General features: G+C 68.2%; 88 protein-coding genes and 1 tRNA gene. 58 read left to right on the top strand and 31 right to left on the bottom strand.

Annotated elements, in window-relative coordinates; genetic code table 11:
• Positions 1 to 11: 11 nt before the first annotated feature.
• The gene (locus C5E10_RS10595; protein ID WP_104331597.1) at positions 12 to 1,262 is read right to left on the bottom strand and encodes a winged helix-turn-helix domain-containing protein; all 1,251 of its coding nucleotides are present in this window, start codon (positions 1,260 to 1,262) and stop codon (positions 12 to 14) included.
• 25 nt (positions 1,263 to 1,287) lie between these two features.
• Here C5E10_RS10595 and hisS point away from each other — a divergent pair, with 25 nt between their 5' ends.
• The 8 genes from hisS to C5E10_RS10550 all read left to right on the top strand — a co-directional run bounded on the left by hisS (position 1,288) and on the right by C5E10_RS10550 (position 8,763).
• On the top strand, positions 1,288 to 2,604 hold the full coding sequence (gene hisS, locus C5E10_RS10590; RefSeq protein ID WP_104331596.1) for a histidine--tRNA ligase: 1,317 nt from the start codon (positions 1,288 to 1,290) through the stop codon (positions 2,602 to 2,604).
• Between the two features lie 120 nt (positions 2,605 to 2,724).
• The gene (locus C5E10_RS10585; protein ID WP_146080234.1) at positions 2,725 to 3,312 is read left to right on the top strand and encodes a hypothetical protein; all 588 of its coding nucleotides are present in this window, start codon (positions 2,725 to 2,727) and stop codon (positions 3,310 to 3,312) included.
• Between the two features lie 104 nt (positions 3,313 to 3,416).
• On the top strand, positions 3,417 to 4,697 hold the full coding sequence (gene eno / locus C5E10_RS10580; protein WP_104241653.1) for a phosphopyruvate hydratase: 1,281 nt from the start codon (positions 3,417 to 3,419) through the stop codon (positions 4,695 to 4,697).
• Positions 4,698 to 4,816: 119 nt separating this feature from the next.
• Positions 4,817 to 5,494 (top strand): septum formation initiator family protein, encoded by a 678-nt coding sequence (locus C5E10_RS10575; protein WP_146080233.1) that lies wholly within the window; start codon positions 4,817 to 4,819, stop codon positions 5,492 to 5,494.
• 70 nt (positions 5,495 to 5,564) lie between these two features.
• The gene (locus C5E10_RS10570) at positions 5,565 to 6,095 is read left to right on the top strand and encodes a DUF501 domain-containing protein (protein ID WP_258071085.1); all 531 of its coding nucleotides are present in this window, start codon (positions 5,565 to 5,567) and stop codon (positions 6,093 to 6,095) included.
• 51 nt (positions 6,096 to 6,146) lie between these two features.
• Positions 6,147 to 7,673, top strand: coding sequence for an FAD-dependent oxidoreductase (locus C5E10_RS10565; protein ID WP_104331593.1), 1,527 nt, complete (start codon positions 6,147 to 6,149; stop codon positions 7,671 to 7,673).
• A 52-nt stretch (positions 7,674 to 7,725) separates the two neighbouring features.
• Positions 7,726 to 7,803 (top strand) — tRNA-Leu (locus tag C5E10_RS10560).
• A gap of 144 nt (positions 7,804 to 7,947) precedes the next feature.
• On the top strand, positions 7,948 to 8,763 hold the full coding sequence (locus C5E10_RS10550) for a shikimate 5-dehydrogenase (protein ID WP_104331592.1): 816 nt from the start codon (positions 7,948 to 7,950) through the stop codon (positions 8,761 to 8,763).
• A 51-nt stretch (positions 8,764 to 8,814) separates the two neighbouring features.
• Here C5E10_RS10550 and C5E10_RS10545 read toward each other — a convergent pair whose 3' ends face one another.
• Entirely contained in the window at positions 8,815 to 10,311 is a 1,497-nt protein-coding gene (locus C5E10_RS10545; RefSeq protein ID WP_104331591.1) for an ATP-binding cassette domain-containing protein, read from the bottom strand.
• Positions 10,312 to 10,787: 476 nt separating this feature from the next.
• On the opposite strand from C5E10_RS10545, the gene C5E10_RS10540 reads away from it, so the two are divergent.
• From C5E10_RS10540 to ilvA, 6 genes are all read left to right on the top strand, one after another.
• Positions 10,788 to 11,156 carry a hypothetical protein gene (locus C5E10_RS10540; protein ID WP_104331590.1) on the top strand — a complete coding sequence of 123 codons (369 nt, stop codon included), beginning with the start codon at positions 10,788 to 10,790 and terminating at the stop codon, positions 11,154 to 11,156.
• Positions 11,157 to 11,253: 97 nt separating this feature from the next.
• Positions 11,254 to 11,901, top strand: a complete 648-nt coding sequence (lipB, locus tag C5E10_RS10535; RefSeq protein ID WP_104331589.1) for a lipoyl(octanoyl) transferase LipB — start codon at positions 11,254 to 11,256, stop codon at positions 11,899 to 11,901.
• On the top strand, positions 11,898 to 12,890 hold the full coding sequence (lipA, locus tag C5E10_RS10530) for a lipoyl synthase (protein WP_104331588.1): 993 nt from the start codon (positions 11,898 to 11,900) through the stop codon (positions 12,888 to 12,890). The genes lipB and lipA overlap by 4 nt, the downstream gene beginning before the upstream one ends.
• 39 nt (positions 12,891 to 12,929) lie before the next feature.
• Positions 12,930 to 13,499, top strand: a complete 570-nt coding sequence (locus tag C5E10_RS10525) for a LemA family protein (protein ID WP_104331587.1) — start codon at positions 12,930 to 12,932, stop codon at positions 13,497 to 13,499.
• 40 nt (positions 13,500 to 13,539) lie between these two features.
• On the top strand, positions 13,540 to 14,772 hold the full coding sequence (locus tag C5E10_RS10520) for an AI-2E family transporter (RefSeq protein ID WP_104331586.1): 1,233 nt from the start codon (positions 13,540 to 13,542) through the stop codon (positions 14,770 to 14,772).
• Positions 14,769 to 16,016 (top strand): threonine ammonia-lyase, encoded by a 1,248-nt coding sequence (ilvA, locus tag C5E10_RS10515; RefSeq protein WP_104331585.1) that lies wholly within the window; start codon positions 14,769 to 14,771, stop codon positions 16,014 to 16,016. The genes C5E10_RS10520 and ilvA overlap by 4 nt, the downstream gene beginning before the upstream one ends.
• Positions 16,017 to 16,103: 87 nt before the next feature.
• Here the strand turns inward: ilvA and greA are convergent, their stop codons facing one another.
• Both greA and C5E10_RS10505 read right to left on the bottom strand, forming a co-directional pair.
• Complete coding sequence (gene greA, locus C5E10_RS10510) at positions 16,104 to 16,589, bottom strand: transcription elongation factor GreA (RefSeq protein WP_104241642.1); 486 nt, start codon at positions 16,587 to 16,589, stop codon at positions 16,104 to 16,106.
• A gap of 67 nt (positions 16,590 to 16,656) precedes the next feature.
• Positions 16,657 to 17,097 (bottom strand): DUF4307 domain-containing protein, encoded by a 441-nt coding sequence (locus C5E10_RS10505; protein WP_104331584.1) that lies wholly within the window; start codon positions 17,095 to 17,097, stop codon positions 16,657 to 16,659.
• 109 nt (positions 17,098 to 17,206) lie between these two features.
• Here C5E10_RS10505 and mca point away from each other — a divergent pair, with 109 nt between their 5' ends.
• Both mca and C5E10_RS10495 read left to right on the top strand, forming a co-directional pair.
• Positions 17,207 to 18,088: a mycothiol conjugate amidase Mca gene (mca, locus tag C5E10_RS10500; protein ID WP_104331583.1), complete on the top strand. Its 882-nt coding sequence runs from the start codon at positions 17,207 to 17,209 to the stop codon at positions 18,086 to 18,088.
• Positions 18,088 to 18,438, top strand: coding sequence for a hypothetical protein (locus tag C5E10_RS10495; protein WP_181062723.1), 351 nt, complete (start codon positions 18,088 to 18,090; stop codon positions 18,436 to 18,438). Before mca ends, C5E10_RS10495 begins: the two co-directional genes overlap by 1 nt.
• On the opposite strand, the gene C5E10_RS10490 is transcribed toward C5E10_RS10495, so the two are convergent.
• A complete protein-coding gene (locus C5E10_RS10490) occupies positions 18,435 to 19,175 on the bottom strand; it encodes a hemolysin III family protein (protein ID WP_258071084.1) in 741 nt (246 codons plus the stop codon). The two genes, C5E10_RS10495 and C5E10_RS10490, sit on opposite strands and share 4 nt — an antisense overlap.
• Positions 19,176 to 19,245: 70 nt before the next feature.
• On the opposite strand from C5E10_RS10490, the gene C5E10_RS10485 reads away from it, so the two are divergent.
• The 3 genes from C5E10_RS10485 (at position 19,246) to C5E10_RS10475 (ending at position 22,332) form a co-directional block, all read left to right on the top strand.
• On the top strand, positions 19,246 to 20,022 hold the full coding sequence (locus tag C5E10_RS10485; protein WP_374953192.1) for an isoprenyl transferase: 777 nt from the start codon (positions 19,246 to 19,248) through the stop codon (positions 20,020 to 20,022).
• A gap of 258 nt (positions 20,023 to 20,280) precedes the next feature.
• Positions 20,281 to 21,600 (top strand): PhoH family protein, encoded by a 1,320-nt coding sequence (locus C5E10_RS10480; protein WP_258071088.1) that lies wholly within the window; start codon positions 20,281 to 20,283, stop codon positions 21,598 to 21,600.
• A 105-nt stretch (positions 21,601 to 21,705) separates the two neighbouring features.
• The gene (locus C5E10_RS10475) at positions 21,706 to 22,332 is read left to right on the top strand and encodes a prepilin peptidase (protein ID WP_104331581.1); all 627 of its coding nucleotides are present in this window, start codon (positions 21,706 to 21,708) and stop codon (positions 22,330 to 22,332) included.
• An 87-nt stretch (positions 22,333 to 22,419) separates the two neighbouring features.
• On the opposite strand, the gene C5E10_RS10470 is transcribed toward C5E10_RS10475, so the two are convergent.
• The 6 genes from C5E10_RS10470 to fbaA all read right to left on the bottom strand — a co-directional run bounded on the left by C5E10_RS10470 (position 22,420) and on the right by fbaA (position 27,723).
• Positions 22,420 to 23,820 (bottom strand): aspartate ammonia-lyase, encoded by a 1,401-nt coding sequence (locus tag C5E10_RS10470; protein WP_104331580.1) that lies wholly within the window; start codon positions 23,818 to 23,820, stop codon positions 22,420 to 22,422.
• Between the two features lie 62 nt (positions 23,821 to 23,882).
• Entirely contained in the window at positions 23,883 to 24,530 is a 648-nt protein-coding gene (locus C5E10_RS10465) for a DUF4245 family protein (protein ID WP_104241635.1), read from the bottom strand.
• Positions 24,530 to 24,766: an exodeoxyribonuclease VII small subunit gene (locus C5E10_RS10460; RefSeq protein ID WP_104241634.1), complete on the bottom strand. Its 237-nt coding sequence runs from the start codon at positions 24,764 to 24,766 to the stop codon at positions 24,530 to 24,532. The genes C5E10_RS10465 and C5E10_RS10460 overlap by 1 nt, the downstream gene beginning before the upstream one ends.
• Positions 24,763 to 26,043 carry an exodeoxyribonuclease VII large subunit gene (xseA, locus tag C5E10_RS10455; protein ID WP_258071083.1) on the bottom strand — a complete coding sequence of 427 codons (1,281 nt, stop codon included), beginning with the start codon at positions 26,041 to 26,043 and terminating at the stop codon, positions 24,763 to 24,765. Before xseA ends, C5E10_RS10460 begins: the two co-directional genes overlap by 4 nt.
• Before the next feature lie 211 nt (positions 26,044 to 26,254).
• Complete coding sequence (locus tag C5E10_RS10450) at positions 26,255 to 26,701, bottom strand: DUF6264 family protein (protein ID WP_146080232.1); 447 nt, start codon at positions 26,699 to 26,701, stop codon at positions 26,255 to 26,257.
• Positions 26,698 to 27,723 carry a class II fructose-bisphosphate aldolase gene (gene fbaA, locus C5E10_RS10445; protein ID WP_104241631.1) on the bottom strand — a complete coding sequence of 342 codons (1,026 nt, stop codon included), beginning with the start codon at positions 27,721 to 27,723 and terminating at the stop codon, positions 26,698 to 26,700. The genes C5E10_RS10450 and fbaA overlap by 4 nt, the downstream gene beginning before the upstream one ends.
• A gap of 232 nt (positions 27,724 to 27,955) precedes the next feature.
• Between fbaA and glpX the strand changes: the two genes are divergently transcribed.
• Positions 27,956 to 28,888: a class II fructose-bisphosphatase gene (glpX, locus tag C5E10_RS10440; RefSeq protein ID WP_258071087.1), complete on the top strand. Its 933-nt coding sequence runs from the start codon at positions 27,956 to 27,958 to the stop codon at positions 28,886 to 28,888.
• Between the two features lie 163 nt (positions 28,889 to 29,051).
• On the opposite strand, the gene C5E10_RS10435 is transcribed toward glpX, so the two are convergent.
• Positions 29,052 to 30,275, bottom strand: a complete 1,224-nt coding sequence (locus tag C5E10_RS10435; RefSeq protein ID WP_104331576.1) for a DNA recombination protein RmuC — start codon at positions 30,273 to 30,275, stop codon at positions 29,052 to 29,054.
• Positions 30,276 to 30,305: 30 nt separating this feature from the next.
• Positions 30,306 to 30,935 carry a 3'-5' exonuclease gene (locus C5E10_RS10430; RefSeq protein ID WP_228502886.1) on the bottom strand — a complete coding sequence of 210 codons (630 nt, stop codon included), beginning with the start codon at positions 30,933 to 30,935 and terminating at the stop codon, positions 30,306 to 30,308.
• A 68-nt stretch (positions 30,936 to 31,003) separates the two neighbouring features.
• Here C5E10_RS10430 and ychF point away from each other — a divergent pair, with 68 nt between their 5' ends.
• The 3 genes from ychF (at position 31,004) to C5E10_RS10410 (ending at position 37,950) form a co-directional block, all read left to right on the top strand.
• Positions 31,004 to 32,077: a redox-regulated ATPase YchF gene (ychF, locus tag C5E10_RS10425; protein ID WP_104331602.1), complete on the top strand. Its 1,074-nt coding sequence runs from the start codon at positions 31,004 to 31,006 to the stop codon at positions 32,075 to 32,077.
• Positions 32,078 to 33,315: 1,238 nt separating this feature from the next.
• Positions 33,316 to 36,891 (top strand): hypothetical protein, encoded by a 3,576-nt coding sequence (locus tag C5E10_RS10415; protein ID WP_146080231.1) that lies wholly within the window; start codon positions 33,316 to 33,318, stop codon positions 36,889 to 36,891.
• 516 nt (positions 36,892 to 37,407) lie between these two features.
• Entirely contained in the window at positions 37,408 to 37,950 is a 543-nt protein-coding gene (locus C5E10_RS10410) for a mismatch-specific DNA-glycosylase (protein WP_258071081.1), read from the top strand.
• A gap of 41 nt (positions 37,951 to 37,991) precedes the next feature.
• Here C5E10_RS10410 and C5E10_RS10405 read toward each other — a convergent pair whose 3' ends face one another.
• Complete coding sequence (locus C5E10_RS10405; protein ID WP_104331572.1) at positions 37,992 to 39,185, bottom strand: N(5)-(carboxyethyl)ornithine synthase; 1,194 nt, start codon at positions 39,183 to 39,185, stop codon at positions 37,992 to 37,994.
• Between the two features lie 152 nt (positions 39,186 to 39,337).
• On the opposite strand from C5E10_RS10405, the gene C5E10_RS10400 reads away from it, so the two are divergent.
• The 3 genes from C5E10_RS10400 to C5E10_RS10390 all read left to right on the top strand — a co-directional run bounded on the left by C5E10_RS10400 (position 39,338) and on the right by C5E10_RS10390 (position 44,023).
• Positions 39,338 to 41,575 (top strand): hypothetical protein, encoded by a 2,238-nt coding sequence (locus tag C5E10_RS10400; RefSeq protein WP_104331571.1) that lies wholly within the window; start codon positions 39,338 to 39,340, stop codon positions 41,573 to 41,575.
• Positions 41,572 to 43,344, top strand: a complete 1,773-nt coding sequence (locus C5E10_RS10395; protein ID WP_181062721.1) for an HSP90 family protein — start codon at positions 41,572 to 41,574, stop codon at positions 43,342 to 43,344. Before C5E10_RS10400 ends, C5E10_RS10395 begins: the two co-directional genes overlap by 4 nt.
• A 67-nt stretch (positions 43,345 to 43,411) precedes the next feature.
• Positions 43,412 to 44,023, top strand: a complete 612-nt coding sequence (locus C5E10_RS10390) for a dihydrofolate reductase family protein (protein ID WP_104331569.1) — start codon at positions 43,412 to 43,414, stop codon at positions 44,021 to 44,023.
• Positions 44,024 to 44,075: 52 nt separating this feature from the next.
• Here C5E10_RS10390 and C5E10_RS10385 read toward each other — a convergent pair whose 3' ends face one another.
• A complete protein-coding gene (locus C5E10_RS10385; protein WP_104331568.1) occupies positions 44,076 to 44,510 on the bottom strand; it encodes a hypothetical protein in 435 nt (144 codons plus the stop codon).
• A 179-nt stretch (positions 44,511 to 44,689) separates the two neighbouring features.
• Here C5E10_RS10385 and C5E10_RS10380 point away from each other — a divergent pair, with 179 nt between their 5' ends.
• Both C5E10_RS10380 and C5E10_RS10375 read left to right on the top strand, forming a co-directional pair.
• Entirely contained in the window at positions 44,690 to 45,088 is a 399-nt protein-coding gene (locus C5E10_RS10380) for a VOC family protein (protein ID WP_104241621.1), read from the top strand.
• Positions 45,089 to 45,160: 72 nt separating this feature from the next.
• The gene (locus tag C5E10_RS10375; protein ID WP_104241620.1) at positions 45,161 to 45,520 is read left to right on the top strand and encodes a DUF2695 domain-containing protein; all 360 of its coding nucleotides are present in this window, start codon (positions 45,161 to 45,163) and stop codon (positions 45,518 to 45,520) included.
• Positions 45,521 to 45,526: 6 nt separating this feature from the next.
• Here the strand turns inward: C5E10_RS10375 and C5E10_RS10370 are convergent, their stop codons facing one another.
• Entirely contained in the window at positions 45,527 to 45,889 is a 363-nt protein-coding gene (locus C5E10_RS10370; protein WP_104331567.1) for a TraR/DksA C4-type zinc finger protein, read from the bottom strand.
• Positions 45,890 to 46,027: 138 nt separating this feature from the next.
• Here C5E10_RS10370 and C5E10_RS10365 point away from each other — a divergent pair, with 138 nt between their 5' ends.
• The 7 genes from C5E10_RS10365 to C5E10_RS10335 all read left to right on the top strand — a co-directional run bounded on the left by C5E10_RS10365 (position 46,028) and on the right by C5E10_RS10335 (position 54,310).
• Entirely contained in the window at positions 46,028 to 47,278 is a 1,251-nt protein-coding gene (locus C5E10_RS10365) for an NAD(P)/FAD-dependent oxidoreductase (RefSeq protein ID WP_104331566.1), read from the top strand.
• A 31-nt stretch (positions 47,279 to 47,309) separates the two neighbouring features.
• Positions 47,310 to 48,875, top strand: coding sequence for a cryptochrome/photolyase family protein (locus C5E10_RS10360; RefSeq protein WP_258071078.1), 1,566 nt, complete (start codon positions 47,310 to 47,312; stop codon positions 48,873 to 48,875).
• 122 nt (positions 48,876 to 48,997) lie between these two features.
• Positions 48,998 to 49,408 (top strand): VOC family protein, encoded by a 411-nt coding sequence (locus C5E10_RS10355; protein ID WP_104331564.1) that lies wholly within the window; start codon positions 48,998 to 49,000, stop codon positions 49,406 to 49,408.
• A 159-nt stretch (positions 49,409 to 49,567) separates the two neighbouring features.
• Positions 49,568 to 50,968: an MFS transporter gene (locus C5E10_RS10350; protein WP_104331563.1), complete on the top strand. Its 1,401-nt coding sequence runs from the start codon at positions 49,568 to 49,570 to the stop codon at positions 50,966 to 50,968.
• Between the two features lie 80 nt (positions 50,969 to 51,048).
• Positions 51,049 to 51,486: a Rieske (2Fe-2S) protein gene (locus C5E10_RS10345; protein WP_104331562.1), complete on the top strand. Its 438-nt coding sequence runs from the start codon at positions 51,049 to 51,051 to the stop codon at positions 51,484 to 51,486.
• Complete coding sequence (gene malQ, locus C5E10_RS10340) at positions 51,483 to 53,621, top strand: 4-alpha-glucanotransferase (RefSeq protein ID WP_104331561.1); 2,139 nt, start codon at positions 51,483 to 51,485, stop codon at positions 53,619 to 53,621. Before C5E10_RS10345 ends, malQ begins: the two co-directional genes overlap by 4 nt.
• Before the next feature lie 143 nt (positions 53,622 to 53,764).
• Positions 53,765 to 54,310 carry a hypothetical protein gene (locus C5E10_RS10335; RefSeq protein ID WP_146080230.1) on the top strand — a complete coding sequence of 182 codons (546 nt, stop codon included), beginning with the start codon at positions 53,765 to 53,767 and terminating at the stop codon, positions 54,308 to 54,310.
• A 60-nt stretch (positions 54,311 to 54,370) separates the two neighbouring features.
• Here the strand turns inward: C5E10_RS10335 and C5E10_RS10330 are convergent, their stop codons facing one another.
• The gene (locus tag C5E10_RS10330) at positions 54,371 to 55,177 is read right to left on the bottom strand and encodes a CPBP family intramembrane glutamic endopeptidase (protein WP_104331559.1); all 807 of its coding nucleotides are present in this window, start codon (positions 55,175 to 55,177) and stop codon (positions 54,371 to 54,373) included.
• Between the two features lie 189 nt (positions 55,178 to 55,366).
• Between C5E10_RS10330 and C5E10_RS10325 the strand changes: the two genes are divergently transcribed.
• The 3 genes from C5E10_RS10325 to C5E10_RS10315 all read left to right on the top strand — a co-directional run bounded on the left by C5E10_RS10325 (position 55,367) and on the right by C5E10_RS10315 (position 60,117).
• Positions 55,367 to 57,235 carry an ABC transporter family substrate-binding protein gene (locus C5E10_RS10325; RefSeq protein WP_104331558.1) on the top strand — a complete coding sequence of 623 codons (1,869 nt, stop codon included), beginning with the start codon at positions 55,367 to 55,369 and terminating at the stop codon, positions 57,233 to 57,235.
• A 153-nt stretch (positions 57,236 to 57,388) separates the two neighbouring features.
• A complete protein-coding gene (locus C5E10_RS10320; RefSeq protein WP_104331557.1) occupies positions 57,389 to 58,963 on the top strand; it encodes an ABC transporter permease in 1,575 nt (524 codons plus the stop codon).
• A 14-nt stretch (positions 58,964 to 58,977) separates the two neighbouring features.
• Positions 58,978 to 60,117 carry an ABC transporter permease gene (locus C5E10_RS10315; protein WP_104331556.1) on the top strand — a complete coding sequence of 380 codons (1,140 nt, stop codon included), beginning with the start codon at positions 58,978 to 58,980 and terminating at the stop codon, positions 60,115 to 60,117.
• A 44-nt stretch (positions 60,118 to 60,161) separates the two neighbouring features.
• Here C5E10_RS10315 and C5E10_RS10310 read toward each other — a convergent pair whose 3' ends face one another.
• Complete coding sequence (locus tag C5E10_RS10310) at positions 60,162 to 60,767, bottom strand: hypothetical protein (RefSeq protein ID WP_146080229.1); 606 nt, start codon at positions 60,765 to 60,767, stop codon at positions 60,162 to 60,164.
• 80 nt (positions 60,768 to 60,847) lie between these two features.
• On the opposite strand from C5E10_RS10310, the gene C5E10_RS10305 reads away from it, so the two are divergent.
• The 6 genes from C5E10_RS10305 to C5E10_RS10280 all read left to right on the top strand — a co-directional run bounded on the left by C5E10_RS10305 (position 60,848) and on the right by C5E10_RS10280 (position 68,096).
• Entirely contained in the window at positions 60,848 to 62,641 is a 1,794-nt protein-coding gene (locus C5E10_RS10305) for an ABC transporter ATP-binding protein (protein ID WP_104331554.1), read from the top strand.
• Between the two features lie 107 nt (positions 62,642 to 62,748).
• Positions 62,749 to 64,665 (top strand): translational GTPase TypA, encoded by a 1,917-nt coding sequence (typA, locus tag C5E10_RS10300; RefSeq protein ID WP_181062720.1) that lies wholly within the window; start codon positions 62,749 to 62,751, stop codon positions 64,663 to 64,665.
• A gap of 45 nt (positions 64,666 to 64,710) precedes the next feature.
• Positions 64,711 to 65,163, top strand: a complete 453-nt coding sequence (locus C5E10_RS10295) for a hypothetical protein (protein ID WP_104331553.1) — start codon at positions 64,711 to 64,713, stop codon at positions 65,161 to 65,163.
• Positions 65,164 to 65,177: 14 nt separating this feature from the next.
• Positions 65,178 to 65,504 (top strand): ferredoxin, encoded by a 327-nt coding sequence (gene fdxA, locus C5E10_RS10290; RefSeq protein ID WP_104241603.1) that lies wholly within the window; start codon positions 65,178 to 65,180, stop codon positions 65,502 to 65,504.
• Entirely contained in the window at positions 65,501 to 66,631 is a 1,131-nt protein-coding gene (gene dapC / locus C5E10_RS10285; protein ID WP_104331552.1) for a succinyldiaminopimelate transaminase, read from the top strand. The genes fdxA and dapC overlap by 4 nt, the downstream gene beginning before the upstream one ends.
• Before the next feature lie 130 nt (positions 66,632 to 66,761).
• Entirely contained in the window at positions 66,762 to 68,096 is a 1,335-nt protein-coding gene (locus C5E10_RS10280) for a citrate synthase (RefSeq protein WP_104331551.1), read from the top strand.
• 192 nt (positions 68,097 to 68,288) lie between these two features.
• Here C5E10_RS10280 and dapD read toward each other — a convergent pair whose 3' ends face one another.
• Positions 68,289 to 69,272, bottom strand: coding sequence for a 2,3,4,5-tetrahydropyridine-2,6-dicarboxylate N-succinyltransferase (gene dapD, locus C5E10_RS10275; protein ID WP_104331550.1), 984 nt, complete (start codon positions 69,270 to 69,272; stop codon positions 68,289 to 68,291).
• A 75-nt stretch (positions 69,273 to 69,347) separates the two neighbouring features.
• Here dapD and dapE point away from each other — a divergent pair, with 75 nt between their 5' ends.
• The 3 genes from dapE to C5E10_RS10260 all read left to right on the top strand — a co-directional run bounded on the left by dapE (position 69,348) and on the right by C5E10_RS10260 (position 72,581).
• Positions 69,348 to 70,478: a succinyl-diaminopimelate desuccinylase gene (gene dapE / locus C5E10_RS10270; protein ID WP_104331549.1), complete on the top strand. Its 1,131-nt coding sequence runs from the start codon at positions 69,348 to 69,350 to the stop codon at positions 70,476 to 70,478.
• Positions 70,460 to 71,722, top strand: coding sequence for a hypothetical protein (locus tag C5E10_RS10265; RefSeq protein WP_104331548.1), 1,263 nt, complete (start codon positions 70,460 to 70,462; stop codon positions 71,720 to 71,722). Before dapE ends, C5E10_RS10265 begins: the two co-directional genes overlap by 19 nt.
• 133 nt (positions 71,723 to 71,855) lie before the next feature.
• Positions 71,856 to 72,581, top strand: coding sequence for a hypothetical protein (locus tag C5E10_RS10260; protein WP_146080228.1), 726 nt, complete (start codon positions 71,856 to 71,858; stop codon positions 72,579 to 72,581).
• 84 nt (positions 72,582 to 72,665) lie between these two features.
• On the opposite strand, the gene C5E10_RS10255 is transcribed toward C5E10_RS10260, so the two are convergent.
• Positions 72,666 to 73,262 (bottom strand): superoxide dismutase, encoded by a 597-nt coding sequence (locus C5E10_RS10255; protein ID WP_104298556.1) that lies wholly within the window; start codon positions 73,260 to 73,262, stop codon positions 72,666 to 72,668.
• 217 nt (positions 73,263 to 73,479) lie between these two features.
• Between C5E10_RS10255 and C5E10_RS10250 the strand changes: the two genes are divergently transcribed.
• Positions 73,480 to 73,650: a DUF3117 domain-containing protein gene (locus tag C5E10_RS10250; RefSeq protein WP_082775374.1), complete on the top strand. Its 171-nt coding sequence runs from the start codon at positions 73,480 to 73,482 to the stop codon at positions 73,648 to 73,650.
• 72 nt (positions 73,651 to 73,722) lie between these two features.
• Here the strand turns inward: C5E10_RS10250 and C5E10_RS10245 are convergent, their stop codons facing one another.
• Complete coding sequence (locus tag C5E10_RS10245) at positions 73,723 to 74,352, bottom strand: O-methyltransferase (RefSeq protein ID WP_104331546.1); 630 nt, start codon at positions 74,350 to 74,352, stop codon at positions 73,723 to 73,725.
• Between the two features lie 134 nt (positions 74,353 to 74,486).
• On the opposite strand from C5E10_RS10245, the gene C5E10_RS10240 reads away from it, so the two are divergent.
• Positions 74,487 to 74,906 (top strand): Sec-independent protein translocase TatB, encoded by a 420-nt coding sequence (locus C5E10_RS10240; protein WP_374953500.1) that lies wholly within the window; start codon positions 74,487 to 74,489, stop codon positions 74,904 to 74,906.
• Positions 74,907 to 74,971: 65 nt separating this feature from the next.
• Here C5E10_RS10240 and C5E10_RS10235 read toward each other — a convergent pair whose 3' ends face one another.
• The 3 genes from C5E10_RS10235 to C5E10_RS10225 are packed head-to-tail and all read right to left on the bottom strand — an operon-like array spanning position 74,972 to position 78,106.
• Positions 74,972 to 76,105, bottom strand: coding sequence for an Mrp/NBP35 family ATP-binding protein (locus C5E10_RS10235; RefSeq protein WP_374953499.1), 1,134 nt, complete (start codon positions 76,103 to 76,105; stop codon positions 74,972 to 74,974).
• Positions 76,102 to 76,779: a DUF1003 domain-containing protein gene (locus C5E10_RS10230; protein WP_104331544.1), complete on the bottom strand. Its 678-nt coding sequence runs from the start codon at positions 76,777 to 76,779 to the stop codon at positions 76,102 to 76,104. Before C5E10_RS10230 ends, C5E10_RS10235 begins: the two co-directional genes overlap by 4 nt.
• On the bottom strand, positions 76,766 to 78,106 hold the full coding sequence (locus tag C5E10_RS10225; protein WP_104242117.1) for a magnesium transporter MgtE N-terminal domain-containing protein: 1,341 nt from the start codon (positions 78,104 to 78,106) through the stop codon (positions 76,766 to 76,768). Before C5E10_RS10225 ends, C5E10_RS10230 begins: the two co-directional genes overlap by 14 nt.
• Positions 78,107 to 78,202: 96 nt before the next feature.
• Between C5E10_RS10225 and C5E10_RS10220 the strand changes: the two genes are divergently transcribed.
• On the top strand, positions 78,203 to 78,976 hold the full coding sequence (locus C5E10_RS10220; protein WP_146080227.1) for a general stress protein: 774 nt from the start codon (positions 78,203 to 78,205) through the stop codon (positions 78,974 to 78,976).
• A 21-nt stretch (positions 78,977 to 78,997) separates the two neighbouring features.
• Here the strand turns inward: C5E10_RS10220 and C5E10_RS10215 are convergent, their stop codons facing one another.
• On the bottom strand, positions 78,998 to 80,578 hold the full coding sequence (locus C5E10_RS10215) for an aminopeptidase P family protein (RefSeq protein ID WP_374953498.1): 1,581 nt from the start codon (positions 80,576 to 80,578) through the stop codon (positions 78,998 to 79,000).
• 67 nt (positions 80,579 to 80,645) lie between these two features.
• On the bottom strand, positions 80,646 to 81,701 hold the full coding sequence (locus C5E10_RS10210; RefSeq protein ID WP_146080226.1) for an endonuclease/exonuclease/phosphatase family protein: 1,056 nt from the start codon (positions 81,699 to 81,701) through the stop codon (positions 80,646 to 80,648).
• Positions 81,702 to 81,787: 86 nt separating this feature from the next.
• On the opposite strand from C5E10_RS10210, the gene C5E10_RS10205 reads away from it, so the two are divergent.
• A complete protein-coding gene (locus C5E10_RS10205) occupies positions 81,788 to 82,663 on the top strand; it encodes a PHP domain-containing protein (RefSeq protein ID WP_104331541.1) in 876 nt (291 codons plus the stop codon).
• A gap of 98 nt (positions 82,664 to 82,761) precedes the next feature.
• Here the strand turns inward: C5E10_RS10205 and C5E10_RS10200 are convergent, their stop codons facing one another.
• Entirely contained in the window at positions 82,762 to 84,246 is a 1,485-nt protein-coding gene (locus C5E10_RS10200; RefSeq protein ID WP_104331540.1) for a DEAD/DEAH box helicase, read from the bottom strand.
• Positions 84,247 to 84,445: 199 nt separating this feature from the next.
• On the opposite strand from C5E10_RS10200, the gene C5E10_RS10195 reads away from it, so the two are divergent.
• On the top strand, positions 84,446 to 85,177 hold the full coding sequence (locus tag C5E10_RS10195) for a ferritin-like fold-containing protein (protein WP_104331539.1): 732 nt from the start codon (positions 84,446 to 84,448) through the stop codon (positions 85,175 to 85,177).
• Between the two features lie 121 nt (positions 85,178 to 85,298).
• On the opposite strand, the gene C5E10_RS10190 is transcribed toward C5E10_RS10195, so the two are convergent.
• The gene (locus C5E10_RS10190) at positions 85,299 to 85,622 is read right to left on the bottom strand and encodes a hypothetical protein (RefSeq protein WP_146080225.1); all 324 of its coding nucleotides are present in this window, start codon (positions 85,620 to 85,622) and stop codon (positions 85,299 to 85,301) included.
• A gap of 8 nt (positions 85,623 to 85,630) precedes the next feature.
• Positions 85,631 to 85,855, bottom strand: coding sequence for a DUF3107 domain-containing protein (locus C5E10_RS10185; RefSeq protein ID WP_104241588.1), 225 nt, complete (start codon positions 85,853 to 85,855; stop codon positions 85,631 to 85,633).
• A gap of 165 nt (positions 85,856 to 86,020) precedes the next feature.
• On the opposite strand from C5E10_RS10185, the gene C5E10_RS10180 reads away from it, so the two are divergent.
• Positions 86,021 to 89,377 carry a UrvD/REP family ATP-dependent DNA helicase gene (locus tag C5E10_RS10180; protein ID WP_104331537.1) on the top strand — a complete coding sequence of 1,119 codons (3,357 nt, stop codon included), beginning with the start codon at positions 86,021 to 86,023 and terminating at the stop codon, positions 89,375 to 89,377.
• Complete coding sequence (locus C5E10_RS10175; protein ID WP_104331536.1) at positions 89,374 to 92,682, top strand: ATP-dependent DNA helicase; 3,309 nt, start codon at positions 89,374 to 89,376, stop codon at positions 92,680 to 92,682. Before C5E10_RS10180 ends, C5E10_RS10175 begins: the two co-directional genes overlap by 4 nt.
• Here the strand turns inward: C5E10_RS10175 and C5E10_RS10170 are convergent.
• Positions 92,657 to 93,847 (bottom strand): phosphotransferase, encoded by a 1,191-nt coding sequence (locus C5E10_RS10170; RefSeq protein ID WP_104331535.1) that lies wholly within the window; start codon positions 93,845 to 93,847, stop codon positions 92,657 to 92,659. The two genes, C5E10_RS10175 and C5E10_RS10170, sit on opposite strands and share 26 nt — an antisense overlap.
• A gap of 94 nt (positions 93,848 to 93,941) precedes the next feature.
• Here C5E10_RS10170 and nudC point away from each other — a divergent pair, with 94 nt between their 5' ends.
• Entirely contained in the window at positions 93,942 to 94,880 is a 939-nt protein-coding gene (nudC, locus tag C5E10_RS10165; protein WP_258071077.1) for an NAD(+) diphosphatase, read from the top strand.
• Entirely contained in the window at positions 94,864 to 96,636 is a 1,773-nt protein-coding gene (locus C5E10_RS10160) for an ATP-dependent helicase (RefSeq protein WP_258071076.1), read from the top strand. The genes nudC and C5E10_RS10160 overlap by 17 nt, the downstream gene beginning before the upstream one ends.
• A gap of 897 nt (positions 96,637 to 97,533) precedes the next feature.
• On the opposite strand, the gene C5E10_RS10155 is transcribed toward C5E10_RS10160, so the two are convergent.
• The gene (locus C5E10_RS10155) at positions 97,534 to 98,901 is read right to left on the bottom strand and encodes a zinc-dependent metalloprotease (RefSeq protein ID WP_104331533.1); all 1,368 of its coding nucleotides are present in this window, start codon (positions 98,899 to 98,901) and stop codon (positions 97,534 to 97,536) included.
• Between the two features lie 130 nt (positions 98,902 to 99,031).
• Between C5E10_RS10155 and C5E10_RS10150 the strand changes: the two genes are divergently transcribed.
• Both C5E10_RS10150 and C5E10_RS10145 read left to right on the top strand, forming a co-directional pair.
• Positions 99,032 to 100,249 carry a PDZ domain-containing protein gene (locus C5E10_RS10150; RefSeq protein WP_104331532.1) on the top strand — a complete coding sequence of 406 codons (1,218 nt, stop codon included), beginning with the start codon at positions 99,032 to 99,034 and terminating at the stop codon, positions 100,247 to 100,249.
• 158 nt (positions 100,250 to 100,407) lie between these two features.
• On the top strand, positions 100,408 to 103,287 hold a 2,880-nt coding region (locus tag C5E10_RS10145; RefSeq protein WP_181062718.1), incomplete at its 3' end, for a UPF0182 family protein.

The following is a 103,287-nucleotide window of genomic DNA, read 5'->3' as shown; positions in this document are numbered from 1 at the left end:
GGGGCGTTGCGTCAGCTCGTCGACGTGAGCGCGCCGCCCAGCTCGCGGGCGAGATTGCCGCGGTCGGCCACGACGATGTCGTCGAGGTGCTGCCAGGCGGCCGCGTCGCGCAGCAGCGCTGCGGTGCGTTCGGCGATGTCGGCGGGCGCATCCGCCTCGCTCCACGCCGATTGCACGCGCAGGATGCGCGACTGCCGGTCGTTCTTCAGGTCGACGCGGCCGACAACCGCGTCGCCGAGGAGGATCGGCAGGGAGTAGTACCCGTAGATGCGCTTCTCGGCGGGTGTATAGATCTCGATGCGGTAGTGGAAGTCGTGCATCCGCTCGGCTCTCGGTCGGAACCAGACGACGGGGTCGAAGGGCGAGAGCAGCGCTGCCGCGTCCATCGCGCGAGGCCGCCTCGCGTCGCGATGCAGCCACGCGGTTCCCGACTGGCCGTCCTTGCCCCACTCGGCGACTCGCACGGGCAGCACCTCGCCGGAGTCGGCGAGCTCTTCGAGCGCCGTCTTCGTGAGCGCCATCGGCACGCGGAAGTAATCGGCCAGGTCGGCCGTGGTGCCGATGCCGTGGGCGGCGGCGGCCATGCCGGTGAGCGCGCGGACCGCGTCGCGCGTGCTCACCTCGGCGCCGAGCACCTCGGGCGGCAGCACCTGCTCCGGTAGCGCGTAGCGCCGCTCGAAGCCCTTGCGGGGCGCTGATGCGAGCTCGCCCCAGCGGAAGAGGTGCTCGAGCACGATCTTGACGTCCGACCACTCCCACCAGGAGCCGCGCCGCTTGTTGGCCTCGTGCTCGAACTCGCTGGCGGCGAGCGGGCCTCGCTCGAGGAGCTCGGCGCGCAGCCACGCGATCGTCGCCGCGTGGCCCTCGAGGAAGTCTGCGTTCTTGCGGCGGTCCCGTTCCTCTTTGTCGCGCATCCGCCACGCGAAGAGCGGCAGTGAGGAGACCGGGAGCAATGCGGCCTCGTGGGCCCAGTACTCGGTGAGGCGGGGTTGGCGACCGGACGCGAGCCGGTCGAGCGCCGCCTTGTCGTAACCGCCCAGTCGAGAGAAGACGGGCATGTAGTGGCTGCGCTCCCAGACGTTCACGGAGTCGATCTGCAGCAGGTGGATGCGCGAGAGCAGCGAGCCCAGCTGCCGCGTTCCGGCTTCGGTCGCGGCCTTCCGCCCGCCGAACCCCTGTGCCGCGAGCGCGATGCGTCTGGCCTGAGCCGCACCGATGAGGGGGAGCTGGCCGGTCACGCGGCGCCCCCGAATCCGTCGCATGCGATCATCCTGCGAGAATAGTGCAATGGCTTCTCAGATCACTCCGCCTCGTGGCATGCGCGATTTCCTTCCGGCAGACAAGCGCAGGCGCGAGCGCATCCTCGGGACGATCCGCGAGGTGTACACGAGGCACGGCTTCGATGAGATCGAGACGCCGGTCGTCGAGGACGCCGCGCGGCTGCACTCGGGGCTCGGCGGCGACAACGAGAAGCTGTCCTTCGCCGTCATGAAGCGCGCGCTCGACGGCGAGGCGCTTGCCGCTGCCGCCGAGGCCGGCGACCCTCTCGCGTTGAGCGACCTTGGCCTGCGCTTCGACCTGACCGTGCCGCTCGCGCGGTTCGTCGCGACGAACCGCGGAACCCTGCCCGGGGTGTTCCGCAGCCTGCAGATGGCGCCGGTCTGGCGCGCCGAGCGGCCGCAGAAGGGTCGCTACCGGCAGTTCGTGCAGTGCGACATCGACATCATCGGCGAGCCGGGTGCGCTCGCCGAGGTCGAGCTGCTGGTCGCGTCATCGGCCGCGCTCGTCGAGCTCGGCCTCGACAACTGCACGATCCGAGTCAACGACCGGCGCCTGCTCACCGCTCTGCTCGTGCACTGCGGGTTCGCGGAGGCCGAGCACGGCGCCGCACTCATCACGATCGACAAGCTCGACAAGATCGGGCCAGAGGGAGTAGCGGCTGAGCTCGCGACGCTCAACGCGACGGCCGCGCTGCAGCTCGCGGCGGCGCTCGCCACGTGGGCACCCCTGCTCGAGACCGGCATCCGTCTTGATCGCGAGACGGTCCTCACGAGCCTGCCCGGGGCGCTCCGGGAGGACCCGGCCGTCGTCGAGGTCGTCGAGGGCATGGTCGAGATCGCGGATGCGGCCTTCGCGGCGGGCGCATCCACCCGGCTCGTGTTCGACCCGAGCCTCGTGCGTGGCATGGGCTACTACACGGGCACCATCTTCGAGGCGGCGCACCCGGAGTCGGGCTCCTCGGTCGGGGGTGGCGGACGCTACGACGGCATGATCGGCCGCTTCCTCGGTCAGGATGTGCCGGCGTGCGGGTTCTCGATCGGCTTCGAGCGCATCGTCGACCTGGCTCAGCTGCCAGATTCCGGCGAGGAGCGTGCAGTTGCGCTGCTCTTCGACAAGCGGGCCTCTGTCGCCGATATCGCGAAGGTCAAGGGCGCGGTTGTGCGCTCCGGAGCGTCGCGCGTGCGAGTCGCGAGGAAGCCCAAGAACGTGCGCGGTCTCCTCGCCTCCCTCGCCGAGCAGGGCTTCACGCACGCGGCTCACGTGCGGGACGAGCACGTCGCCGCGCCCGAGACGCTCAGCTTCGAAGCGCTCCAGGGCTCGTAGCCTGGCACCTCCGAACGAGGGGGAACCATGGCATCGAACACTCGACAAGGGAAACCTGCCAGCAGAGTCCGCAGGCGTTGGCTCGCGTCCATGGGCCTCGCGGCGGCAACGGCAACGTCATTGAGCGGATGTTCACTGCTCGGCGAATGGGACGAGCCCTTCGCCTACCAGGACGTCGTGATCCCGGAGTCCGTTGCCGAGCCCGGCAGCCGTTTCGAGTACCGGGAGACGGCGCTGCTGCCGCTCGAGGACGGTCGCGAGGTGGCGATCACCTTCTCGCAGCTGGCGACCGGCGGCCCGGAGAACTCGGGGCTCACCGAGATCGGACCCGAATGGACGCACCCGGAATCACTCAACTTCACGGTCGGCCTGCAGGGCGACGCCGAAGAGGGAACGTCGGCACTCCCACCTGACCTCGTCGGCATCCTCGATGACGGCTCCGTCGCTGCTCGAGCAACGGTCGAGGAGGCTCCCGACGCGGTCGCCTGCGATCTCCTTCTTCAGGTCCCAGACCAGGATGACGCGGACTCGCAGCAGCTCCGCTGCGCCATCTACCTCGTTCCCGCGGGGCGGTCCCTCGTCGAGGTCCGGTGGGGGCCAGCGGATGGCGATCCCGCGTACGCGGAGAACCCGGTCGTCTGGCGGGTTCCGAGCTTCGAGGAGCTGATGGCGGCCGAGACGGCCGAGCTGCCCTCGCCCACCTCGTGACGTCAGCGCGTCCGCTCCCTCCTCACGTTCCGCCGACCCCGATACACTGACGAAGGACCGCGTCTCTGGCGGTCCGTACGCTACTGATTCGCAAGGAGCATCCTGTGGCCCTTATTGACGTCGTCCACGCCCGCGAGATCCTCGATTCCCGAGGCAACCCAACCGTCGAGGTCGAGGTTCTGCTCGATGACGGATCGACCGGCCGCGCGGCTGTGCCGTCCGGCGCATCCACCGGCGCCTTCGAAGCCTTCGAGCTGCGCGACGGCGACGCCGACCGCTACCTCGGCAAGGGCGTCCAGAAGGCTGTCGAGGCCGTCATCGACGAGATCGACCCCGCCATCGAGTTCTTCGACGCCAGCGACCAGCGTCTCGTCGACGAGGAGCTCAAGGAGCTCGACGGCACCCCCAACAAGAAGCGCCTCGGCGCGAACGCCATCCTCGGCGTGAGCCTCGCAGTCGCGAAGGCAGCAGCCGACTCGGCTGGCCTCCCGCTCTTCCGCTACGTCGGCGGCCCCAACGCTCACGTGCTCCCCGTGCCGATGATGAACATCATCAACGGTGGCGCGCACGCTGACAACGGCATCGACGTGCAGGAGTTCATGATCCTCCCCATCGGTGCAGAGACCTTCAGCGAGGCGCTTCGCTGGGGCACCGAGGTGTACCACCAGCTCAAGAAGACCCTGCACTCCAAGGGCTACGCGACGGGCCTCGGCGACGAGGGCGGCTTCGCCCCCGACCTGCCCAACACGCGTGCGGCACTCGACCTCATCGTCGAGGCCATCGGCGCGACGAAGTACGAGCTCGGCACCGACATCGTGCTCGGCATGGACGTCGCCTCGAGCGAGTTCTTCAAGGACGGCAAGTACCACTTCGAGGGTGCTGAGGTCTCGGCTGAGGAGATGACGTCCTTCTACGAGAAGCTCGTCGCCGACTACCCGATCGTCACGATCGAGGACCCGCTGGACGAGGACGACTGGTCCGGCTACCAGGCCCTCACGGCCGCCATCGGCGCCAAGGTGCAGATCGTCGGCGACGACCTGTTCGTCACCAACCCGGAGCGCCTCCAGCGCGGCATCACGGAGGGCGCAGCGAACTCGCTCCTCGTGAAGGTCAACCAGATCGGCACGCTCACCGAGACGCTCGACGCTGTCTCGCTCGCGCAGCGCGCCGGCTACACGGCGATCCTGTCGCACCGTTCGGGCGAGACCGAGGATGCGACGATCGCGCACCTCGCGGTCGCCACGAACTCCGGCCAGATCAAGACGGGTGCGCCTGCCCGCACCGACCGCGTCGCGAAGTACAACGAGCTCCTCCGCATCGAGGAAGAGCTCGGCGACGCAGCCGTCTACGCAGGCCGCAGCGCCTTCCCCCGCCACAAGGCATAGGGGTTCGGGCCGGTCGGCGCGGCTCACCGCTGCGCTGATCGGCGCGACACACGAACGGGTCGGGGCAAGTCCCCGGCCCGTTCGGCATGATGGGAAGCCGACACGGGAGGGGGATGCGCATGGCGAAGTCGAAGGGAAAGTCGAGCTCGGGTCGGAGCGGGGGAGCCGAGTCGAAGGCCACGCCGCGCGCTCCGTCGAGGCCGAACGCGAACGCGAAGTCGAGCGGGAGCATCAAACCGAAGGGCGCTACCCCAGCCAAGGGGGCAGCGAAGGGCACGTCGAAGGCCGCGCCGTCGAAGTCCAGGCCCCGCTCCAAGCCGTCGTCGTCGCCGCGCAAGCAGTCGTCCAGCGGGTCGTCGAGCGGGCCGTCGAAACAACGGCGTCGCATCCCGACCGTGCGCCCGAACGGTGCGACCGTGCTCGTGGCCCTCGTCGTGATCCTCGGCATCGCGGTGCTGGCACCCACCGCGCAGCGCTACATCGCGCAACGGCAGTACGTCGCGCAGCTGCAGGCCGAGCTGACGGAGACGCAGCAGAGCGTGGACGAGATCGCCACGGAACGCGACCGGTGGAGCGACCCCGCGTACATCCAGTCGCAGGCCCGAGGGCGCCTCCTGTTCGTCATGCCCGGTGACACGAGCTACCTTGTGCTCGACCCGCCCGCGACCAACAAGCAGCAGCAGAGCAACATCAGCACCGAACTCCACGAGACGCAGACCAGCTGGCTCGACAGCTTCGTCGAGTCGATGGTGACAGCCGGCACCGCGCCGGCACCCGCGCCCACCCCGGGCGACTAGCACCACGAAGCACATCGAACCCCGCGGATCGCCACTCCAGCGCATCCGCCCGCAGAACCGAAGGCGACCAATGCTCGAGTACTCAGTAGCCAGCGAACGCGATCTCGAGGTCATGGGGGAGCAGCTCGGCCGCCCCATGCGGGGTGTCGTCGGGATCGGCGCCCGGTGCGTCTGCGGCAACCCGACGGTCGTCGTCACGCGTCCACGGCTGCCCGACGGCACGCCGTTCCCCACGCTCTACTACCTGTCTCATCCCGCCGCGACCATCGCGATGTCGCAGATCGAGGCGGAGCAGATCATGCCGGAGATGCAGCAGCGGCTCAGCGACGACGAGGACTTCCGTGCCGCCTACCTGGCCGCGCACGAGCGCTACCTCGCCGAACGCGAATCGCTCGAGGTCGTCGAGGAGATCGCCGGTGTCACCGCAGGCGGCATGCCCACGCGCGTGAAGTGCCTCCACGCCCTGGCCGCGCATTCGCTGGTCGCGGGGCCCGGAGTGAACCCCGTCGGAGACTGGGCGCTCGAGCTCTCCACCTGGTCTCCGGAGCGCTGCGTCTGCGCGAACCCGGGCGATGCACTCGCCCGTGACGCGCAGGAGTAGACTTGACAAGGTTTTCCTCGCCCAACCATCGCATGCAGGGAGTACAAGTACGTGACTAAGATTCTCATCGTTGGCGGAGGCTACGCCGGCTTCTACACGGCGTGGCAGCTCGAGAAGCAGCTGAACCCGGGCGAAGCCCAGGTCACAGTCGTCGATCCGCTGCCGTACATGACGTACCAGCCATTCCTCCCAGAGGTCATCAGCGGCAACATCGAGCCGCGTCACGCAGTCGTCTCGCTGCGTCGCCACCTCAAGCGCTCGCGCGTCATCACGGCTGAGGTCACGAACATCGACCACGCCACGAAGACGGCGACCATCACGCCCCAGATCGGCGAGCCGTACACGGTCAACTACGACATCATCGTGGTCACCGCCGGCGCCGTCTCGCGCACCTTCCCGATCCCCGGCATCGCCGACAACGCCATCGGCGTGAAGACGGTCGAAGAGGCCACGTGGATCCGCGACACGATGATCGACAACTTCAACAAGGCGTCGACCATGGCCCCGGGTCCGGAGCGCACGCGCCTCCTCACGTTCGTCGTCGTCGGCGGTGGCTTCGCCGGCATCGAGTCGTTCGCCGAGATGCGCTCGCTCGCGACCGCGCTGCTGGAGGACTACCCGTCGCTGCAGTTCGATGACGTGCACTTCCACCTCATCGAGGCTGCCGGGCGCATCATGCCCGAGGTGTCGGAAGACACCGCAATGTGGGTCATCAAGAACCTCGCAGAGCGCGGCGCGACCGTGCACCTCAACACGCAGGTCACCTCTGCGGTCGACGGCGTCGTCGAGACCTCGGCTGGCGACAAGTTCCCCACCGATGTCATCGTCTGGACCGCGGGCGTCATGGCAGCTCCGATCATCAAGAGCAACAGCGACCTCCCGGTCGATGAGCGCGGACGCCTCCGGGCACGCGCCGACCTTCGCGTCGAGGGCGACAACGGCATCGTCCAGGACGCCTGGGCAGCCGGCGACGTCTCGGCGGTCCCCGACCTCTCCGGTGGTGGAGTCGGCGGCTTCTGCGTGCCGAACGCCCAGCACGCGGTCCGTCAGGGCAAGCTCATGGCCTCCAACCTCGTGGCCACGCTCCGCGGCGGAACGCCGAAGGACTACTACCACGAGAACATGGGCGCGGTTGCCGGTCTCGGCATCGGCGTGGGTGCATTCCAGTCGGGCACCTTCGCCCTGACCGGTGTGCTCGCCTGGCTCGCCCACCGTGGTTACCACGACCTGGCGATCCCGACCGTCGAGCGCAAGATCCGCGTGCTCACGGGCTGGATCAACAACTTCGTGCTCGGCCGCGACTTCGTCTCGCTCAGCGCCCGCGAGACGCCTCGCGCCGGTTTCGAGCGGTTCGCTTCGCGCCCCCGCCCCGCAGCCCCCGAGGCCAAGGCGGATGCTCCGAAGAAGCTCCCCGCGTCGAGCGAGCACGGCGGCGACAAGGCTGCTGCCTCGACCGAGAAGCCTGCGGCTGACACCAGCGGCAAGACGGTGACCGAGAAGGTCGCCGCTGAAGCGGGATCGGCTGCTCCGAAGCCCGCCGCGCGCTCGGCCAAGGCGCCTGCTGGCGACAGCAAGTAGCTGACCTCGTCGGGGCCGTCTCATCTTCGGATGCGGCGGCCCCGACGTGTACGCCCCACTAGCCCAATTGGCAGAGGCAGAAGACTTAAAATCTTTCCAGGTCAGGGTTCGAGTCCCTGGTGGGGCACCAAGAGACGACTCCGGCTCGCGTCGAGCTTCGCGCGCAACCGCCGCATCCCTCACCTCGACGACCTGCCCGTCTGGTCGCTGTGGAGTGTCCGCGTTCGTGGCAGCTGCCGGGGCGCGTTCGGCGCCGACCCGCGATACTGGCCGTATGCCGATTCTCAACAAGGACATGACCCTCTGCATCTCGCTCGCTGCGCGGCCGTCGAATCTGGGGACGCGGTTCCACAACTACCTCTACGAGGAGCTCGGTCTCAACTTCATCTACAAGGCCTTCACGACGGATGACATCGAGGGCGCGATCCGCGGTGTCACCGCGCTCGGCATCCGCGGATGCTCCGTCTCGATGCCCTTCAAGGAAGCCGTGATCGCCCTCGTCGACGAGCTCGACCCCTCCGCCTTGGCTATCGAGTCGGTCAACACGATCGTGAACGACGGCGGCAGACTCATCGCGTCGAACACCGACTACGAGGCCATCGCCGAGCTCATCGCCGAGCACGACATCAGCTCGTCGCTGCCGGTTGTCGTGCGCGGTGCCGGTGGCATGGCGAAGGCCGTCGTCGCGGCGTTCCGGGACGCCGGCTTCGGCGACCTCACGGTCGTCGCGCGCAACGAGACCGCCGGCAGTGCCCTCGCCGAGAAGTACGGGTACCGCTGGCAGAACGTGGACCCCGAGCCGGGTGCCTTCGTGCTGGTCAATGTCACACCCCTGGGCATGACCGGGGCAGACGCGGCCGCGCTGTCGTTCAGCGAGGAGCAGGTGGCCGCCGCTGCACTCGTGTTCGACGTCGTCGCCTTCCCGGCGGAGACCCCACTCATCAGGCTCGCGCGAGCGCAGGGTGTTCCCGTGGTCACCGGCGCCGCCGTCGCCGCCCTGCAGGCGGCCCGGCAGTTCGAGAAGTACACGGGGGAGAGCATCACCGCCGAGCAGGTCGAACGCGCGGCCGCTTTCTCTCGCGAACTCTAGGCCGCTCGACGTCACCGGAGTACCGCGGTCTCGGTGGCGGGCCTCGACCCGCTACGTGGTCGTGACTGCTCGGCGTCCAACGTGTTCGGCGCGCTGGGCGCCGAGCATCGCATGCACGATCATGTCCTCGTCGAGCAGCTCTGAGCGTCCCTCGAGCGCGGTCCTGCCGTTGGCGAGCACCACGACGCGGTGGCTCCACCTGAGCAGCTCGGTGAGATCCGTGCCCAGGAACACGACCGCCGTGCCGGTCTCGGCGAGGCTGTGGAGGAAGGTGAAGACGGCACGACGCGCGCCGACGTCGACGCCCTGCGTCGGGTGGGCGAGCACGAGCACTGTGCCACCGCGCTCGACGGCACGGATGAACTCGGCCTTCTGCTGGTCTCCGCCCGAGAGCTCGGCGAGCGCGGTGTGGATGCTCGCGGTGTTGATACGCAGTCGGTGCACGAGGTCGATCATCTTCCTCGCCCGAGAGATCTCCGCACCGAGAGTCGCATCCGTCGCACCGACGCCGTGGATGAGGCTCCGATCGGCGTCGAACGCCGGGACCGCGTCCGGGAGGAAGCTCACGCCGTGAGCTTCGGCGACGCCTGCCTCTGCCAGGTCCACTGGCTCCCCGAACAGCTCCACGTGACCCCGCTGCGGGCGGGTCGCGCCGCCGAGGATCTCGATGAGCTGACGGACGCCCGAGTCGTGCGTCCCCGTGACACCAACGACCTCGCCGGGTCGCACGTGGAGATCGACGCCGTGCAGGAGGCAGCCGTCACCGACGCCGAAAGCAGCGAGCGCTGCACGGTGCGCATCCTCCCCGGAGCTCGCGAGGCTCGCTTCCGCATCCGGCAGCTCGCCGATGAGCATGACCGTGAGCTCTTCGGCGCTGAGCCCGCCGATGGGGGTATCGATGGCGATCGTGCCGTCACGGAGCAGGAGGACGCGGTCGACGATCGACTGCACCTCGTCCATGCGGTGCGTGATGTACAGGATGCTCCGGCCCTGGGAGGCGAGCTGCCGCAGCACTCGGTGCAGAAGCGCGATCTCGTGGTCGGCGAGTGTGACGGCCACTTCGTCGATGACGACGAGCTGCGCCTCCTCGGCGAGCATGCGAACGACCTCGACGAGCGCGCGACGCCCCCGGTCGAGCTCATCGATCATCGCGTGAAGGTCGAGTGCGGTGCTGGTCTGCTCGACGAGCTCTTGTGCTCGTTCGAGAACCGCCTCGTGCGACTCATCGGCCCGATAGGTGTTGCGGAAGAGCGCCTGCGCGACCGTCAGTCCCCGCGGTGGTTCCGCGTTCTGCGTGATCACTCCCACGCCGCAGGCCTGCGCCTCCTCGAGTGAGGCCGGTGCGTAGGGCTCTTCGCCGAGAATCATGGTTCCGGTTTCGAGCTGCTGGCGTCCGATGAGCGTGCTCACGAGTGTGCTCTTGCCTGCACCGTTGACGCCGATGAGTCCGACGATCTGCCCCCGATAGAGGGTGAGGTCGACCGCCCGGAGCACTTGCCGGTTGCCGTATGACGTCGTTGCGCCGATCACGTGCACAAGAGTTTCCATCGTTCCCCCTCGATAGATGTGCGAAGCAGGATTCGCAGAACGATCCAGCTCAGCGAGTCTGCCCGCCTCGCAGGGATCCGCGAATGCAGACGACTCGAATCTATACGAGATCGTGGCTAAGCAGGGCAATCGCCTGCCTCGGGTGTGCGCTACTGTCGTGTCGACTGCTCTCTGCAGTCGATGCCGACACGTTCATCGTCGCGGCTGATGTTCACGCGCAGACACTCTTCTCGCTGGTCGATCGGATGAGGGTGACGGGTTTCCTGCCGCGCGCACAGCGGCCGCCGTGGCGCGCGGCCACTTCGCGAGCGAGCGGAACTGCTCGCGTACGGTGGCCCGGTCGCGGACGGTGGTCTGATCGGCATGGGGGAGTCGGATGCCTCATTCACTTCGAATGGACGATGGTGCAGGACGACATCGGACCTGCAGGTTCCGGGTCGATGAGGCGGCGACACAAGAACAAGGGGAGATAAGACATGAGTTCACTCGATGAGGCCATCAACCAGCTGCTGAGCATCGAAGGCGCGACGGGGGCCGCGATCGTCGACTACGCGAGCGGCATGGCGCTGGCGCAGGGCGGCAATCCGTCGTTCGACCTCGGTATCGCCGCCGCGGGCAACGCCAACGTCGTACGCGCGAAGCTCAGCACGATGTCCGAGCTCGGTATCGCGGATGAGATCGACGACATCCTGATCACGCTGAGTTCGCAGTACCACCTCATCAACGTCCTCAACTCGCAGGGGTCGAGCGGTCTGTTCATCTATCTGGTGCTCAATCGGACGAGCGCCAACCTGGCGCTGGCTCGCCACAAGCTGAAGGTGGTGGCTGTGCAGATCGCGGTCTGACCGGCGTCCGTCGAACCGGGGAGGGGTGGCCAGGACGGCGCCCCTCGTGCCGGCGATCAGTTGTTGTACTTCGTACAGAATATGCAACACTGTCGTCATGATGCATGTGCTGACGCCGGGATTCGAGCCCACCACGGTCGACTACGCGGAGGCTCTCGCGCTTCAGCGGCGGCTGCACGCCGAGCGCGTTCGAGGAGACCGGGGCGACGCGCTTGTCCTCCTCGAGCACCCGAGTGTGTACACGGCGGGGCGCCTCACCAGGCGGAGCGAACGGCCTAGCGACGGCACGCCCGTCGTCGAGGTCGACCGCGGAGGGCGGCTGACCTGGCATGGGCCCGGCCAGCTCGTCGGCTATCCGATCGTCAAACTGCCGGAGCCCATCGACGTCGTCGCACACGTCCGCCGCCTCGAGGTGGCCCTCATCGAGCTCATCGCCGAGTTCGGCGTCGAGGGCACGCAGGTCGCCGGCCGTTCCGGCGTGTGGGTCGATGACGACCACGGTGCTCGCAAGATCGCCGCGATCGGGGTCCGCGTCGTCGAAGGCTGCACCATGCACGGCTTCGCGCTCAACTGCGCCAACTCCCTCGAGCCCTTCAGTCGCATCGTGCCGTGCGGCATCGCCGACGCCGGAGTCACGTCCCTGAGCGCGGAGCTCGGACGGCGGATCACTCCCGCCGAGATCGCACCGAGAGCGGCTGAACTGCTCGCCGCTCACCTGCATGTCGAAGCGGGAGTCGCGGCGTGACGATCAAGCCCGAGGGCCGCAAGCTGCTTCGCGTCGAGGCGCGCAACTCGCAGACCCCCATCGAGCGCAAGCCGGAGTGGATCAAGACGAGAGCGAAGATGGGGCCGGAGTTCCGGCAGGTCTCGGAGCTCGTCAAGTCGGGCGGCCTGCACACCGTCTGCCAGGAGGCGGGCTGCCCGAACATCTACGAATGCTGGGAGGACAGGGAGGCCACGTTCCTCATCGGCGGCTCGCAGTGCACGCGTCGCTGCGACTTCTGCCAGATCGATACGGGCAAGCCTGCCGACTACGACACCGACGAGCCGCGCCGGGTGGCGGAGTCCGTCACGACCATGGGGCTGCGCTACGCGACCGTGACCGGAGTCGCCCGTGATGACCTGCCGGACGAAGGCGCCTGGCTGCACGCGGAGACGGTCCGTCGCATCCACGCCGAGAACCCGGGGACCGGGGTCGAGATCCTCGCGACGGACTTCTCCGGCAACCCTTCGCTTCTCGGAGAGGTCTTCTCCTCGAGGCCCGAGGTGTTCGCGCACAACGTGGAGACCGTGCCTCGCATCTTCAAGCGCATCCGCCCCGCCTTCAGGTACGAGCGCTCGCTCGACGTCATCACGCAGGCCAGGGCCGCGGGTCTCGTCACGAAGTCCAACCTGATCCTCGGCATGGGGGAGGAGCGCGACGAGATCGAGCAGGCGCTCGTCGACCTCCACGAGGCTGGCTGCGACATCATCACGCTGACGCAGTACCTCCGCCCGAGCCCGAGGCACCTGCCCGTGGCGCGGTGGGTCAAGCCGCAGGAGTTCATCGCGCTCAAGGCCGTGGCCGAGGAGATCGGCTTCCTCGGGGTGCTCGCCGGCCCGCTCGTCCGGTCCTCCTACCGCGCCGGTCGACTCTGGGCGCAAGCTGCTCGACGCCGTGGGATGCCCATCCCGCAGCATCTTCAGCACCTCGCGGACTCCGCATCCAGCGAATTCGCTCAGGCGGTGGGCTGACCCCGCCGTCTCGCAGTCGAAGCGGGTTACCATTCCGGCATGCTCGAAGTCTGGATCGCCGTCGGAGCCGTGCTCCTCATCGTCATCGCCGTAGTCGTCTACGTCGTCGCCACCAACCGCTCGCTGAAGCGCCTGAGCGCCCGCGTCGACGGAGCATGGAGCGACATCACGACGCAACTGGCGGCCCGCGAGGAGCTGCTCCCGCAGCTCGAGGCGCGTGTGCGCGGGCTCGCGACGCACGAGGACAAGGTCTTCGCGGCGTTCGAGGAGGCTCGCGCGGCCAGTTCTCGCGCGGCGACACCCGAAGAGGTGAGCGCCGCCGAGAACCTCGTGCAGGGATCGCTGCGCGGTGTGTTCGCCGCAGCCGAGGCGTACCCGCAGCTCCAGTCCAGCCGCGAGTTCCTGCAGCTGCAGTCAGATCTCGTCGACGTGGAGAACCGCATCCAGGCGTCGCGTCGCTTCTACAACGGGGGAGTGCGCGAGTACAACACCAAGGTGAAGGTGTTCCCGAACAACCTCGTCGCGGGCCCGCTCCACTTCGAGCAGCGGACCTTCTTCGAGGTCGCCGACCGAGCTGCCATCTCGCAGCCCCCTCGGGTGCAGTTCTAATGGCATCGCAGCGTCCGCGGGCGCTCCTAGTATTGAGCCTATGACCGAACGCGACCTCGACGAGACTGCCGCCACGGCGGCATCGCCGAGAACCGGCTCCACCCTGGCGCAGAACCCCACACCAGCGCTCCGCAACGAGAGCGAGGACGAGCTCGTGCCCCGGGGGCTGCGCATCGGGGCGGCCTGGGCCTGGCGCACCGTGGCCATCCTGCTGGCCTTGATTCCCCTCGGGTGGCTCGTCGCACAGGCCTCGATCCTCGTCATACCCCTGCTCGTGGCCGCGCTCCTGGCGTCGCTGCTCGCACCGCTCATGAAGTGGCTCGTGGGTGTCGGCCTCCCCAGGTGGGCCGCGCTCATCCTGTCGCTCATCGTCCTGCTGCTCGCGATCGGCACGCTGATCAGCCTGGTCGTCAGCCAGTTCGCGCAGGGCTTCAACCTCGACCTGGGCAAGCTCGAGGCCCAGTACCAGCTGGCGCTGCAGTTCCTCAGGGACTCCCCGCTGCATGTCACCGAGGAGCAGGTCGACGCGGGGCTCAGTGAGATCGTCGGCTGGGTGCAGTCGAACGTGAACTCCATCGCGTCTCAGGCGGTCTCGGTCGGCTCCAACGTCGTCGCCTTCCTCGCCGGCACGCTCGTCACCGCCTTCGCCCTGATCTTCTATCTCCTCGACGGCCGCAGCATCTGGCTCTTCATCGTGTCGATCTTCCCCAAGAAGGCGCGCGCCGCCATCGACGGGGCTGGCCAGCGGGGCTGGATCTCGGTCGGCCACTACGTGCGCGTCCAGGTGCTCGTCGCGCTCATCGACGCCGTCGGCATCTACCTCGGCGCCGTCATCCTGCAGGTGCCGTTCGCGCTGCCGATCGGCGTGATCGTCTTCCTCGCGTCGTTCGTCCCCTACATCGGCGCGATCTCGGCCGGCACGATCGCCGTCGCCGTGGCGCTGGCCTACAACGGCTTCCTCAATGCGCTCATCATGCTCATCGTCGTCGTCGCGGTCATGCAGATCGAGTCGCACATCCTGCAGCCGCTCATCATGGGCAGCGCCGTGAAGCTGCACCCGCTCGCAGTGCTGCTGTCGGTGAGCGCAGGAACCATCTTCGGCGGCATCGCCGGCGCCGTCTTCGCCGTCCCCCTTGTCGCGGCAGGCAAGGTCATGGTCCAGTTCATCTCGCGTGGCACCTGGCGCGATGACCCCGACCCGACGAAGATCACGCAAACCCCCGTATCCAAGCGCGAGAAGGCCAAGCGCGAGAAGAAGGCAAGCACGGTATGACCGCTCCCACCATCACGCTGGAACAGATCGTCGCCGCACGTGAAATCGTGCGGCAGGTCATCTCCCAGACCCCCATCGACTCGGCACGGTTCCTGTCCGAGAAGCTCGGCTCTCCCGTGCTCCTCAAGTGCGAGAACATGCAGCGCACGGGCTCGTACAAGATCCGAGGGGCGACGTACCGCCTCTCGCGGCTGAGCGAGGTGCAGCGCTCGCGTGGAGTCGTGGCCGCCTCGGCCGGCAACCACGCGCAGGGCGTCGCCTTCGCGGCCCGCGAGCTCGGCATCAAGGCGACGATCTTCATGCCGGTCGGCGTTCCGCTGCCGAAGCTGCAGGCGACCCGCGGCTACGGTGCAGAGGTCGTCCTGACCGGCGTCAACGTGGCGGATGCGCTCGTCGCCGCCAAGCAGTTCGCCGTCGACACCGGGGCCGAGTTCATCCACCCGTACGACCACGCTGACATCATCACGGGCCAGGCCACCCTCGCGCTGGACATCCTCGAGCAGGCGCCCGACGTGGACACGATCATCGTGCCCATCGGTGGCGGCGGGCTCATCTCGGGCGTCAGCGTCGCGGCGAAGCTCCTCGGCGAGCAGCGCGGGCGCCCCATCCGCATCATCGGCGTGCAGGCGGCCAACTCGGCCCCGTTCCCCGTCTCGCTCGAGGCCGGCTACCCCGTGAAGATCCAGGCTCGCCCGACCATCGCCGACGGCATCGCCGTCGACATGCCCGGCGAGATCACCTTCGAGGTGGTCCGCAATCTCGTCGACGAGGTCGTCACCGTCTCGGAAGACGACATCTCGCGCGCCATCCTGCTCCTCGTCGAGCGGGCCAAGCTCGTGGCCGAGCCTGCCGGTGCGACCGCCGTCGCTGCCATCCTCGCGGACAAGATCAAGGACGCGGGCACCACCGTCGCCATCCTGTCCGGCGGCAACATCGACCCGCTCATGCTCGAGAAGGTGCTGAGCCGCGGCCTCGCCGCCTCAGATCGCTACCTGAAGCTCGTTATCGAGCTGCAGGACGTTCCCGGCCAGCTCGCGCTCATCGCGAAGACCATCAGCGAGGTGAACGCGAACGTGGTGGAGGTGCTGCACACCCGCCACAACAAGGGTCTGCAGGTGAGCCACGTCGAGCTCGAGGTGTCGGTCGAGACTCGAGGCACCGAGCACTCCCACCAGGTGATGGATGCGCTGCGGGCGCTCGGCTACCAGCCGCGGACGAGCAGAGACGCGTCCCCGCTTCCCTGATCGCGAGCACACCCGCAGGAACGAGAAGAGGACCTCCCGCGGGAGGTCCTCTTCGTGTGTGTCCGAGTGCGTGGCCGCGTCGAACGGCTACGGGTGGAAGGTCTCGACCTCGGTGATCTCGACGTCGATTGAGTTGCCGTTCGGCGCCTCGTAGCTCGTGGAAGCGCCGATCGCGAGGCCGAGGATCGAGGCTCCGAGCGGGCTCTCGCCCGAGTAGACGCGCAACTGGGTCTGCGAGGCCATCTCGCGGCTGCCGAGGAGGAACTTCTGCTCCTTGCCGCCGATCTTCGCCGTCACGACGGTGCCCGTCTCGACGATGCCCGACGCTTCTGGCGCTTCGCGGACCTCGGAGTTCTTCAGCATCGTCTCGAGCTGGTTGATGCGGGCTTCGATCTTGCCCTGCTCGTCCTTCGCCGCGTGGTAGCCGGCGTTCTCCTTGAGGTCGCCGTCTTCGCGCGCCTCTTCGATGCGCTTGGCGATCTCTTCACGACCGTTCACAGCGAGCTCGTCGAGCTCCGCCTTGAGGCGGTCATACGTCTCCTGGGTGAGCCAGGTCACCGATGGGTTAGCCATGCTGGAACTCCTTGTGCAGCCGGATACGACCAAAGCCCTGACGCGAGTCAGGGCCTCTGGTGCCATTCTACGGCAACCAGCATTCCTTCACCAAAGCCGTGGTTCCTGCCTTCGTGGTGCGCACCTGCGCGTTGAGGACCTGCGAGGCCTCGTCGGTCGCGGGGACGTCGACGATGTCCCAGCCGACGACCGCCTGCTGCTCGTCACGGATCTCGATCGCGCAGGTCGCCTCCGTTCCCGCAGGGGCGGTGATGCGGTAGTCGAAGCTCACGTTCGCGTCGTCGACGATGGAGAAGCGCACCGTGTCGGCTCGGATCGCCGAGGAGGAGACGGGGCCGACCGTGGTCGTCGCCCAGAAAGCGACGACGGCGATGACGAAGATGCCGACGACCATCCAGATCCAGCGCTCCGGCTTCTTCTCCGAGCGGGGTGCGCGCGTGCCGTAGCGGTCGACGAGATCAGCTGACGTGGCAGCGGTGTCGGCGCGGGTCTCGCGTGCAGCTGACACAGGGATTCCTCTCGGCTGAGGGCGGGCGCGGCCAGAAAGTGCGGGCCGCGCGAGATAGGCTCTCTGTCTAGGTTAACGTTCCACGAGGAGACCAGTGACACTTCGACTGATGGCGGTCCACGCCCATCCCGACGACGAGTCCAGCAAGGGCGCCGCGACATACGCCGCGTACCGTGCCAAGGGCGCCGAGGTCATGGTGGTGAGCTGCACCGGAGGCGAGGCCGGCGACATCCTCAACCCGGGTCTCGAGTCCGTCTCGCATGCCCAGCGCGACCTGGCGGGACTCCGGCGCGTCGAGATGGCTGCCGCACAGGAGTTCCTCGGCGTCGAGCACCGCTGGCTCGGGTACGTCGACTCCGGCATGGCCTCGGAGGACGGATCGCTGCCGCTGAACTCCTTCGCGAGCATCCCCCTCGACATCTCCGCGCGTCCGCTGCTGCGCCTAGTCAGGGAGTTCCGCCCGCACGTGCTCGTCACGTACGACGAGAACGGCGGCTACCCGCACCCCGACCACATCCGCACCCACGACATCTCGATGCGCGTGTGGCGGGAGTCGGGCCTCGCGACGCACCCCGAGCTGGGCTCGCCGTGGCGCATCTCGAAGCTGTACTACGACCGCACCATGAACGGGAAGCGGGCAGACAGCCTCCTGCAGCACATCAAGGCGCTCGACCCCGAGTCGCCGCTGCTCGAGCGCCTCGAGCAGATGCTCGCCTGGATGCGAGACAAGCCGAGCAACGTGACGACGCAGATCCAGATCGACGAGTTCTTCGACGCCCGCGACTCGGCGCTTCGCTCGCACGCGAGCCAGGTGGCGCCTGACAGCGGGTTCTTTGCGATTCCTCGCGACATCGAGGCCGCGGCGTACCCGTACGACGACTTCGAGCTCGTCGATTCCCGAGTGGATGCCCCGACGCCGGAGACCGACCTGTTCTCGGGCGTCGACGAACGCAACGACGACAAGCAGGGCGCTGCGGGGGCCTCCGAGTGATGCTGCTCGCCTCCGCCCAGTCCTGGGTGCTGTCGCTTGCGGCGACGGCGCCGACGCCGGGGGAGGAGCTGCCCTTCAACCCGGACGACGTGACGCCGGGCCCGCTCGGCTTCTTCGTCTTCATCTTCGTCGCCGTCGCGACCGGCCTCCTGGTGATGGACCTCATCCGCCGCACGAGCCGGGTGCAGGCGAGGGCTCGTATCCGCGAACAGCTGCAGGCCGAGATGGCAGCGAAGGAGGGCGCGGTGGCCGACGGCGCTGAGAGCCCTCAGCTCGGCCAGGAGCCCGAGGAGCAGGCGGCACCTGAGCATCGTGAGCCCGACCACGAACCCCCAGCGGCCAAGCCCTAGCCGAAGACCGGCGGGTCGATGCAGAGCAGCAGGATGCCCGTCCACTGGCTGAGGAACGCCAGCACCGTGAACACGTGGAACAGCTCGTGGAAGCCGAAGTGCCCCGGCCAGGGGTTGGGGCGCTTGAGCGCGTAGAAGACGGCGCCGGCGGTGTAGAACAAGCCGCCGACGACGATGAGCACTACCGTTGCCACGTTCACCGCGGCGATGTCGCCGAGGTAGGCGACGGCGGCCCAGCCGAGCGCGATGTACAGGGCGACGTACAGCCACCGCGGGGCGCCGATCCAGAACACGCGGAAGCAGATGCCAAGCAGCGCTGCGCCCCAGACGATCGCGAACAGCGGCCACCCCTTCTCCGGCGGCAGCGCGACCAGCGCTATGGGCGCGTAGGTCCCCGAGATGAGCAGGAAGATGTTCGCGTGATCGAACCGCTTGAGGGAGACCCGCGTCTTCTCGCTCCAGTTGAAGCGGTGGTAGAGCGCGGAGATGCCGAAGAGCAGCCAGGAGCAGATCGCGTAGAGCGCGCAGGCCAGCTTGGCGGTCGTGCCCTCGGCGAGCACGATGAGCACGATCCCCGCCGCGATCGAGACGGGAAGCGTGCCGGCGTGCACCCAGCCGCGCCACGATGGCTTCGCCTCGGCGACGCTCGCGCCCGATTCGGCTTCGAGCAGGGGCAAGTGCACGGCGGGCTCCTGGCCCGAGTCGAGTTCCGCATCCGCGTGATGTTCTGAAGCCACCCTCGCACTCTACGCGGCCCCGTGCACGTGCATCTGCCCCGTGGTCCGGTACGTTGTTCGAACCATGTCGATGATTCCCACGAGCCTGCGGAGCTTCCTGTACGGGCTGTACACGAGGCGACTGCGCCGATCTCTGCACGGTCGTCCCAAGCCGAAGCACGTCGCGATGATCATCGACGGCAACCGGCGCTGGGCCAGGCAGCTCGGGTTGCGGGATGCGGCCCAGGGGCACGCAGCGGGGGCCGCCAAGATGATGGAGTTCCTCGCCTGGTGCGACCGTGAAGGTGTCCAGGTCGTGACCCTCTACCTCCTGTCGAACGACAACCTCAAGAACCGCAGCAGCGAAGAGCTCGACGCGCTCATCGACATCATCGAGAAGCTCGCGATGCAGATCGCCGACAACGCACGCTGGCGGGTGCACCACGCCGGATCTCCCGAGCACCTCCCTTCCGGACTCGGGGCGACGCTCGAGCGTCTGCAACGCGACACGGCGCAGCGTCGAGGCATGCACGTGAACCTCGCGGTAGGGTACGGAGGCCGCAGCGAGATCGTCGACGCGATGCGCAGGATCGTGCGCGCACATGCGGCAGATGGTGGCGACGTCGCGGCCCTCGCGGACATCCTCACGCCGGACCTCATCGCCGAGCACCTCTACACGGGCGGCCAGCCGGACCCCGACCTGGTCATCCGCACCTCCGGTGAGCAGCGGCTCAGCGACTTCATGCTGTGGCAGTCTGCGCACTCCGAGTTCTACTTCGTCGAGGCCCTGGGACCCGACCTGCGCGAGGTCGATTTCCTCCGTGCGCTGCGCGACTTCGCGTCCCGCCAGCGACGCTACGGCCAGTAGCCGCGACGCTCCCAGACACGACACAAAATTTAACTTTCGCCTGCGCGTGGCGTGGTCCTCACCGTCGTACGTTAATGCCATCAGGTACGGTGCCTGATCGAAACGGCCACAGGTTCCCGAAGTTCGTTTCCCCCAACCGAGTGCCCCTGTGGTCGGAACGTAACCCAGCGACGAGCGAGAGCTTGGCGAAGGAGCGGAACTGCCGTGATACCCGCACAGCGCAACACCGACCACCTCGAGAACGAGGAAGGGAGCGCCGTGCATGCCGCGGTTCCCGACTCGTCCATCTCGACCCGCACCTACGTGCTCGACACGTCGGTGCTGCTCAGCGATCCGAGGGCCCTCTTCCGCTTCGCGGAACACGCGGTCGTCATCCCCGTGGTCGTGATCACGGAGCTGGAGAAGAAGCGCCACGACCCGGAGATCGGGTACTTCGCCCGCCAGGCGCTCAGGTTCCTCGACGAGCTGCGCATCAAGCATGAGCGCCTCGATTTCCCCATCGCGATCGGGGAGGCAGGCGGCACGCTGCGCGTCGAGCTCAACCACTCGAACATGAGCGTCCTCCCCAGCGGAATGCAGCTGGGAGACAACGACACGCGCATCCTCGCCGTCGCGCAGAACCTCGCTGGTGAGGGCCTCGCCGTGACGGTGGTGTCCAAGGACCTCCCGATGCGCGTGAAAGCCTCGGCGATCGGCCTGGCTGCTGAGGAGTACCGAGCCGAGCTGGCCCGCGACACCGGCTACACGGGGGTCGCCGAGATCTCCCTCGGCGCGGACGAGCTCGACACGCTGTACACGGACGAGACGGTCGCGACCGCCACCGTTGACGAACTGCCCATCAACACGAGCCTCGTGATCCACTCGGACCGCGGATCAGCACTCGGACGCGTGTCGGGGAAGGGCGCCGTCCGACTCGTCCGCGGTGACCTGGATGTGTTCGGCGTGCACGGGCGGTCTGCGGAGCAGCGACTCGCCATCGACCTGCTGCTCGACCCCTCGATCGGCATCGTCTCCCTCGGCGGCCGCGCGGGTACTGGGAAGAGTGCCCTCGCCCTCGCTGCAGGGCTCGAGTCGGTGCTCGAGCGCGGGCTGCACCGGAAGATCATGGTCTTCCGGCCGCTCTTCGCCGTCGGCGGGCAGGAGCTCGGCTTCCTGCCCGGCGATCAGGGCGAGAAGATGAACCCATGGGGCCAGGCGGTCTACGACGCCCTGTCGGCGATCGTGTCGGAGAACGTCATCGACGAGGTCATCGACCGGGGGATGCTCGAGATCCTGCCCCTGACGCACATCCGGGGCCGCTCGCTGCACGACGCGTTCGTGATCGTCGACGAGGCGCAGTCGCTCGAGCGGAACGTGCTGCTCACGATGCTCTCTCGAATCGGCAAGAACTCTCGCGTGGTGCTCACCCATGATGTGGCGCAGCGGGACAACCTGCGCGTCGGCCGGCACGATGGGGTGGCCTCGGTCATCGAGACGTTGAAGGGGCACAAGCTCTTCGCCCACATGACGCTCACGCGGTCCGAGCGCAGCGACATCGCTGCGCTCGTCACGGAGCTGCTCGGAGACTACGAGGTGTGATGGGGACGCGGGTCCGGCTCGGTTGCGCTGCACCGAGTCGGACCTCGTCGACCTGGCCTGTGGGGAACTTCTGCGGGAGGCTCGAGAGCTGAATAGTGTCCGGGCATGGCAGAACGAGCGGAGGCGGCCCCCACTGCTGTGACGGGGCCTGATCTCCTGCGCAGTGCTTCGGACGCGCAGGGTCAGATTCCGCGGTCAGGGCGGTCGCGCGCCGGAGAGGCGCTGTGCGTCGGAGCGCTGCTCGTGATCGGTGTGGCAGCGTCGCTCCCGCAGCACCCGGAGCTCCTGCCGGCGTCGCTCGCCGTCGCAGCGGTTACTCCGCGACTCGTTGCGGTGGATGCGCGTGAGCACCGGCTGCCGAACCGCCTCGTCGCGCTCGGGGCGCTCGGGGTCTTCTTCTCCTGGCTCGCCGACTGGGCGCTGCACGGAACGCCGGATCTTCTCGCCGCAGCCACCGGCGCCGCGGCAGGGGCCGTCCTGCTCGTCCTGGCGCTCGCCGGCGGCCTGGGCATGGGCGATGTGAAGCTCGGGGCCGTGCTCAGCTGGGCGGCGGCGCTCGTCGACCCCTCGCTCGCCGTGCTTCTCGGCGTGCTGGCGATCTTCATCGGGGGAGTGCAGAGCGTCATCGTCCTGGCACGGACCCGGGATCACCGTCGCAGCATCGCGTTCGGGCCGGCGCTGCTCGCCGGGTACTGGCTTCCCGTCTTGTGGTTCGCCGTGCCGTTCGGGTGATGAACGCGCACGCGAGGCGCAGGCCTCTGGGGGCGCAGAAGGCCCGCCGGGTTGCTCCCGGCGGGCCTCCTGGTGTCGGCTTTTCGCCTACAGGTTGGGCGTGGTCATGCTGAGCACGTCGAGCTTCTCGTCGAGCTGCTCTTCCGTGATGTCGCCGCGCTCGACGTAGCCGAGGTCGATGACGGACTGGCGCACCGTGACCTTGTTGGCAACCGAGTACTTCGCGATCTTGGCTGCCGCCTCGTACCCGATGATGCGGTTGAGCGGGGTCACGATCGAGGGTGACGACTCGGCGAGCGCGCGGGCACGCTCCTCGTTCGCGACGAGGCCATCGACGGTCTTGTCGGCGAGCACGCGCACGCCGTTGGAGAGGAGGCGAATCGACTCGAGGAGCGCGGTTCCCATGACCGGGATCTGCACGTTGAGCTCGAACGAGCCGGACGCTCCGCCGAAGACGATGGCAGCGTCGTTGCCGATGACGCGCGAGGTGACCATGAGCACGGCCTCAGGGACGACCGGGTTCACCTTGCCCGGCATGATCGAGGAGCCCGGCTGCAGGTCGGGGATCTGGATCTCGCCGAGTCCCGTGTTCGGGCCCGAGCCCATCCAGCGGAGGTCGTTGTTGATCTTGATGAGGCTCACCGCGATGGTGCGCAACGCGCCGGAGGCCTCGACGAGGCCGTCGCGTGCGCCCTGAGCCTCGAAGTGGTCGAGGGCCTCGGTGAGCGGGAGCTTCGCGTTGTCGGCGAGCTCGGCGATGACCTGCTGCGAGAAGCCGGCAGGCGTGTTGATGCCGGTGCCGGTCGCGGTGCCGCCGAGGGGGACCTCAGCGACGCGCGAGATGGTCGACTGCACGCGCTCGATGCCGAGGCGGATCTGACGGGCGTAGCCCGCGAACTCCTGTCCAAGCGTGACCGGGGTGGCGTCCATGAGGTGCGTGCGCCCGGCCTTGACGGTGGATGCCCACTGCTGCGCCTTGCGGTCCAGGGCCTCGGCGAGGTGCGTGAGACCCGGGATGAGGTCGTTGAGGAGCGCGTCCGTCACGGCGACGTGCACGGAGGTCGGGAAGACGTCGTTCGACGACTGCGACGCGTTGACGTGGTCGTTGGGGTGGACGGGGCCGCCGAGGCCGCGCGTCGCGAGCGTCGCGAGCACCTCGTTGATGTTCATGTTCGAGGAGGTGCCGGACCCGGTCTGGTAGACGTCGACCGGGAACTGGTCGAGGTACTTGCCGTCGATGATCTGCTCAGCGGCCTCGACGATCGCGTCGGACACCGGCTGCTCGATGATTCCGAGCTTCGCGTTCACGATCGCGGCGGCGCGCTTGATGCGCGCGAGGGCGATGATCTGGCCCGGCTCGAGACCTGCACCGGAGATGGGGAAGTTCTCGACTGCGCGCTGCGTCTGCGCGGCGTAGAGGGCGTTCTTGGGAACGCGGACCTCGCCCATCGTGTCGTGCTCGATGCGGTACTCGTCTTGATTTTCCACCACGTTGTGTGACCTTTCCAGGTAGCCGATCTCTGTCCGAGCCAGCCTATCGAGTCCTGGCCTCAGTCGAGGTCGGCAGCGACCAGCTCTGCCAGCTTCGTGACCGTCTCGGGGGAGTTGTTGCCGTAGACGAGGTAGGCCTGGCCGTCCTGCTCGTGGACGAGCATGTAGGCCCGGTTGCCTGCATCCTCCGGGCTGAGGTCGGTCGCGTCGTATTCGATCCAGTCGAGGCCGCCGACCTGCACGGTGCCCGTCGGGGTGCGCTCCCGCGTCGCGTCCAGCAGCCAGGTGGGGTTGACGCCGATGCCCTGGCTGACGCCGACGTACTCGGTGGGAGCGCCCTTCGGGCCGACCAGGAAGCCGATGTACCACTCGCTGACGCCGTCGGCGCTCGTTCGGATCTCGGCTTCGTTCGCGGTCCAGTCCGCCGGAACCTGAGGAACGACCAGCGGGGCGGCGAAGTCACCCTGCGCGCTCTGCGCCTCTGACGCGAAATCGACGTCGAAGGTCACGGGAGTGTCGTTGCGCGGCACGATCGCCACGATGAACAGCACGAGGCCCAGCGACACCAGGAGCGAGTAGACGAGGTTGTTGATCGTCTTGCGCTTCCGGTACAGCCGCGACGACTCGGCCTTGCGCGCGAACGTCTCCTCCGGGGTCTCCGGCCGCCCGAGTTCCGCGACGACCGGTGGCTGCTTCTGCTTGGCCATCAGGCCTCATCCAGAGCTTCGTCGTCGCGTCGACGTGCCGCCTCGAGGCGCTTCCTGGCGCCGAGGAGCCAGGACTCGCAGTGCGCGGCGAGCTGCTCGCCGCGCTCCCAGAGCTTGAGCGACGCCTCGAGGGAGGCGCTGCCCTGCTCGAGCTGGCTCACGACCGAGATGAGCTCGTCGCGTGCCTGCTCGTAGCTGAGCTCGGCGATGTCGGTCTGTTCCTGCATGGTGGTCATTCTACGTTCGCCTCCGTTGCGCCGTCCGGGGCGCCTGGTGTGATGATGGCCTCGCCGCCGAGCGACGAGGCTGAGATGCGGCCATCGGCCGTTCGGATCCGGAGCTCGGTCGACGCGGGGGCGTCCTGCCATCCGGTGACGAGCGACTTCGCATCACCGTCGACGCGTTCGACGATGGAGTACCCGCGCTCGAGCGTGCCCTGCGGCGAGAGGCCCCGCAGGTGCCTCGCCAGCGAGTCGAGCCGGTCGTGTTCGCGGTCGATTCGCCGAGTGATGAGCTCTTCGCCGCGCTGGGAGGCGCGCATGAGCTCTTCGCCGCGCTGGTCGATGATCCAGGATGGGTTGGCGAGCGCTGGCCGTGAGACGAGCGACTCGAGGGCGTTGGACTCGCTGCGCACGCGGTCGACGATGCGCTGCAGGATGCGGGCTCTGGCCTGCTGGACGCCGGCGAGTTCCTCCGCGACGTCCGGTACGACGCGCTTGGCGGCGTCTGTTGGAGTGGAGGCGCGGAGGTCGGCGACGTCGTCGAGGATCGGACGGTCGGCCTCGTGGCCGATGGCGCTGACGACGGGCGTGGAGAGCGTCGCGACGAGGCGCACCAGGCTCTCGTCGCTGAACGGCAGCAGGTGCTGGAAGTCGCCGCCGCCTCGGGCGACGATGATGACGTCGACCTCGGGGTCGGCGTCGAGCTCGCGGAGCGCGGCCGAGACCTCGGCAACGGTGCGCTCGCCCTGCACGGGGGTGTGGATGGTGCGGAACTGCACCGCTGGCCAGCGGAGCTCGGAGTTGCGGCGCACGTCCTTCTCAGCGTCGGACTCGCGCCCCGTGATGAGACCGATGGTGCCCGGCAGGAAGGGGAGGGGCTTCTTGCGCTCGTCGGCGAAGAGACCTTCTGCCGCCAGCTGCTTCCGGAGTCGCTCGAGCCGCTCGAGAAGATCGCCGAGCCCGACGTGCCGGAGGTCCGAGACCTGCATCGACAGCGTGCCGCCCTTGACCCAGAAGTCGGGCTTGATGCTGGCGATGACGCGGTCGCCCTGCTTGAACTCGCCGTCGAGACGCTGCACGACGCTGCGCCAAGCGGTGACCGACAGGGTCGCGTCCGCGTCGAGGTCCTTGATCTTCCCGTAGGCGTGCCCACCGCGGATGCTCCAGCCGGTGAGCTCTCCCTCGATCCAGACCGACCCGAGGCGTGCGATCCAGTCGCGGACGAGCTCTGAGACGACGCTGACGGGCCACGGCGCATCCGGCGTTGACTTCGGGGGCTGGATGACGACCACGTGCCTCTTCTCGAATCTGATGTCTCCCGCTGCGATCGCGGAGGGAGCGTGCTGCTTGGCACAGAGAATCGGCCGCCGCATGCGAGATCGAGGATATCGCGTGCGGCGGCCGATGCTTCAGTGCTGTGGAGAACCCGGCCCGCCCGGGCGGGTCGGGTGGCTCGCCCGGGCAGGCACGTGGTGACGTCAGCAGGACTGCTGTCGCCACGCCCTACGTGGAGGTTGGCGTCGGCGTCGGCAGGGCGCCGCTCGAGATGGCCTCGAGCAGTTCACCGTGCATCAGGATCGCGGCGATCGTGAAGCCGAAGATCGTGATGAGGGTGACGACGGCGCCGATGATCGGGATCCACATCGCCCGTTTGCCGGCCTTCCAGCGGACGAGCGTCAGGTACAGCGTGAGGGCGTAGATCGCCGGCAGTACCAGGACAGCGGTGGTGGACAGGGAGCCGAGACCCTCAGGTCGCACGTAGCCGCCGACCCCGAAGTCCTCGTAGAGCAGGGCCATCTGGCCCGCCAACGAGTTCTCCGTGAACGTCGTCATGTTCAGGACCGTGGCGACGAGGCCGAGCACGAGGAACCCGATGCCGAGGAAGCGGTCGTTCTTCCGCTTCACCTCCTGCACCGAGTCCTGCGGCTCGGATCCCGGCGTCACGCTCACGCGGCCGAGTGACCGAACGAGCCGAGCTGCTTGGTGGCCTCGATGATGCGAGCCGCCATGGCGGTCTCGGCCTTCTTGCCCCACGAGCGGGGGTCGTAGACCTTCTTGTTGCCCACTTCGCCGTCGATCTTGAGGAAGCCGTCGTAGTTCTTCAGGACGGTGTCGGCGACGGAGCGGCTGAACGCGTACTGCGTGTCGGTGTCGATGTTCATCTTGATGACGCCGTTGCGCACCGCCTCGGCGATCTCCTCGTCGGTCGATCCCGAGCCGCCGTGGAAGACGAGGTCGAGCGGCTTGGCACCGGTGCCGTACTTGGCTGCGAGGCCTGCCTGGATCTCCGCGAGGAGCTCGGGGCGCAGCTTGACGTTGCCCGGCTTGTAGACGCCGTGGACGTTGCCGAAAGTGAGCGCGGCCATGTAGCGGCCGCGGTCGCCGAGGCCCAGGGCCTCGACGGTCGCGATGGCGTCGTCGAGCGTCGTGTAGAGGTGCTCGTTGATCTCGTGCGCGACACCGTCTTCCTCGCCGCCGACGACGCCGATCTCGACTTCGAGGATCTGGTTGTTGGCCTGCGTGAGCTTCAGGATCTTCGACGCGATCTCGAGGTTCTCCGTGAGCGGCACAGCGGAGCCGTCCCACATGTGCGACTGGAAGATCGGCTCGCCGCCGCGCTTGATCTGGTCAGCGGATGCCTCGAGGAGCGGGTAGACGAAGCCGTCGAGCGCGTCCTTCGGGCAGTGGTCGGTGTGCAGCGCGACCGTGATCGGGTAGTTCTTCGCGACCTCGTGCGCGAATGCGGCCATGGCGAGCGCACCGGAGGCGCGAGCCTTGACGGACTGGCCGGCGAAGTAGTCGGCACCGCCCGTGGTGACCTGGAGGATGCCGTCTGAGCCGGCTTCGGTGAGACCCTGGAGGACGGAGTTGATCGTCGACGAGCTGGAGACGTTGATCGCTGGGTACGCGAAGCCGCCTTCCTTGGCTCGGTTCAGCATCTCGGCGTACTGGTCCGGTGTTGCGATGGGCATATGTGCTCCTTCAGCGCTTGGAACTTACGACTGAAGTCTAGCCAGGGCCGCCGACTTTCTCCGAGCCCGCGTACTAGGGTTGAGAACCGGATGGCGCGGAGCAATGGTGTCGTGTGATTGCTCGGCGAGAACGTCCATAACGCCAGCGAAAGGGACCCTTGTGACCTCATCTTCCGCCACTTCAACTCCGGAGCACGGGCAGCTCTTCGCGAACCCCGACCGCAACCTCGCTATGGAGTTGGTTCGTGCGACCGAGGCTGCGGCCATCCGGGCGACGCCGTTCATCGGGCGAGGTGACAAGAACGCCGCCGACGGTGCGGCGGTCGACGCCATGCGCAAGTTCCTCTCGACCGTCGATTTCGCCGGCGTCGTCGTCATCGGCGAGGGCGAGAAGGACGAAGCCCCGATGCTCTTCAACGGCGAGCAGGTCGGCAACGGGCAGGGCCCCGACTGCGATATCGCCGTCGACCCGATCGATGGCACGAGCCTCACGGCCGCTGGCCGGCAGAACGCGCTGAGCGTCATCGCCGTGGCCGACCGCGGCTCGATGTACAACCCGAAGGACCTCTTCTACATGGAGAAGATCGTCACGGGTCCCGAGGGTGTCGGCGTCATCGACCTGGCTCGCCCGATCGGCGAGAACATCCGCGCTCTCTCGAAGGCGAAGAACAAGCCGGTCGAGGACATGGTCATCGCCGTGCTCGACCGTCCGCGCCATGAGGAGCTCATCAACGAGATCCGCGAGGCGGGCGCTGGCACGCAGCTCATGCTCGACGGCGACGTCGCAGGTGGCATCAACGCTGCGCGAGGCACTGGTCGCATCGACATGTGCGTCGGCATCGGCGGCACTCCCGAGGGCATCATCACGGCGTGCGCGATCAAGGCGCTCGGCGGCGTGCTGCAGGGCCGCTGGTACCCGCGCAACGCCGAGGAGCGCGAGCGGGCGATCGCTGCCGGGCACGACCTGGACGCAGTGCTCACGCAGGATGACCTGGTCCGCACCGAGAACACGTACTTCGTGGCGACGGGTGTGACCGACGGTGGACTGTGCGCCGGGGTTCGCCGGTCCGGCAACCGCATCTTCACGGACTCGGTTGTGCTTCGGTCCCGCTCCGGCACCGTGCGTCGTGTGACGGCCGAGCACCTCGCGGACAAGTGGCTCTGATCTTCTTCCGCAGCTGACGCAGTTCTTCTGGAGCTGCCTTCAAAGCGCTGCCAGTCTGATGCTCCCGGCGTTCCCGTCGCGGCATCGGGCTGGCAGCGTTTGCGGTTGAGGATCCGGTGCGAGTGCGGTTCTGCCGGGAGTTCGCCGGTTCGCGGGGTCGGGGTCAGTGCTCCGTGAGCTCGGGCTGTGTTTCTCGATGCTCGGTGAGTTCGGGTGCGGTGAGCCCGCGAAGCTGCTCCTCGACGGGGCGCGGGGTGCTGATGGGGGAGCCGATGTTGAGGGCGTCCAGCTTTCGAGCAGTGGGGAGGACTCGCGTCTCCAGGGAGCCCAGGAACGCGTTGTAGCTGGTGGTGGCACCAGCCAGCGATCGGCCGAGCTTGTCGATGTGCGTGGCCAGCGTGCCGAGGCGGGTGTGGAGCTGGGTGCTGAGTTCGAAGATCTCGTGGGCCTGGTCTTCGAGCACGTCCTGCTGCCAGGCGTAGGCGATGGCGCGGAGGGTGGCCCAGAGCGAGACGGGAGACGTGACCGCGACTCCGCGGTGGATCGCGTCTTCCAGGAGCGACGGGTCGGAGGCGACCGCGGCCGAGAGCGCCGACTCGCTGGGGACGAACGCGATGACCAGTTCGGGGGATCCGGGCACCGCGCTCGGGTAGCCGCGCGCGGCGAGGGCGGTGACGTGTGAGCGGAGGGCCTTCGCGTGGTCGCCCATGAGGCTGCGCCGGCGTGCGGTTTCCTCTTGGTCGCCGAGTTCGCTGAGCTGGCTCGCGGCGAGGTACTTCGCCATCGGGGCCTTCGCGTCGATGACGAGGTGCTTGCCCCCTGGCAGGTGCACGATCATGTCCGGGCGCCCCGCGCCCTGCTCCCCGGTGAGCGTGACCTGCGTGTCGAAGTCGACGCGCTCGATCATTCCGGAGGCCTCGACGATGTTGCGAAGCTGGGCCTCGCCCCACACGCCTCGTGCCTGGTTGGACTGCAGCGCGGAGGCGAGCGAGTCGGTTGTCGCCCGCAGGCGCTCGTCGGCTTCGTGCTGGTTGCGGAGCTGCTCGCTGAGCTCGCCGTGCTGCTGCAGGCGCTGCTCCTCGATGGCGGCGACGGCGCGGCGCATGAGCTCGAGCTGCTTGTTCACCGGGGCGAGCGCCGTGAGCACCTGCTGTTCGCCGACGTCCTTCGTGCGGCGCGCCTCGAGCTGCGAGCGTTCCCGTGCGAGCACCTCCTCGAGATGCTGCTCGGCGGTGGAGCGTGCCTCGCGCGCAGCGAGGGCGCGTGCGCTGGCACCCGCCAGCTCGGTCGCCAGCTGTTGGCGCTGGTTCGCTCCCCGCATCGCGGCGATCGCAAAACCGACGGTGAGGCCGAGGAGGAGGCCGATGACGAGCGGAAGAAGGTCCATGCATCCACCCTCGCAGGTGCCTCCGACATTTCAGGCGAAGGTGGCCGCCGCGGTGAGTGTCGCGGCGAGTTCCCGCTCCCTGCTGAGCTCGATGCGCTCGATGTCGACGCCCGCCGACGCGCCCACGTCGGCGAGTTCCACAGCTCCCAGCCTTCGCGAGACGTCGACGACGATCGCGGCGCTCGCTTCCGCATCGGAGACGGGGTCGTGGTGCACGAGCGTCGTGAAGCCTGCCGCCTCCGCGGCCACCGGGAGGCGGTACGAGTGCAGCTCGTAACTGCGTCTCGCGAGTCGGAGCGAGCAGAAGTAGGCAAGCGGTGGAAGCGTCGTGTTCGTCGCAAGGCTGATCGTGACGGCCACGCCGATGTCGAAGCGCGCGTTGTGCGCGACCAGCACATCGTCTCCGACGAAGGCCAGGAGACGGGGGAGCTGCTCCTCCCAGGTCGGAGCACTGCGGGTCATCTCCCGGCTGATGCCGTGCAGCTGGACGTTGAAGGGCAGGAACGCGTCGTGGGGCTGCGGGGGCTGGATGAGCCAACTCGCGCGCTCGACGACGGCACCGTCCCGCACCTTGACGAGTCCGACGGCGCACGCTGAGGCGGGGGAGCCGTTGGCGGTCTCGAAGTCGATCGCGGTGAAGTCGATGGTCACGTCATTCATGGTGGCACGAACCTGGCACCGGTCGAATCGGGTGTGGCGCATCCGGTAGGCAAGTACGATAGGTGCTCGTGGCTCTTACTCTTGGCATCGTCGGCCTGCCCAACGTCGGCAAATCGACCCTTTTCAACGCACTCACGAAGAACCAGGTTCTCGCGGCGAACTACCCGTTCGCCACGATCGAGCCCAACGTGGGGGTCGTCGAGCTGCCGGATGCACGGCTGAAGGTGCTCGCCGAGATCTTCGGCTCTGAGCGCATCCTGCCCGCCGCCGTGTCGTTCGTCGACATCGCGGGCATCGTGCGCGGTGCGAGCGAGGGCGAGGGGCTCGGCAACCAGTTCCTCGCGAACATCCGCGAGGCGGACGCGATCGTGCAGGTCGTGCGTGGCTTCGAAGACGGCGACGTCGTGCACGTCGACGGCAAGGTCGAGCCCGCGAGCGACATGGAGACGATCAACACCGAGCTGATCCTCGCCGACCTGCAGACCATCGAGAAGGCGCTCCCGCGCTTCGAGAAGGAGGTCAAGCAGAAGCGCCTCGACTCCTCCGTGCTCGAGGCGGCGAACGCGGCGAAGGCGGCGCTCGACGAGGGCACGCTCCTCTCGGCGACCAAGATCGACCTCGAGCCCATCAAGGAGCTCGGCCTGCTGACGGCCAAGCCCATGATCTTCGTCTTCAACATCGACGAGGCCGCGCTGAGCAGCGAGGAGAAGCTGGCTGAGCTCGCGGCGCTGGTCGCTCCGGCGAAGGCGATCTTCCTCGACGCGCAGACCGAGTCCGAGCTCATCGACCTCGACCCCGAGGAAGCCGCCGAGCTCCTCGCGTCGCTCGGTCAGGACGAGTCGGGCCTCAGCCAGCTCGCCCGCATCGGCTTCGACACGCTCGGGCTGCAGACCTACCTCACCGCGGGCCCCAAGGAGTCGCGCGCGTGGACGATCCGCAAGGGCTGGAAGGCACCGGCGGCGGCCGGCGTCATCCACACCGACTTCGAGCGCGGCTTCATCAAGGCCGAGGTCATCTCGTTCGACGACCTTGTCGAGACCGGCTCCACCGCCGAGGCTCGCGCCAAGGGCAAGGCCCGCATGGAGGGCAAGGAGTACGTCATGCAGGACGGCGACGTCGTGGAGTTCCGCTTCAACGTCTAGATTTTCTTTGGTCAGGCATTCTATTGGGATCGAGATGAATCGCTTGAGCCGAGTTTCGGTCTCGGGCCGGGAAGTAAAGTTCTCGGCCGCGGTATTCTCGGAAAGCACGGCAAACTCGCGGTACCTGACCGCTTGACGGGACGTCATGATCAGTCTGCGGCTTGCGCTGCTCTCGCGGCTGATCCGGGCGACTACCGATGTGACCGACCGCCTGGATTACTGAGCGCGCTTTGCGAAATTGTCTTTCATCCCGAAGCCAGGGGGCTTGTAAAAGAGCCAGAACACCTGCACAAAATCCTTGAGCGCGAGAACTGGGTGTTTGGGGAGCGGTTCAACATGATTAGTTCCGAGATTGGTCTCGCTCGCGGTTGAGCAGGATCTCAGCATGCTCGGACGCAAGGGTGAACTCGTTACCCAGGTCGCTAAGACCGACGGCGGCCAGCGCCGCTTGGACCTGATGTTCTCGTTGGCGGCTCCCGAGCACGAGACCAGGCGCCAACTTACTGTGGAGCTGAAAGCCCCATCCTTGGTTGCGTCATACATGGGAGGTAACTAAATCAAAGGCTACGCCCGGGCCATCGTCAGCGCCCCTCAAATCTGCCGGGACTCACAAGGTGTGGGACTTCATGCTCGTCGTGAACGATCACGAAAACGACGCGCAGCGCGACATCAACTAGCGTGGCCGTGAGTCGGGGGTGCTCGATGAATCCGAGCTCGACCCTATTTTGACTCTCCGCTACAGAGCCTGGGTGCGCCGCTGGTCGGAGATCCTCGAAGCTGCGGACCCGTGGTTTCTATGCATCGAGCGTGGGTTGCAGCACGGAGCCCCCTCTTCGACGTCTAACGCTACCTGCGCGAACACCTTGCAGACGTCCTGCCAAGAGGGCCATCCTCGGAAGATGACCCGAGTTGGACCGCGTCACGGAATCCGCAACGCACCCGAATGGATGAAACATGTTTCTGATTGCCTCGGGACATCGATGGGCCCGGCACTTCGCCCGTGTTCTCGAGAGCTTGCGCGGTCCAGTTGCTGATCACGACGGAGTCCTCTCGGAGCAGACGGTTCTCGCTCACTGAGGCCACACCGCAGGCCTGCCAAGTTGGCCTGAATGAAGCTCTCTGGTCCTGCCGCTTAGCCGGGGCCCTGGTTTCAAACTCGGGCACTCCGCTAAGCTAGATGTCTACGGCGTACCTGGCGAAATATGACTGCCATGGCGTTTCGATTTGGGAGTGGTCACGTGACTGACATCGGCCCTTTTTCGGTTGAGCCGAAGCAGATCGAAGGGCTCGATGGGTCCGGGTTCGCGGATCTCGTTAGCAGGCTGCTCGCAGCGGAGATTGCTCGCGCGGGTCTGGCGGGATGGACACTCACACAGACGTATCGGACTAACGCAGCAGATGGCGGCGTCGATGCGGGGCTTAGTAACTCCATCGCGACTTGTTGGCTACCGGAGGGAGACTCCGCCTGGCAATTCAAGGCCGGTGATCTTGGGCCAGCCGCCTGCGAGACGGAGCTGCGTGGCGCCAACGCGGCCGTCGAGATTCTGAAGGCCGGCGGTTCCTACCGGCTGGTGCTGGGGAAGTCCCTCGCCCCGAATCTGATCGCTACACGCAAAGCGCGCTTGGAGAACGTTGCTCGGGCACTCGGCGTGGAGGTTGTGCCGGGCCTGATCGAGGTGCTCGCAGGAGACTCACTCGCGCGGTGGGCCGAGGAGTTTCCTGCTGTCGCAAGTGGCCCGTCCATCAAGGGCATGGGCACGATTGGCCAGACGTTTGGCGAGTGGTCTGACTCCGTGTCACACACGACGACATGGGTGCCATCAGAAGCGCGCGAGAAGCAGATCGAAGACCTGCGCGCCGCTATTCAGACGGGGGACGAGTCCGGAGTCCACGTCGAAGGCGTGAGCGGCCTTGGCAAAACGCGACTGGTGATGGAAGCCCTTCGCGGTCAGCCGAACGAGGCGCTGGTCGTCTACGTTCCGAGCGAAGACCAGTTTCCGCCTGCGGTGCTAAATCATCTTCAAACGCAAGGGCGCTCAGCTGTCGTAGTGATTGACGAGTGTGATGCCAAAAGGCACGATGTCTTCGCGGGCATGCTGCAGACCGGCACCAGGATTCGCCTGGTGACAATCAGCGAGCCCTCACAGCGTGCTCCCCGAGCAGCGACACTCCTTGTCAAGGCTTTTGATGACAAACCGCTATCGAAGCTTCTTCAAGAGAACATGCCCACGCTATGGCCCGAAGCGACGCGCGTGATCGTCGAAGTATCGGCCGGCAACATCGACTACGCGTTGAAGTGCGCGAAGGCGCTGATCGCGCAGCGCCCGAGCTTTGCCCGTCAGCTCGTCGACCCCGCTGACATCCGGCAATTCATCGCAGATGAGCTCCCCGGCGGTGCACTTTTTTTAGCGTCCTCCGCTCTGGCCCTTTTTAGTCGGCTTGGCTTCGACGGCGATCTGGCGTCGGAGGTGCACATAGTGAGCGCCGCCCTTACGATCCCTGAAAGCGACCTGCGGGCCGCGGCAGCTGAACTCACGGCAAAGGGTCTACTTTCTTCGCAGGGGCGCTATCGCAGTGTCGGACCGAGCCCCGTTGCGATCTATCTGGCCGCGAAAGGGTGGACTGAGTTCGGATCACGCATTATGACCGACTTGATCCCAGCGCTGACGGACGACTTGATTGAGCGGCTGTTCGCGCGGGCCGTCGAGATTGGGGACGCTTCCCTGCCCCGCGCTGTGGTCGACAAGATGCTTGGGGAGAGCGGCCCGCTTAGTTCGCTTGAGGCGGTCGCCGCTGATCGCAGGGGCAGTCTCATCGAGCACCTCGCAGTGCTCTCCCCGGGGCGCGTGTCCCGGCGGATCTCTTACCTACTTGGCAGCGTAACCAAGGCTGAACTGTTGGCTGCAAGCGGAGCACGGCGGCCCCTCATCTGGTCGCTCCAGAAACTGATGTGGCACTCGGAGACTTTCTCGGAGGCAGCCGACTCTCTGCTACTCCTTGCTCTTGCCGAGAACGAAACCTTCTCCAACAACTCGACTGGTGTGTGGGTGGATCTCTTTGGCGCGATGCTTCCGTCGACGTCAGCGTCGCCAGAGGCTCGACTTGCCTACCTTCGCGAGAAGCTGGTGTCTGAGGACTCGCAAGTCCGTTCGCTGGTCGTAAGCGCGGCCGCTCATGCGCTGGAGAGTCATGAGTCGACGATGGTGTCCGGTGAACTCCAGGGCGGCGTCGTTGTCGAGCCTCGAGGCGCACCCAAGACTTGGGGAGAGGTCTGGGCATACAGGAACGCGATGATCGACCTGTTGAGAATGCTGGCCGACGACCCGGATCTAGCCGTCGCTGAGGACGCAGTGAAGTCCCTCACCGGGGCTATCCATGGCGTGCTAGGCATTCCTGCTGTGCAGGGACATCTCGCTGCGACCCTTGCTTCGCTGCCCGCTCGGCAGCTCCAGCTCGCGCGCGCCGAACTTGCGCATCTCAGTTCGCTGTACGAGCGTACGGGTGATGAACGCAAGCACGCCGCAGACATCGACGCGATGATCGCGGAACTCCCCACTGAGTCCGTTGCTGACCGACTGTGGGTGATCACTCACGCCTCGCCATGGGATCGTCCGAAAGTCGACATCGAAGCAGACCTCCTCGACACTCTGAGCGGTATGACGCCAGCGGAAGCTACCGCTTCACTCATCGATGCCCTGTTGAAGGAGATTCCGACGGATTTCAATGTCGGTGCGATGATCGGGCGTCTTGGTGTAGCGAACGAGCGCGACGAGCAGTTCTTGATCAAGTCGTTTGGAGGGGTGAACTCGAGAGCCCTCACTGGGTACTTGCTGGCAAAGGAAGAGCTCAGCCCAGGGGCCTACGACGATTTCGTCGATAGCGCGGAAGTGAACCAAGTAACGAAGCTCAGGCTCACCACCCAGGGGCCGCGCACGGCGCGGGCGGGAGAGCGGATTGCGGAGTACCTTCCGAGTATTTCCGTCGCCGACGGCGCACGCGCGGTGTTCTACTGGCTCCGCGAGGAAAATGACGAGGCGCTCCTGCGGCTGTACGTCGAAGACTGGTCGAAGCGAGTCGAGACGCAAACTGATTACAACGCGCTTGTCGACTTCATCGCCTTCGCGATTCACGGTCGCTCTGACCTGTCTACCGATCTCGAAGACCTCATTGGTGATGTCGTCACCATGCGAGTCGACTTCGCGGATGTAGGGCAGCAGCGGTATGACTGGAGGATGCTCGCAGAGCGACAGCTCGACCGCAGGCCGCAGCAGCTTGTCGACACCATCGTCCAGCTCGTGGAAAGCGATGCGGTAAGCATCTACTGGCGATCGGAAGAGCAGAGTCTGTTTGCTCGCTCGATTCAAGCGGCCGGACCCACAGCGTGGGTTGACCTCATGGATCGGTTAGAGTCGCGCGGCTCGTTCAAGCTTTCGCTCGCTGTGCGGGGCTGGCTCGCAGACGTCGTCGGTCTCAGTGTCCTGGAAGGGTGGGTCGGGAAATCGAAGGAGCGCGCTCGTGTGGTTGCTTCCGTCGCATCAGTGGGCGACGAGATGCTCAGTGCGCCTGCGTCATTTCTTCTCGCTCTGTTCGGGGACGATGACGCCATAACCACACCACTCATCGGTGAGTTCATCTCGGGTGGCTGGACCGGCGATGAATCCATACGAATACGGGGCCAGGTCGCTCAGGTCAAGCGATGGCTTGCTGAGCCCGGTCTGTCTGACGGTGCCAAGCGGTGGTGCGCAAGGGTGATCGACCTCCTTGAGTCCAGACTGGGCGACGTTGAGCAGCGTGAGCAGGAGAATGACTGGTAGAGAGGCTCTTGCGTACCAACGGATCTGCCGAGGTCCCGATGTCTCTTTCTTCGGCCGGCAGCTTGTGGTCCTGCGCTACGAATACGCCAGGGCTCTCGCTGTGGATGCATATCGAATCGGCGCCGCATTGGCGGTCGACTGATTGTCTGCTGCTGCTGCCGCTCAAGCGCTAGTGGCGCGGGGAATGAATTTCAGCTTTCCTGAGGAGGACGGAAATCGTCCAGCGTGTCAAGCTTGGATGATCGGTGAGCAATGAACGTCCGCTTGACGGCTCAGCTCGCTGACGTCTGTGACCGCGGCGACGTCGTGGTGTTCCAATCCAACGTGTAGCGGCTCTGACGTCCCGCCGCTGCATCGCTTATGCGCGCTTCGGCGCGTCGAGATGGAGGCCTGGCAGTGAACGATTCGCCTGATTGTGTCTTGATTCCAGCGCGGGAGCGTCGCGCGTCCCCACTCGGCGGGCGCAAGCCCGCGACCGCCGAGCTGGCACAGTTCCAGACGCCCGATGAGCATGCCATGGACGACATCCTCCCCGTCGACCTCGCGACGGTTCGTCTGCTCATCGTGGGCGTCAACCCGGGACTGTGGACGGCGGCGGTCAACGCCCCCTTCGCGCGACCCGGCAACCGATTCTGGCCATCCCTGCAGCGGGCGGGCCTCACCGACGACATTGTCGACGCGTCGCGCGGCCTCTCTGCGCCGGACGAGCAGCAGCTGCTCCGCCGGGGCATCGCGCTCACGAACCTCGTGGGCCGGGCGACGGCGCGTGCCGACGAACTGACGACCTCGGAGCTGCGCGACGGTGGGCGGCGAATCATCGAGCGCGTGCACGAGATGCGGCCCGACGCTGTCGCCGTCGCCGGGATCACCGCATTCCGCACCGCGTTCGGCCTGCCGAAATCGAAGCTCGGACGCCAGGAGGCGGGGACCGTGCGTGGCTGGCCGGAGGACGTCGACCTGTGGGTCGTCCCGCAACCCAGCGGGCTGAACGCGCACGAGACGATCGACACCCTCGCCGCCAAATGGCGAGAAGTCTGGGATTCGCTTCCTGCCGAGTGACGACGCGGCCCTCACGTCATGGACAACCCAGGCATGCTCCGTCAGGACGCGAGCGGCACCTGGGCGGTGACAACGCGGTGCGGGTACTCGGCCTCGCGCCCCTGGAAGGCCAGGATGCTCGGGTTCTGGATCCCTCCGTCCCGAATCTCGATCGCGCGAGTGAGCGTCGCACTCTCAGCCCACGCCGCCGGGCCTTCGAGGACGGGGCGAAGGAACGGGAGCAGGGCCTCGCTGATGTCCCAGGTGGCGGAGTTCCACAGGTAGGACGGGCTGTGGTCGACGGCGTAGTAGTTGACGCCCTGCCCGACCGTGAACATCGGCTGCTCGAACGTCGTGGGCCGTGCCCACTCGAACCCCATGCCCTCGTCGCAGGAGACGTCGATGATGAGGCTCCCCGTCGAGAACCGTGCGAGGTTCTCCGTGAGGAGGTAGGTCAACGGTGCGGCGACATCCTGGAAGGTGCAGTTGACGACGATGTCGTAGGTGGCCAGGAAGTCGGGGAGCAGCCAATCGCCCTGCTCGGTGCTGACCGTGCTCAGGTGCGTCGGCCCGTCATCCGTGTTGAGCTGCGTGATGTGGGCGTTGTGGATGGGGGAGCCCACGGCCGCCGCGCCGCGCTGCGTGAGCACCTCGATGTCGTGGATGCCGTGCGCGTTGAGCGCCGTCACCGCGCCTCGGGCGGTCGCGCCGAAGCCGATCACCACGGCCCTGAGGCGAGGGCCGTAGAGACCCGTCAGCCCGATGAGGCTGAGCGCGTGGATGACGGAGCAGTAGCCGGCGAGCTCGTTGTTCTTGTGGAAGACATGCAGGCTCATGTCACCCTGAGGCGTCCAGTGGTTCATCGCCTCGAACGCGATCAGCGTCAGCTTCCTGTCGATGGCGAGCTGCGTCACCTCCGGGTCCTGGACGCAGTGCGGCCACCCCCAGAGCATCCGCCCTGGTGCGAGCGCCGCCACATCTGCAGCCTGCGGCTTGGGGAGCAGGAGCACGTCAGCGGAGGCGAGGACCTCGGCTCGCTCGGCGACCCTGCCGACACGCGATTCCACGTAGCCGGGCTCGAGCTGGAAGTCGGCCCCGTAGCCGCGCTCCACGATCATGCGAGCCCGCACGTCCGCGTCGATCCGATCGAGGTGATGCGGGTGGAGGGGGAGCCGGCGTTCGTTCTCCATCGAGGAGTCGGCGAGGACACCGAGCGAGAGCAGCGGAGCACGGGTGGAGGCGACGGCGGACGACATGGGATCCCATCATTGGGGAACCAGAGTCAGCTCCTGCCCCGACAGTACGCCCATTTCGGGCAGGCGCATTCGCTAGGGTGACCGGCAGCCACCTTCCCCAGCGTCCAAGCGTGCGGTGACCTCGGGAAGCAGACCGCAGCCTGGAGGCCCAGATGATCGCGTACTCAGAGATCGCCACGCTCGACGCCGAGCAGCACGAGCGCATCCAATCGCTGTTCGAACGCAGCTCCGCGATCTGGGACCTTCCCGAGGACGAGGGCAAGCTCGAGGTCTGGGACGAGTTCATCGAGGACTGCGAGCGCGCCGAGTTCCCCCACCTCATCGCGAGCGCCCGCTTCGGCCAGTACACGACCCTCGTCAAGGCGGGACTCGCGGTCCGAGCGCTTGATGCGTACGTGCGGCTCATGCAGGTCATCCACCGCCACGGCGACCTCATCGCGCCCGAGAACGTCGGACGCATGCTCAATTCAATTGCGACCGCGAGCATGACGCTCGTCGACGACCCGGCGGTGTCGCTCGAGCAGATCGCCCGCGCCATCGACCTCGTCGAGCAGCAGATACGACAGCGCGGTGCCGACATCGTGGGCGTCTACGTGGCGCGCGCCGTGGTCTCCGCGGCCAAGGGAGACGCCGACGCGACGTTCGACTGGATCCAACGGTGGCGATCCGAGAACAGCGTCGAGTGGCGGCCGGACGACTCCGGTGTCATCCAGATGGAGCTGCCGCTCGTCGCGCGCTTCGATCTGCCGCGCGCGACGGAGACGCTCGAGCAGCGGCTGCGGATGCTCGAGATCGACCCGGGCCAGCTCGACGCCACGCGGTCCGACGCGGAGAACGCCACGCCCCTCCTTATCCTGCTCGCCTTCTTCTACGTGCGCGCCGGCCGTCGAAGCGATGCGAACCTCATCGCAGACCAGCTCCTCGCCGGGATCGGGGCCTCCCGACTCGCGCGAGACGGGGTCGCGGAGTTCCTCATCCCAGTCCTCGAGGAGCGTCCGGAGGCCGCGCTCGAGGCCGTGGACCACACCCTCCGCAACCTGCACCTCGACGGGAGCGACTGGGAGGCCACCGCCGCCACGGCGCGCAACCGCATCCTCGCCGATCCGGCCGGGGACGAGGGCGGGCTGCTGCGAGCGCTCGCCGAGGAGGCTGCCGCCTCGCTCGACCGGCGCGGCGGAACCGACGTGCACTCGCGGGAGCTCGACGAGTTCTGGTGGGCCGGCCTGCCCGCACCGACGCGACCGGAGGTGGTCGATGACGAGGAGGCCTGGGGTGACGTGGAAGAGCGAGCGGAGACGATCCTCGCGTCCGGCTGGCTGCCGCGCACCGCCTCGGTCAGCATGGAGGAGCCGCCCATCTCCATCAAGCACCGCTACGTCGCGCACCTCGGCGCCACGATGGACCTTCTCTCGGCCGAGACCTCCCAGGACGCCGACGCCCTCGCGGCCTCGCTCTCCGCGCGCTCAGAGCAGCTGAAGTGCGCCACCACTCGGTACTGCGTGCCGCTGCTGCATGGCCTGCGCGCCGGTCAGCAGGGCGACATCGCCACGCTCGTGCGCGACTTCCGCGCGGCCCAGGTGGAGCTTCGGAACGACTCGGACGCGATTGAGGACTCCATCGCGGCCATCGGCGAGCGCTTCTTCGCCGTGACCGTCGACCAGGCGGTCGCCGCGCCCGACGTCACGTGGCCGGAGATCGAGGAGCTCATCGAGGCAGAGGTGCGCCTCCGAGCGGTCACCGGGGGACCCACCGCCCATCTGACCCTCGCACGCGCGGAGGTGGCGGCCCACCGCGGCGATACGGCGTCGCTGCGCTCCGCCCTCGAGCAACTCGGAGTCCAGCTCGAAGCGGAGAGCCGGATGCTCGATCGGGTCACGGTCGACCTCGAAGTCGTGCGCCTCACCGCGTTCGCGGCGCCTGCGTTCGCGGCGGCCACCGCGAGAAGGATCCTCGCGGACGGCGATGCTGAGCAGGTACGAGCCGCGACCGCCTGGCTGTGCTGGCTGGACGCTCGGTCAGGGGACAGGGCCGCCGCCTCGGCCGAGTTGTCCCGCATTCTCGAAAGTGTCGACGGCGACGTGGATGCGTTCGGTCCGCTGCCCGGATGGGTGCTGCTCGAGGGGATAGCCGCACCCGGCGTCGAGCTCGGGCCGCTCATCGACGCGCTGCTCGCGGACGTCGACGAGTCGCCGAGCGACCTGATGATCTTCGCCGCGTGCGGCAGCGCCCTGCTCGCCACGGCCCCCGACGACCCCCGAGGGCCGGACCTCCGTGCGCGCGCCGCCGACATCACCCGCCGGCTGGACGCCCGAAACGGCGATGACCGCTGGAGCACCTGGGTGCGCGAGAGATGGTTTGCGGGCGATGCTTCCTTCGGGGCGTCCGCATGAGTGGCGAGAGCTTCCGCGTCGACCTGCGCGGCATCGTCGACATCCTGTCCCATCACCTGTACTCGAGTCCGCGCGTGTACCTCCGCGAGCTCATCCAGAACGCCAGGGACGCGGTCGTCGCCAGGAGCGAGCTCGATCCGACCGCGCCCCAGGAGATCACGGTCGAGGTCGAGGACGGTGGGGCCGTGCTGGTCCGCGACCACGGCATCGGGCTGACCGAGGAGGAGATGCGGTCGGTGCTCGCCACCATCGGCGCGTCGAGCAAGCGCAGCGACTTCACCAGAGTGCGCCGACAGTACCTCGGCCAGTTCGGCATCGGCCTGCTCTCCTGCTTCCTCATCGCGGATCGCATCGAGGTGCGCTCGCGCAGCGCGCGCACGGCGGACGCGCCGACGATGAGCTGGGTCGGGAGCTCGGACGGAACGTTCACGATCACACCCGCGGAGACTCCGTTGCCGGATGCGGGCACCGAGGTGCGCGTTCAGGCTCGCGCCGACGACCGAGAATGGGTCGACCCGGTGCGGGTGCGTCTGCTCGCCGAGCGCTTCGCCAGCCTCCTTGAGCTCCCGATCTCGCTGCGCACGACTCCCCGGCAGCCGCCGGAGCTCGTCAGCACCGGGACGCCACCGTGGCGGACCTCCGATTTCGAGGCGGCCGAGTGGTGTCGCCGTGAGCTCGGGTTCGCGCCCCTCGCGGTGCTCCCCGTCGACGTCCCGACCGCCGGTGTGGTCGGCGTCGCCTTCATCTCGGACAGCCCGGGGCGGGTCGGGAACCGACACGGCGACACGGTCTACTCGCACGGCATGTTCGTCGCCGATGACAACGTGCAGCTCGCTCCGAACTGGGCCTACTTCGTGCGGCTCGCCGTCGAGGGCGGCGACCTGCCCCTGACCGCATCCCGCGAGTCCCTCCAGGACTCGTCGGCGATCGGCGAGGTGAAGGCGCAGATCGGCACGCAGCTCCGGCAGGGCATCGAGCACTTCGCGCTGCGCGATCCCGTCGGCTTCGACCGATTCATGGACGTACACGCGAAGGGCATCCTCGCGATGGCGGCGGGGGACGACGACATGCTCGACCTCGTGATCGGCCACGTGCCCTGGGAGACCAGCGAGGGCACGATGACCCTCGCCCAGATCCTGCGCATCTCGGACGACGTGCAGTACACCGCCTCGATGACCGACTTCACGGCGTTCGCGCCGCTGCTTCGCGCGAGGAAGGCGCTGCTGGTGAACGGCTCCTACGTGTACGGGAGCGAGATCCTGCGCAAGGTGCGCGAGCGTCGTGGGCACGCGGCGCGCGTTCGGGCGTTCGACCCCCACTCGTTCCTCGACGAGCTTCCGGAGCCGCGTGACGACGACGCTGCGGCTCGAGGATTCGAATCGCAGGCGCGCATCGTCCTCGACCGGCTCGGGGTCGATCTCGACCTGCGGGAGTTCGCCCCGGCATCCACTCCGTCCCTGTTCGTCGCCGCATCGAGCGAGCAGAACTGGGGTCAGCCTGCCGATGCGGGCGCGGATGCGGACCCGTGGGCGGACCTTCTCAGCGCACCGACGCCGCCGCCCGCTCGGCCGAGGCTCGTCATGAACGTGTCGAGCGACGCGGTGCGCTCGCTCGGGCAGGTGCGCGACGAGCGCGTGCGTGCCGAAGCGATCAGCGGACTGTACGTCATCGGCCTCCTGAGGGCCGGCGAGACGCTCGACGAGCGGCACGGTGAGCTGCTCAGCAGCACGCTGCACACGCTGATCGCCGCGGCGGGCTCCGGGGAGTGACAGGGCGAGGAGACCGGGAGTAGGGTCGCGGTCACGGGCCGATCCCGCGTCGACGGAAGGACTCTCGATGTCCGACACCACCTGCCACATGTCCATCTCCCTGGACGGCTTCGTCGCGGGCGCCGAGCAGAGCGCGGAGCATCCGCTCGGCCGAAGAGGGCACGAGCTGCACGGCTGGCACATCGGCGACCCACGGGCGACCGACGCCGACGAGGTCGCGACCGGCTGGCTCATGCGACCTCGCGGCTCCTACGTGATGGGGCGGAACATGTTCGGTCCCGTTCGCGGCGAGTGGGACGAGGAATGGCGCGGGTGGTGGGGTGACGAGCCGCCGTACCACGCGCCGGTCTTCGTGCTCACGCACCACGCACGCGACCCCATCGAGATGCAGGGCGGCACGAGCTTCCACTTCGTCACGGGCGGCTTCGACGCGGCCTACGCCAGGGCCTTCGAGGCCGCTGGAGGCAAGGGCGTCGACATCGCCGGCGGCGCCTCCACCGTGCGACAGGCGCTCAACGCGGGGGTTGTCGACGAGCTCACGCTCGACGTCGCGCCAGTGCTGCTCGGCTCCGGCGAGCGGATGTTCGACGGCGTCGAGGTGTTCGACTACGAACCCGTCGAGGTGCTGCACTCGCCCCTGTCGACGCACATCCGCTACCGGAGGTCGGCCAAGCGCTGACCGCACCGGGCCGGCAGGGGGCTGCCCGTCATCTCTCCTCGAGGGGCTCAGCTCAGCCGGCGGCCTTGCGGACGTGGTCCGCGATGGTCTTCTCGGTCTCGGGGGTGAGGCTGATGAGCGCGAACGACGTCGTCCAGAGGTCGCCGTCGTCGAGCTGCGCTGCCTCCTCGAACCCGAGCGTCGCGTACCTCGTCGTGAACTTCGATGCCGCCTTGAAGAACACGACGACCTTGCCGTCGGCGTCGGTGTAGGCGGGGAACCCGTACCAGGTCTTCGGCATGAGCTGCGGGGCGACCTCCTTCACGATGCGATCGACGCCCTCGGCGAGCACTCGATCCTCGTCCGTCATCTCTGAGATGGCCTTCTGGATGGCGGCGTCGCCCGCGGCGCGGTTCTTCCCGGCCTTCTGCTCAGCGCGCAGCTCTGCGGCGCGCTGCTTGACCGCGTCCCGCTCGTCCTTCGACAGTCCAGCCGTCTTCTCCGCCATTGCGCGCTCCTTCTCCGTGTTCCTGACCGGTGGTTCAGAACCAACGTACGACCCATCGGGGCTGCGCGCTTCTCCGAAACTGCTCGGACCCGCCATCGAGGCCCCATGGCATCCCGCTCGCACCCAGCTCCGGCCAGCAGGATGGGCTGATCGCGATGGGCCGGTCTGAGGAGGCACGCATGGGACTTCGCTGGTATTCGACCGTCGTCGACGCGCACGACCACCGTGCGCTCGCGGCCTGGTGGGCGGAGACGCTCGACTGGCAGGTGAGCTTCGAGGATGAGAACGAGGCCGCGGTCATCCCCAAGTGGCTCGACGAGGAGAACCCGGGGGTGCCGTTCGAGCAGGTCGGGCCGGGACTCGTCTTCGTGCCGGTTGCGGACGAGCGGACGGTGAAGAACCGGTTGCACATCGACCTCGCCGCCCCGTTGCACGAGAGCCAGGTGGCGCACGTCGACGCGCTGCTCGCCCGCGGGGCCAGCCGAGCTGACGTGGGGCAGGGGGAGGACACGACGTGGGTCGTGCTGCGCGACCCAGAGGGCAACGAATTCTGCGTCCTCTCGTCTCGGGAGTCCTGAGCGCCGTCCCGCACACCACCCCCCCCACGAGCGGCCCGTCAGAATGTCGGTGGTCCGGTCCAAACTGTCGGCATGACAGATCAACGAATTGACAGAGAAGCCGAGTCCTTCGTGCGGAGCCTCGCCGGTGAGCTCCTTGCGCCGAGATCAGGGGAGTGCGTGCTCTGCTACGTCGCCGACCAGCTCGACGAGTTCGGCTGCGATGGAACGCATCGCTTCTCGAAGTGGTACCAGGAGCGCCAGGCGCCGCGGGCAACCGCGCTCCTCGAGCGACTCGGCCGCATGGGCGCCTACTGCGACTGCGAGATCTTCCTGAACGCCGCTGATGCCGGCGAGGGCGAGCCCCAGGTCCTCCCCGCCTGCCTGGGCGTTCGTCGCGGGTCGACGCAGCCCTGCAGGCTCTGGTGGACAGAGCGCGGAAGCGCCTACTGACCTCGGTCAGCGACGCGGGAGCGACCGCTCCGCGCAGGCGACGCACTGCTCGGCGAACGGGCGCACGCGCAGTCGCTGGTCCGGAATCCGCCTGCCGCACGTCACGCAGACACCGTAGGTGCCCGCCTCGATGCGCAGCAGCGCTGCTTCGATCTGCCGGAGCTCCGACTTCGCGGCGTCGGACTGGCCTGCGAGCCTCGACCACTCCGCCGAGAGGGGCGCCCCATCGGGGTCGTGCTCGTCGTCATCGTTGAGCGACGCACGATCATGCACCAGCGTCTCGAGGGCGGCCGCGCTGCTCTCGACACGCCCTGCAGCGAGCAACCGCAGGGCCTCCAGGCATTCCGCGTGCGTGTCAGCTCCATCCATGCCGCCATTCTCGTGCAGCACGCGCCAGAAGTCCCCACGGAACCCGAAGCGCCCGAAGGGCCCTCAGTGCCCGAAGCGCTCAGGGGCGGCCCGGGTTGCTCACGGACAATGACGCACTACGCCATCGAACGGAGTTTTATGGACACGGACGTCGTCATCATCGGAGCCGGACTCGCCGGCCTTCGGGCAGCGCAGAGCCTCGAGTCTCGTGGACAGAGCGTGGTCGTCCTGGAGACGCACGACGAGGTCGGCGGACGAGTCCGCACCGAGGCCATCGACGGGTTCCTCTGCGACCGGGGCTTCCAGGTGCTCAACCCCGCCTACCCGGCGCTCAGGGAGTGCGTCGACCTGGGGGCGCTCGAGTTGCAGAGCTTCGGCGTCGGGGCGATCGTGCGGTCGGGCGAGAAGGCGACGACGCTCGCTCATCCGATCCGCCACCCTCAGCACGCGCTGCCCACCCTGCTGAGCGCACACACCCCACTCTCCGATCTCCTCGCGCTGGCCCGGTGGCTCGGCCCGACGCTGCTGAGACCCGACTCGGTGCACGCGGGCGCCGACCAGGAGCTCGGCACCTCCTTCGACGATGCAGGGCTCACCGGCCGCCTCCGCACCGACCTGCTCGACACCTTCCTCGCCGGTGTCCTCGCCGACAGCAGCGGCACCTCGTCTGCCACTTACGTCAAGCAGCTCGTCCGCTACTTCGCCCTGGGGGCGCCGGGACTCCCCAAGGACGGCATGCGCGCCCTGCCGGCACAGCTGGCCGCGGGGCTCCACGAACCCGTGCGGCTCGGCACCGCGGCACGAGACGTCGAGGAGACGTCTGGCGGGGTGAGGGTGACCACGGACCGCGGCACCATCCTGGCTCGCGCCGCGATCGTCGCGGTGGCACCCGACGAGCTGCCCGCGGTGACGGACCAGGAGGCGCCGGAGACCCACGGGCTGACGACCTGGTGGTTCCGGGCGACGGGTACGCCGCGAACCGGCCCCTTCCTGCTGCTCGACGCCTCGCGAGCCGGCGGGGGACCCGCGGGGCCCATCTGGAACACCGCCGTCATCTCGGAGGTCGCGCCCTCCTACGCCCCAGCAGGAGCGCATCTCGTGCAGGCGACGACCCTGCTCGATCGCCTGGACGGGCTGGCGAGCGAGGCGGAGGTGCGCCGCGATCTCGCACGCCTGTACAAGACCTCCACCGCCGATTGGGAGGTGATCACGCACCACGTGATCCCGCACACGCTCCCGGTCCAGCTGCCACCCCTGCGGGATCGCGGTCCACAGCACCTGGGGGAGCGGGTCATCGTGACCGGGGACCACCGCGAGACGGGGTCGATCCAAGGGGCACTCGTCGCCGGCCAGCGAGCAGCAGCGGCAGTCGCCGAGTCCCTTGCCTGAGCCGGCCAGGAAGGGCGGCAGCCTGCGCCTGGTGTTCCCGCATCAGCTCTTCGAGGAGCACCTCGCCGCGCCGTCCGGCACCCGCTTCGTGCTGATCGAGCACGAGCTCCTCTTCCGCCAGTACCGATTCCACTCGCACAAGCTGGTCCTCCACCGGGCCTCCCTTGCGCGGTTCGCGAAGAGGCTCACCGGGCACGGCTTCGCCGTCGAGCACCTCGAGAGCAGGAAGGAGCTGCCCTCCAAGTTGCAGCTGGCCGAGCTCATCCGCCGCGAGGCGCCTCGCCGGGTCACGTGGTTCGACGTGGTCGACGACTGGCTCGAGCGCGACCTCCTCGGCGCGCTCGAAGCTGGTGGCTACACGTGGAGCGGCGACGATGAGCTCGAGTCGCCCAACTTCCTCACCGGGCGAGCCGAGATCGACGCGTGGTTCTCGGGCAACGATGCTCGCATGCACGCCTTCTACATCTGGCAGCGCCGGCGACTCGGTCTCCTGCTCGACGAGGACGGTGAGCCCCTCGGCGGGCGGTGGTCGTTCGATGCCGAGAACCGCAAGAAGCTGCCCCGCGGGTACGTGCCACCGAAGGTCGCGCGCTTCGAGGGGCATCCCGTGCTGCAGCGGGAGGGGACGTTCGACCTCGACGCGCTCCTGGGGGACGAGCCGGCGGCAGGCAGCGCCGAGCCTAGGAACGCCGACGTCGAGGATGCTATCGCGTGGGTCGGCAGCGAGTTCCCCGATGCCCCTGGCGACCCGACGACGTTCGTGTGGCCGACGGACGCCGACGAGGCCCAACGTCACCTGGCGGAGTTCGTCCGGGAGCGGCTTCGCGACTTCGGGCCCTACGAGGATGCGATCTCGAGCGAGCATCCTTTCCTCAACCACGGGCTCCTGACCCCGGCACTGAACATCGGCCTGCTGGACCCGCTGCAGGTCGTCCAAGCCGCGCTCGATGCGACCGACACGGAGACACCCCTCGCCTCCCTCGAGGGCTTCGTCCGCCAGGTCATCGGGTGGCGCGAGTACATGCGGGCCACCTACCAGGTTCGCGGTCGAGAGCTGCGGACCTCGAACGCGCTGGACCATCACGGGCGCCTGACCCCCGGCTGGTGGCAGGGCACGACCGGACTCGAGCCGGTCGACCTCGTCATCTCCCGTGTCCTCGAGACCGGCTACGCCCACCACATCGAGCGGCTCATGGTGCTCGGCAACGCCATGTCGCTGCTGCGCATCCACCCCGACGAGGTCTACCGCTGGTTCATGGAGCTGTTCGTCGACGCCTACGACTGGGTCATGGTGCCGAACGTCTACGCGATGAGCCAGTTCGCGGCGGGCGCGGACATCACGACCAAGCCGTACGTCTCCGGCAGCAACTACCTGCGCAAGATGTCCGACCTGCCCGCTGGCGACTGGACCGCTCGGTGGGACGCCCTCTACTGGGCCTTCGTGGACGAGCATCGTGCGGTGTTCGCGCGGAACCCGCGCACCCAGATGACCGTCGCGCTCCTCGACCGGATGGAGCCGGAGAAGCGGGCCGAGCACCTGGCGACCGCGGCCGAGATCCTGCGTCCGTCAGCAGTAGCGGCAGACGCGGACCGCTGAGCGGAGAAGCCGGCCACCGCAAGGCCCGAATCCCGCAATTTCCTCCTAGGATCGTGAGACGACGAGGACCGCGTCATCTCAAGATCCCGTCATCACATGATCCACGTGCAAAGGAGCCGCTCATGGGCGCGTCCATGGTCTTCCCGAACTTCCCCGTCGCCGATGTCAAGGCGGCGACCGACTTCTACGTCGGCCTCGGCTTCACCGTGAATCCGATGTTCTCCGACGACAGCACGAGCTGCATCGTCGTGAGCGAGCAGGTGGCGATCATGCTGCTGCAGACGGAGCGCTTCCAGGGCTTCCTCCCCGAGGGGGCAGAGGTGATCCTCGGTGGCAACCGTCACGAGAGCACAACAGCCCTGCTCCTCGGCAGCGACGCGGAGGTCGACGAGATCACGGCGAAGGCCGAGGCGGGTGGTGCGAAGATCCACCGTCCCGCGGAAGCCAACGAGTTCGGCATGTACGGAGCCGCCTTCGATGACCTCGACGGCCACCTGTGGGAGGTCTTCCACATGGCCGCGCCCGAGGCGTAGCCACCCGACGCCAACCCCACAGGGGAACGCCGAGCGTGTCCTCTCGGCACCTCGGCTCCACCTGGCTCCATTGCCGTTTGCGGCACGGGGACTGGTGGAGCCGTATCCCGTCTGGCACGGTTAGGCGTCCACTCCACTCCCGCACCCTTGGATACGCACATGACCGAGCCTCGCCCGGCAGACAGCCCCGCCGCCGCAGCACCGCAGGTACCCCTCACGCGCAACCAGCGCCTCGACCGGCTCCAGTTCACGGGCAGGCACCGGAAGCTGCTCTTCGGCTCCGGCATCGGCTGGGCGCTCGACGCCATGGACGTGAGCCTCATCTCGTTCGTGATGGCCGCGCTCGCGGTGCAGTGGAGTCTCGACGCGACGACGCTCTCGTTCATCGCGTCCATCGGCTTCGTCGGGATGGCGATCGGGGCGAGCCTCGGCGGTCTGCTGGCCGACAAGCTCGGCCGGCGTCAGGTCTTCGCCGCCACGCTGCTCATCTACGGCCTCGCGACGGGAGCCTCGGCGCTCGCGGCGTCGGTGGCGGCGCTCATCGTGCTCCGCTTCGTCGTCGGCCTCGGGCTCGGGGCCGAGCTCCCCGTCGCGTCCACTCTCGTGAGCGAGTACGCGCCGAAGCGCATCCGCGGCCGAGTCGTCGTGCTGCTCGAGGCCTTCTGGGCCGTGGGCTGGATCGGCGCCGCGCTCATCGGCGCCTTCATCATCCCGCTGTCCGACGACGGCTGGCGCTGGGCGCTGCTGACGGGCCTGCTGCCCGCGATCTACGCGGTCGTCGTGCGCTTCGGGCTGCCGGAGTCGGTGCGCTTCCTGGAGAGCAAGGGCAGATACGGGGAGGCCGAGCGCGCCGTTCGGCAGTTCGAGGAGTCGGCGGGCGTGGATGCGCCGGAAGCGTCGGCCGTCGAGGCCACGGATCGCGCGCAGGCCGCTGAGCGCGCGAGTGCGGCGTCCGGCGCGCGGTCGGCCCGGTGGCGCGACCTCTGGGCTCCCGCGCTGCGCCGCAGGACGGCAGCCCTCTGGGCAGTGTGGTTCTGCATCAACCTCAGCTACTACGGCGCGTTCATCTGGATCCCGAGCCTGCTGGTCGGCCAGGGGTTCACTCTCGTGAAGTCGTTCGAGTTCACATTGATCATCACGCTCGCGCAACTGCCTGGCTACGTCGTAGCCGCCTTCCTCATCGAGCGGATCGGCAGGAGGGCGACGCTCGCGATCTTCCTGCTCGGTTCGGCGGGTGCTGCCTTCTGGTTCGGCTTCGCGACCACGGAAGGCACCATCCTGGCCGCAGGCATGTGCCTGTCGTTCTTCAACCTCGGCGCCTGGGGTGCCCTGTACGCGATCGGACCCGAGCTCTACCCGACGAGACTGCGGGCATCCGGAACGGGGGCGGCGGCCGGCTTCGGCAGGATCGCGTCGATCATCGCGCCGCTGCTTGTCCCCGTCATGCTGGCCGCCGGCGGAGGAGTGCTCGTCTTCAGCGTGTTCTCGGCGGCCTTCCTCCTCGCGGCCGCGGCGGCATTCACCCTTCCCGAGCTCATGGGCACGGAACTCGAGGAGTAGCGGTGCGTGCAGCGCGTGCTCCGTGCGCGGACCGCGCGCGCCGCAGCTCGCCCGAGTCGGTCGCCGACTAGCCTGGAGCTGTGAGCGAACGACAGGATCCTTCACGACGCGGGGTCATACGGGGAAGTGCGGCGGTCGGCGGAGGAATCGCGACGGCGGCGTTGCTTGCTGCCTGCGGAGGGCCAGACGGCGAAGGCGCTGGCGGTTCCGCTGCGGAAGCCGATGCGGCGGTGAGCGGATCCATCCCGCTCACCGAGGTGCCCGTGGGCGGTGGGGCCATCGTCGCAGCCACCGAGACCGTCGTCACGCAGCCGGCGGCTGGCGAGTTCTTCGCCTTCAGCTCGATCTGCACGCATCAGGGATGCCCGGTCTCGCAGGTCACCGCGGAGCACATCATCTGTCCATGCCATTCGAGCCACTACGACACGAGGACCGGCGAGCCCGTCTCCGGACCAGCCAACCAGGCCCTCGCCCCGCGCACCGTCACCGTCACCGAAACTGAGGTCGAATACTCGTGAGCATCACCAACATCGAGGCGATCCGCGACCTCGCGTCGAACGCCGGCCTGGAAGTCGAGTACTGGGGCTGGCGGGGCGAGAAGGAGCAGGTGTCGCCGGAGACGTTGGCGGCGGTGCTCGATGCGCTTGGGCTGTCTGCGAACACCGACGACGAGGTGGCGGCATCGACCGTCGCCTTCGAGGAGCGTCCGTGGCGGCGCACGGTGCCAGCCTGCACGACCGTGCGCGCGGGGAGTTCCGCGAGCGTCTTCATCCACGTGCCGCACGGCAGCGCCGTCACCGCAGAAGTGCGGCTCGAGGATGGCACCGTCCGCCAGCTCGAGCAGCGCGACAACTGGGTCGACCCGCGCAGCATCGACGGCGCGCTCATCGGGCGAGCCACGTTCGCCGTGCCGACCGACCTGCCGACGGGCTGGCACTCGATCGCCGCCCGTGTCGGCGAGGGAGCTGCCGCCGTGGACGAGTCGGAATCGGGCACGCTCATCGTCGTGCCGACGACCACGCCATGGCCCGAGCAGCGCTCCTGGGGACTCTTCACGCAGCTGTACCAGCTGCGCTCCTCGACGTCCTGGGGCATCGGCGACCTCCGCGACCTCTCGGTGCTGACCGCCTGGGGAGCCGAGCGCGATGCCGACTTCGTGCTCGTCAACCCGTTGAACGCGAACCCTCCGGTGTCACCGCTCGAGCCGTCCCCGTACCTGCCGACCTCGAGGCAGTTCGTCGACCCCCTCATCCTCAACATCGACTGGGCTGCCGTCTTCGTCTCGGAGCGCGCGCCGCTCCCGGCCGCCACGGTCGAGCTCCTCTCGGGGCTCGCAGCTGCGGCCATCGTTGGGAACGGCATCGACACGGTCGACCGCGACGAGGCCTGGGCGCTGAAGGAACCCGCCCTGCGCGCGCTCTTCGAGGCCTGGCGGGCGGCGAACGTGGTCGACGACGAGTTCGAGGACTTCCGACGAGCGTCGGGTGAGCCGCTCGAGCGGTTCGGCGTCTTCTGCGCCATCTCGAGCGTGCACGGCCGCGACTCCCGCGAGTGGCCGCACGAGCTCGCGACGGCCAACGGCGCCGAGGTGCTCCCGTTCGCCATCGCGCACGCCGAGGACACCGAGTTCCACGTGTGGCTCCAGTGCCTCCTCGAGGTGCAGGCGAGGAGAGTGCAGTCCGAGGCCAGAGCCGCCGGCATGTCGCTGGGAGTCGTGCACGATCTCCCCGTCGGCGTGCACGCGGGTGGAGCTGACGCATGGTCGTTCGGCGCGGCGATGGCCCGTGGCGTGACAGTCGGGGTCCCTGCCGACCAGTACAACCAGTTCGGTCAGAACTGGTCCCAGCCGCCGTGGCGCCCCGACATGCTCGCCGAGCTCGGCTACGCGCCGTACCGGGACATGCTCCGCGCCGTCTTCCGCAACGCGGGCGCCGTCCGCATCGACCACATCCTCGGCTTCTTCCGCCTCTGGTGGATCCCGGAGGGGAACACCGCAAAGGACGGCTGCTTCGTGCGCACCGACGCGGAGGCCATGCTCGGCATCCTCGCGCTCGAGGCCGAGCGCGCCGGCGCCGTCGTGATCGGCGAGGACCTCGGCACGGTGCCGCCCGAGGCTCGGGATGCACTGGCTGAGCGGGGCATGCTCGGCGCCTCGGTGCTCTGGTTCGAATGGCAAGAGGACGGTGTCCCACTCGCCGCCGAAGACTACCGACGCGCCTGCCTGGCGACGGTGACGACGCATGATCTGCCGCCGACGGCCGGATTCCTGGCCCTCGAGCATCTTGACGTTCGCGAGCGACTCGGCCTCCTCGAGGGCTCCGTCGAAGAGGCGAGGGCCGAGGAGACCGAGACGATCTCGAAGGTCGTGGACCGCCTCCGGGCGTCGGGTCTGGTGGGGGAGGATCCCTCCAACGAGGACCTCGTCGTCGCGCTCCACGAGTACCTGGCGGCCTCCTCGGCGCAGCTCTTCGGCGTCGGGGTCTCCGATCTGGCCGGTGACCGCCGCGGCGTGAACCAGCCGGGCACGGCCGACGAGTACCCGAACTGGCGCGTCCCGATGACGGATGCGAGTGGTCGTCTGGTGCTGCTCGAGGAGCTGCTCGCCTCGCCGCTTGCGGCGAGGATCGCGGCCTCCTCGGCCAGAACTGAGTGATGTCCATGAGGCGCGTCGACCGCTGGCGGCCCCGGCGGGGTCGGGGTGTCCTCCTGGTCGGGGCGCTCGGGGTCCTTCTGCTGCTCTCCGCCTGCTCGCCGGCGTGGCCCGAGCCCTCTCCCGGTCCGGCTGAGGCGGCCGACGTGATCGCCACCCCGGGGGCGACGCCGGTTCCCACGGCGACCTCGAGCCCCGTGAACGTCCAGGTCGTGGCGGCGCCGCGCGTCGCCGAGAACGAGAATCCCAAGCCGGTCGACGGAGAGCTCCGCTTCACCCGCGGGCAGTGGGCGACGGTCCTCGGAGCGAGTGGAGAGCCCGTCGGGCGCTTCACGGTGACGGGGGTCGTCTTCGGCGTGAAGTGCCTCGCTGAGGACGCGCCGAAGGCGAAGGGGAGCTACGTGGCCATCCAGTTGCAGGTCGAAGGCTACGGCGCGTTGGGTGCAGAGCATGGCGGCGGGGGCTACGGGCCCGTCTTCGGGTTGAACGAGCTGCAGCTCTTCGAGAAGAACTCCGAGTCGCGTCTTGGCGGTGCCATCGCCGAGGACTGCATGGAGGGCTCGGTCGAGCAGCGCGAGTACGGGGTCGGCGAGGAGTCCGGCTACCTCGTCTTCGACGTGCCCAAGAAGAAGTTCGACGTCGTCTGGGAGTACGGCGAGCAGACCTTCCGCTACGTCAACCTCATGCAGTGACGCCCCTCACGCCTTCGCGAGGGGTGCAGGGGCAGCCCCCGAGCCGCTTCGACCGCGGGCTCAGGTGAAGAGCTGGGGGAGGAGTGCCGCCGCAAGGGGGTAGCCGAGGAACGAGACGGCGTCGAGGATGAAATGGGCGACCACGAGCCCGCCCACGCGTCCTCTGCGCAGGAACCACCACGAGAACAGCGCGCCCATGGCCACGTTCCCGATGGCCATACCTGGCCCCTGGTACAGGTGGTAGGACCCGCGCAGCAGCGACGAGGCGACGATGATCTGCCACGTCGCCCACCCGAGTTCACGCAGTCTCGTCACGAGATAGCCGACGACGACGACCTCCTCGAGCAGTGCCGCTCGCAGCGCGGCGAGCAGCAGCAGGATCACGGTCCACCAGGTGATCTCCTGGGCGCTCGCCTCGACCGAGAGCGTGAGGCCGAGGGCCCGCGTCGCCAGGTAGAACAAGATGCCGGGGATGCCGATGCAGGCGGCGAGCAGGAGACCATGGCCCACGTCGCGGACCGGCTGGCGTGCATCCAGGCCGAGCCTCCGGAAGCCGGAGACCGTGGGTGTCCAGAGCAGCCAGATCACGAGCGCCACGGGGACGAGGTCGGTCGCGACGCTCATGAGCTGCAGGAGCGCGTCGAAGAGAGGCCTGGCATCGCGGGAGGCGTTCAGCGTGGTGGTCTGGTCGGCGAGGGCCGTGTCGCGGGTGGCCCGCTCGGCGAGCGAGATGACGGCGTAGAGGCTGGACGGGAGGATCGCCAGCGCGAGGACGATCCAGATCTCCCAGCGCGTGCGGATGCGCGCGGAACGGTCCAGGAGTGCGTGACCTTCACTGACCGTGACGTCAATGCGCGAATGTGACATGTCGGCAGTCTACGAACGCCGACGGGCTTGTGTGAGATGAACAAGACCCGTTTCGTGTGCGTAACAATCTTCTGAATTGGCAAGAGGGCGCGCGCACGGGGGCGTAGGTTCAACGGGTATTTGTCGAGAATTCACAGAGTCCGTGGATCTTCGACGCTCACAGCCCCATGTTTTCCCCAAGGAGGTCCTATGAGGACATCACGAGTTATCGCCACGGGAGCCATCGTCGCCACAAGCGCGTTGGTGCTCGCCGGCTGCTCCGCCCCGAACCGCGATCCGGAGATCGTCGGTGGCTCCGCCATCACGGTTGCCTGGAACGACCCGTTCTTCGCGTTCAACGTCAACACCTCGGCCAACAACGCCGCGGCGAACGCCAACATCGTCCACGTCACGTCGGACGGCTTCATCGACTACGACCCGACCCCCGAGCTCGTGGAGAACACCGAGTTCGGCACCGTCGAAGAGGTCTCGAGCGACCCGCTCACCATCAAGTACACGGTCAACGACGCGGTGACCTGGAGCGACGGGACGCCGTTCGACGGCGCCGACCTGCTCCTCACCTGGGCTGCCAACACGACGCACCGCTCCGCCGGCGAGGTCCCAGAGGCCGAGTACGACGACGAGGGCAACGTCACCAACCAGGACGCGATCGACGCGGCCGCAGACGCTGGTGTCTACTGGGGAACCGACCCGGCTCCCGGCCTGCAGCTCGACCTCGCATCCTCAGTTCCGACGCTGGCCGACGACAACAAGTCGTTCACGGTCGTCTACGACCAGCCGTACGCCGACTGGAAGACCATGTTCGCGCCGGACACGACGGCGATCTCGGCACACGGCACCGTCCAGCTCGCCTACCCGGGTGAGTACGACGACGCGCAGGCCGCCAAGGATGCCTTCATCACGGCCGTCAACGACAACGACACCGCCTTCCTCGGCAAGGTCGCTTCCGAGTACCGCACGGGCTACGACTACACCTCGATGCCCGAGGAGCCGCAGAAGACGCTCTCCAACGGCCCGTACACGATCACGGATCTCGTCGAGAACCAGTACGTGACGCTCACGGCCCGCGAGGACTACACGTGGGGCCCTCTGCCGCACTACGAGACCATCACGATCCGCTTCATCCCGGACCCGCAGGCACAGGTGCAGGCGCTCCAGAACGGTGAAGTCCAGATCGTCTCCGGCCAGCCGACGACCGACCTCCTGCAGCAGCTCGAGGCCACCGAGGGCATCGAGTGGGAGTCCTCGCTCGAGGGCACCTACGAGCACGTCGACCTCCAGGTCGCCAACGGCGGCGTCTTCGACCCCGCAACCTACGGCGGCGACGAGGCCAAGGCCCAGCAGATCCGCGAGGCCTTCCTGCTCACGATCCCGCGCCAGGAGATCGTCGAGAAGCTCATCACGCCGATCGCACCGGATGCGACCACCCGCGACTCGCTCGTGTTCCTCCCCGGAGCCGACGGCTACGAGGAATCCGTCGCCGCAAGCGGCGTCGACCGCTACTCGGGCGACGACGCGGCCATCGAAGAGGCCAAGGGCCTCCTCGCGCAGGCCGGCGAGGCCAACCCGTCCGTCCGCTTCATGACGGCATCGTCGAACCCGCGCCGCCAGCAGGAGCTGCAGCTCATCAAGGCCTCGGCTGAGAAGGCCGGCTTCACGATCGTCGACGCGAGCGCCGAGGACTGGTCCACCGTGCTCACGACGCAGACCGACGCCTACGACGCGGCCCTCTTCGGATGGCAGTCCGAGGGGCTCGGTGTCGGCGAGCCGTCCCCGAACTACATCACGGGTGGCATCAACAACTACTACGGCTGGAGCGACCCCGAGCTCGACCAGATCCTCAAGGACGTCGAGGTCACCCTCGACCCAGCTGAGGCTCAGGGCAAGCTCGTCGACGCCGAGAAGATCATCATGGACAAGTCCTGGTCCGTGCCGATCTTCCAGTTCCCCGGCGTGGTCGCCTGGAGCGACCAGGTCGCGAACGTCAAGCCCGGATTCCTCTCCCCGCAGTACTTCTGGAACGCCTGGGAGTGGGCACCCGTGGAAGCTGCTGAGTAGTCACACCAGCGTCGATCTCTCGACGCGCTGACCGCCGCGCGGTCAGACCAAGCGACGGCGGGAGTACCGTAGTCTTCTCGACTGCGGGACTCCCGCCTCGTCTGTTCGCGGCCACACCCCGGCCGAATGCCTCCTCCAGAACAGGACACCTCTGTGCTGAGATTCACCCTCCGACGCCTCTTCGTGTCGATCTTCATCCTGCTTGGCGCGCTCTTCATCGTGTACAACCTCGTCGCGATCTCGAAGGACCCGCTCGCGGACATCTTGGAGTCCACGGCTCCCAACAAGGAGCAGCTCATCGCCGCGCGCGTGGAGCTCCTGCAACTGGATGTGCCCGCCCCGGCCCGCTTCTTCCTCTGGCTCGGCGGCATCCTCGGGTTCTTCATCCCGACCTTCGACGACCCGAACGGGCTGTTCGGCTTCCTCGGCAACAACTTCTCCATGGGCGTCAACATCGTCGGCCAGGACGTTGGGCCGCTCATCGCCTCGGCGGTCGGCCAGACCCTGCAGCTCGTCACCGCCGCGACGCTCATCGCCGTCGTGATCGGCGTCGCCGTCGGCGTGACGACCGCTCTGCGCCAGTACTCGGGCTACGACTACACGGTGACGTTCCTGTCGTTCCTCACGTACTCGCTGCCGATCTTCTTCGTCGCCGTGCTGCTCAAGCAGTACATGGCCATCGGCTTCAACGACTTCCTGCAGGCCCCGCAGATACCGATACCGATGCTCCTGCTCATCGGCGTGGTCATCGGCTTCATCTTCATGTCGATCATCGGGGGGCCCGCAAAGACGCGAGCCATCGTGTTCGGCGCCGGCACTGCCGGCAGCATCGCGATCCTGTTCGGGATGGAGCTGCTCGACTGGTTCCGCAACCCGGGCCTCGGCACGGTGCTGATCATCTTCCTCGGGCTTGCGACGGTGCTCATCACCGCGGCGCTGACCGTCGGCCTCTCTCACCGTCGCAACCTCATCGTCACCGGTGCTGTCGCGGTCGTCGGGGGAGCGCTCTGGTACCCGCTGCAGTTCGCGATGACCAACGAGATCGGCGCCTGGTTCCCGATCGTCCTCATCGTCGCCTTCACCGCCATCGCCTACTTCGTCGGCAAGTTCTTCGGCGGCCTCGACAAGCGCAACGTCGCAGGCAACGCGGCGATCGTCGGCTTCGTCGTCTCGCTGCTGCTCGTCATCGACCGCGTCATGCAGACCTGGTCCGGCTACTACGACCAGACCGGCGGACGACCGATCGCGACGGTCGGCGCATCCAGCCCGCAGCTCGGCTCCGACCCGTCCATCTGGCTGCAGATGCTCGACGGCTTCACGCACCTGCTGCTGCCGACCATCGCGATCATGGTCATCTCCATCGCGAGCTACAGCCGGTACTCCCGCTCGAGCCTGCTCGAGATCATGAACCAGGACTACGTGCGGACCGCTCGCGCGAAGGGCCTGCCGGAGCGCACGGTGGTCATGCGCCACGCACTGCGCAACTCGCTCATCCCGATCACCACGATCGTCGCAGCCGACGTCGGAGCCATCATCTCCGGCGCGATCGTGACCGAGCAGATCTTCGGCTGGAGGGCGATGGGCTCGATCTTCTCCGAGTCGCTGCGCAACGTCGACCTCAACCCGCTCATGGGCTACGTCCTCGTGACCGCCGCCCTCACGGTGATCTTCAACCTGATCGCCGACATCCTGTACTCCGTCCTCGACCCGCGAATCCGCCTGAGCTGAGAGAGGGCTGAGCTATGACGACTCCGAACTTCACTGAGATCACCTCACCCCAGCCGCACGGCCCCGGGGACGAGCTGACCATCGAGCAGCGCGAGACCATCGGCCTGAGCCAGGGCCAGATCGTCTGGCGCCGGTTCGTGCGCCACACGGGTGCGATGGTCTCGACCGCCGTCCTCCTGGTCATCGTGCTGCTCGTCTTCACCTCCGTCGGCATCGTCGTGCCGTGGTGGGACTTCTCCGAGGGCAAGTTCACGCAGATCCAGGTCCCCGGCTGGTGGGCCTACGACTGGAACTCCATCGCCCCCATCGAGAACGGCGGCAACCCGACCTTCGTGAGCCTGTTCGACTGGGGCTCGCACCCGTTCGGCCAGGACGAGATCGGCCGCGACATCTTCGCCCGCGTCATGCGCGGAACGCAGCAGTCGCTCACGGTCATGTTCATCTACGGCATCCTCGCCGCGGTCATCGGCATCATCGTCGGAGGCATCGCGGGGTACTACCGCGGATGGGTCGACAACGTGCTCATGCGCGTCACCGACCTCTTCCTCGTCATCCCGACGCTCGTCTTCGCGGCCGTCCTCGGCCAGCTCGCCGGCCAGAACGAGGTCCTCCGGGCCTACGGCGCCGTCTCGCTTGCCGTCGTGCTCGGTCTCGTCGGCTGGATGTCGCTTGCCCGCCTCGTGCGAGGAGAGTTCCTCACGCTCCGCGAGCGGGAGTTCGTCGACGCCGCTCGCGTCGCCGGTGCGTCGGGTCGACGCATCATCTTCCGCCACATCCTGCCGAACGCCCTGGGCGTGGTCATCGTCTCCACGACCCTGCTCATGAGCGCGGCCATCATCCTCGAGGCCAACCTGTCGTTCCTGGGCTTCGGCATCCAGCCGCCAGACGTCTCCCTCGGCCAGATCGTGCAGGAGTACCAGGGCGCGTTCGCCACTCGCCCGTGGCTGTTCTGGTTCCCGGGTGCCTTCATCGTCGCGATCGCGCTGTGCATCAACTTCATCGGCGACGGCCTACGCGACGCGTTCGACCCGCGCCAGCGCAAGATCCCGGGCAACGGCACCTGGTCGCGCATGTGGCGCACGCTCTCGTCGCGCGACGGACGCCCCACCAAGGGCGACACGAGCACGGGTGACGCAAGCAAGGCGGATGCGTGACGCGCCTCGTCGCAGAGCGAGCCCCTCGCCTGGTCCTCGACGGACTAGATGGCGATGAGCGCGCCGACCACGAGCACCGTCGTGATGAGCACCACCGTGTTCACCACGTTCTGGGTGCGCACGACGGGACCGATCGGCGTTCCGGCGTCTCGCTGCTGCTGAGCCCTGCGATGCGTGAGGTTCACGGCGGCGTCGCCGGAGTAGGTTCCGGGAGCCGCGCTCGTGCGGATGCTCTGGGACTCGTCCGTGAGCCGGCGCGGGTCCTTCCAGAGGAGCGGATCGCGCGGGTCCATGCGCTCAGCGCTGAGTCGGTCGGGCGGGGGAGCGGCCCACGCGCTGACCTTGCCCTCCGGCGTCGTGACGGTGAAGCCGCGCGTCGTCTCGACGAGCTCGATCTGCCCGTAGGGCACGACCGTCTTCTTGAGCGGGTTGTTCACCTCGAGCGCCTCGTCCGTGAAGACGACGCTCGGGCTCACCAGGGTGATCCATCCGAGGCCGAGGGCCAGGATGGGCAGCGGCAGCACCGAGAGCAGGTGCCGCTCGGCTCCCGGAGTGATCATCACGGAGATGACGGCGACGAGTGCCATCGCGGCGATGACGCCGTAGACGACAAGACCCATACGGGGGCGGAGAACGGTTCGCTCGGACACCCGCCCATTCTCGCAGAGGCCGCACGGCCCACACCCCAGACAGCACGCACTGCAACCGCAGCCCACCGGGAGGCACGCTCATGAGCACGACTTCACGCAAAGACGACACGACGCCGATCCTCGAGGTCCAGGATCTGAGCGTCGAGTTCTGGGTCGGCGGCGACTGGGTCACCGCCGCGAAGGACATCAACTACGTGGTCCGGCCGGGCGAGGTGCTCGCCATCGTCGGCGAGTCGGGTTCCGGCAAGTCCGTGTCGTCCATGACGCTCCTCGACCTCCTCCCGAAGAACGGGCGCACCTCCGGCAGCGCGAAGCTCAACGGCACCGAGCTCATCGGGGCGCCGCAGTCGACGCTGCGCCGCGCTCGAGGCAACGACATCGCGGTGATCTTCCAGGAGCCCATGACGGCGCTCAACCCGGTGCTGACGATCGGGTTCCAGATCTCCGAGGCGCTGCGCATCCACAACCCCACGATGACGCCGAACGCCGCCAGGGAGCGCGCGCTCGAGCTCCTCCGTCTCGTCGAGATGCCCAACCCGGCGAAGGCGTTCGACTCCTACCCGCACCAGCTCTCCGGCGGACAGCGCCAGCGCGCCATGATCGCGCAGTCGCTCAGCTGCGACCCGGACCTCCTCATCGCCGACGAGCCGACGACGGCCCTCGACGTGACGATCCAGGCCGAGATCCTCGAGCTCATGCGGTCGCTGCACGAACGCCTCAACTCGGCGATCGTCATCATCACGCACGACATGGGCGTCGTCGCCGACATCGCCGACAACGTCATCGTGATGAAGGGCGGCGAGATCGTCGAGCGCGGCACCGTGCGAGAGATCTTCAAGAACCCGCAGCACGCCTACACCAAGACGCTGCTCGACGCGGTTCCGCACCTGGGCACCGGAGAGGCGAGCGGGCTGGATGCGCGCGAGTTCACGGGTGAGCCGGCGCTCGTCGTGCAGAACGCCGACATCGAGTACCCGAAGCAGGGCCGCGTCCCCGCCTTCAAGGCCGTCGAGGACGCGACCTTCGAGATCTACCCAGGCGAGATCGTGAGCGTCGTCGGAGAGTCGGGATCGGGGAAGACGACGGTCGCTCGCGCGGTCGTCGGACTGCTGCCGGTCGCCGCCGGCTCGATGAAGCTCAACGGCGTCGAGCTGAACGGGGTCTCGAGGCACGACCTCGCGAAGGTGCGCCGCGATATCGGCATCGTCTTCCAGGACCCGGGCTCGTCGCTCAACCCGAGGTGGCCCGTCGGGCAGTCGATCGCGGAGCCGCTCATCCTCGAGAAGAAGCTGACGAAGGCGGAGATCGAGGCCAGAGTCGGCGAGCTGCTCGACCAGGTCGAGCTTCCCCGCTCGTTCCGCAACCGCTACCCGAACGAGCTGTCCGGTGGACAGCGTCAGCGCATCGGCATCGCCCGCGCCCTGGCGCTCGAGCCGAAGCTCCTCGTGGCCGATGAGCCCACCTCCGCCCTGGACGTGTCGGTGCAGAAGCGCGTGCTCGAGCTGCTCGTCGAGATCCAGCAGCGGCTGCAGTTCGCCGTGCTGTTCGTGACGCACGACCTGGCCGTCGTCGACCAGCTGGCGAACCGGGTCATCGTCATGAACCACGGCAAGATCGTGGAGCAGGGGCCGACCGACCAGATCCTCCGTGCTCCGCAGGACCCGTACACGCAGCGCCTCGTCGCCGCCGTGCCGGTGCCGGACCCCGACGAGCAGGCGATCCGCCGAGCCGAGCGGGCCGCGCTCAAGCGCGCAACCGAGGGTGCGGTCACGGCCGAGGTCCTCGGTGACGACATCGTGGCCTCCGATGCTCCTTCGGCGCAGCAGGAGGACATCCTGCGCGCCGAGGCGGAGGAGCGGGAATCCGGCCAGTGACTCGGTAGAAACTTCGACCAGCGTGGGTGCCATCTCACGCTGGTCGGGAGGCGTGTCCTCCGTGACGTAGGATGAACTGCCCTTTTCTCAAATGAAAGCACCCCTGAATGACTGCTGTGCCTGTCGCCCACCGTTCTGAACTCCGTAACGTCGCCATCGTGGCGCACGTCGACCACGGCAAGACGACCCTCGTCGACGCCATGCTGAAGCAGACGGGCTCGTTTGGCGAGCACGACAGCAACTCGACCGAAGCCCGAGTCATGGACTCGAACGACCTCGAGCGTGAAAAGGGCATCACCATCCTCGCCAAGAACACGGCGATCTCCTACAAGGGGAAGCACGCCACGGATGGCCCGATCACGATCAACGTGATCGACACCCCTGGCCACGCCGACTTCGGTGGCGAGGTCGAGCGCGGCCTGTCCATGGTCGACGGTGTCGTCCTCCTCGTCGACGCCTCCGAGGGACCCCTCCCGCAGACTCGCTTCGTGCTCCGCAAGGCGCTCGCCGCGAACCTCCCGGTCATCCTGTGCGTCAACAAGACCGACCGTCCGGACGCGCGCATCGACGAGGTCGTCGCCGAGAGCCAGGACCTGCTCCTCGGTCTCGCCTCCGACATGGCCGACGAGGCGCCCGATCTCGACATCGACGCGCTCCTCGACCTGCCCGTCCTCTACGCCTCGGGCCGCGCTGGTGCCGCTTCGCACAACCAGCCCGCCGACGGCGAGCTGCCGGACAACGACGACCTCGAGCCGCTCTTCGAGACGATCCTCAAGCACATCCAGCCGCCGGCCTTCGACCCGGAGGCGCCGCTGCAGGCGCACGTGACGAACCTGGACAGCTCCCCGTTCCTCGGCCGTCTCGCTCTGCTGCGCGTCTTCAACGGCACGCTCAAGAAGGGCCAGAACGTGGCCTGGGTGAAGAACGACGGCTCGGTGCACAACGTGCGCATCACGGAGCTCCTCGAGACGAAGGCGCTCGACCGCGTCCCCACCGACTCCGCTGGCCCCGGTGACATCGTCGCCGTCGCCGGCATCCCCGAGATCATGATCGGCGAGACGATCGCCGACCCGGAGGACATCCGTCCTCTTCCCGGCATCACGGTCGACGAGCCCGCCATCTCGATGACGATCGGCACGAACACCTCGCCCATCATGGGCAAGGTCAAGGGCCACAAGCTCACCTCGCGCATGGTCAAGGACCGCCTCGACCGCGAGCTCATCGGCAACGTCTCGATCCGCGTCCTCGACATCGGACGCCCGGACGCCTGGGAAGTCCAGGGCCGTGGCGAGCTCGCGCTCTCGGTCCTCATCGAGAACATGCGCCGCGAGGGCTTCGAGCTCACGGCCGGCAAGCCGCAGGTGGTCACGAAGATCGTCGACGGCAAGACGCACGAGCCGTTCGAGCACCTCACGATCGACTCGCCGGAGGAGCACCTCGGTGCCATCACGCAGCTGCTCGCCGCGCGCAAGGGCCGCATGGAGTCGATGTCGAACCACGGCACGGGCTGGGTTCGCATGGAATTCGTCATCCCGTCGCGAGGCCTCATCGGCTTCCGCAGCGAGTTCATGACGAGCACGCGTGGAACCGGCATCGCGAACGCCATCTCGCACGGCTACGAGCCGTGGGCCGGCCCGATCACGACCCGCACGTCGGGCTCGATCGTCGCCGACCGCGCCGGAGTCGCGACGCCGTTCGCGATGATCGCACTTCAGGAGCGCATGTCGTTCTTCGTGCAGCCGACCGAAGAGGTCTACGAGGGCATGGTCATCGGCGAGAACTCGCGCGCCGACGACATGGACGTCAACGTGACCAAGGAGAAGAAGCTCACGAACATGCGTTCCGCCAACGCGGACACGTTCGAGTCGATGACGCCTTCTCGTCAGCTCACGCTCGAGGAGTGCCTCGAGTTCGCCCGCGAGGACGAGTGCGTCGAGGTCACGCCCGAGAAGATCCGCATCCGCAAGCTGCTCCTCGACGGCAACGCGCGTGCGCGTGCCACGTCGCGCGCCAAGAAGCAGTAGTTGCGCGTGCGCCCTCGCACGGCAACACGTGAACAGTAAGGTCGTATGACGGAAGTCATCGAACAGCCTGCCGCAGAGCAGCGAACCGGGGAACGCATCCTCGGGGCGCTGCTCTACGCGCTTTTCGGCCTCATCGTCGGCACCGTGACGACGTTCCTCCACCGTGGCCGCGTCGAGCTCTTCGAGACGACGCTCTGGGTGGGCATCGTGCTCGGCCTCGCCTGCATCCTGTGCCTCGGCATCGGCCTGCGCCTGTACCTCGTCGACCGGTGGATGAGCACCGGGTTCGCTGTCGGGGTCATCGTCGCGGTTGTCGGCCTCGGCGTCTGGAATCCCGGTTCGAGCGTCGTCGTGGTCGGCGACGTGGTCGGCCTCGCCTGGCTCGCCCTTGCGTCCCTCGTCGCGGCGGGCTGCGCGTTCTGGCCCGCCCTGCCGAGCCGCCGATCGCGAACGGCGACCGGCGTCGGCGAGTACGATGAGAGATCGCAACCGAGCTAGGAGGAGTCACCTCAGTGACCTACGTCATCGCCCTTCCCTGTGTCGACGTGAAGGACCGGGCCTGCATCGATGAGTGCCCCGTCGACTGCATCTACGAGGGCGATCGGATGCTCTACATCCACCCCGACGAGTGCGTCGACTGCGGTGCCTGCGAACCCGTCTGCCCTGTCGAGGCCATCTACTACGAGGACGACCTGCCGGAGGAGTGGAGCGAGTACTACACCGCGAACGTCGACTTCTTCTCCGAGATCGGCTCGCCAGGGGGAGCGGCGAAGGTCGGTGTCATCCACCACGACCACCCGGTCATCGCGGCGCTCGAACCGCAGGGAGAGGGCGCGTGACGCTCGGCGAGCTCCCCGACTACCCCTGGGACCAGCTGACGCCCTACATCGACCAGGCGAACGCGCACCCGGATGGTGCCCTCGACCTCTCGATCGGCTCTCCCGTCGACCCGACGCCGGAGGTCGTTCGCGCGGCGCTGCGGGAGCACGCCGACGCGCACTCCTACCCGACCACGATCGGCACACCGGAAGCCAGGGACGCCGTCGTCGCCTGGTTCGCGCGGTGCCGCGGCGTGAGTGGCCTGCAGCGCTCGAACGCGATGCTCACGGTCGGCTCGAAGGAGTTCGTCGCGACGACGGCCTTCTTCCTGCGACTCGGCGAGGGCGACACGGTCGTCTACCCTGCCCGGGCCTACCCAACGTACGAGATCGGCGCGGTCTTCGCCGGAGCCCAGGGCTTCGCGGGCGACGACCCCGCAGCCTGGCCGGAATCGACGAGGCTCATCTGGCTCAACAGCCCAGGCAACCCCGACGGCCGAGTGCTCGGCGTCGAGGAGCTCGCGGCCGCGGTCTCCCGTGCTCGCGAGCTGGGCGCCGTCATCATCAACGACGAGTGCTACGCGGAACTCGGCTGGGGGGACTGGTCGGGCGAGCGCATCCCGAGCATCCTCGACGAGCGGGTCACGGGTGGCGACCTGAGCAACATCCTCGCGTGCTCGTCGCTCTCGAAGCGGTCGAATCTGGCGGGCTACCGGGCGGCCTACGTCGCGGGTGACCCGCAGCTCATCTCGCGCCTGCTCACTGCACGCAAGCACGCGGGTCTCATCGTCCCTGCCCCGGTGCAGGCGGCCGTCGTGGCTGCGCTCGGCGACGACGAGCATGCCGTCGAGCAGTACCACCGCTACCTCCGTCGCCGAGAGGTGCTCCTTCCCGCGCTCCAGGCGTGGGGTCTGCGCATCGAGCACAGCGAGGCGGGCCTCTACCTGTGGGGCACCAAGGGCGACGACTCCTGGGCAACGATCGAGGAGCTCGCACAGCTCGGCATCATCGCGGGTCCCGGGGTCTTCTACGGGGAGGCAGGCGGGCGGCACGTCCGAGTCTCCCTCACGGCCACGGATGCGCACATCGACGAGGCCGCGCGGCGGCTCATCGCGGCCAGTCCTGGCCATTCCGCGCAAGCTCAGTAGGTATCGAACAGCACATCGCGAGTTTCATTGTGGATTCGCATAGTCACCTGGTCGACCGATTAGGCTATGAGAACACTGCGCGTTCTGCGTGCTCGCCGGGGAGCATCCCCCACCCGCTCGAGGAGGATCTGTGACTGAACAGCACAAGCAGGCTGAGGCCCACCGGAATGAGGCGGACTCAGCCACCTTCAGGATCGGCGACAGGACAGCTGAGTTCCCGGTCCTGCGTGCCACCGAAGGCGCTGACGCGGTCGACATCTCGACGTTCATGAAGCAGACCGGGTACACCACGCTCGACCAGGGCTTCGTCAACACCTCGTCGACCAAGTCGGCGATCACGTACATCGATGGTGCCAACGGCATCCTCCGCTACCGCGGCTATCCGATCGAGGAGCTGGCCTCCAAGTCGAGCTTCCTCGAGGTCGCGTACCTGCTGCTCTACGGCCAGCTGCCGACCGAGTCGGAGTACGAGAACTTCACCGACCGCATCCGCCACCACACGCTCCTGCACGAGGACCTCAAGCGCTTCTTCACGGCACTGCCGCCGCACGCGCACCCGATGTCCGTGCTGTCGAGCGCCGTCAACGCGCTCTCGACGTACTACGAGGATTCCCTCGACGTCCACAACCCCGAGATGATCGAGCAGTCGACCATCCGCCTCCTCGCGAAGATCCCGGTCATCGCCGCCTACGCGCACAAGAAGAGCATCGGCCAGGCGTTCCTGTACCCGGACAACTCGCTCGACTTCGTCGACAACTTCCTCAAGCTCAACTTCGGCAACCTCGCGGAGCCCTACGAGGTCAACCCCGTGCTGTCGAAGGCACTCGAGCGCCTCCTCATCCTGCACGCCGACCACGAGCAGAACGCGTCGACCTCGACGGTGCGTCTCGTGGGCTCGACCGAGGCGAACATGTACTCCTCGATCTCCGCCGGCATCAGCGCGCTCAACGGCCCGCTGCACGGTGGCGCCAACGAGGCCGTCCTCAAGATGCTCGCGCAGATCCAGGAATCCGGCGAGGGCGTCGACCGCTTCGTCGAGCGGGTCAAGAACAAGGAAGACGGCGTGCGCCTCATGGGCTTCGGCCACCGGGTGTACAAGAGCTACGACCCCCGCGCGAAGCTCGTCAAGGAGTCCGCTGACGAGGTGCTCGCCGCGCTCGGCGTCAACGACCCGCTTCTCGAGCTCGCGACGCAGCTCGAGCAGGTCGCCTTGAACGACGACTACTTCAAAGAGCGAAGCCTGTACCCGAACGTCGACTTCTACACTGGCCTCATCTACAAGGCGATGGGCTTCCCGACGCGCATGTTCACGGTGCTCTTCGCCATCGGACGCCTCCCCGGCTGGCTCGCGCACTGGCGTGAGGCGAACGCGGATGCCAAGACCAAGATCGGGCGCCCGCAGCAGCTCTACACGGGTGAGGCCGAGCGCCACTACCCGGAGAACCGCGGCTTCCAGCTGCTCTGACGTCTGACCCGCGCAGGTGACGCGTGCCGACGCAGCCTGGAATCCCCTGTGAGGGGTTCCGCTGCGACGGCACGCGTTCTACGCTGATCGAACAAGACACTCCCCGCTCGAGCCGCACGACAGGTGGCCAGCGGGGAGTGTTGTTCTGTCTCCGGGCTGCTGACCACGGGTCCAGTCCGGAGGTGCTCCGAGTCAGGCGTGCAGGGCGTCGTTGAGCTGGATGCCAGCCCCGGTCCGTGCGAGGGCCTCGACCGCGCCGTTGAGCGAGTTCCGTCGGAACAGCAGGTTCGGCACGCCGGAGAGCGCCGACGCCTTGACCGACTGCGGCTCGCCGATCTGGCCATCAGGGTCGCTCTGGCCGATGAGCGAGACCTTGGTCCCGGCGGTCACGTAGAGGCCTGCCTCGACGATCGAGTCGTCGCCGAGCGAGATGCCGATGCCGGAGTTCGCGCCGAGCAGGGCGCGCTCGCCGATGCGGATGCGCTCCTTGCCGCCGCCGGAGAGCGTTCCCATGATGGATGCTCCGCCGCCGATGTCGCTGCCGGCTCCGAGGATCACGCCCTGCGAGACGCGCCCCTCCACCATCGAGCGGCCGAGAGTGCCGGCGTTGAAGTTCACGAAGCCCTCGTGCATGACAACCGTGCCTGGTGCGAGGTGCGCGCCGAGGCGGACCCGTCCGCCGTCGGCGATGCGCACATCCGCCGGCATCACGTAGTCGAGGAGGCGCGGGAACTTGTCGATCGCGTAGACCTGGATGCCCTCGCGCTGGAGGATCGCGCGCGACGAGGCGGCCAGGTCGGGTCGCATGGGGCCGACGTTGGTCCAGGCGTTGGTCGGCAGGTGGCCGAAGATGCCATCGAGGTTGATGCTGTTCGGCTCGACGATGAGGTGGCTCAGGAGGTGCAGGCGCAGGTAGGCGTCGACGACGCTCTCGACGGGCTCATCGAGCCGCACCGTCACGGTGACCGGGCTGACCTGCACCTGGCGACGCTCGTCGTCGTAGGAGAGCGCCGCGAAGCTCGCGGGAGAGATGTGCGGGTCGCGGCCCTCGGGCAGCGGGCCCAGTGCGGGGGTCGGGAACCAGGCATCGAGCACCTGCCCGTCGTTCGTGATCGTGGCGAGGCCGTCGCCCCAAGCTGTCCGCTGGTCGTGGGAGGTGGGTGCATCGTTGGTCATGCGCTCCAGGCTACCCAGGGAAGGGCCCGCGCGGGCACCGCGCTGTGCTCTTGCCGAGCACTTAGGCTTGAACCCATGTCTTCCTTCGCGAGTGGCGATGCCCTCGACCTGACGCGACCCTCCACCGAGCTCACGCGCCTGCTGTGTGACATTCCGTCCGTCTCCGGCGACGAGGCGACGATCGCCGACGCCATCGAGGCCGCGCTGGCGCCGTTCGCGCATCTCGAGGTGCAGCGGCTCGGCAACACCATCGTCGCGCGCACCTCGCTCGGGCGCGCCCAGCGGGTCGCGATCGCGGGGCACATCGACACCGTGCCGATCAACGAGAACCTCCCGACGCGCCTCGAGGTCCTCTCGCCCGAGCAAGCCGCGGCAGATGTGCCCGATACGCCGGCGGGGGAGTACCTCTGGGGGCGCGGCACGGTCGATATGAAGGCCGGTGTGGCCGTGCAGCTGAGGCTCGCAGCCGAGCTCGTGGAGCCCGCCGTCGACGTGACCTGGATCTGGTACGACAACGAGGAGGTCGCGTCCGAGCTGAACGGGCTGGGGCTGCTCGCAGATGCTCGGCCGGAGCTCCTGGCCGCCGACTTCGCAATCCTGGGCGAACCCACGAAGGGCGAGGTCGAGGGTGGCTGCAACGGCACCATCCGCGTCGACATCCGGACCAGGGGGAAGCGCGCCCACTCGGCACGCGCGTGGGTGGGGGAGAACGCCATCCACAAGGCGGCGCCGATCCTCGAGCGGCTCGCGGAGTTCGAGCCGGCGACGGTGCCCGTCGAGGGCCTCGAATACCGGGAAGGGCTCAACGCCGTCCGCATCTCGGGCGGGGTCGCCGGCAACGTGATCCCGGACGAGTGCGTCGTGCACGTCAACTACCGCTTCGCCCCCGACAAGACGCTCGATGAAGCCGAGGCGAAGCTGCGGGCATGGTTCGGCGACTTCGAGCTCGACTTCGTCGACCGCTCTCCCGCTGCGAGGCCGGGCCTCGACGCCCCTCTGGCGCGCGGATTCCTCGAGGCGGTCGGCGCAGAGGCGAAACCCAAGTACGGGTGGACGGACGTGGCCAGGTTCTCGGCGCTCGGCATCCCGGCAGTGAACTACGGCCCTGGCGACCCGCTCAAGGCGCACGCCGACGACGAACGGGTGCTGCTCTCCGAGATCACGCGTGTCGAGGAGGGGCTGCGGACGTGGCTGACCTCACGCTAGCAAGAACGGGCCGCGAGGAGTTCACGATCGCCGCGGACACCAGACCGACGTACTTCTCGTACTACTGGAGTCGCCTCCCGGCGCTGGCGCAGGTCGCCATCATCTTCTTCGGAACGCGGGTCGTGACGACCGTGTTCCTGCTGGCGTTCGCGTCCCAGCAGCAGGAGACCTGGCAGTCGCCGGCGAAGCCCGACCTGTGGACCTTCTCGAACCTGTGGGACTCGGCCTGGTTCGAGCGCATCGCGACCGGTGGGCCTTTCGGCTACTCGAGCGAGCTGCCCCGGAACGACGAGGGGCAGGTCACCGAGAACGCGTGGGCCTTCATGCCGCTCTACCCGGTCCTGGTCCGTGGCCTCATGGTGGCGACGACGCTGCCGTGGGAAGTGGCTTCTGTGCTCGTCGCGACGGCCTTCGGATTCGCTGCGGCCTGGGTCTTCAACCGCACCCTCGCGCTTGTCGTCGACAAGAGCGCGACGGCGTTCGCGACGCTACTCTTCTGCATCGCACCGACGAGCCCGCTGCTCCAGCTCGGCTATGCGGAGAGCGCGCAGAGCTTCTTCGTCGCGCTCCTGCTGTACCTGCTCATCAAGCGACAGTGGCTGGTCATGCTTCCCGTCATCGTGCTCGCCTCGTTCACTCGCCCGACGGGGCTCGCGTGGGCCATGACGCTCGGGCTCTACTTCCTCGCACGCTGGTGGATGCACGCGAAGGGACGCGAGGCGTTCCCACGCCCTGAGGTCATCAAGGTCATGGCCGCCGGGCTGCTCTCCGCGGTCGCGGGCTTCGGCTGGCTGCTGATCGCCTGGGCCGTGACCGGAGTCCCATCCGCGTACATCGACACGGAGCTCGCCTGGCGCATCCACTACACGGGGCCCATCGAGCTGGAGCCGTTCACGGGGTGGTTCCACGGCTCGACGTTCTGGTTCGGCCAGCCCATCGGGGCGATCATCGTGGTGCTCTTCGTCATCGTCGTGGTCGGCGCCATCGCGCTGCCGATCATGCGCAGGCTGGGCATCGAGATCCGCATCTGGCTCTTCAGCTACTTCACGTACCTCTTCGCCGTGTTCTTCCCGCAGTCGAGCACGTTCCGGCTGCTTATGCCGATGTTCCCGATCCTCGGCGCCGTCGCGATCCCCAAGTCTCCGCTCTACCGGGTGAGCGTCGTCGTGCTCATGCTCGTCGGGCAGCTCCTGTGGCTCTACTTCTGCTGGTACACCGTGGAGGGTGACTGGACCCCGGCTTAGCCCGGTCCGAACCGTCACCGTTCCGTGTCCGGAGCGTTACAGCCTCGGCCTCACAAAACCCAGGTCAGGCCCTACATTGAGTGCATACACCGGTACCGGTGCGTCTGCTTTGACAGGATGTGGGGAGATCAGGATGGAACTACTCGGGGTGGGGCGGATCACCGTGCTGGCGACGGTTGGGATACTGGCGCTCTCGGGCTGCCAGGGCACAGAAGGGGGTGCCGCTCCGGCGGTCACGTCGTCAGCCACCGCGGTTGCCTCGACGGCGCCCGAGGCTACTGCGAGCGCAACCGCAGCGGCGATGCCCGAGGAGACGGAGCAGCCAGCGGCGGCCTGGAGCATCTCCTCGATCGGCGCAGCTGAGGAGTGTGGGCTCTTCACCGACGCCATGCTGGGTGAGCTGAACGCTCCGCGGCTGGTGCCTTTCGAGCAGGCTTTCTCACTCGAGCAGCACCCCGATCTCGCACAGCTCTCAGCTGCTGCCCCCGAGCTCTGCAACTGGGTTCCGTCGAGGGCTGGAGACGTCGAAGGAACCGGTGGCGGTGGGCCAGATGGCAAGTGGCGCTCGACGTTCCTGCACATCGCGACGCTCCCGGGCAGCGAGGCGGTCGACACCGCGACGATGTTCGACGAGTTCGAGAGCTTCACCGAGGGGATCTCGGTCGGCACGAACCCCTACGCGACGCAGGGGCTCGGCGACGGCACCGTCTACCTCCTCGAGAACAAGACCCACGGCGAGACCGTGCCCGCGGACATCTGCCATTACGTCGAGGGGCAGACCGTCGTCACCATCGTGCGCGAGACGGACGGGCAGTGTGTCGCCGCGCTCGAGCAGGTGCTCACCATCGCGAAGAGCTGACCCTTCAGCACGGAGCAAGATGGCGATCGCCGCATCCATCACTGGATGCGGCGATCGCCATCTGCGGTGAGTGCTGGGGTCGCGTCAGCCGCGCGCCGCGTCGAGGCGCTGGCCCACGTTCTCCCAGTTGACGATGTTCCAGAAGGCCTTGATGTAGTCGGCCCGTACGTTCTGGTAGTCGAGGTAGTAGGCGTGCTCCCACACGTCGAGCTGCAGCAGGGGAGTGACGCCGAAGGGGATGTTGCCCTGCTGGTCGAAGAGCTGGAACGTGGTGAGGTTGCCACCCGTCTGGTCGTAGCCGAGCACGGCCCAGCCGGAGCCCTGCACGCCGAGCGCCACGGCGGTGAACTGCGCCTGGAACTTCTCGAGACCGCCGAACTGCTCGTCGATCGCATCCTTGATGCCACCAGCGGGCTCCCCGCCTTCCGGCGAGAGGTTGGTCCAGAAGACGCTGTGGTTGACGTGTCCGCCAAGGTTGAAGGCGAGGTCCTTCTCGAGCTTGTTGATGTTCGCGAGGTTGCCGCTGTCGCGTGCCTCGGCGATCTGCTCGAGTGCCGTGTTGGCGCCCTTCACGTAGGTCGCGTGGTGCTTGTCGTGATGCAGCTCCATGATGCGTGCCGAGATGTGGGGCTCGAGTGCCGCGTAGTCGTAGGGGAGGTCGGGAAGCGTGTATTCAGCCACGTGAGGTCCTTTCGATCATCTGGCCAGGGCAGAAGGCGCCATCGACGCCAACGAATTTTGACGTTACACCTCGGTTCTGGCCGTTCCCTTCGCCGTTTCCTCGCAAGTCGGACCGAATTCGATGCACGAGTTTCCGCATTCCGGAGGGCCGAATGCACACTCGGTCCACGAATTTGGGATACTAGGGAGACACTGCACAAATCTTGGAGGCGCAATTATGGCCGCGATGAAACCGCGTACTGGTGACGGACCTATGGAAGCCATCCGCGAAACACGGCTGATCATCGTTCGTGTACCCCTAGAGGGTGGCGGGCGCCTCGTGGTGTCCGTCAACGACGACGAGGCCCGCGAGCTTCGCGACGCGCTGAGCGCAGTCGTCGGCGAATAGCCGATTCGCACGAAGGGAAGGGCGTCGACCACCACGGTCGGCGCCCTTCTTCTGCGTTCCTTGTCGCTGCGCTCAGCGCAGCTTCGTGAGCTGGAGGATGCCACCGTCGAGCGGCAGCAGAGCCAGGCGCAGGTCTTCTTGGAGATCGAACTCGGAGTAGAGGGCGCGCAGGCCGCTGGTCAGCGCGTCGCGTCTGGCGGGTGAGGCGACCTTGCCGCCGTTGAGCGCGCCGAGGGCGACGATCGTACCGCCAGGGCGGATGAGGCGCAGTCCATGCTGCAGATGCGCGCCGATGTGCGCGATGTCTCCTCCGATGACGACGAGGTCGTAGCCGCCCTCGGTCATCCGAGGCAGCACGTCCTGCGGGTGACCCGTGATGAAGCGGAGGCTCGCACCGCGCGCACCGGAGGAGATCAGCAGACGCCGCGCATGCCCGAGGTACTCGGGCTCAGCGTCGATGCAGGTGATCGTGGAGCTCGGCGCCCCACGCCAGACCGCGTGCGTGAGCACTCCCGCGCCGGTCCCGATCTCGATGATCGTGGATGCCCCCGTCGCGGCCGCGAGGAACGTCAGGTGAGCCGCGGTTGCGGCCGAGGGGAGCGGCAGTCCCAGTTCAAGCGTCAGCTGACGAGCATCCCGGACGAGGGCATCGTCCACGATTCGCTCGTTGATGTAGCGCGAGCTGAGCTCCAGTTCAGACATTCCTCAAGACTAGCGGCGGGCGAGGTCCCGGAGTCCGATTCCCGCATCCGGGTTCTGGCCTCCCGGGTGAGGCGTCGTCGCATCCCAGACCCTATGATGGGACGGTGTTTGGGCTGACGTTTGAGAAGTTGCTGTTGATCGGCATTATCGCGGCCTTCATCATCGGTCCCGACAAGCTCCCGAAAGCTGCCGAGCGTCTCGCTGATGCGGTCAAGTGGCTTCGTGGAGCGTCCACGAACGCGAAGACGCGCATGAAAGAGGAGATGGGCGACGATTTCGCCGATGTCGACTGGCGCAAGCTCGATCCTCGACAGTACGACCCTCGCCGCATCATCCGCGATGCGCTCCTCGCCGAGGACGAGCCCGCAGCGCCGCAGCCGGCCCCCGTGAACGCCGCTTCTGCGTCTGCCGCTGCGAGCGCCGCGACCCTCGCAGCCGGAGCAGCAGCGGCTGCCGCCGCGCCCGGGAGCGCCTCACGACCGAGCTGGGCCTCGAGCGCACAGCCGTCCGCGTCGGTCGTCGGTCCTGTGCCGTTCGACGCCGAAGCCACCTGATCCGCGTCTGATCCGAGTCGTCGGCGCGCCGACCACCCGCCCCAGAGGCGTGCGAGCTCGGCAGCCTAGACGAGCGAGACCGGAAGCCTGCGACCGCTGAGGCCGCGCGGCTGAGCGAGCAGGGCGTCCGCCGCGCGCTGGAGCTCCTGGCCTGCAGGTTCCGTCGGCTCCGCCCGTAGGAGGGGAGTGCCGGCGTCGCCGGACTCGCGGAGCGTCTGGCTGACCGGCACCTCGGCGAGCAGGGCAACTGCGTCGCCCTCCGCGCTGAGGCGCTCCGCGACGGCCCGCCCTCCGCCCTCGCCGAAGAGTGCGACCTGGCCACCGTCCGGCGAGGCGAACGGCGACATCGTCTCGATGACACCGACGACCCGTTGCCCGGTCTTCCTGGCCAGCGCTCCGGAGCGCCAGGCGACGTCGGCGGCGGCGGCCTGCGGAGTCGTGACGACGACGACCTCGGCGTTCGGGAGCAGCTGGCCGAGCGAGATCGCGATGTCGCCGGTGCCAGGCGGCAGATCGAGCAGCAGCACGTCGAGGTCACCGAAGTAGACGTCCGTGAGGAACTGCTCGATCGTGCGATGCAGCATCGGGCCGCGCCACGCGACGACCTGTGCATCGTCGCCCAGGAACATGCCGATCGAGATGAGCTTCACGCCGTGCGACTCAGGGGGCACGATCATGTCCCCGATGCGCGTCGGCGCCACGTCGTGCCCCAGCCCGAAGAGGCCTGGGATGGAGTAGCCGTGGACGTCGGCGTCGATGAGGCCGACGCTGAGGCCGCGACGAGCGAAGGCAGCGGCGAGGTTCGCGGTGACCGTGGACTTGCCGACGCCGCCCTTGCCGCTTGTGACGGCGATGACGCGGGTCAGGGAATCGCGGCCGAAGGGATGCACGCGGCCGGCGCGGGAGCCTCGCAGCCGCTCCGTCAGGGCCGTCCGCTGCTCGCGCGTCATGACGCCGATCTCGAGCTCGTACCGGGCGACGTCGATGACCGACTCGATCGCGGCGCGCACCTCCCGCTCGATCTGACGCGCCGCCGGGCACCCGACGATCGTGAGCCGCAGCTCGACCTCGAAGGACCCGTCCGGGCGCTCGTCGACGCGCTCGATCATCCCGAGCTCCGTCAGCGGTCGGCGAAGCTCGGGGTCGATGACGCCAGCGAGCGCGCTCCAGATGCGGTCGGCGTTCGTCACGTCGCTCACACCGACTCTTCTGCCGACTTGGCTGCGCGCTTCCTGTCTCGGATCGCCTCGGCGCGGCGCCTCGCCGAGTCGCTCACCCGCTGCTGCTCGCGCGAGATGGTCTCCGAGCCATCTTCGTCTGGGTCGTCGAGGTCCTCGATGTCCTCCAGCAGGGCACGGAGCTCGGCGCGGATGAAGTCCTTCGAAGCGAGGTCCTTCGTGAGCACCCTGAGGGCCACGATCTCGCGCGCCAGGTACTCGAGATCGGCCGAGTTGCGCTCCGCTCGCTGCCGGTCCTGGGCGATCTGCACCCGGTCGCGGTCGTCCTGCCGGTTCTGCGCGAGCAGCAGCATGGGGGCAGCGTACGAGGCCTGCAGCGACAGCATGAGGGTCAAGGCGATGAAGCCGAGATCAGCGGAGTCGAAGCGCAGCTCGATGGGGGCCATCGAGTTCCACACCACCCAGAACACGACGAAGAGCGAGAGGCCGACGAGGAAGGCCGGCGTGCCCATGGCGCGCGCGAACGCCTCCATTCCCCGGCCGAATGCGTCGCTCCGGTCGTGGTCGCGGTTCTCCGAGTCATCCCCGCGCGAATCGCGCGGGTCGCGGGAGTCACGCCGCGGCTTCGGCCGTGGGCGTCGGAGATGGAGGCCCTTCACCTTGGGGCGCTCGAGATCGTCTTCACGACGTGCCATGAGTCCTCCGGGCGGCTGGAGAGTTGGCGGGGGCGGTGACGACACGCTTGGTGCCGACGCGCTGCGAGACGCGACTTGGGACGACCTCGCCCTCGGCGTCGACCTGACGCCAGTCCTCCGGCAGGAGGTGGTCGAGGACGTCGTCGATCGTCACGACGCCGACGAGGCGGTGCGCGTCGTCGATGACGGGAAGCGCGACGAGGTCGTAGCTCGCGAGGACACGCGCCACCTCGGCGTCGCGCATCGTCGTGGGCGCAGGCTCCATCTCGCGGTCCAGGATCGTGTCGAGTCGTTCGTGCGGCGGATATCTGAGGAGACGCTGGAAGTGGACGAGGCCCAGGTAGCGGCCCGTGGGCGGCTCGTAGGGGGAGAGGGTCACGAAGACGCTCGTCGCGAGAGCCGCGGGGAGGTCCTTGCGGCGGATGAGCACCAGCGCCTCGGCGACCGTCGCGTCGCCGGGCAGGATCACCGGGTCGGTGGTCATCAGTCCGCCGGCGGTGTCCGGGGCGAACTCGAGGAGCATGCGAACCTCTTCGGCCTCCTCCGGGTCCATGCGCTGCAGGAGCGCCTCGCTCTTGACCGCGTCGAGCTTCGCCACGAGGTCGGCGGCGTCGTCTGGCTGCATGCGGTCCAGCACGTCGGCCGCGTGCTCCTCGTCGAGCCACTCGATGATCGTGACCTGGTCGGACTCGCGCATCTCCTCGAGCACGTCCGCCAGCCGCTCGTCCGGCAGCATGCTGACGACCTCCTTGAGGCGGGCATCCGGCAGGTCGAGGAGCGCGGTGGCGAAGTCGCTCGGCTTCATATCCGAGTGCGCGGTCAGGAACTGCGTCGCGGCCTGCTGCTCGCCGATCGTGAGCTCGGGAGTGACCTCTCCCCAAGGCGCGAAACGGGTCGGCCCCGTCCCGAACAGCTGCTTGCTCTTGCGGGGCAGGCGCACGAAGAGCTGGCCGACGCTCCAGTTCCCCTGCGCGTCCTCCTCGATCTGCACGTCCTCGATGGTCCCGGATGCCGTGCCGTCGTTGAACGTGACGGCGCGGTCGGCGAGGTCCGCGAGGACACGCACCTCCTGCCCGTGCTGTACGAAGGGCCGAGAGTCGATCTCGCCGCTCACGACGATCTGACCGGACCCGATCGACTCCACCTGGCGGATTGGGATGAAGATCAGGCGCTTGCTCTTCGTCTCGACGACGAGCCCGTTGACGCGCGGAGAATGTGCCGCTCGGTACTCGACGATGACATCGCGGACCTTGCCGATCCGGTCGCCGTCTTCGTCGAAGACGGGGCACGCGGAAAGACGCGCTGTAAAGACCTTGGAGACGCTCACGGGCCAATGGTAGTCGCCGCGGGCGGCTCGCCAGCCAACAGCGAACATGTGACCGGTCCGCCGCCATTCCAAGGCACGTGCTGAGAGAATGGCGGCATGACAACCCCAGGCACGACGACACGTGGCGCCCGCAGCCGGTTCCCCAAGGTTCCCGAGGGAGACGTGATCGCCAGCCTCGACAGCTACGAGGCCGCTCGCGCCGTCGTGGACGGTCTCGCGAAGCAGGACTTCCCGGTCTCGACCGTCTCCATCCTGGGCAGCCATCTTCGCACCGTCGAGCGCGTCACGGGCCGCATGTCGTTCGGCAAGGCCGCGCTCGGCGCCGTCGGCACGGGCGTGATGCTCGGCCTCTTCGTCGGGCTCCTCGTGCTCATCATCACGCCGGGGGTCGGCTTCGAGACCCTCATCGCGATCCTCCCGGTCGCGATCGGCTTCTCCGTGATCTGGAGCGTCATCGGCTACGCGCTCAACCCGCAGCGCAGGCAGTTCACGTCGGTCATGCAGGTCGTCGCGACCCACTTCGACGTCGTCGTCCCCCGTGAGCACGCGGCGAAGGCGCGTGGCCTCGTCGGAACGCCGCAGGGGGCAGTCGGCGTCACGCCAGCCCAGCAGGCAGCAGCTGAGCACACCTCCGCCGCGCATCCGGCGCCGCTCGCCCCTGGGGCACCGCAGCAGGCCCCCGCCGCTCCGCACTCTTCGGGTGCCGAGCGGGCACCGGCCGGGCAGGACGCACCGGCTTCCGAGGCGCAGGAGCCGGCGGCACCCCGTCGCACGTACTCGGAGGCGCAGGCGGAGATGCGTCGCCTCGAGCGCGAGCGGCGCGCCAAGCAGGCCGCGGAAGACCGCTCCGGGCCGAGCGCGCAGTCCTGACCCGGGCGGTCCAGACCTGGGCTAGTCGGAGTTGCGACTCGCGAACCAGGCCTCGACCTCGTCGACGGTGCGCGGGATGTCGCGCGAGAGGTTCTCCGCTCCGTCGGCGGTCACGAGGATGTCGTCCTCGATGCGCACGCCGATGCCCCGCAGCTGCTCTGGCACGGTCAGGTCGTCGGGCTGCAGGTAGAGTCCCGGCTCGATCGTGAAGACCATGCCTGCCTCGAGCACGCCGTCCAGGTAGAGCTCGCGCCGCGCCTTCGCGCAGTCGTGCACGTCGATGCCGAGGTGGTGGCTCGTGCCGTGCACCATGTAGCGGCGGTAGAGCTGCTCGGCGGGGTCGATGCCCTCGACGCCCAGCGGCATCCCGAGCTCCTGCGTCCGCGCCGCGATGACCTCCATCGCCGTGTCGTGGATGGTGCGGAAGGTGATGCCGGGGCGGACGATCGCCAGTGCCGCGTCAGCGGCTTCGAGCACGATCTCGTACACCAGGCGCTGCTCTTCGGAGAAGCGGCCCGTGACGGGGATCGTGCGGGTGATGTCCGCGGTGAAGAGCGAGTCGACCTCGACACCTGCATCCACCAGGATCAGCTCGCCCGCGTTCACGGCTCCCGAGTTCTTCGTCCAGTGCAGGATGCACGCGTGGCTGCCAGAGGCGGCGATCGTGTCGTAGCCCACGTCGTTGCCCTCGAGCCGGGCTCTCGCCTGGAAGACGCCTTCGACGATGCGCTCGCCCCGCGGGTGCTGAGCCGCCCTCGCCAGGGAGCCGACGATGTCGTCGAAGCCGGCAGCGGTCGCGGCGACGGCCTCGCGCATCTGAGCGACCTCGTAGGAGTCCTTGACGAGCCGCAGCTCGCTGAGGTCCTGGGCGAGGAGCGCGTCCTCTGCGAGCAGGGCGTCGAACTCGGCGTCCGGCAGGGACATGGTGCGCCGAGCCTCGTCGACGCGCCCCGCCAGCTCCGGGTCCGCCTCTCGAAGCACCAGGGTGCGGGCATCCGTCACGAGACCGAGCTCGGAGAACTCGCTCAGATCGCGGGCGGCGACGTCGAGGTCGGCTGCGGTCTGCGCGAGCGACGGGCGCGGCCCGATCCAGAACTCGCCGATCTCGGAGTTCGCGTAGAACTCATCGCTGTCCCGACCTGCACGCTCCCGGAAGTACACCGTGGCCTCGTGGCCGTCGTCGATGGGATCGAGGACCAGGACGGCCCCGGGCTCGGCGTCGGAACCCCATCCGGTCAGCTGCGAGAAGGCCGAGTGGGCGCGGAACCGGTAGTCGGTGTCGTTGGAGCGCTGCTTGAGGCTTCCGGCAGGCACGACGAGTCGCGCCCCGCGGTGCCTGGCCGAGATCGCCTCGCGGTGGCCGGCAGCGGTCGGGACGGAGACCCGAGCCTCGGGGAGGGGCTCTTCGCGATCCGCCCAGCCGCGCATGATCTGCGCCCGGAAGGCGTCGCTCTTCGGAGTCGTGCTGCGGTTCTCGTTCTCGCTCACTGGCGCTTCGCCGGCCTTGACGCCTCCTGCGGTCTCGGCAGCCGCATCGGTCGCTGGAGCGACGGCGGGGGCGGCTTGGGCGGACAGGGTGCTGGCGCGGTCGGAAGTAGTCACCCCCACATTCTCGCGCGGAAAACTGGGTGGCGCGGTCAGCAGGACCGAACCGCGCGAGCGGACAGGTTCAGCCCGAGGCGGACGGTGTCAGCTGCGCGAAGACGGGACGGTGGTCGCTGCCCGCCATGTCGCGGGAGAGCAGGACCTCGAAGCCCGTGACGCTCCACTCGCCGGTCGCCATGACGCGGTCGATGTTCGCGCCCAGCAGCGGCGGGACGCCTGCCGTCCACGTGCCGACGGACCCATTGCCGGTCGCGAGCGCTGCGTCGGCGCAGGCACCGAGCTGGCTCGAATCGTCGACCCCGAGGCCGGAGAGGTGATCGAGGGTCGAGTTGAAGTCGCCCGCCATGATCGTGTTGCTCGAGCACTGCTGGGCGAGCCACTCGAGGTCGGCGTTCCACGCGCTCATGTTGCCGGGAGTCGGGGAGACCGGGTGCGCCGCGATGATCGTGGGCCCGTCGCCATCCACGGGCACCGCGATGACGGTCGGCAGCGTGCTCGTGTCGCCCCGATCGGTCACGACCTCGTAGTCGCCGAGGTCAGGGGAGATGAGCAGCGTCGTGGAGGTCGCCTTGTAGTCCTCGTCGACCGTGTGCGTGTGCACCCACATCGGGGAACCCGCCTCGGACATCTGGGCCGCGATCTCCACGCCGAGCTCCTCCGTCGTCTCTGGCAGCACCACGACGTCGGCGCCGACCTCGATTGCCAGCTCGGCGATCGAGGGAGACCCGGGCGCATCGCCGCGGGTGTTCCAGCTGAGGATGTCGATGCTCTCCGGCGAATCGCTCCCCGCGACGGGGGAACCGAGGCCCCGGTCGACAAGCACCGCCGCCGTCGACGCGACGAAGACCGCGATGACGAGGGTCGTCATCCCAAGCACCGCGCGTGCCTTGCGGGAAGCCAGGACCGGGATGAGGAGCAGCAGCATGATGGCTGTCGCGCCGATCGCCACGGGAAGCCGGAACGAGATCGCCTGGGCCACGAGCGGCGCCCGCTGCAGGTCCAGGAGCTGGGGCCACCCGAGCACGACCGCCGCTGCGAGCGCGATGAGCCCGAGGACGAGCCCCGCCGCCCGGTGACCGGCGAGGGAGGATCTTCTACGTGGTGGTGAGGTACTCGGCATGACCGCCCCAGCGTAGTCTCCGTCGACAGGTGAGCCTGGGAGGCGCATGGCGATTGCCCATCCGGGCCCTGTGCTTTGATCGGAGCATGACCACCTTCGACAAGCCAGGCATCGACCTCCACACCCACTCGGTGGTCTCCGACGGGACCGAGGCGCCCGGGGAGGTCATCCGGCAGGCGGCCAGAGCCGGCCTCGAGGCCGTCGCGCTCACCGACCACGACACGACGGCAGGCTGGGCACAGGCACGGGCCGCCGCGCTCGACGTGGGCATCACCTTCATCCCGGGCATCGAGTTCTCCTCGCAGCTCAACCACGCCAGCGTGCACGTGCTCGGGTACCTGATCGACCCTGCAGACGAGGTCATGCTCGCCGAGATGCAGCAGGTCCGCGAGTCGCGTGTCTCGCGAGCCGAGCGCATGGTGCAGATGATCGGCGGTGACCACGATCTCAGCTGGGACGACGTCCTCGCCGTCACGGAGCCCGGCGCGACGGTGGGCCGACCGCACATCGCCGACGCGCTGGTCGCGAAGGGCCTCGTCGAGAGCCGAGTCGCCGCCTTCGAGACCATCCTCCACTGGCGCGGCGGCTACTACGTGGCGCACTACGCCCCGAGCCCCTTCGACGCGGTCAAGCTCATTCGCCGCGCGGGTGGCGTGCCCGTCCTCGCGCATCCGGGATCGAGGGGGAGGCGCGGCATGGACACGGAGACCCTCGAGGGCCTGATCGAGGCGGGCCTCGGCGGGCTCGAGGTCGGGCACCGCGAGAACGACGCAGCCAGCAGGGCGATCCTCCTCGAGGTCGCCGCGCGCCACGATCTGATCGTCACCGGCTCCAGCGACTACCACGGCACCGGGAAGCCCAACGAGCTCGGCGAGAACACGACCGAGCTCGGGCAGCTGCGGCGCATCATCGAACAGGCCACGGGGAGTGAACCCGTGCACGGCGGGGGATTGCGGCTGTAGCCGCCGCCTCGCCTGCCGCTGTCAGGCTCCGACGACCCTTCGCGTGAGACGGCGCCGAGCGGATGCTCGGCGCCGTCTCGCGCTTCGTGCCTCGTACGCTACTCGCTGGCCTGCGATCCCTGGCGCGGGGCGCCGGACTCGCTGCCCGACCCGCCACGACGGCGGCGACGGCGGCGAGCCGGACGCTCTGCCCCGGCCTCGCCTGCAGGCTGCTCGGCGGCGGATGACTCGGTGCTCGGAGCGGCTACGGCCGGAGCCGCAGCTGCGTCGTCGCTGCGGCGACGCGAGCGCGAGCGAGCCGGACGATCGGCGGAGCCTCGTGAGCTGGAGCCGCGGTCGCTGCGTTCTCCGCCGCGTTCTCCGGTGTGACGGCTGCCGGGCGACTGCACCTCGCGCTTCGGCGCAGCGATGCGTCCCTTCGTGCCCTCGGGGATGCGCATGTCGGCGTAGAAGTGCGGCGAGGACGAGTACGTCTCGACGGGCTCCTCCGCACCGAGCTCGAGTGCCTTCGAGATGAGCGCCCACTTGTGCAGGTCGTCCCAGTCGATGAAGGTCACGGCGATGCCCGTGTTGCCGGCGCGCCCCGTTCGGCCGACCCGGTGGAGGTAGGCCTTCTCGTCTTCCGGGATGGTGTGGTTGATGACGTGCGAGACATCGTCGACATCGATGCCGCGGGCCGCGACGTCGGTCGCGATGAGCACGTCCTTCTTGCCGGCCTTGAACGCGGCCATGGCACGCTCGCGCTGCTCCTGGTTGAGGTCGCCGTGCACGGCCGCCGCCTTGAACCCACGATCGGTGAGCTCCTCCATGAGCTTCGCAGCTGCGCGCTTGGTGCGCGTGAAGATGACGGTCTTGCCGCGACCCTCGGCCTGCAGGATGCGGGCGATCATCTCGTCCTTGTCGAGCGGGTGAGCGCGGTAGATGACGTGCTCGATGTTCGCCTGCGTGATGCCCTCATCCGGGTCGGTCGCGCGGATGTGGATCGGCTTCGTCATGAAGCGACGGGCCAGCGCGACGATCGGGCCGGGCATCGTCGCCGAGAAGAGCATGGTGTGGCGGGTCGCCGGCGTCTGCGCGAAGAGGCGCTCGATGTCGGAGAGGAAGCCGAGGTCGAGCATCTTGTCGGCCTCGTCGAGCACCATCTCCCGCACGTTGGAGAGGTTGAGCATGCGCTGCTGCGCGAGGTCGAGGAGGCGGCCAGGCGTGCCGACGACGATCTGAGCGCCGGCCTTGAGCTGCTCGATCTGGCCCTCGTAGGCCTTGCCGCCGTAGATCGGGACGACGGTCGTGCTGCGCCCGGTGACGGCGATCTGCAGGTCTTCGTAGACCTGGACGGCGAGTTCGCGCGTTGGCACGACGACAAGCGCCTGGACGCCGTGAGCCGGGTCGAGGCCGAGTCGCTGGATGAGGGGGAGGCCGAAGCCGAAGGTCTTGCCAGTGCCCGTCTTGGCCTGGCCGATGATGTCCTGCCCGCTGAGCGCGAGAGGAATCGTCTGCTCCTGAATGGGGAACGGCTCGGTGATGCCGTGTCCCTCGAGCGCCGAGACGATGTCGGCATCGATGGAAAGGTCGGAGAACTTCACGAGTGAAACGCCCTGTCTGCAATTGTGGGATGCGCCCGGGAAGTCGAAGGGCGCCGAACGGCCGCGGTCGCGGCATCGCCACAGTCTAGCGAATACCTTGAATTCGGTCCTCAGCACGCCCGCGCATCCGCCGTTCGCCCGGAAACGGTCTGCACGGACCTGCGACGAAGGGAACTTCTCTGGCACATAGGATGAGCGTGTGAAGCCAGTATTCGGAAGGCGCGGCGGAGACCGATCTCAGGACGACGCAGCCCCAGCATCCGCGCCGAGGCCAGCGACGTCGCTCGGCGACCTGCTGGCTCCCGCCGACGTGCTCGTGGCGCGCGCAGCCTACCTCGAGCTGCTCCTCTTCCAAGAGCTTTCCGCCATCGTGAATGAAGCCCCCGCCCTTGCCAACAAGCAGCACATCGGCGCTGCGGCGAACGCGGCGCTCGAACGCCACAGGGCCCTGCTCGGTGGGGCGGAGGCCGCTGCGGCCCCCGACGCGATCGCGCGCATCGGCGATGCGAGCAAGCACTTCGCCGGCTATCCGGAGCGCGTCCTCGGCCACGACTGGGCGCAGCGGCTCCTCAGCTGCCACCTCTCGTCCGGCTTCTTCCGCGACTTCTTCGGCGAGGTCGCCGAGTACGGCGGCGAGAGCTACCGGGCGGCACTTGCGCCCGTGTTCCTCACCGACGAGGAGCGCGACCAGCTGGTGCCCGTCATCGAGGCAGCGATCCACTTCGAGGACGGGCTCGGCGACCGCCTGGCGATGTGGGGGCGGCGCATCGTCGGAGACACGGTGCTCGCGATCCGGCTCGCGCTCGACGTTCCCCTCGGCACGAGCGGAGACGCCATGGTCCCCGAGGGAGAAGCGCAGCTCGAGAAGCTGGCCTCGGTGCTCTACGCAGGCCACTCGCGCCGCATGAACACGCTCGGGCTCGCGGCCTAGGAACGCGTGGCGTCATCGCCGCGCGCCGAGCCGCACGACGAAGGCCCCCGTCCTCGACCGCTCAGATGTGCAGTCGTGTGGTGGGGGCCTTCGTCCTGTTCGAGCGCGTGCGCTCGCGTGGCTAGGCGCTCTGCGCGCGGCCGAGGTGGCTCAGCCGGTGCAGCAGATCGTCGTCGTCATGCTGGCGACGGCTGCTGAGCGACCATCCGACAGACACTGTGACGATCGCCGCAACCGCGAGGGTGATGACCCAGATCCAGCCGCCGTCGTAGGCAAGCCACGGGGCGGAGGCCTGGAGCCACGTCAGCGCCTGCCAGACGACGAGGGCGACGATGCCGCCGAGCGCCGGGAGCAGCACGGGGCCGCGCGTCGATCGGTGCGGTGCCGCGAACTGAGCGGCGATGCCGAGGAGGATCCCCGCGAGGCCCGCGAACATGAGTTCCATGGCCGAGGCTAGGCGATGAAGCCGACGCGACGGGCCTGGTCGCCGGAGAGCTCCACGTAGAGGATGCTCTGGGTGGAGACGAGGTACGAGCGTGACTTCGAGTCGTGCAGCTTCACGATCGCTGCGTCCTTCGCGACTGCCTCTTCGATGATGCGCTCGAAGTCATCCTTGGTGAGGTCGGTCTCGAACGAGAGCTCTCGTGGGGCGTGCTTGATGCCGATGCGAACTTCCACTTGGCGCCTTTCGAATGCGAACGGGTGTCTGGCAAGGCTACCGGCAGCCTGCCTGGTGCGCGCACATTGACGGCGTCTTTCGCCGTGGGCGCAACAGTGCGCCCATCGCGCCGTGACATCCCGTGCGCAACCGTCGATGTCGGTGGCCCGAGATACCGTGACTGCATGACTTCAAGCGCCGCATTCGACGCAGTGCCCCTCGACGCCGCACAGCGGGCTGTGCTCGAGGCCGCGACGCGCTCGCATGTCAGCGTCGTCGGTGCGCCGGGCTCCGGCAAGACGACGACGCTCGTCGAGCTGCTCGCGAAGCGAGTTCTGTCGGACGGGCTCTCCACCGCCGAGGTGCTCGCGCTGACGCCAGATCGCCGCAGTGCCGCGCGGCTCCGGGAGGTCATCGGCGAACGGCTCTCGGTCAGCACTCCCGGGGCGATGGCGCGCACGCCCGAGTCCGTCGCGTTCGAGATCGTGCGCGCGGACCGCGCCAGGCAGGGCCTGCAGGCGCCGCAGCTCTTCACGGGGGCCGATGAGGACACGATCCTCGCCGAGCTCATCCAGAGCGATCTCGAGGCGCGCTCCGCAACCGGCCACGAGCAGCTGCACGCGGCACCCATCGAGTGGGCGCCGCCCGTCAGCGTCGAGACCATCGGCCTCCGCGGCTTCCGAGCAGAGGTCCGCGACCTCCTGGCGGCGATGTCCGAGTACGACGTGATGCCCGAGCGGCTCGAGGAACTCGCGCACCTGAGGCCCGTGTGGTCGGGAGCATCGGCCTTGGCTCGCCAGTTCCGCGAGAGCATCGCGCAGGCGAAGCCGAATGCCTTCGACACGCCCGGCATCGTGCTCGAGGCGGTCAGCATCGTCCACGCGGCTGAGCGGCTCGACGCCTTCTCTGAACTCAAGCTGCTTCTCGTCGACGACGTCCAGGAGTTCACCGAGTCGGGCAGGCGGCTGCTCGCCGCCTTCGCGCTGCGCGGGGTGCGCGTCGTCGCCTTCGGCGACCCCGACATCACCACGGGAGGTTTCCGCGGCTCGCGCCCCGAACTGGCTGCCGACTGGCGGGGAGAGACGCGCGGGCCGCTCGAGGAGCCGCTGAGGCTCGTGCTCGGCACCGCCCATCGTGGCGGCGCCGAGCTCCGTGCCTTCGTGCGGGGTGTCACCGAGGGCATCGGCGTGCAGCGGGAGCTGCGGCACCGGGCCGCCGAAACACCTCGCGTCGGCGGGCCGCCGGAGTCCGCCCCTCCGGCGGTGGCTCGTCTCTCGGCCGCATCGTCCGCTGCCGAGTGCCGGGGCATCGCCGACTACCTCCGTGAACTGCACCTGCTGCACGGCGTGCCGTGGGACGAGATGGCCGTCATCACGCGTCGAGGCGGGAGCATCGAGTCGCTGCGTCGTCAGCTCGCGAAGCTCGAGGTGCCCACGAGCTCCTCTCAGGCGCTCCCTGCTGCGAGCGACCGCGCCGTCCAGGCCGTCGTCCGGCTCGCCGCCATCGCCAGCGGGGCCCAGGAGCTCACGGCGGAGGCGATCTCGGAGCTCGCGGCCTCGCCGGTCTTCGCGATCGACCCCGTACAGCTGCGGCGGGTCCGGCGCGCGCTGCGCCTCGACGAGATCGCGGCCGGCGGGAACCGGCCGGCTGACGACCTCCTCGTCGAAGCCGTTTCCCGCGTCGCAGGGCTGCGTCTCCTGAGCGACCCGGATGCCCCCGCCTCCGCGACGTTCGAGCGCCTGCTCGCGACTGGCGGTTCCGCAACCGGCCGCAGTGCCACGCGGGCCCTGCAGCAGCTCGGGACGCTCCTGCGCGCGGTGTCGGGTGAGATCGCTGCCGCGAACGAGCAGCAGCGCAGCATCGCAGCCGACGAGGTGCTCTTCGCCGTGTGGGAGCGTCTCGGCCTCGCCAAGTCCTGGCGCGAGCTTGCGCTCGGCTCCGGGCCCCGCGCCGAGCAGCTCAGCGCGCACCTCGATGCACTCGTCACGCTCTTCGACGTCGGCAAGCGATTCGTGGAGCGGCAACCTGACGCCAGTATCCGCGACTTCCTCGAGCAGTGGACGGGAAGCGAGGTCACGGCCGACTCGCTGGCAGGCCGCACGCACGGTGGCACGGTGACCGTCACCACGCCGGCGGCTGTGCTCGGGCGGGAGTTCAGGGTCGTCGTCGTCGCAGGCCTCTCCGACGGCGTCTGGCCCAACCTCCGTCTTCGCGATTCGCTCCTCGGCGCCGGACAGCTCGCGGAGCTCGAACGGGGCATCGACACGACCCGCGACCTCGTCGACCGTCGACTCGAGGTGCTGCACGACGAGCGACGGATGTTCGCGCAGGCCGTCTCTAGGTCCTCCGAGTGGCTCCTCCTGACGGCCGAGGAGAGCGAGGACAGCGCGCCTTCCCCGTTCTTCCTGCTCACACCCCGCACCTGGCCAGTAATCCCCGCGGCAGCCGAGACCGCCGCCGAGGGCGCGCTGACGCTCCGCGGGATCGTGGGTGAGCTGCGTCGCACGGCGATGCTGGAAGGCGTCGACCCGTCCGCGGCCGCTGGCCTCGCAACGCTCGCTCAGGAGGGGGTGCCCGGCGCGGCGCCCTCCGAGTGGTACGGCCTCGCGGGGTCCACCACGGGCAAGCCGCTGCACGACCCGAGCGACCCAGAGGCGAACATCCCCGTCTCCCCATCCAATATCGAGAGCTTCGAGGACTGCGGCGTCAACTGGTTCGTGAGCTCCCACGGTGGAGGGAGCACAAGCGAGAGCATGAACGTCGGCAACATCGTGCACGCTGCGGCCGAATTCGACTTCCCAGACCTCGAAGCCCGCACGGCATTCGCGCAGGCGAGGCTGCGGTCGAGCGATTTCGACGCCCCCTGGCAGGAGACCGCGGTTCGAGCCAAGGTCGACGAGCTCGTGCGGAACCTCTCCGCCTACCTGCACCGGGTCTCGCTCGGGGGAGGGACACTCCTCGGCGCCGAGCGAGCCTTCTCCGTCGAAGTCCGGGTTGAGGGCGAGGACACCGCCAAGATCACCCTGCGCGGCAAGATCGACCGCATCGAGAGCACGGCGGCTGGCTCGGTCGACGTCGTCGACTTCAAGACCGGCAGGTCCATGCCGTCGAACGACTCCATGTCGTCCAACGCGCAGCTCGCCGCCTACCAGATCGCGCTCACCTCGGGCGCCGTGAGCGACCCCGTCGAGCGTCCTGTCCAAGCCGTCGAACTCCCTCCGCGCAGCGACCGTGGAACGCAGATCCCGACGGCACCGGTGCACGAGGCCAAGCTCGTCTTCCTGGCAAAGCCCACGAAGAAGCTCGAGTGGAGCGAACGCACGCAGCAGCCGTTCGACGACGAGGCCACGGCCGAGTTCTTCGAACGAGTCCGCTCGGTCGCCCTCGGCATGATCGGCATCCCGGAGCCCCTCGGGTCCGGCTCCGGCTCTCACGAACTCGCAGACGCCCACTACCAGGCCCACCTCGAGTCGCACTGCCTCGGCTCGTTCGGTGGCGGACGAGCGTGCGCGCTGCACGCCGCATCGGAGGTCACCGAATGACGCACACCTGGCCCATGGGAGCCGTCACGCACGGCGACATCGCGTTGGCGCTCGCCGACAACGATCCGTCCCGCATGCTCGAGCCGACGCCCGAGCAGCGTCTCGTCATCGAGGCGCCCCCGGTTCCAAGCCTCGTCATGGCAGGTGCCGGAAGCGGCAAGACGCAGACCATGGTGCAGCGCATCGTCTGGCTCGTCGCTGCGCAGGGCGTGCATCCCACCGAGATCCTCGGCCTCACTTTCACTCGGAAGGCCGCAGGAGAACTCCGCGAACGCGTGCAGCTCGCCCTCGCCCGGCTCCGCAGCGAGGGGCTCGTCGGAGGAGACGAGTTCGCGTCCCCGGAGGTCTCGACCTACAACTCGTTCGCCAACCGGGTGTTCTCCGAGAACGCGCTGCTCATCGGGCAGGAGCCGGATGCCCGCATCGTCGACGAGATGACCGCCTTCGCGCTCATGCGCAGTGTCGTGCTGGCAAGCGACGACACCAGGCTCAGCTCGCTCGACCTGCAGCTCGGAGCCATCACGAGCCTCGCTCTGGGCGTCGCACGTGCGATGCGCGACAACCAGCTCTCCGCCGCAGCCTGCGAGTCCTTCGTCGAGGAATTCAGGAAAGTCGCCGAGCTTCCCGGTCGGGGCACGGCGAACACGCCGTTGAAGCCGGTAATCGACGCCGTGGCGATCCTGGACGAGCTGCCGATCTTCGTCGGCCTTGCCGAGCGCTACCAGCTCGAGAAGCGCAAGCGGGGGCTCATCGAGTTCTCCGACCAGGTCACCTTCGCGGCAGAGATCTGCTCGAGCACGCCGGCGGTCGTCGAGGAGCTTCGGGCCAGGCACCGCTTCGTCATCCTCGACGAGTACCAGGACACGAGCGTCGGCCAGACACGTCTGCTCGGCACGATCTTCGGCGACCATCCAGTGCTCGCCGTCGGCGACCCCAAGCAGTCCATCTACGGTTGGCGTGGAGCCAGCCCGGGCAACATGCGTCGATTCCATGGCGACTTCAGGTCTCGCATCGTGCCGCCCGATGAGGAACCCACCTTCCAGCTCTCGATCTCCTGGCGCAACGACGCCAGGATCCTCGACTCGGCGAACCAGGTCGCCTCACGGCTGCCGGAGGCCAGCGACACCGGTGTCACGCAGCTCGGCACCCGGCCAGGGGCAGGCGAGGGGCGGGTCTCGCTTGCCTTTCCCGAGACGCTCGACGACGAAGCGGCTGCCGTCGCGACCTGGATGCGCGAGCGGATCGTCGTCGACGGCGACGGCGACGCCGACGGCGATGCCAGACCGCCGTCCGGCGCAGTGCTCCTGCGTGCGCGAAAGCTGCTCCCGCTCTTCTCGGCGGCGCTGACGCGCGCGGGCGTGCCCAACCGGGTCATCGGCCTCGGCGGCCTGCTCTCGGCCCCGGAGGTCGTCGACCTCCGCTGCGCCATGCGCGTCGCGCACGACTCCACCGCAGGCAACGAGCTCATCCGCCTGCTCGTCGGTGCGAGATTCCAGTTCGGCCTCGCCGACGTCAAGGCGATCCACGACGTCTCGCGCAGCCTCGCCAACCGGGACGTCACCATGGCGTCTCTGGCGGACGAGGTGCGGGCGAGCAAACGCGAGCTCGCGACGGGCGACGACGAGGTGCCCCTGCAGGAGGCCCTCGACTTCCTCGCGTCCCGGATCGCCTCGGAAGAACGCCGAACCGAGCCCGACACCTGGCTGGCCAGTCTCAGCCCCGGTGCCCGACAGCGCATCCCTGCCGTCAGCGAGCTGATCGCCGAGCTCCGCCGGAACTCAGGACTCCCCATCACGAGCTTCGTCGATGCCACGATCGCGCTCATGGGCCTCGACCTCGAGGTCACCGCGAACCCCGGCAACATCGCAAGAGTCGGCAACCTCGACGCCTTCGCTGAAGCGGCGGCCGCATTCTCCTCCGCCGAACCGGATGCCGACCTCGGCGCGTTCCTCGACTGGGTGGAGATCGCCGCAGGCGACGACTCGCTCGCGCCGGTGCAGGAGCAGGCCGAGCCCGGCGTGGTCCAGCTGCTGAGCATTCACGGCTCCAAGGGGCTCGAATGGGACTTCGTCGCGGTTCCCCGCAGTGTGGAGGGGGAGATGCCGAGCACCTCGAGAGACGGACTCGGCTGGATCCGACGCGGTGTCATCCCCTACGAGCTCCTCCTCGACGCGCACGACCGTCCGGAGCTGCCGTGGCGAGACGCCGAGACGCAGAAGGAGCTCGCCGAGCTGATGGTCGACCTCAAGGAGCGCATCAAGGAGCGCAACGACGACGAGGAACGCCGACTCGCCTACGTCGCCTACACTCGCGCCCGGCACGAGCTGCTCATCTCCGGCTCCTACTGGAGCGCCATCCACAAGACCGCCCGCAAGGTCTCGGTGTTCGTCGACGAGCTGGCTGCAGCCGGCATCATCAACGCCCCACCGGAGAACACCCTCGACGATGCGCCGGCATCACTCGCCGCCGACAGCGTCGTCTGGCCTCATGCCCCGTTCAGCCCCGAGCGGCACGAGCGGGTGAGCGAGCTCGCACAGGCCGTCGCCCACGCCCGGTACACCCAGGCCGCACCGGGCGGAGCGCTCGCCAGGCGCATCGAGCTGCTGCTCCGCGAACGCGCTGAGCGCAGCACCGTGATGAGCGTCGAGCTCCCTGCGCGCTTCGCCGCCTCGAAGTTCAAGGACCTCGTCACCGACCCGGCGGAGATCGCGGCTCAGCTGCGCCGGCCGATGCCGCAGAAGCCCTTCAGGCAGACCCGCATCGGCACCATGTTCCACGCCTGGGTCGAGGCCCACTACGCGGCCCCCAACGCGGGAGGAGACCTCCTCGGCATGGCGGAGATCTTCGGCACGGAAGATAGCGCGCTGAGCAGCCTCGCCGACGCCTCGAACGCCGACTTCGCTGAGCTCGAACGCCTGCAGGAGGCGTTCCTCGAGACCCCATGGCCGCACCGGACCCCCGCCCTCGTGGAGCAGACGATCGAGTTCCGACTCGGCGACCGGACCGTCGTCTGCAAGATCGACGCGGTCTTCGAACACGAGGGACGCATCGAGGTCGTCGACTGGAAGACGGGCAGGGTTCCGAGCGGCGACAGCGCACGCTGGGAGCGCCAGCTGCAGCTCGCGCTCTACACGCTCGCCTACTCCGAGCACACGGGGGTGCCGCCCGAGCGCATCGACGCCGTGCTCGTCTACGTCCGAGAGGGCGAGGAGATCCGAGTCCCTGAGGTTACCGGGCGAGCAGAGCTCGAACGGCTGATGGCGGAAGCCGAGGCAGCCCTCAGCGCAGCGAGTCCGTCCGCATGAAGTCGTTCGGCGGAGTGTCGTCGTCGAGGTCATCCTCGGCGGCGTGATCCACGTCGACGTCCGGACTGTCATCGGGATGCACGCCCGACGGGGCACCGGACGACGACTCGTGCACCAGACCGGGGAGCACGCCGCTCCCGGTGTCGTGTGCGTCTGGCTGATGAGCAGGGCGCCTTCCGGCGGCCTCCTTGAGCAGCTCTTGCACTTCGGCGATGTCGAGCACGGGCAGCGTCTCGTGCACCAGCGGCTGGGCGGGGGCCCGGTGGATGCGATCGACCAGCGAGTCGAGCATCCCCTCGGCGTCCGAGATGATGTCCGCGTCACCGGCCTCGACCCCGTGCAGCAACCAGCGAGCCAGCTCCAGCTCAGCGTAGAGGAGGGCCCGCTGACGAAGCTGCCGGTCTACCGTTCCGGGTGCCTCGTCCGTGTACTCGTCGAGGATGCCCCTCGCGATCGCCCCGTCCAGCGACGAGATCCAGTGCAGGTCTCGAGCGGGGTCGCCGACGCGGAGATCGCTCCAGCCGAGCACCCCCCTCACCTGGTTGCCGTCGGTGATGATCGAGGACAGGCCGAGCGCCCCGTGGATGACCGTCGGCTGGAACTGCCAGAGCGAATCGTCGTCGATGGCCGCGCTCCAGCGGCGATCGAGGGTCACGGGGAGACGCCCGGTCTCCTTCGCTCGCGCGATCGTCTGCGCGGCGGCCTGCCTGGCCTCCGAGGCGGTGAGCGTCGGCATCCCTGCGGCCTCGACTGGCCCCTTGGGGAGGGAGTGGACGGACGCGATGGCGCGCCCGAGGCTCACGAGGAACAGCGTCCCGGGCTCGAGGGCCTCGCGGTCGGCGGGGATGCCTCGAAGGTACGTGTAGACCGCGACGCGCTCGCGCTTCTCGGCGAGATGGCCGAGGACTTCCGAGACCTGGAAGGGGAGCCTGCTGCGCATCCCAGGCGTCAGCACGGCGAGCGCACGGACGTCGGCGAGCTGCTCCTGTGCCGCGGCCGAGGAGGTCGGGCGGCGCGCGATGACGGTCTCGCCGTCGGCGAGGGTCAGCAGGGCGGCGTCGAAGTCACCGTGCGCCCCGAACGTGTGCTCGAGGGCCGCAGCCACATCGAGGTCGGGTACAGCGGCCACTGCAAGTGCCGCGAGTTCCAGCGAGAGCTCAGCCATGGCTCCAGGTTAGGAGGCACGGCGAAGCCTGAGTGAGTGCCACGCCCGCACGGCCTCGAGGCGACCTAGGATGAATCCGCCTATGAATCACTTCATGTCTCGTCTCCCTCTTGCCCAGCAGCAGACCGATCGCGACCACGAGCGCCGCAGCGAACCCGGTCTCGTGCAGTCGCTCTTCGCCGACGACGCAACCCGCGTGCTCGTCCTGAACGGCGGCAAAGCGCTCATGCGGTCGGCGGGTGACGGCCCGAAGCTCGAGCTGCTGTCGGCGACCAGCGAGCGCGCGATGCTCCTCGTGCCGGTCGTCGCCGACGCCGTGTACCTGGGCAGAACCCTCGCCGACGACGAGGACCTGCCTCGCGGCACCTCGGTCGTCTCGGTCAGCGTCGACGACGCACTCGCGGCGACGATCGAACCGGATGCACGGCTGTGGGCCGGACTCATGGAGACCGCCGCTCATCTCGGGGCGGTGCACTGCGGACTGTTCACCGAGGCTCTCGCCATCACCAACTGGCACGACTCGCATGCCTTCTCGCCACGCACGGGCTCGGCGACGAGCGCTGGCCTCGCCGGCTGGGTGAGGCAGGCCGAGGGCGAGAAGCACGTGAGCTTCCCCCGCACGGACGCCGCCATCATCGCCGCGGTGCTCGACCGCGACGATCGGATCCTGCTCGGCGCGAATGTCAGGTGGAACCCACGACGCTTCTCCCTCCTGGCGGGCTTCGTCGAACCGGGGGAGTCGTTCGAGGCCGCGGTCGCGCGGGAGATCTACGAGGAGGCGAGGGCGCACGTCGTCGAGCCGAGGTACTTGGGCTCGCAGCCCTGGCCGTTCCCCGCGAGCATCATGGTCGGCTTCACGGCGAAGCTCCACCCTGACCAGGATCCGGCGACCGTCGAGCCCGACAACGACGAGATCGTCGAGCTTGGATGGTTCACGCGGGACGAGGTCAGGGCCATCGAGGATCGCCTGCCTGGTCCCACCTCCATCGCCCGCGCGATCATCGACGCCTGGCTCAGTGGTCACCTCGACTGACGCGGACAGCCCCGCGCAGTCGTCGACGGCGGATGTGAGCCTGCTGGCCTCGCTCAACGACGCCCAGCGGGAGGCGGCGCTCGCTCTTGTCGGCCCCGTCTGCATCCTGGCAGGGGCCGGGACGGGCAAGACCCGGACGATCACCCACCGCATCGCCTACGGCATCCGCGCCGGGGTGTACGACCCCTCGCGGGTCCTTGCCCTGACCTTCACGGCGAAGGCGGCGGGGGAGCTGCGTGGACGCCTCCGAGATCTGGGAGCATCCGGCGTCGCGGCGCGCACCTTCCACGCGGCGGCGCTCAGCCAGCTCGGCTTCTTCTGGCCGCACACGGTCGGCGGCCCCGCCCCGGCGATCGTGAAGGGCAAGGGCAGGCTCATCGCCGAGTCCGCGGAGCGCATCGGCCTGCGTCTCGATCCTGCCGGCGTGCGCGACATGGCGACCGAGATCGAGTGGCGCAAGGTACGTGAGCTCTCCCTCGAGGAGTACGCCATCCAGCTGCGGTCGTCGCGATCGCTGCCGAAGGGGGTGAGCGACGACGCGGCACTCGGCCTGCTGCAGGCCTACGAGGACATCAAGGACGAGCGTCGTCAGATGGACTTCGAGGATGTGCTGCTGGCCACCGTCGGCATGCTCGAGCTCGAACCCTGGGTCACGCAGCGTGTGCGCGAGCAGTACCGTTTCTTCGTCGTGGACGAGTACCAGGACGTCTCGCCGCTGCAGCAGCGGCTGCTGCAGCTGTGGCTGGGGGCGCGTCGTGAGCTGTGCGTCGTCGGGGACGCGGCTCAGACGATCTACTCGTTCGCCGGCGCATCGAGTTCGTTCCTCACGGGGTTCCCTGAGCGGTATCCGGATGCGCGGGTCGTGCGGCTCGAGGACAACTACCGCTCCTCGTCCGCCATCATCGGCGTCGCGAACGAGGTCGCCAGGCACGTGCCGTACGCGCTCACGCTCGAGCCGGCCGCTGAGACGCCGAGGCGCGAGCCTCTGCCCGAGGTGCTGCAGTTCCACGACGACGACGACGAGGCTCGCGGCGTCGTCCACCGGATCGGCGAGGATCTGCGAGGCGGCATCCCCATCGAGAGCATCGCCGTGCTCTACCGGACGAACGTGCAGGCGGCCGCCATCGAGCGGGCTCTCCAGGACTCGGGCATCGCCTACTCGGCCATCGGCCAGCGACGCTTCTTCGACCAGCCCGAGGTGCGCCAGGCGCTCAGCGCCTTGCGCGCCGCCGTCATGCAGGAGACCACGGGGCCGCTGTTCCAGGCGGTGAGCGACGTGCTCCGCGACCTGGGCTGGACACATGAGCCGCCCGCCGATTCCGGCGCCCTGCGCGACCGCTGGAACTCCTGGGATGCGCTGCTCCGCCTTGCAGACGCCCAGCCGCACGGCACGAAGCTGGCGGAGTTCTCGGCGGAGCTGCAGCAGCGCGCGAAGATGCAGTACGAGCCGGAGCTGCGAGCCGTGACCCTCTCGAGCATCCACGCCGCGAAGGGCCTCGAATGGGACAGCGTGACCATCGTCGGCGTCAGCGAGGGGCTGCTGCCGATCTGGTACGCGGAGACGCAGGACGAGCTCGATGAGGAGCGCAGGCTCCTCTACGTCGCCGTCACGCGTGCGCGGAAGCGTCTGCGTCTGACGCACGCGCAGTACGGCGGTCGGCGCGACGCCGAGCGGCCGGCCTCTCGCTTCCTGGCAGAGCTCGGCACCCGCATTCGTCGTGGAACGAACGGTGCGTTCGGCGGACCTCGCCGGTGATCGAGTCGATCGTCAGGACTTCCGGGCGGCAGTAGCGCGAGGCGGTTCCGTCGCGAAGCCACGACGAGACCGCGTCGACGGCCAGGCTGCGAACGACCTCCCTCGTGAGGCGCGGGAGCTGGGCACGCGTCGCGAGCGCGAGCTGGGTGGCGATGGCAGCCCAGGCATGATCGGCGTCGAGTCGGTTCAGGTCCTCGCAGCGTTGGCAGGGGGTGCGGCCGGGCACGACGAATGGTCCGATGCTCGCGTCGAGGTCGCCCGCGACGACGGCGAGATGCGGCACATCCGAGGCCATGAGCGGCGTGTACCGCCGATGCGGGAGGACGTAGTCTCCGCAGTCGACGACGAGGCCGATCTCGGCAGGTCGCGGGGGCTGGTAATCGCCGCGCGCGCTTCGTACCGTGCAGCCGAGCTCCGCGATGGGCCCGGCGAGGTCGTCACCGGCGATCGTGCCGCGCACGAGGATGACGGGTGGTCGCGCCTTGCCGCGAGGTGCGGCTGCCCCGGACCTCCGGCGCGGCGAGACCGGTACCGGTTCGAGGAGCGCCCGCACGCGCCCGAGCAACGCCTCGACCTCGTCGCCGTTCAGTCCGAGTCGTGCGCCCCGCTCGTGGAACTGCGCGAGCGTGCCGCCGCTCCGCAGCGACTCGATGAGCCGCTCGGTGGCCGCGCTCGGCTCGCGGATGACCGCACGAGCGTTCACGCCGCCCAGTTGCAGCTCGGCGGGGGAGCGCCACACGAGGGGCACGCCAGGTGGCAATCGCAGTTCCATGCAGAGATCCTGCTGGAACGCTCGAAGCCCCGCAGGAGTTCTCCACAGCCCAGGTCGGACGGGGGCCGAGCCAGAACCGGGACCACAGCCATGACCGATGGCTGTGGTCCGCCGGAGGCGAGGGGTCAGCTCGTTGGCGTGTCGCCGCCCTCAGGTGCGTCGCCGAACGCCGAGGGGTCGTCGAGGAACTTCGTCAGCGCCTCGTCGTACTCGTCGGCGGGGAGCTCGCCGAAGCCCAGCCTCGTGACGAGTGCCTCGGGGTGGTCGATGTCCTCGCTCGTCGGGAGAGCGTCGAAGTGGGCCCAGAGCTCGTCGCGGGCTGCCGCTCCGTGCGCTTCCGAGACTGCGCGCCACATGGCGGCGGCCTCGCGGAGGCGGCGTGGACGGAGCTCGAGCCCGACGAGCGAGGCGAAGGCGCGCTCGGCGGGGCCGCCGACGGCGCGCCGGCGCCGCACGGTCTCCGCGAGTGCGACCGACTTCGGCAGTCTCGCTGTCGCGTCTTCCGTGACGACGTCGACCCACCCCTCGATGAGGGCGAGCATGGTCTCGAGTCGGGCGAGTGCCGCCTCCTGCTGCTCCGTGCGGGGCGGGATGAAGGCCCCCTCGGAGAGCGCGGCCCTGATCCCATCCGGGTCGCTCGGGTCGAGCGTCTGCGCGAGCTCCTCCATGCGGGAGACGTCGATGCTCACGCCTCTCGCGAACTCCGTGATCGAGGAGATGAGGTGCAGGCGCAGCCACTTGGCGTGCTGGAAGAGCCTCGCGTGGGCCGTCTCACGGACGGCGAGGTACAGCTCGATCTGCTCGCGGTCGACGTCGAGGCCCTCGGCGAAGTCGTCGATGTTCTGCGGCAGGAGCGAGGGGCGGCTGTGGTCGAGCACCGGAACGCCGATGTCGCCTCCGGCAACGACCTCCTCCGCGAGGTTGCCGACGACCTGGCCGAGCTGCACGGCGAACATCGCGCCGCCGATGCCGCGCATCATCGAGGATGACTGGCCGAGGAGCTGCGCCATCTCCGGCGGGGTCTGCTCGGTGAGCACGTTCATGAGGGCGTCGGCGATGCTCGTCGCGACGGGTTCGGAGAGCGAGGTCCAGAACTGGATGGAACCGGTGATCCACTCGAGTCGGGTGAGCGTCGCGGGAGACTCGCTGAGCTCCCCGAGCTGGGTCGCCTCGCTGAGCCACAGCTGCGCGACGCGGAAGGCCTGGTCGAATCGCCCGGCCTCCTCGGAGCTGATCTCGCGGTTCTTGGGCTGCGCGACCCGACGGGCCTGATCGCGTGCGACCTGCCAGTCCAGCCCGTTGCCCGGGTTCGCGACGGCCGCCTGCAGCTGCGACAGCAGTGCCTGCACCGCGGCAGGGTCGTTCGGGAGCCCAGCGACTCCCGCCAGCTTGGCGGGGTCGAAGCCTCCCTGCCCGCTCAGCAGCTCGCGGAGCAGCTTGCGCAGCTCGTCTTCGGATCCGTCGTCGGGAATCGGTCCCTGTGCATCACTCATTCCGCACCTCCCAGCGCTTGGATCTACGCTAGCTCGTGGCCCCTCCAAGGAAGGGTCGCCGTGACTGCGTATGCGCCGAGTGCCTTGCGCCACGGGCGAACAATAGCCGCAGGACATCGAAACGAGCGCAGTGACCTTCTTCTCCGAACCCTCCTCAGAGGGGGATGCCCGAGTTCGCGAGCAGTCAGAGGCGTTTGCCAGGGCGCACGAGGTGAACCGCCGCCGCAGCGAGGAGGGCTCGAGGCGGGCGCGCGTCGGACTCGTCTTCCTCTCCATCGGGATGCTCCTGCTCGTCGCGCTCGGCTTCAGTCCGGCGCCGTACGTCGTGCGCTCTCCCGGCCCGGTCTTCGACGCGCTCGGCACGGTGCAGGCCTCGCAGGAGGACACGACGCAGGTCGAAGTGATCACGATCGGCGGCGCGGAGACGTTCGAGCCGTCTGACGGGCAGCTCGACGTCATGACCGTCAACGTCGGGGGCCGGCCGGAGAACCTGCCCAACTGGTTCGAGGTCTTCCTCGCTCTTGTCACTCCATCCAACGATGTCCTTCCCGTCGAGGCGTACTACGCCGACGCGGAGACCGGCGAGCAGCGCGATGCGCAGAACGCCGCGCTCATGCAGGGCTCTGAGGCCGACGCGATCGCCGCAGCCCTCATCAACGAGGGGTACGACGTCGGCACAGCGCTTGCGATCGTCTCGGTCGGCGACGACGGTGCGGCGGCCGGCATGCTCGAGCCCGGGGACATCGTGAAATCGGTCAGCGGGATCCCGGTCGACTCGACAGAGGGCCTGCCCGCGGCCGTGGCCGAGGCCTCCGGGGGCAACCTCGACAGCCTCGGACCGGTCGACGTGGTCGTCGATCGGGCCGGCGAGAGCAAGACGTTCTCGATCACGCCACGCCCGGGACTCGTCGAGGGGGAGGAGCGGCCGCTGCTCGGAGTCACGGTCGCCACCCAGCATGAGTTCCCGATCGATGTCGACATCGAACTCGGCAACGTCGGCGGGCCGAGCGCGGGGCTCATCTTCGCGCTCGCCGTCTCCGACAAGCTCGTCGACGGCGACCTGACGCAGGGACTGCACATCGCCGGAACCGGCACGATGTCGCCCGATGGCACGGTGGGCAGCATCGGCGGCATCACGCAGAAGCTCTACGCGGCCGTGGAGGTCGGCGCCGACCTCTTCCTCGCTCCCGCCGACAACTGCCAGGACGTCCTGGACGGGGGCATCCCCGGTGACATCCCGGTCTACGCGGTGTCCTCGCTGAACGAGGCGGAGCAGGTCATCCAGACGGTCGGCGAGGGCGGAGACACCGGCGCGCTCCGCACCTGCGAATCAGTTCTCGGCTCATGACCCACGCCAGTCTCAGTTTTGCCAGGCACTTGCCAGATAAACTCCTCTAGTTCCCCTTTCTCGGAAAACAAACGGCCCCTCCAGGCAATGACAGGTACGACGTGACAAGCACTGCAGCTCAACAGCCCCAGAGTCCGAAACCCGCCAGCCGACGTCGGATGGGACCGCTCACGATCACATTGCTGATCGTCGTGGCGCTCCTCGTCGTCTTCTTCTGGTTCGCTGGCCGATACGCGGACGTGCTCTGGTACGACCAGCTCGGCGTCCTCGAGGTCCTCCTCACCGAGTGGGGTGCCGGAGCGATCATGTTCGCCATCGGCCTCGTCGGCATGGGCGTCCCCCTCTACGCGAACCTGCAGATCGCCTACCGTGCGCGTCCTGTCTACGCCAAGCTCAACGAGCAGCTCGACCGCTACCAGCAGGTCATCGAGCCGATCCGTCGTGGTGCGATGATCTTCGTCCCCGCGATCTTCGGCCTCTTCGCCGGCGTCGCGCTCATCGCCTCCTGGCAGACCGTGCTGATGTGGATGAACTCCACTCCGTTCGGTGAGACCGACCCGGTCTTCAACCTGGACGTCTCCTTCTACATCTTCCAGCTGCCGTTCTTCCGAGGCGTCGTCGCCTTCGTGAGCGCAGTCGTGCTCCTCTCGCTGATCCTGACCGCGGCAACGCTCTACCTGTACGGCGGGATCCGCGTGACCGGTCGCGAGGTCGTCATCTCGAAGAGCGCCCGCACGCACATCGCGATCCTCGCGGGTCTCTACATGCTCGTGCAGGCCGTCAGCTTCTGGCTCGACCGCTACGCCGCGCTCAACACGCTCTCCGGTCGCTGGACGGGTGTGCTCTACACCGAGGCGAACGCGACCATCCCCGGTCAGGGCATCCTGGCCGGAGCCGCGATCGTCGTGGCCGTCCTCTTCTTCATCGCAGCGGCCATCGGTCGCTGGCGTCTGCCGCTCGTCGGCACGGCCCTGCTTGTCATCGTCGGCCTCGTCGTCGGCATGGTCTACCCGTGGATCGTCCAGCAGTTCCAGGTCGGACCGAGCGAGCAGGCACTCGAGACCCCGTACATCCAGAACAACATCGATGCGACGAGAACCGCCTACGGTCTCGATCAGATCGAGGAGATCAACTACGCGGCCGAGACGACGGTCAGCCAGGGGCAGCTGCGCGACGACGCAGACACCACGGCGAACATCCGCATCCTCGACCCCTCGCTCGTCTCGCCCACCTTCGCGCAGTTCGAGCAGGAGCGTGCGTACTACCAGTTCCCTGACCGCCTCCACGTCGACCGCTACGAGATCGACGGCCAGGTCCAGGACGCGGTGGGCTCCGTCCGCGACATCAACATCGCCGGCCTCGGCGCCGACGCGCAGTCGTGGGTCAATAACACGATCGTCTACACGCACGGCTACGGGCTCGTCACGGCCTACGGCAACCAGCGTGGACCGGACGGTCAGCCGCTCTTCATCGAGGGCGGCATGCCCAGCGAAGGTGCGCTCGGCGACTTCGAGCCGCGCGTGTACTTCGGCCAGTCATCGCCCGAGTACTCCATCGTCGGCGCTCCAGAGGGCTCGCAGCCCGCTGAATTCGACCACGTCTCCGGCGCTGACGGCGCGACGCAGACCTACAACACGTTCACCGGTGAAGGCGGACCCGACCTCGGGAACTTCTTCAACCGCCTCGTGTACGCGATCAAGTTCCAGTCCGAGCAGATCCTGCTCTCCGAGTACGTCAACGACGAGTCGCAGATCCTCTACGACCGCGACCCCGCCGAGCGCGTGCAGGCCGCTGCCCCGTACCTGACGATCGACTCCGACCCGTACCCCTCGGTCGTGGACGGACGCCTCACCTGGATCGTGGACGGCTACACGACGAGCAACAAGTACCCGTACTCCGAGCTGGCTGGTCTTCAGAACCTGCTCGAGGACGCGGATACGCCCGCCAGCTCGCTGCCGCCCGAGGTCATCAACTACATGCGCAACTCGGTGAAGGCGACCGTGGACGCGTATGACGGCAGCGTCACGCTCTACGCGTTCGACGAGACCGACCCGATCCTGCAGACCTGGCAGAAGGTCTTCCCGTCGACGCTGAAGAACGTGTCGGAGATGTCGGGTGAGCTGCTGAGCCACATCCGCTACCCCACGGACATGTTCAAGGTGCAGCGCGAGATGTTCGCCAGGTACCACGTGACCGACGCGAGCACGTTCTACAACCAGACGAACGCCTGGCAGCTGCCGCAGAACCCCACCGGGGGAGAGGCATCGCAGCCGCCGTACTACCTGACGATGCAGATGCCCGGCCAGGAGTCGGCGTTCTCGATCTACTCCACCTACATTCCATTGACGAACGCGAACGCGCAGTCGAGGAACGTGCTGAGGGGGTATCTCGCCGCCAACTCCAACGCGGGATCCACTGATGGCACCGTCGCGGATACGTATGGGAAGATCACGCTGCTGCGAGTCGAGAACGACAACGTCAACGGCCCCGGCCAGGTGCAGAACATCTTCAACTCGAACGAGACGGTCGCCAACCAGCTGAACCTGCTCGAGCGAGGCGGCCAGACTGCGGTGCTGCGAGGAAACCTCCTCACGGTGCCGGTCGGCGAAGGGTTCCTGTATGTCCAGCCCGTCTACGTCGAGTCGACCGGTGAGACCAGCTACCCGCTGCTGAGGCGCGTGCTCGTCGCGTTCGGCGACAAGATCGCGTTCCAGCCGACGCTCGACGAGGCGCTCGACGAGCTCTTCGGCGGCGACGCCGGTGCTGACGCCGGTGACGGTGGCGTCGAGGTCACCGACGACGACGTGCCTGTCGACTCGGTCCCTGACGACACGACCGCGACGCCTGCACCGACCGCGACGACTCCGCCCGCGGGTGGAGGCACGGGAACTCCTCAGGAGCAGCTCTCGACCGCGCTGGCGGACGCTGAGAAGGCCCTTGAGGACCGCACGGCCGCGTACGCGAACAACGACCTCGTTGCGGCTGCCGAGGCCGACCAGCGGCTCACCGAGGCACTGAACCGTGCCCGTGACGCGGAC

The organism is Pseudoclavibacter sp. RFBG4 (assembly GCF_002931515.1).
GTDB lineage: Bacteria > Actinomycetota > Actinomycetes > Actinomycetales > Microbacteriaceae > Pseudoclavibacter.
This window is presented reverse-complemented; position numbering and strand designations above follow the sequence as displayed.

Coding starts and splice junctions, on each gene's coding strand:
- C5E10_RS10595 (WP_104331597.1), bottom strand. CDS start 1,262: ATGCGACGGATTCGGGGGCGCCGCGTGACCGGCCAGCTCCCCCTCATC.
- hisS (WP_104331596.1), top strand. CDS start 1,288: ATGGCTTCTCAGATCACTCCGCCTCGTGGCATGCGCGATTTCCTTCCG.
- C5E10_RS10575 (WP_146080233.1), top strand. CDS start 4,817: ATGGCGAAGTCGAAGGGAAAGTCGAGCTCGGGTCGGAGCGGGGGAGCC.
- C5E10_RS10570 (WP_258071085.1), top strand. CDS start 5,565: ATGCTCGAGTACTCAGTAGCCAGCGAACGCGATCTCGAGGTCATGGGG.
- C5E10_RS10550 (WP_104331592.1), top strand. CDS start 7,948: ATGCCGATTCTCAACAAGGACATGACCCTCTGCATCTCGCTCGCTGCG.
- C5E10_RS10545 (WP_104331591.1), bottom strand. CDS start 10,311: ATGGAAACTCTTGTGCACGTGATCGGCGCAACGACGTCATACGGCAAC.
- C5E10_RS10540 (WP_104331590.1), top strand. CDS start 10,788: ATGAGTTCACTCGATGAGGCCATCAACCAGCTGCTGAGCATCGAAGGC.
- lipB (WP_104331589.1), top strand. CDS start 11,254: ATGATGCATGTGCTGACGCCGGGATTCGAGCCCACCACGGTCGACTAC.
- C5E10_RS10525 (WP_104331587.1), top strand. CDS start 12,930: ATGCTCGAAGTCTGGATCGCCGTCGGAGCCGTGCTCCTCATCGTCATC.
- C5E10_RS10520 (WP_104331586.1), top strand. CDS start 13,540: ATGACCGAACGCGACCTCGACGAGACTGCCGCCACGGCGGCATCGCCG.
- ilvA (WP_104331585.1), top strand. CDS start 14,769: ATGACCGCTCCCACCATCACGCTGGAACAGATCGTCGCCGCACGTGAA.
- greA (WP_104241642.1), bottom strand. CDS start 16,589: ATGGCTAACCCATCGGTGACCTGGCTCACCCAGGAGACGTATGACCGC.
- mca (WP_104331583.1), top strand. CDS start 17,207: ATGGCGGTCCACGCCCATCCCGACGACGAGTCCAGCAAGGGCGCCGCG.
- C5E10_RS10495 (WP_181062723.1), top strand. CDS start 18,088: ATGCTGCTCGCCTCCGCCCAGTCCTGGGTGCTGTCGCTTGCGGCGACG.
- C5E10_RS10485 (WP_374953192.1), top strand. CDS start 19,246: ATGATTCCCACGAGCCTGCGGAGCTTCCTGTACGGGCTGTACACGAGG.
- C5E10_RS10475 (WP_104331581.1), top strand. CDS start 21,706: ATGGCAGAACGAGCGGAGGCGGCCCCCACTGCTGTGACGGGGCCTGAT.
- C5E10_RS10465 (WP_104241635.1), bottom strand. CDS start 24,530: ATGGCCAAGCAGAAGCAGCCACCGGTCGTCGCGGAACTCGGGCGGCCG.
- C5E10_RS10460 (WP_104241634.1), bottom strand. CDS start 24,766: ATGACCACCATGCAGGAACAGACCGACATCGCCGAGCTCAGCTACGAG.
- fbaA (WP_104241631.1), bottom strand. CDS start 27,723: ATGCCCATCGCAACACCGGACCAGTACGCCGAGATGCTGAACCGAGCC.
- glpX (WP_258071087.1), top strand. CDS start 27,956: ATGGAGTTGGTTCGTGCGACCGAGGCTGCGGCCATCCGGGCGACGCCG.
- C5E10_RS10435 (WP_104331576.1), bottom strand. CDS start 30,275: ATGGACCTTCTTCCGCTCGTCATCGGCCTCCTCCTCGGCCTCACCGTC.
- C5E10_RS10430 (WP_228502886.1), bottom strand. CDS start 30,935: ATGAATGACGTGACCATCGACTTCACCGCGATCGACTTCGAGACCGCC.
- C5E10_RS10410 (WP_258071081.1), top strand. CDS start 37,408: ATGGACGACATCCTCCCCGTCGACCTCGCGACGGTTCGTCTGCTCATC.
- C5E10_RS10405 (WP_104331572.1), bottom strand. CDS start 39,185: ATGTCGTCCGCCGTCGCCTCCACCCGTGCTCCGCTGCTCTCGCTCGGT.
- C5E10_RS10400 (WP_104331571.1), top strand. CDS start 39,338: ATGATCGCGTACTCAGAGATCGCCACGCTCGACGCCGAGCAGCACGAG.
- C5E10_RS10395 (WP_181062721.1), top strand. CDS start 41,572: ATGAGTGGCGAGAGCTTCCGCGTCGACCTGCGCGGCATCGTCGACATC.
- C5E10_RS10390 (WP_104331569.1), top strand. CDS start 43,412: ATGTCCGACACCACCTGCCACATGTCCATCTCCCTGGACGGCTTCGTC.
- C5E10_RS10385 (WP_104331568.1), bottom strand. CDS start 44,510: ATGGCGGAGAAGACGGCTGGACTGTCGAAGGACGAGCGGGACGCGGTC.
- C5E10_RS10380 (WP_104241621.1), top strand. CDS start 44,690: ATGGGACTTCGCTGGTATTCGACCGTCGTCGACGCGCACGACCACCGT.
- C5E10_RS10375 (WP_104241620.1), top strand. CDS start 45,161: ATGACAGATCAACGAATTGACAGAGAAGCCGAGTCCTTCGTGCGGAGC.
- C5E10_RS10370 (WP_104331567.1), bottom strand. CDS start 45,889: ATGGATGGAGCTGACACGCACGCGGAATGCCTGGAGGCCCTGCGGTTG.
- C5E10_RS10365 (WP_104331566.1), top strand. CDS start 46,028: ATGGACACGGACGTCGTCATCATCGGAGCCGGACTCGCCGGCCTTCGG.
- C5E10_RS10355 (WP_104331564.1), top strand. CDS start 48,998: ATGGGCGCGTCCATGGTCTTCCCGAACTTCCCCGTCGCCGATGTCAAG.
- C5E10_RS10350 (WP_104331563.1), top strand. CDS start 49,568: ATGACCGAGCCTCGCCCGGCAGACAGCCCCGCCGCCGCAGCACCGCAG.
- C5E10_RS10330 (WP_104331559.1), bottom strand. CDS start 55,177: ATGTCACATTCGCGCATTGACGTCACGGTCAGTGAAGGTCACGCACTC.
- C5E10_RS10325 (WP_104331558.1), top strand. CDS start 55,367: ATGAGGACATCACGAGTTATCGCCACGGGAGCCATCGTCGCCACAAGC.
- C5E10_RS10315 (WP_104331556.1), top strand. CDS start 58,978: ATGACGACTCCGAACTTCACTGAGATCACCTCACCCCAGCCGCACGGC.
- C5E10_RS10305 (WP_104331554.1), top strand. CDS start 60,848: ATGAGCACGACTTCACGCAAAGACGACACGACGCCGATCCTCGAGGTC.
- typA (WP_181062720.1), top strand. CDS start 62,749: ATGACTGCTGTGCCTGTCGCCCACCGTTCTGAACTCCGTAACGTCGCC.
- C5E10_RS10295 (WP_104331553.1), top strand. CDS start 64,711: ATGACGGAAGTCATCGAACAGCCTGCCGCAGAGCAGCGAACCGGGGAA.
- dapD (WP_104331550.1), bottom strand. CDS start 69,272: ATGACCAACGATGCACCCACCTCCCACGACCAGCGGACAGCTTGGGGC.
- dapE (WP_104331549.1), top strand. CDS start 69,348: ATGTCTTCCTTCGCGAGTGGCGATGCCCTCGACCTGACGCGACCCTCC.
- C5E10_RS10260 (WP_146080228.1), top strand. CDS start 71,856: ATGGAACTACTCGGGGTGGGGCGGATCACCGTGCTGGCGACGGTTGGG.
- C5E10_RS10250 (WP_082775374.1), top strand. CDS start 73,480: ATGGCCGCGATGAAACCGCGTACTGGTGACGGACCTATGGAAGCCATC.
- C5E10_RS10245 (WP_104331546.1), bottom strand. CDS start 74,352: ATGTCTGAACTGGAGCTCAGCTCGCGCTACATCAACGAGCGAATCGTG.
- C5E10_RS10230 (WP_104331544.1), bottom strand. CDS start 76,779: ATGGCACGTCGTGAAGACGATCTCGAGCGCCCCAAGGTGAAGGGCCTC.
- C5E10_RS10220 (WP_146080227.1), top strand. CDS start 78,203: ATGACAACCCCAGGCACGACGACACGTGGCGCCCGCAGCCGGTTCCCC.
- C5E10_RS10210 (WP_146080226.1), bottom strand. CDS start 81,701: ATGCCGAGTACCTCACCACCACGTAGAAGATCCTCCCTCGCCGGTCAC.
- C5E10_RS10205 (WP_104331541.1), top strand. CDS start 81,788: ATGACCACCTTCGACAAGCCAGGCATCGACCTCCACACCCACTCGGTG.
- C5E10_RS10190 (WP_146080225.1), bottom strand. CDS start 85,622: ATGGAACTCATGTTCGCGGGCCTCGCGGGGATCCTCCTCGGCATCGCC.
- C5E10_RS10180 (WP_104331537.1), top strand. CDS start 86,021: ATGACTTCAAGCGCCGCATTCGACGCAGTGCCCCTCGACGCCGCACAG.
- C5E10_RS10175 (WP_104331536.1), top strand. CDS start 89,374: ATGACGCACACCTGGCCCATGGGAGCCGTCACGCACGGCGACATCGCG.
- C5E10_RS10170 (WP_104331535.1), bottom strand. CDS start 93,847: ATGGCTGAGCTCTCGCTGGAACTCGCGGCACTTGCAGTGGCCGCTGTA.
- nudC (WP_258071077.1), top strand. CDS start 93,942: ATGTCTCGTCTCCCTCTTGCCCAGCAGCAGACCGATCGCGACCACGAG.
- C5E10_RS10155 (WP_104331533.1), bottom strand. CDS start 98,901: ATGAGTGATGCACAGGGACCGATTCCCGACGACGGATCCGAAGACGAG.